Raw genomic sequence first — 112711 nt, 5'->3', positions numbered from 1 at the left:
CGTGCACCGGCGAGCTCGGCGAGGACTGGTTGGCGGCGTTGTCGAACAGCTCCGCCAGCACCCGGCCCAGGTCTTCGGCGGCGAAGCCGACGACACCGAGGTTGACCACCCGGCCGATGGTGATCCGCGCGTAGTGGTTGATCGACGACATCGCCTCGCGCATCAGGTCGAGCACCGAGGTCGCGCGGGCGGCGTCGCCGGCGGTGTCCTGCCCGGCGAGCACGCGCAGGTTCTCGGCGTTGCGCCGCAGCCGCGTGGCGAGGTGGTCGAGCTGGTAGAGCTCGGCGAGGCGGTGGTGGTCCTCCTCCCCCGCCTCCAGCTCCTCCAGCCGTGCGAGGAGCTGGTCGAGCAGGTTGAGGTCACGCAGGGCGACGCTGGCGCAGATCTCGGCCAGCACGCCTTCGCCGGACGGCTCGGCCACCGGCTCCGGCCGGGTCAGCTCCACGAACGCCGGGCCGGCCGGCGGCGCGGACCCGGGGTGCTTCGGGGGCGCGGTGAGGAACTGCGCGGCGGCGACCCGCGAGCGGTCCAGCAGGACGCGTGATCGATCCAGGAGTTCCCGGGCCCGGCTCGCCATGTGGTCCCACTTCTTCCTTGAACGTGTGTGTTTTCTGGGAAATGCGTGTGCTGCGCCGACCCCCGGGCGGCGATGCGGGACATGCAAGCAGAAAGGTTCGTGGGATGTCCACAGCCGGTCCCCGTGCGATCGCCCTGCGTGATCGTGATTTCGGAGCGTCGCCGCTGGTGAGCGCAGTGGATTAGGCCATTCGGTTCAATTTTGCAAATTGCGGGTCGCAACAGAGCGCACACGCCCGGCGTACTCGCAGTCCAGGCAGGCCCTGGCCCCGAAATCGCAGGTCGCGCCCGATTCGTCCCAAAACTTGCGGGCCACGCAAAAAATTGCGGGGCACGCAACTTTTTCGCTACACTCTGCACATGCCGCCGGAAGAACCACCGAAGCTGACCCTGCGCGAGCGGAAGAAGCGCGAAGCCCGCCGGGCGCTCGCGCAGGCCGCCCTGCGGCTGACGCTGGAGCGGGGGCTGGAGAACGTCCGGGTGGAGGACATCGCCACCGAGGTGGGTGTCTCGCCCCGCACATTCAACAACTACTTCTCCAGCAAGGAGCAGGCGGTCTGCTCGGTCGTCGTCGACCGGCACGAGGGGATGCGCGAAGCCCTGCTCGCCCGGCCCGAGGGCGAGCCGCTCTGGACGTCCGTCAAGCAGGCGGTGCTGGAGCAATATTCGCGTGATGGCGAGCCCGATCGCGCGTATGTTGCGCGTATCCGGGAGCTGATGGGCCAGCTCATGCTGCGGGGCGAATTCCTGAACGCCCACGCGGCGGTCGAGCGGGTCCTCGCCGAAACGATCGCGAACCGGGTGGGCGGTGTGGACCACCTGCTGTGCCGGCTGATGGCCTCCTCGGTGGAAAGTGCCGTCCGCGTCGCCTTCGTGAACTGGTTCACCGAAGGCGAACCGCTCCTGCCGACGCTGGAGCGGCTGCTGGACGAGCTCGCCGCCGGGATGCCGACCCTGACCGGCGGCACCGAACGGAAACCCGAACCGACCACCACCACTCCACTGGGGGAATCGTTGTGCTAGTCAAGCTCCTCCGCAGCCACCTGCGCCCGTACCGGGGCACGCTGTGGGTGATCGTCGCACTGCAGCTGGTGCAGACGATCGCCATGCTCTACCTGCCGACGCTGAACGCCGACATCGTCGACAACGGCCTGATCAAGGGCGACATGGGCTACATCCTGCGGGTCGGCGCCATGATGCTCGCCGTCACGCTGGCCCAGATCGCCGGCTCGATCGGCGCGGTCTACTTCGGCGCCCGCACGGCGATGGCGATCGGCCGCGACATCCGCGCCGGGGTCTTCCACCGGGTGCAGGACTTCTCGGCCCGCGAGGTCGGCCAGTTCGGCACGCCGTCGCTGATCACGCGCACCACCAACGACGTCCAGCAGGTCCAGATGCTGGTCCTGATGACGCTGACGCTGATGGTGTCCGCGCCGATCATGTGTGTCGGCGGCATCATCCTGGCGCTGAACCTCGACGTGCCGCTCTCGTCGCTGCTGCTGGTCATCGTGCCGGTGCTCGCGGTCTCGGTCGGGCTGATCATCGCGAAGATGCGGCCCGCGTTCCGGCTGATGCAGGTGCGCATCGACCGGATCAACCAGATCCTGCGCGAGCAGATCATGGGCATCCGGGTGATCCGGGCGTTCGTGCGCGACAAGCACGAACGGCAGCGCTTCGACGTCGCCAACGACGAGCTGCTCACCGTCTCGCTGCGGGTCGGGCGGCTGATGGCGCTGATGTTCCCGATCGTGATGCTGGTGATGAACGTGTCCAGCGTCGCGGTGCTGTGGTTCGGCGGCCAGCGGATCGACTCCGGCAGCATGCAGATCGGCGCCATGACGGCGTTCCTGTCCTACCTGCTGCAGATCCTGATGGCCGTCATGATGGCCACGTTCATGTTCATGATGGTCCCGCGCGCGGAGGTCAGCGCCGAGCGGATCAGCGAGGTGCTCGACACCGAGTCCAGCGTCCGGCCGCCGGTGTCGCCGATCCGCCCGGGCGCGGTGCACGGCCACCTGGAGCTGTCCGGGGTCGAATTCCGCTACCCCGGCGCGGAAAAGCCGGTGCTGTGCGACATTTCGCTGATCGGGCGGCCGGGTGAGACCACCGCCGTGATCGGCTCGACCGGCACCGGCAAGACGACGCTGCTCAACCTGATCCCCCGGCTGATGGACGCCACCGCCGGCACGGTGAAGGTCGACGGCGTCGACGTCCGAGACCTCGACCCGGCGGTGCTCGCCCGCGCGGTCGGGCTGGTGCCGCAGAAGCCGTACCTGTTCGCCGGCACGGTGGCGAGCAACCTGCGCTACGGCAACCCGGACGCCACCGACGAAGAGCTGTGGCACGCGCTGGAAGTGGCCCAGGGCAAGGAGTTCGTCGAAGCGATGGCCGAAGGTCTCGACGCGCCGATCGCCCAGGGCGGCACGAACGTCTCGGGCGGCCAACGGCAGCGCCTCGCGATCGCGCGGATGCTGGTGCACAAGCCGGAGATCTACCTGTTCGACGACTCGTTCTCGGCGCTCGACTACGCGACCGACGCGGCCCTGCGCCGCGCGCTGGTGTCGGAGACGAAGGACGCGACGGTGGTCATCGTCGCGCAGCGGGTCAGCACCATCCGGGGCGCCGACCGGATCATCGTCCTCGACGAAGGCCGCGTCGTCGGCACCGGCACCCACCGCGAACTCATGGACGGCAACGAAACCTACCGGGAGATCGTGCTGTCCCAGCTCACCGAACAGGAGGCGGCGTGAGCACCACCGAATCGCCCGAAGCCGCCGTCACCGACGCCGGCGAGCGGCCGACCGCCCAACGGCACCGCAACACCGGTGGCGCCGCCGGACCGGGTGCCCGCTGGATGGGCGGCGGGGCGCCGGCGGAGAAGGCGCTGGACTTCAAGGGCTCCCTGAAACGGCTGCTGCAGCTGCTGCGACCGCAGCGGGTGGCGCTGATCGGTGTCCTCGTGCTCGGCGCGGCGAGCGTCACGCTGACGGTGATCGGGCCGAAGATCCTCGGCCAGGCCACCGACGCCATCCTCGCCGGCGTGCTCGGCAAGCAGGTGCCGCCGGGGGTCACGAAGGAGCAGATCGTCGCCGGCCTGCGCGCCCGGGGCGACGGCACGCTCGCCGACATCTACAGCCGGGTCGACCTCGTGCCGGGTGTCGGCATCGACTTCGACAAGGTCGGCCGGATCCTGCTGGTCGTGCTGGCGCTGTTCGTCATCTCGTCGTTCTTCGGCCTGATCCAGGCCCGGCTGACGACGACGCTGGTGCAGCAGGCGGTGTACCGGCTGCGCCAGGAGGTCGAGGACAAGTTCGCGCGCCTGCCGCTGAAGTACTTCGACCGCCAGCCGCGCGGTGAGGTGCTGTCCCGCGTCACCAACGACATCGACAACCTGGCGCAGTCGCTGCAGCAGACGCTGTCGCAGATCGTGTCGTCGCTGCTGACGGTGATCGGCGTGCTGATCATGATGTTCCTGATCTCGCCGCTGCTGGCGCTGATCGCGCTGCTGACCGTGCCGCTGTCGGCGGTCGTGGCCGCGAAGGTCGGGAAGCGGGCGCAGCCGAACTTCATCAAGCAGTGGTCGACGACGGGCAAGCTCAACGCCCACGTCGAGGAGATGTACACCGGGCACTCGCTGGTCAAGGTGTTCGGCCGCCGCGAGGAGTCCGCGGCGATCTTCGACAAGCAGAACGAGACGCTGTACCAGGCGAGCTTCAAGGCGCAGTTCATCTCCGGGATGATCCAGCCGGCGATGATGTTCATCGGCAACCTGAGCTACGTGCTGGTGGCGGTGATCGGCGCGCTGCGTGTCGCGTCGGGCAGCCTCACGCTCGGCGAGGTGCAGGCGTTCATCCAGTACTCGCGCCAGTTCAGCCAGCCGGTGACGCAAATCGCCAGCATGGCGAACCTGCTGCAGTCCGGGGTCGCGTCGGCCGAGCGGGTGTTCGCGCTGCTCGACGCCGAGGAGCAGGCGCCGGAGCCCGCTGTGCCGGAACGGCCGGCGGTGATCCGGGGCCGCGTGGAGTTCCAGGACGTCTCGTTCCGCTACCTGCCGGAGAAGCCGCTGATCGAGGACCTCTCGCTGACCGTCGAACCCGGTCAGACGGTGGCGATCGTCGGCCCGACGGGTGCGGGGAAGACGACGCTGGTCAACCTGCTGATGCGGTTCTACGAGCTGGACGGCGGGCGGATCACCCTCGACGGCGTCGACATCGCGAAGATGAACCGCGAGGAGCTGCGCGACCAGACCGGCATGGTCCTGCAGGACGCGTGGCTGTTCGGCGGCACGATCGCGGAGAACATCGCCTACGGCGCGGACGACCCGACCCGTGAGGAGATCGTCGAGGCGGCACAGGCGACGTACGTCGACCGCTTCGTGCGGACGTTGCCGGACGGCTACGACACGGTGCTCGACGACGAGGGCGGCACGGTCAGCGCGGGCGAGAAGCAGCTGATCACGGTGGCGCGGGCGTTCCTGGCCAAGCCGGTGATCCTCATCCTCGACGAGGCGACCAGCTCCGTCGACACCCGCACCGAGGTGCTGATCCAGCGGGCGATGAACTCGCTGCGCAGCGGCCGCACCAGCTTCGTCATCGCCCACCGCCTCTCCACGATCCGCGACGCGGACGTGATCCTGGTGATGGAGCACGGGCAGATCGTCGAGCAGGGCGACCACGAAACACTGCTGCACAGCGGCGGCGCGTACGCGCGGCTGTACGCGGCCCAGTTCGCCGAAGCGATGGCGGAAACGGACTGAGCGCGGTGGATGGCTCATTCCCGGCGTTCCGGCGCCGGGGATGAGCCATTCGCGGTGTCCGGGCCGAACTGGTCACCGCTGCCGCCAGGCGGTGACGTCGGCGCCGGTGCGGTTCGATGCTTCCTGCGCCGACCGGAATCGTAGGCGCGGCTCGACGGGTGGTCGGTGTCTCTCCCGCGAGCCCGGCCCAGCCCAGCCGACGGGCGCGCAGCCGACCGGGCCGGCCCCACGGCGCACCCGGTCCGGCGAGCGGCCGAACTTACCGCGCAGCCTGCCGAGCCTCGGCGGCTGGAATGGCTTCCACCCCACCCACCGTGCCGCACCGCCGAAGCCGCCATCGGCCGGCCCGCGGCCGCGCAACAGACCGCGCCAACCCACGGCGCGCCCGGCCCGGCCGACCGGCGGCCGCGCAACAGACCATGCCAGGCCCCACGGCACGCCCGCCCCAGCCGACCCGCGGCCGCGCAACAGACCATGCCAGGCCCCACGGCACGCCCGCCCCAGCCGACCCGCGGCCGCGCAACAAACCGCGCCGGCCCACGGCACGCCCGCCCCGGCCGGCCGCCGCGCAGCACAAGCCGGGCCGGCCTCGCGCCGGCCGAGCCGGCTCAGGCCGCCGCGATGGCCGACCCCGCGCCGCATCCGACAACGTCCCGGCCCTGCCCGCAACCACCGCACCCCCGCGCGCCCCGGTACCCTGGAAGCTTCGAGCGGAAGGGGTACTGGGGCGGCCATGGCCGACAAACTCGAGGAATACCGCCGCAAGCGCGCCCGCGAGCGCACTCCCGAACCGTGGCCCGAAGGCCCGCCCGTCGCCGGTGGGAACGACTTGTTCGTCATTCAGGAGCACCACGCCTCGCGGCTGCACTGGGATTTCCGGCTGGAGCGCGACGGCGTGCTCGTGTCGTGGGCGGTGCCGAAGGGCCTTCCCCGCTCCCCCGGCGTCACGCGCCTGGCCGTGCACACCGAAGACCACCCCATGGAGTACCTCGACTTCGAAGGCGAGATCCCGGCCGGCGAGTACGGGGGCGGGTGGATGGCCATCTGGGACACCGGCCGCTACGAAACCCTGCACTGGAACGACCACAAGGTCGAAGTCGTCTTCCACGGTGGGAAGGCGAACGGCAAGTACCTGTTCCTCAACCGGCACAACCCCGAAGACGAAGGCGACTGGACCCTGCGCCGCCTCGATCCGGCCGAGGACGGGCACGAGGACTCCCCCGAATTCCTCGAACCCATGGCCGCGGTGCCGGGCGAACTGCCGGCCGAGGACGACGATTGGGCCTACGAGTTCGACTGGGGTGGCGCCCGGACGATGCTGTGCGTGTCCGGCGGCCGCATCGCCGCGCACGACGAGACCGGCGCCGACGTCATCGGGCGCTGGCCCGAGCTGCACAAGCTCGGCGAAACCCTCGGCTCGACCGAAGTGCTGCTCGACGGCGAGATGGTCGTGGTCTGCGACGGCCGGCCGGATCCCGCGGGACTCGCCCGCCGCAGCCGGGCCGACGGCAGTGACGCCAAGCGGATGGCCAAGCACTGCCCCGCCTTCTTCTTCGCCTACGACCTGCTGCACTACGAAGGCCGGGCGACGCTGGACCTGCCCTACCTCGAACGGCGGGACATGCTCGCCGATCTCGGGCTGTCCGGCGGTGCCTGGCAGGTGCCGCGGTACTTCCGCGGCGGCGGCGAAGCCGTGCTGGCGGCCGCGCGCGAACACGGCCTCGGCGGGATCTACGCGAAACGCGCCGACGGCGATTACCGGCCCGGCAAGGCCGACGGCGACTGGCTCCGGATCTCCACGTGAAAACGGCCTCCCCGGCGGAACCGGGGAGGCCGTCCGTGTCCGGAACTCAGTGCGTCCGCTGCTCCGGCACCACCTGGACCGGGCTGCCCTGCTTGCGCAGCAGCGCCACGGCCAGCACGAGGCCCACGGCCGCGAAGATCACGCACGCCACGAAGCCCTGCGTGAAGCCCTCCAGGATCGCCGCCGGGTTCGTGGCCGCCTGCGCCATGTGCGCGGCGATCACCGTGGAGACGATCGCGACGCCGATCGCGCCGCCGATCTGGAAGGCCGCGGTGTTGAAGCCGGACGCGATACCCGCGTCGCGCTTGGCGATGCCGTTCAGGGCCGCCGCCGCGAGGGCGACCGGGCCGCCGCCGAGGCCCAGGCCGAACAGGAGCAGGGCCGGGAAGACGTCGGCCCAGTAGCTGCCGGTCGGCGAGATCCCGGTCAGCAGGAAGGAACCGATGCCGAGCAGCACCACGGCGGCGACCGAGACGATGCGGATGCCGAGGCGGTTGAGCAGGGCCTGCGCGAGGTAGGCACCGGCCACCGCCGCGATCGGCATCGCCGACTGGCTGAGGCCGAACTCGAGCGCGGTGTAGTGCAGCACGCCCAGCGAGAACTGGGAAATCGCCATCGACATGCCGAACGCCAGCGCCGCGACGATCGCCGTCACGACGTTGCCGCCGACCAGCGCGGGCGACCGGAACAGCCGCAGCGGCACCAGCGGCGCCGCCGACCGCTTCTCGATCACCAGCGTCAGCGCGACCAGCACCAGGAAGACCACGCCCAGGCCGAGCGTGTGGAAGCTGACCCAGCCCTTCGCGGGCGCCTCGACCAGGATGTAGACCAGCAGGCCCAGCGCGGCCGTGCTGACGACCGCGCCGGCGAGGTCGAACGTCCGCTGCTTGCCCGCGTCCTTGCTCTCCCGCAGCAGCACCGGGCTCAGCACCAGCATGAGCAGCGCGACCGGGACGTTGACGAAGAAGATGGACTGCCAGCCCAGCCAGTCGATGAGCGTGCCGCCGAGCAGCAGACCGACGGTCGCGCCGATGGAGGCGATCCCGGACCACGCGGCGAACGCCTTGTTGCGTTCGCGGCCTTCGGGGAAGGTGTTGGTCAGGATGGACAACGCGGTCGGCGCCATCAGCGCGGCCGAAACGCCGTGCAGGGCCCGGGCCACCAGCAGGACCTCGGCGTTCCAGGCGAACCCGGACAGCAGCGACACCAGCAGGAACAACGCGGTGCCGGCGATGAACACCTTGCGCCGGCCGAGCAGGTCGGCCGCGCGGCCGCCCAGCAGCAGCAACCCGCCGAAGGTGAGCAGGTTGGCCGAGAGGGCCCACTGCGCCGCGACGGGCGAGAGCTTGAGGTCCGCCGAGATCGACGGCAGGCCCATGATGACGATCTGCGCGTCGAGGATCACCATGAAGTTGGCCGTGCAGAGCAGGATGAGGGCTTTCCAGCGGCGCGGGTCGAGACCCGACGCCATCGATGCGGGTGCTGCCTGGGCGACGTTCACTGCACTCTCCTTCGAGCGGAGAGGGCATTTCCTCCGCGGTCCGTAGGTGTGCGTCGACCGTACGGATCCGGCGGTCCGCGCCCTTCCTCTCGATTGCACAGCGGTTTCTCCCCGCGTGCGGATCCGCGCGGGCACGTCGCTTCGAAGGGGGTCAGTTCTTCCGGGCGAGCACCGCGATCCCGGCCACCACGACCACCAGACCGGCCACGACGTTGCCGGCCAGAGCGCCCGCCGACGGCGGGGTCTCCCCGCTGTGCCGGAGCAGCCACGGCGAAACGGCGGCCCACGCGCCGAGGACCGGGATCACCCAGCCGATCAGCGCGAGCCGGCGGGTGGCCGTGCGGGCGATCGCCAGCGCGATCAGGACCAGGCCGACCAGGGTGTCGCTCAGCGCCAGCACGCCCGCGCCGCCGAAGCCGGTCAGCCACGGGGCCAGGACCAGGTAGAGCCCGGCGAGCAGGACCACTCCGGCGGCCGCGCCGAGCACCGCCGTGCGGTGCCGGGGCGCCCGGGTTCGGGGGGATGTCATCTCCTCACCTCCTCCCGGAGAGGTACCCGCTCGTCGCACCCGGTAACCGGGGCCTGCCCGCGGCAGGCCCCGGTCCGGTCAGCAGCCGCAGGTGTAGTACGTGATGTCCCAGTGGTTGCCCTCGTCGCAGTAGAGGTTGCCGGAGGCCGCCTTCCACTGCGGGTAGCCGTCGCCGCGCAGGCCGGCGTAGCCGAAGCTGTTCTTGATGTAGGCGTCGATGCAGCTGTTGTGCGAGATGTCCACCTTGTAGCCGTTCCAGTGGCTGTAGGTGCCGGACGCGTGCCCGGTCTCGGTGCCCCCGGTGATGTTGATGGCGCAGCCGCTGGCCCGCTTCAGCGTGATGACCCCGCTGACCGTGCTCTGGTTGATCTGCTCGTACGACGTGCACGTCGAGTTGTTGCGGTTGGTGCAGCCGCCGCTCGACGAGTGCGTGACACCGGCGGCGGACAGCTGCGACGCGGCCTGCGCCTGGGTGAGCTTGGTGACCTGCTCGGTCGCCTGCGCGGTGCCGATGGTGGCGAACACCGCCGTCGCGGCGGACGCGGCCAGCCCCAGTGCCACCCGCGCCAGCATCCGTTGTCCCGGCATGACCTGTCTCCCTACCCTGCGATGATCCGGACGGGGGTGAGCCAAATCGGGCCGGCCATAACTTCGCCAAACTGCCGGTGCCGCGCGGCGGGCCGGGACGCCGTCAGGTCCTGATCTTCGCCAAGACTTCACGAGTCCGGTCGCGATCCGGGGAAGTGCTGGTGACGGCGGTGATTTCGTGCAGCGCCCGCAGCTCCCACAGCGGGAACCCGAGCTCGCGGAACAACCCGGCCGAGGAGCGCAGCAGCCGTTCCGCTTCGCCCCGGTCGCCGGCTTCGGCGTGCGTCCGCCCGAGGCTGAGCAGCGCGTACCCGGCGCCGCGGCGGTCGCGCAGTTCCCGGAAGACGTCCAGCGCGAGCAGCAGGTGCCGTCGCGCGCCCGCCGGATCGCCCGCGCGGCGGCGGGCCTCGGCGAGGCTGCGGTGGGTGTAGGCGGCGGCGTGCCGGTGCCCGATCTGCTCGAACAGCGCCAGCGAGCGTGTCAGGAACCGCTGTCCGTCGGCGACTTCCCCGGCGTCGGTGTGCAGGTCGCCGAGACTGCGCAGGACGTGGGCCTCCCAGTGCCGCTCACGGGTGCGGACGGCGCCGCCGAGCGCACCGGTGAGCAGGTCGGCTGCCTGGTCCCGGCCGCCGTGGCGGCGCAGGACGTCGGCGTAGCGCTTGGCGGCGTGGTCGTGCCCGCGGCCGTCGTCGCACTCCCGGGCGAGCAGCATGCTCACCTCGAAGCTCTCGACCGCGCGCCGCACGTCCCCGACGTCCTCGGCCAGCGAACCCAGCTGTGCCGCCGCGGCCGCCTGCCCGCGGCGGTCCCCGCACTCGCGCAGCAGCCCCAGCGCCTCCCGCAGCTCGGCCTCGGCGGCCCGCGGGTCACCGCCGTCGAGGTGGACGTCGGCGAGCGCGGCCAGCACCGCGCCGGTGCCCTGCGGGTCGTCCAGGGCGCGGTAGCGCTGCTCGGCCATGACGAAATAGGCCTGCGCCCGGTGCCAGTGGCCGTGCTGCCAGTGCACCGCACCGAGGTTGTGGAGCTTCTCGGCCTCCGCGCGCGGGTCGCGACGGCGGCGGGCCGCGGCCAGCCCGAGCACCGAGACGGCGCGGGCGGCGTGGCCCAGCCACGGGGTACCGGCCAGCGCGGTGCAGGCGTCGGCGAGCCGTTCGGTCAGCTCGGGCGGGCCGTGCGCGCCCGCCAGCCGGACGGCGGCGGCGAGCAGGCCGGTCTCCTCGGCCGCCCAGGCCGCCGGGTCGGCGGCGATCCGCCGGGCGATCACCGGGTCCGGCTTCGGCAGCCCGGGTGCTCGACGGCCGCGCGCGTGTTCGGCGTGCGCCAGCGCGGCTTCGCAGGCCCGGCGCAGCGCGGTTTCGTCGGCCGGGTTCTCGCCCAGCACCAGCCGTACGAACGGGGGCACCACCCACCGCGGCCCGGCCGGTTCCAGGAGGTGCGTGGCGGCCAGGTCGTCGAGGCGGTCGCGGGTTTCGCCGAGCGGCCGGTCGAGCAGCGCCGCGGCGCACCAGTCCGGGACGGCGACGCCGAAGGCGGCGAGCAGGCGCAGCAGCGACACCTCGGCGGCGGGCCGTTCGCGCAGCGCCGACGTCACCGCGGCGCGGACGCCGAGGTCACCGGCGGTCAGCTCGTCGAGCCGGCGGCGGTCGTCGGAGAGCCGTGCGGCGAGGTCGCCGACGCACTGGTTCGGCCGTGTCGCGAGTTTGACGCCGGCGATCCGGACGGCGAGGGCGAGCCCGGCGCAGTGGCCGAGAACCCGTTGGGCTGCTTCGGGTTCCGCGCGGAGACGGTCCTCCCCCGCGATCGCCGTCAACAGCGCCCAGCCGTCCTCTGTGGACAGTTCCGGGACCGGGATCGCCCGTGCCCCGCACAGTCCCGGCAGTTCGCGGCGGGTGGTGACCAGCGTGGCGCAACCGGGCCCGCTCGGCAGCAGGGCGCGCACCTGGGCCTCCGACACGGCGTCCTCGAACAGCACGAGCAGCCGGCGGTCGGCGGTGTAGCCGCGCCACAGCCCGGCCAGCCCGGTGCGGTCGGCGAGTTCGGCCGGGGTCGCGCCGAGCCGGCGCAGGAAGCCCGTCAACACGGCCGCCGGTTCGGCCGGGGTCCCGTCCGGGGCGCGCAGCGACGCGGTCAGCTGGCCGTCGGGGAACCGGCGGCGGGCCCGCCAGGCGGCCTGGACCGCCAGCGCGGACTTGCCCGCCCCGGCGGCACCGTGCAGCACGACCGGGGCCGGTCCGCGCAGTGCGCGGCCGACGTCGGCCAGCTCGGCCGCGCGGCCGGTGAAGTCGGGGACCGCGGGCGGGAGCTGGGCGGGCGGCCCCGGCGTCGTCCACTCGGTGCCGGCGATCCGGCGGTACACCTCGACGAGGTCGGCGCCCGGCCACACGCCCGCCTCGTCCCACAGCGCCCGGCGGGTCCGGCGGAGCACCTCCAGGGCCGATTCGCGGCGGCCGACGGCACCGAGGGCGGCGGCGAGCCGGGCGGCGAACCGCTCGTCGGCGGGCCGGGCCGCGACCACCGGGTCGAGCCGCTCGACGACCGCCCCGCCGTCACCGTCGGCGAGTTCCAGCTCGACCAGCTGCAGCAGCGCGGCCGAGCGCCGGTCGTCCAGCCACAGCTTGTGCGCCTCCAGCAGCGGGCCGCCCGCGACGTCGGCGAACGCGTCGCCCCGCCAGCACGTCAGCGCCCGTTCGAGCGCGCGACGGCGTTGCGCGCGGTCGTCGGCGCCGGAGGCGAGCAGCGCCAGGAACTCGTCCGCGTCCAGCTCCCCCGGCTCGACGGCGAGGGCGTACCCGCGCGGCCCCGACCGCAGGCGCTGCCCGGCCTCGGCGGCCCCGAGACCGGGCGAGAGCGTCTTGCGCAGCTTCGACACGGTGACCTGCACGATGGCGGCGGCGCTCGACGGCGCGCCGTCCGGCCACAGCTCGTCGACCAGCGTGTCACGGCCGACGAACTGGCCGGCGCGGGCCAGCAGGACGGCGAGCAGCCGCCGCGGCTGGGCCGCCGACGGCAGCGGGACGGAGGCCGTCAACGGGCCGAGGACCTGGAACCGCACGGCTACAACACCCCACCCGCGAGATCACCTGATCGAGCGAGCTGAATCTAACCTCCCGGCGCGTCGGGGGAACCCCGCTCACCCGGATGGCCGACGACGTTCGGCCTCAGGCGCGGGCGAGCAGCTTCTCCAGCAGCGCCGGGTGCTCCGCCAGGCCTTCGCGCAGCGTGTGCTCCCGCAGCGGCTTGAGGTCGCCGTAGGGCTGGTTCGCCCAGTCCAGGGCGCCCTGCGGCGGCTCGGGGTCGTACTCGATGGCGAACTGGATGTTCGTCGCGACCTGCCGTCCGGCCAGCCGTTCCGCCAGGTGCAGCGCCAGGTCGATGCCCGCCGAGACACCGGCCGCGGTGATCACCGGGCCGTCCTCGACCCACCGCCGGGCGACCGGGGTGGCGCCGAGAGCGGTCAGCAGGTCGCGGAACATCCAATGCGTCGTCGCCTGCCGGCCGTCCAGGAGCCCGGCCGCGCCGAGGACGAGCGAGCCGGTGCAGACCGACGTCACCAGCTCGGCTGTCCCGGCGGCGCTGCGGAGCCAGGCGAGGAGGCGCTCGTCGGCCATCGCGCGCAGCGTCGGGACGGTGCCGCCGGGCACCAGCACGGCGAAGGGCGACGGCACTTCGTCGAAGGTGTGGCTGGGGGCGATCCGGAGCGGGGTGTCGGTGCCGACGGCGTCCTTGGTGGCGCCGGCCACGACGGTCCGGAAGCGCGGATCGAGCTGGCCGAGCGCGCTGAGCACCTGGAGCGGGCCGACGAGGTCGAGCGGCGTCAGGCCGGGGTACACGACGAAGGCGATGGTCTTCCGGTCATCGGTCATGCCGTTCACCATGGCTTTCGGGCGATCGGCGGGCGGCGCGGATGTCCGAATTCCTGCGAACCACGTCCGAGCGCCGGTCCGGCTGCTAGCGTTCGGTCATGCCAGGCTCACCCAGACGGGTCGCGATCGTCGGTTACGCCGACGCCGAGCTGCTGGACATCGCCTGCCCCGCCGATGTGTTCGACGCGGCGAACCGGCTCGGCGCGCGGCCACCGTACGAGCTGCAGCTGGCTTCGGTCGACGGCCACGGCATCACCACCGGCTCCGGGCTGACGCTGCAGCCGCACCTGCGGCTCGACCAGGTCGCCGGCGACCTCGACACGCTGGTCGTCGCGGGCGGTTGGGGCAGCACGGCCGCGGCGGCCGACGAGCGCGTCCTGGCCCACGTCCGGCGGCTCGCCCGCTCCAGCCGCCGGGTGGCCTCGGTGTGCACGGGCGCGGAGGTGCTCGCGGCGGCGGGCCTGCTCAACGGCCGCCGCGCGACGACGCACTGGCGCTACGCGGCGCGCCTGGCCAGGGACTACCCGTCGGTGACGGTGGACCCGGTGCCGCTGTACGTCCGCCACGGCAACGTCTACACGGCGGCGGGTGTGACGAGCGGGCTGGACCTGACGCTGTCGCTGGTGGAGGCCGACCACGGCCCGTCGCTGGCCCGTGAGGCGGCCCGCGCGCTGGTGACGTACCTGCAGCGGCCGGGCAACCAGGCCCAGGTGAGCCTCTTCCTGGCCGGCCCGCCGCCGGAGCACCGGGAGGTCCGCGACCTCACGGCGTACATCGCGGAGCACCTGGACGCCGACCTGGGCACGCCCGCCCTGGCGGCCCGGGCGGGGATCAGCACGCGCCAGCTGACCAGGCTGTTCGACGCCCACCTGGGCACGACCCCGGGCCGGTACGTCCGCACGATCCGCACCGAGCACGCAGCCCGGCTCCTGTCCGGAACGGACCTCCCGCTCGCGACGATCGCCCGCCGCTGCGGCTTCGGCTCGACGGAGACGTTGCGCCAAGCCTTCCTGGACCACTTCGACACCCCGCCGTCGGCCTACCGCCGCGTCCACGTCCGCCAGGCCTACGGCTGAACTTCGTGTCGACCCGCCAATCACGCGTGATGACCCTCCAATCACGCGAGCTGACCCTCCAGTCACGCGGGATCGGCGCTTCGGGACGAACCGGGCCGTCGGCGGCCCCTCGCGCGGGGTGCGGAATCCCGCTGTCAGGATGTGCGGGTGGACCGCCCCGACCTGGACGACGACGCAACCGGCCCGATTCGCCGGATCACGGACGAGGTGTCCCCTTCCCCGGCCCGCGGCACGTCCGGAACGTCCCGGAAACCAGCCCGCCGCACGTCCGCCGAGGCTGCCCGCCGCGCGGCGGATCCGGCGCGCCGCCGCACGGACACGGGACCGCAGCGGGTTCCGGCCGCGGACAAGCGAGCCGACACCGGGCCGCAGCGGGCCACCGGATCGCTGCGAGTGCCGGCCGAAAACGGCCAGGCCGAACCCCGGCGCCGCCGCGGGGACACCGGACCGCAGCGCGCCACCGGAACCAGCGCCCGTCCCCGGCGCAAAGCCCCCGCCGAAACCGAAGCCGCGCACGCCGGACACGGCCACGGTCACGGCCATGGGCACGGCCCCGCCGCCCCCGCCTCCCGGCGCGTCAAGCTCCTCCTGATCTGGCTGCTCGCCCCGCTGGCCCTCGCCACCGTCGTCGGCATGGTCGTCCTCTACCCCTGGGGCAAGGCCTCCCCGACCAGCGTCGTCCCGCAGGGCACCCCCGTGCACGCCGACATCCGGACCACCGCCACCGGCCCCTGCCTCGCCCAGGGGCAGGTGCAGGTCGGCGACCAGACCGACCCGAACGCGAAACCCTGCCTGACCGTCGACCTCACCATGACCGACGGCCCCGCCGACGGGAAACCGCTGCGCCTCACCGTCCCGATCGAGCCCAGCACCCCGCGCTTCGCCGCCGGGGACGCCGTCGTGCTCGCCTACAACGGCGGGAACTCGAACGATCCCGCCAGTTTCCAGCTCGTCGACTTCCAGCGCGGCACGCCGCTGCTCGTCCTCGCCGCCCTCTTCGCCGTCGCCGTGCTCGTGCTCGGGCGGTGGCAAGGCGTCGCCGCGCTCGTGGCGCTCGGGCTGTCCTTCGTCGTCATCGCGCTCTTCATCCTCCCGGCCATCCTCGCCGGCGAGAATCCCCTGGTCGTGGCCATCGCCGGGGCCGGGGCCATCATGTTCATCGCGCTCTACCTGACGCACGGCCTCTCCGCTCGGACGTCCGCCGCCGTGCTCGGGACGCTCGTCAGCCTCGCCCTCATCGGCGTGCTGTCCGCCATCTTCTCCGCCGCCGCCTCGCTGACCGGGCTCGACGACAGCACCTCGACGCTCATCGGCTCGCTCGGCCACGGCATCGACGCGCGCGGGCTGCTGCTCGCCGGCGTCGTGATCGGCGCCCTGGGTGTGCTCGACGACGTCACCGTCACCCAGACCAGCGCCGTCTGGGAACTCCGCCGGGCCAACCCGGACCTGACCTGGCGCGAGCTCTACCACTCCGGCCTGCGGATCGGCCGCGACCACGTCGGCTCGGCGGTCAACACCCTCGTGATGGCCTACGCCGGGGCCGCGCTGCCGGTGCTGCTGTACTCGTCGATCTCCGGCGTGGGGCTCGGCGCGCTGCTCGGCAGCGAGGACATCGCGCAGGAGATCATCCGGACGCTCGCCGGCAGCGTGGGCATCGTCGCGGCCGTCCCGGTGACCACCGTCCTGGCCGCGCTGATCGCCTCTCGCGAGCCCGCCGGGCACCTCAGCAGCACCACGAAAGCCGTTCCGTCCCAGGCGTAACACCTTGGGACGACGCCGTCAGTCCAGCGTCGCCACGAAGCGGCTGACGGCTTCCATCGTGAACCGCTGCACGTACTTGCCCGACGGCGCCACCGACGCCAGCCGGTAGAGCGGGCGCTCCGCCACGCCGGACCCGCGCGCCTCGGCCTTCAGCTCCGCGACCAGCAGCTCGCCGAACACGAGACCGTTGGCCTCGGTGTTGTTCATCAGCGCGTTCGCCAGTTTCCGCAGCGGCACGATGCCCAGCTCGCGCCCGCCCGTCCCGGAGAACACGGCGAGGTCGACCTTCGCCACCTTGCCGCGCTGGCCGGCGTTGACCAGCAGGCTCACCGTGCGGCTGCCCCGGACGTCGCCGACGACGAGGTCGAGCCGGGTCGCGGTCGTCAAGTCGACACGGCGCAGGCCCCAGGTGCGCACGATCAGCGTCGAGCCCTCCAGCCAGACGCGGCGCCGGATGCTGACCGCCATCACGTACAGCAGCGGCAGGGCGATCACCAGCGCGACGACCAGGCCGGTCACCGTGCCGCCGATCAGGCCGGCGATCCCGCCGAACGCCGCGGCGACGATCACCACCCCGATCAGGCCCGAGATCCCGCGGCGACGCCGGCCGCGCGGGTCCTCCTCGAACAGCGCGATGCGTTCGGTCACCGTCCCGCCCCCGTCCCGGCGAGGAACGGGTTGCCCGCGCGTTCCCGGCCGATCGTCGTCGCCGGGCCGTGGCCCGGCAGCACCACTGTCTCGTCCGGGAACGCCGCCAGCAGGTCCCGCAGCGCCGTGGTCACGTCCCCGCGGCCGACCGAGCCGGCGAACAGCGTGTCCCCGGTCAGGGCGAGCCGGCCGCCCTCGGGCGTCGCCAGGCCCAGCACCACCGATCCCGGGGTGTGGCCCGGCACGTGCCGGACGTCGACGTCCAGGCCGGCGAACACGCCCGGCGAAAGAGGCACGCTTTCCCCTTCGTACAGCGCGGCGTCCTCCGCGTGCAGGTGCAGCGGGACGCCGTGCTCGGCCGACAGCGCGGCCGCCGAGGCGACGTGGTCCGGGTGCCCGTGGGTGGCCAGCAACGCGGCCGGGACCAGGCCGTGTTCGTCGAGCGCGGCGGCCAGCGGCGCGGCCACCTCCTGGCCCGGATCCACGACCACGCACGGCCCGCCGGCGGCCGCCGCCAGCAGGTAGCAGTTGGCCTGCAGCGGGCCGCTGCCGAACCCGACGACGAGCACCGAACGCCTCCCCGGACTTCCGCGCCGGATGGCGCCGATCACGATCGGGTTGAGACTAGCGGGCCCTGTACATGGTCCTCACAGGCTGTGCCCATACACTGCCGCTACCTCAAACGTGTGAGACGAGCGGAAACCTGGAGGGTACGGGGTGGCGACCAACCAGCAGCGCCGCGAAGCTGCGAAGCGCAAGCTCGAGCGGCAGCTCGAGCGCCGATTGGAGCAGCAGAAGCGACGCCGGATGATCGGGGCTGGTGTGGTCGGCGTGGCCGTCCTCGTCGTCGCCGGTGTCGTGGTGTGGATCGTGAGCGCGAACAGCGGCGACAGCACCGACACCGCCGCGTCGTCCTCGGCCGCCCCGCCGCCGACCGAAATCCAGATCCCGACGCAGCGCACCGCGCTGCCCAAGCGGGCGACGCCGCTGCCGAACCCGACGTCGTGCGACTTCAAGGCCGACGCGACGGGCAAGGCGCCGAAGAAGGTGAACCCGCCGGACGGCAAGAACGTCCCGTCGACCGGCACGGTGAACGTGACGCTCAAGAGCACCGCGGGCGACATCCCGCTGACGCTCGACCGCGCGCTCGCCCCCTGCGCGGTGCAGAGCTTCATCAGCCTGGCCAAGCAGAACTTCTACGACGGCACGATGTGCCACCGGCTCGGCACCGAAGGCCTGCAGATGCTGCAGTGCGGTGACCCGGCGGCCACCGGCGACCCGACGACCGACGGCCAGGGCGGCCCGGGCTACACGATGCCGGATGAGGCGTTCCCGGAGATCAAGTACGGCCGCGGCATCCTGGCGATGGCGAAGACGCAGGCCCCGAACTCCGGCGGCAGCCAGTTCTTCATGGTCTACGGCAGCGCCGACGGCCTCCCGGCGGACTACTCGGTGTTCGGCAGCATCAGCGACGAGGGCCTGAAGGTGCTCGACGCGGTGGCGAAGGCCGGCATCGCGAACCCGAACCCGCAGGACGGCACCGGTGCGCCGACCAAGCAGGTGAAGTTCACGGGCGTCACCGTTTCCTAGTGCCGCCCCGCTTCGAGCTGAACGGGGATCCGCTCGGCCCGGACGCCGCACTCGCGGGATCGGTCTCCTACGGCCACTTCACCGCGATGCAGGTCCGGGACGGGCGGGTCCGCGGGCTCGCGTTCCACCTCGAGCGGCTCGCCGCGAGCACGCGGCTGCTGTTCGGCACCGATCTCGACACCGACCTGGTGCGCTCCCACGTCCGGCAGGCGATCGCGGACGACCCCGCGCTCTCGGTCCGGGTCGTCGTGCTCACCCGGTCGTTCGACGAGCCGATGACGCCGGACATCCTGGTCCGGACCGGGCCGCCGCACGAGCCCGATCCGGCGCCGCTGCGCCTGCGGACCGTGCGGTACCAACGCGATCTGCCGCAGGTCAAGCACCTCGGCACGTTCGGCCTGATCCACGAAGCCCGGCAAGCCCGCCTGGCGGGCTTCGACGACGCCCTGTTCGTCGACCCCGCGGGGCGGATCAGCGAGGCGTCGATCTGGAACGCGGCGTTCCTCGCCGGCGGCACCGTCGTCTGGCCGGACGGCGCGGTGCTGCCGGGGATCACGATGCTGGTCCAGCGGGAAGCCTTGCGTCGGCTCGGGGTCCCGCAGGAGACGCGCGAAGTCCGGCCCGCCGACCTGCGCGGATTCGACGCGATGGTCCTGACGAACTCCGAGACGCCCGGACGTGCGGTCACGGCCGTCGACGACCTCGTGCTGCCGCCGGCAGACCGCGCCGTGGCCCTGTTCGCCGAGGCGTACGCGACCGTGCCGTGGGACAAGATCTGAACCGCGTCCGCACCCGCCCCGTGTAGAGGGCGACACCGGAGACCCCAGCGGGTCGCCGGGGAGAGGTGCCGACGATGGTCGTAAACCGGGTTCCCGCGGTTCGCCGCGTCCTCGGGCGGGCCGGGCAGGCCGGCTGCGCCGGTGTCCTCTTCGCCGTGCTCGCCGGCGGTCCCGCGCTCGCGCAAGCCGATCCGCCGCCTCCGGTCAAGTACTTCATCGTGCCGCACGCCGACAACCCCGAGGAGATCACGCTGTTCAAGATCGCCGAGCGCGCGCTCGGCGACGGGCGGCGCTTCCCGGAGATCTTCCGGCTGAACCAGGGGCGGCCGCGGCCGGACGGCACCCCGTTCACCGACCCCGCCGCGATCGAGCCCGGTCAGGTGCTCCAGCTGCCCGACGACGCCGCGCCGGAACCGGGCGTGCGGTTCGGCCCGTTGCCGGCGCCCGTGCCCGCCGCACCGGCCGGGCCGCCTGCGGTGGCCGAGGAGCCGTCCGGGCTCGGCGTCGGGCTGGCGTCGGTCGTCAGCGGCACCGGCGGCCTGCTGACCGGCCTGCTCGCCGGGCTCTGGTGGCGGCGCCGACCGCAGCTGCTCCCGCCGGCCCCGTTCGAGCCGCCGGAGCGCGACGAAGAGGACTTCGGCTCCGGCTCGGTCAGCGGCACCCTGCCGCTCCCGATCGTGGTCCCCGAACCGCGTCCGGACGTCGTGTTCCGCCCGGAGCCGAAGACCACCGAGCTCGCCATCATCGTGCTCGACACGGCCGAAACGCAGGTGATCGCCGCCGTCCGGCCCGGCTCGCGGTTCCACTTCCGGATCGGCCCGGAACCGGACTTCGCGGACGCCTCCACGGTGCTCGTCGTCGACGGTGAGGGCGACCGGACCTGACGCCGGGGCGTGCGTGCCGGGTCACCCTGCGCTGAACGGATCAACCGGCGCCGGAACACTGGCCATCGGGCCGCCGGTCCCGCAATAGTCGTCTCATGACCTGGGATCCGTTCGGCACCCTCGGGCAGGCGCTGTGGATCGGCGGCGCTCCGTGGACCGGGAAGTCCACCGTCGCGCGGCTGCTGGCCGAGCGGCACGGCCTGACGACCTACCACCACGACGACCGGGCCCGGCCCGGCGACCCGCTGCCGGACGACCTCCCGGTCGGTGACCAGCTGACCGCGATGATGGCCGAGTTCGGCCACCGCTTCCGCTGCGCCGTCGACGACCTGCGCGCGCTGACCTCGCCGCGGCCGATCGTCGCCGAGGGCCGGGGGCTGCGGCCGGAGCTCGTCGCCCCGCTCGTGGACTCCCCCGGCCGGATGGTGGTGCTGGTGCCGACCGAGCTGTTCCGCCAGCACCAGCTCCGGCACCGGCCCGACGGGCCCGCGATCCCGGAGCAGCGCACCCGGCTGACGCGCGACCGGATGCTCGCCGCGCACGCCGTGCGGGCGGCGCGGGACCTCGGCATCCGCGTCATCGAGATCGACGGCAAGCTCGACCCCGCCGGCGTCACCGACGTCGTCGCCGAGCACTTCCACGCCTACCTGGACTTCGAGGTCAGCGGAAGGTGAACCGCGGCGGGCGCCGCTCGAGGAACGCGGCGACGCCCTCCGCGTAGTCCTCGCCGTGCAGGGCTTCCGACCGGATCTCCTCGACCTCGGCGTCGGAGGTCTCCTGCCCGGCGACGATCTTTTCGATGATCCGGTTCATCCCGCGGACGGACGCCTGGGAGCGCGAGCACAGCGTTTCGGCGAACGCCAGCGTCGAGGCTTCGAGGTCACCGGCCGGGAAGACGTCGTTGAGCAGGCCGATTTCGCGGGCGCGGACGGCGGTGATCAGCTCGCCGGAGAGGAGGAAGTACTTGGCGTGCGCCGGGCCGACGAGCGAGACGAGCTGGCGGGTCGAGTCGAAGTGGTAGACGATGCCGAGCTTCGCCGGGGTGATGCCGAACCGCGCGCCCTCGGCGGCGAACCGGAAGTCGCAGGCGACCGAGACCTGGCAGCCGCCGCCGATGCAGTTGCCCCGGATCATCGCGATCGACGGCTTGCGCATCGCGGTGAGGGCGGCGACCGCGCCTTCGACGGCCTTGTCGTAGCTCGCCGCACCTTCCGCCGTGGTGCGCAGCTCCCCGAACTCGCTGATGTCGGCGCCGGCCGAGAAGTGCCGGCCAGCCCCGGCGATCACCAGCGCCTTGAGCGCCGGGTCGGCCTCCACCTCGGCGACGACGTCCGGGATGGCCGCCCACATGCCGTAGGTGATGGCGTTCATCTTCTCCGGCCGGGTCAGCGTCAGGCGGGCGACTTCACCGTCGCGCGTCAGGTCGAATCCGTCGGTCATGCACCGCACCCTAGCTTCTCGCCCTCAGCGAAACCGGCGGTGTGTGACGCGGTCGTGTGGCAGATTCGGGGCCATGGCGACGATCGAGGTGGGCGGGACGGCGTTCGGCTACGACGAAGCGGGAGAGGGGCCCGCCGTCGTGCTGCTGCACGCCGCGATCGGCGACCGCCGGATGTGGGACGCGCAGTTCACCGAGCTCGCCGCCACCCACCGGGTGATCCGCTACGACCGCCGCGGGTTCGGGGAAACCCGCGGCGAGGCCGGCGAGCACGCCCACTACGAGGACCTGCTGGCCCTGCTCGATGCCCGGGGGATCGAGCAGGCCGCGCTGGTCGGGGCCTCGATGGGCGGGGCGTGCGCGCTGGACGCCGCCCTCGCCGCGCCGGAGCGGATCACCCGGCTGGTGCTGCTCGGCTCGGGCCTGACCGGGCACACCTGGCCGGACCACATGCAGGCGGACCTCGCCCGGCTGACCGAGGAGCTCTTCCCGGGCGACCGCCTCGCCCGCTACCAGGCGCGGGACGCCGACGTCGACCCGGCAGACGTCCGGGCCATGGCGGAGGCCAACATCCGCTACATGGTCGCGGGGCCGGGCCGGGACATCTCGGTCCTGCCACCGGAAATGGTGGCGCTGGTGCGGGAAATGTGCGAGCAGGTGTACCGGCACGACTGGACTGCTCCACAGTGGACGGAGCGGATCCCGGACACCCGGCACCGGCTGGCGGAGATCACCACGCCGGCCCTGGTGGTGATCGGGACGTCGGACGCGCCGGGCCTGGTGGAGCTGTCGGCCCACCTGGCGGAGTCGTTGCCCCGGGCGGAGTTGGCCGAGCTGGCGGACACCGGGCACCTGCCGTCGATGGAACGGCCGGACGAGGTCAACGCCCTGCTGCGGAAGTTCCTCTAACGGTTCCCCCGCACCCGGCACGTCCGCGTTGCCCTCGCGAAAACCATTGGTGACCGGCTCGCTCCGCTGATGTACTGATGGCCACCGTGAGCCTGCCGCGTGAGGGAGGTAGTGGTTGTGAGTGGCTATGACGCGCTTGCCGAGGTGTACGAGTGGCTCATCTCAGAGGCAAAGCTGGCTCCGGCCGAGTTCGCCGCGTCGTTCGAGGACGTCCTCGGTCTCCTGCCGCCGAACGCTCACGTCCTCGATTGTTCGTGCGGGACCGGGCAGTTGGCCGTCGGCCTCGCCGGTCTCGGCATGCACGTTGTCGCCACTGACGCCAGCGAAGCGATGGTTCGCCGGACTGCGGAATTGTCCGAGGAGTTCAAAGCATCCGTCCGGACAATGCAGGCGGACTGGCAAGAGTTGCCCGACCATTTCGATGACGACACCTTCGACGTGGTCTTCTGCGTTGGCAACTCGCTGCACCACGCCAAGGGCGCGCGCGGCAGAGTTGCCGCTCTCGAGTCGATGGCACGGCTTCTGCGCCGTGGCGGGCGCTTGGTCCTCACCTCCCGCACTTGGGAACTCGTGCGGGCCAGGGGTTCCCGGCTGGACATCGGTGACCGGCTCGTCCGCCGGAACGGGCGCGATGCCGTCGTGGTCTACCGCTGGGACATTGCGCCGAACTGGGAAGACGAGCACCACATCGAGATCGCGATCGCGGAAGTGGATCCGGCTGGGTCGGTTCGCGCCCGCTCGGAACTGCTGTCGAGCTGGCCCTACCGGTACGAAGAACTCGAAGTCGAGTTGTACCGGGTCGGGCTCCGGACGGAACTCAGCACGTTCAGCCTCGATGCCGAGAACTACACTGTGGTGGCGAGCAAGGTATAGCCAGCGGGCTCCCGTCCGGCGAGGACGGTCTCCGCTAGCCGAAGATCTTCTGCACCTGGTCGGAGATCTTCGCGACCAGCTCCGAAAACTGCGCCACCCCGCCCAGCAGCCCCTTGACCTTCTCCCACCGGCTGCGCACCACCGCCGGCTCCGCGGCGTCGCCCGCGCGCAGGTCGGCGGCCAGGTCGGTGAGCGTGTCCTCCAGGATCTCCTGCTTGGCCAGCCCGCCGCCGCGCACCTCGGTCGCCAGTCGCTCCACCAGGGAGGCCAGCGACGAGACCGCCTCTTCCGCGCCGCCGGCTTCGATGCCGGTCTGGGTGATCTTGCCCGAGTTGTCGCCGCCGATGCTGACCTTGTTCGAAATGCGGTGGCCCATCAGGTCTCCGTCCTGGCCGGGCGGCCGGGGTTCGCGGGCGGGCGGGGGCGCGGGGTGCGCACCCCGGTCTGGGTGATCGGCCCGCGGTTGTCACCGCGGATGGTGATGTCGTTGTTGATCACGACCGAGGCCTGCTCTTCGAACTTCGCCGTCGAGAAGCCCGCGTCTTCGAGGAGCTTGCCGATCGCCGGGAGGAGGCGGCTTTCGATGATCTTCTCGTAGCGCGTGATGTCGACGAGCTGGAAGTAGTCGGCGAACAGGTTCACCGAAGCGAGTTCGCGCAACGAGCTCGCGGCACCGTAGCGGTCCGGGTCCACGACGCCGGGCTCGCGCTTGGGCTGCCGGATCCACGACGCGAGGTTCAGGATCCGGCCCGGCAGGCTCGCCGGCATCTCCAGCCAGGCCAGCAGGCCCTGGCCGAGCGGGCGCAGCGAGTCCGGCCGCATCTTGTCCACCACGCGGTACTCGGCCCGGATCGGCGGCAGCATGTACGGCGTCCACTCGACGTACAGCGTCGTGTCGTCCACCGCGACGTGCAGGAACGTGGTGAGCACCAGGTCCCGGTCCCAGGTCTCCACCTGGAACGACAGGTAGTAGCGCGCCCACTCCTTCGGCTCCGTGCGCAGCCGGGCGACGTCGGCCGCGCCGAGCCGGGTGTGCGGCGGGTGCTCGAGGTCCGGCAGGTAGGCGGCGGCTTCCGGCTCGCCGAGGTGGTCGACGAGCTCGGTGGCCGGGGTGAACACCGCCTCGGTCACCGTCAGCCCGCCGAGCCGGTGGTCCGGCGACAACGCACTGGCGTGGCGGAGGTCCGCGATCGCCGCGCGGATCCCGTCGTAGAGGGCTTCGGTGGTGAGCTCCGGCCGGCCTTCGGCGTCTTCGACCCGCTCCAGCGGGATCGCCATGGACCACGCGTCACGGCGGAATCCGGCGCCCACGAACGGGTTGTACCCGCGGTAGACCACCAGCGGCGCGCCCGGCGCCCCGTCGGTTCCGGTGCTGCCCTGGTAGCGGGCGAGCTGACCGCGGAAGTCCTCGGTGAGCAGCCCGGTGAGGCTGCCGCCGCCGGTGGCTCCGGCGAACCGCTTGAAGCGCGTCGTCAGCAGGTTCCACAGGGACCACCGCTCGATCGTCACCGCCACGCACACGACCACCGCGAGCACGATGCCGATGACGGTCCGGGCGGTGTCGCCGCCGGACGAGTCCCCGAACTCGACGTCCTGGTAGTAACGCGAGGAGTACCGGCTGCTGCCCGAGTCGAAGATTTCGTCCGAATAGGACAGCAGCAGCCACGCCACGACGATCGCGACGCCGAGCACGACCAGCGTCTTCGGGTTGAGCGTCTTCTCCAGCGCGTAGGCGCTCTTCCCCGCCCGCGCGGCGACGAGCAGCAGCGACAGCACGATCCAGCCGTAGAGCAGCGGGTTGTCCCACAGCAGCCCGATGACCACGATCATCAGCACCACCAGCAGGCCGTCGTAGTTCTTGCGGCGGGCCCGGGCGCGCACCGCCTCGGTGAGCACGCGGCCGGCGTCGAGGCCCGGCGACGGCGGGACCGGGCGGGTGGGCTCGACGAGGAACTCGGTGATGGCCCGCCTGCTGTAGGCGGGATCGAGGTAGGACGCCGCACAGAGGTAACGCGTGGTGTCGTCGGCCATGCCGCCCCCTTTGTCCCCACCGCCCGCAATTTGCGGAAGGTATCATGCAGGTGCGGGCGGCGGCACCGCATTTCGGGCACCAATGCCGAAATCGTCGTTCGACGGTTTCCGGCGGGAATGGTCAGGACAGCAGCTTCGCGGTCAGTTCCCCACGGCTGCGGACGCCCACCTTGCCGAACACCGACTTGAGGTGGTCCTGCACCGTGTGGGCCGAGATCGCCAGCCGGGCCGCGATGTCCGTTGTGGACAGTCCGGCCAGCACCTCGCGGCAGACGTCGCGCTCCCGGACGGTCAGGCCGTACGCGGCGAGCAGCACGCCCAGCAGCTCGGCACCCGAGGCGCGGTCGACGGTCACGACCGTCTCGCCGTCGTCCTCCCCCGCCACCAACCGGCTGGCGTGCACCACGATCCACCCGCCGTGGGCGTCGCGCACCCGGGCGCGGAACGTCCCGGTCGTCGCCGCGCGGGCCCCGGTCACCACCGCGCGCACCAGGACGGCGAACCGGCCTGGGGCGATCTCGTCGAGTTCGGCGCGCCAGGCCGCGGCCGCCGCGGTGGCCGCCCGCTGCCCGCCGTCCGGCCCGACGACCACGATCGCCGGTTCGGCCCGCGCCGGCGTCGCGCGGGCGCGCGTGGCCACCCGCGTCGCCGCCGCCAGCGCCGGCGCGACCGACGTCAGGAACTCGACCTCGCGGTCGCTGAACTCGCCGCGCCGCACCAGGCCGGCCGCGCCCCACGACGTGCCGTCGACCCGGAAGACGACGCGCAGTTCGTGACCGAGCCCCAGCGGCCGCCAGACCTCGGCGAGCCGGCCGCTGCGCTCGGCGGCGCGGCGCGGCAGGTCGGACAGGCGCGCCACGGGCACCGGCCGCTGTAACATCCGGGGCTCCGCCCCGGGCCGGGGGCTTCGCCACCCGAAACCCCCGCAAGCAGCCGTGCCAGCTCGGCAAAGGTGTGCGGCTGAGCGCCGTCGTACTCATACGTCGCCAGCAGAGGCTCGTACTCGCCGGGGATGCGGGCCCGGCCGCTGGTCATCGAGCTGATCACCGCGGTGTCCGGATCGAGCGACGCCCAGCACGTCAGCTCGGCGGGCACCACCCGGTCGACCAGCTCGATGGCGGCGGCGTGCAGCTCGGCGACGCCGAGGCCCGCGGAGGCGAGCGCGGCGACGTCCCGCCGCACCGCCTGCGCCCGGCCGTCCCACATGGACGCAGTATGCGCCGCCCGGGACGCGCCGGGTATCCCGCTTTTCCGGGATGGCCCGCCCCGCCGGTGTGTCCCAGCATCGTCGGCATGACCCACTTCAGCGCACCGGGCGAAGGCCCGGAACTCGACACGAAGGACGCGCGGATCACCGTCAAGGTCGGCGCGGAGCACACCGGCGGCGCCTACGAGGTGTTCGAGGTCGACGCGCCGCGCGGGCCGTCGGTCCCGCCGCACACCGAGCCCTGGGCGAAGAGCTTCTACGTCCTGCACGGGCGCATCACGGTGTACGTGGACGGCGAACTCCACGACCTCGGCCCCGGGGCGTCGATCAGCATTCCGGCGGGCGCGGCCAACACCTTCACGGTGCACACGCCGTCGGCGCAGTTCCTCGCGGTGTGCCCGACCGACGGCCTGGGCCGCTTCTTCCGCGCCGTCGACCGGGCGACGCCGGACCGCATCCCGGAGATCGCCGGGCAGCACGGGATCGAGCTCGTGCCGTGAACGCCGTCGCGCAGGTCTTCGCCGGGCTGGCGGTGCTGGTCCACCTGCTCGCGTTCACCTGGGAGGTGCTGCTGTTCGAGCGGCCGGGCGTGCACGAGGGCATCTTCAGGATCCCGGCGGCGAACCTGCCGGCCACCCGTGCACACCGGGCACGTCGACGCCGGGCGCGCGCTGGTGCTCTACTGCTGCGGGTTCATGCTGCTGGCCGGGGTCGCCCTCGGAGTGTCGGACGTGCTCGCGTTGAGCCGCCCGCGCGGGGCGGGCCGGGGTGGCGCCCTCGCGCAGGCGGTGCCCCCGCTGGGCGCACTGGTCGCGGCGCTCTTCTAGACCTGCCCGACGCGCTCGATCAGCTCCTCGCTCCAGGACTGGATGGCCGCGGCCTGGTCCGGGGTGAGCCGGTCGAGGACGTGCTGCCGGACGTTCGCGCCGTGGGCCCGGGTGGCGCGGGCGGCCAGGCGGTGGCCCTCGGCGGTCAGCTCGATCCCGGTGCGCCGGCCGCCCGCCCCGGCCTCGGTGCGGGTCACCAGGCCGCGCTTCTCCATGCGGGTCAGCAGGTGCGCCACCCGGCTCTTCTCCCAGGCGAGTTCGTCGGCGAGCTCGCCGACGCGCATCGGGTGCCGCAACGTCCTCAGCACGCTGAACTCCGCCTTCGAGATGCCGCAGTCGCGTTGCAGGCCGCGGTCGAGTTCGCCGGCCAGCAGGCGGTGCGCGCGCATCCAGGTTTCCCAGAAGGCCCAGTCCTCGGGGCTCATGTCCGCCATGGGTCGAGTCTAAGTTAGAGTTGACGTATCAACTCCTGGGAGGACACTCGTGAAGACACTCGTGCGCGGCGGCCTGGTGGTCAGCATGGATCCGGCGATCGGCGACCTGCCCCGCGGTGACGTGCTCATCGAAGACGGCCGGATCGCCGCGGTCGGCCCGGACCTCGACGCGGCCGGGGCCGAAGTCGTCGACGCCGCGGGCAAGATCGTGCTGCCCGGCTTCGTGGACACCCACCGGCACACCTGGCAGACCGCGTTCCGCGGCATCGGCGCCGGCTGGACGTTCGGCCAGTACCGCGTCGCCATGCACGGCACGCTCGGGCCGCACTACCGCCCCGAAGACGTCCACCTCGGCAACCTGCTCGGCCGGATCGAAGCGCTGAACTCGGGCGTCACGACCCTGCTCGACTGGTTCCACCGCGCCGACCGGCCCGAGAACGCCGACGCCGCGATCCAGGGCCTGCGGGACGCCCCCGGCCGCTCGATCTTCTGCTACGGCGCCGCGGGCCCGGACATCGAGCCGGAGATCCGGCGGGTGCGGGCGCTGCTGCCCGGCGACGAGATGGCGCTGGGGCTGCGCGGACCCGTGATGTCCACGATGGACGAGACCGCCGCGGATGTCGCGCTGGCGCGGGAACTCGGGCTACCGGTGAGCATGCACGTCCACGGCACCGCCGGCTGGCCGCGGGGCGACCGGCCGATCGCCGGGATGCACGCGCGCGGCCTGCTCGACGACCGCACGACCGTCGTGCACGGCAACGGTCTCTCCGACGACCAGCTGGCGATGCTCGCCGACGCGGGTGGCTCGGTGTCGGTCAGCCCGGACGTCGAGCTGAAGATGGGTTTCGCCCCGCCGGTCACCGGCCGGGCGCTGGCCGCCGGGCTCCGCACGTCGCTGTCGATCGACGACTGCCCGTCGGCCGGTGGGGACATGTTCGGCGCCATGCGCACGGCCCTCGCGGTGGACCGGGCGGTCACGCCACGGGATCTCCTCGGCTTCGCCACGGTGGACGGTGCGCGGGCGTGCGGGCTCGGTGCCCGGACCGGCAGCCTCACCGTCGGCAAGGACGCCGACCTGATCCTGCTCGACGCCGAGGACCCCGCGGTCTTCCCCGTCGGCGACGTCGCCGGCACGCTCGTCACCGCCGGCCATCCCGGCCTGGTCGACAGCGTCTTCGTGGCCGGAAAGGCGGTCAAGCGCCACGGCCGGCTGCTCGGCCTGGACCTGCCGGCCCTGCGCACGCGGCTGCTCGAGTCCCGCGACCGCATCGCCGCGGCCGCGGGCATCGCCGTCGACGGGTCGTGGCAGCCTCAGGAAGCCGACGTCACGCGGTAGACGTCGTAGACGCCCTCCACGCCGCGGACCACCTTGAGGACGTGACCGAGGTGCTTGGGGTCGCCCATCTCGAACGAGAAGCGGCTGACCGCGACCCGGTCCCGGGACGTGGTCACCGACGCGGAGAGGATGTTGACCTTCTCGTCGGCCAGCACCTTGGTGACGTCCGACAGCAGGCGGTGCCGGTCGAGCGCCTCGACCTGGATGGCCACCAGGAACACCGACGACGCCGAGGGCGCCCACTCGACCTCGACCAGCCGCTCGGGCTGGGACTGCAGGTCACCCGCGTTCGTGCAGTCGGTGCGGTGCACCGAAACACCGCCGCCGCGGGTCACGAAGCCGAGGATCTCGTCGCCCGGCACCGGGGTGCAGCAGCGGGCGAGCTTCGCCCAGACGTCGCTGGCGCCCTTGACCACCACGCCGACGTCGTTGGAGCCGCGGCGCCGGGTCACCGTGGACGGCGTCGCGCGCTCGGCGAGCTCCTCCTCCGCCGCGTCGACCCCGCCGATCAGCGCCACCAGCCGCTGGACGACGTGCTTCGCGCTCGTGTGGCCCTCGCCGACCGCCGCGTACAGCGACGAGATGTCGGCGTGGCGCAGCTCGGTGGCCACCGCGCCCATGGACTCGGCGGAGACCAGCCGCTGGATCGGCAGGCCGACCTTGCGGATCTCCTTGGTGATGGCTTCCTTGCCGCCCTCGATCGCCTCGTCGCGGCGTTCCTTGGCGAACCACTGCCGGATCTTGGCGCGGGCCTTCGGCGAGCCGGCGAACTGCAGCCAGTCGCGCGAAGGCCCGGCGTTCTCCGCCTTCGACGTGAAGATCTCGACGACTTCGCCGTTTTCCAGCTTGCGTTCCAGCGCCACCAGGCGGCCGTTGACGCGGGCGCCGATGCAGCGGTGGCCGACCTCGGTGTGCACGGCGTAGGCGAAGTCGACCGGCGTCGAGTCGACCGGGAGCGTGATGACGTCGCCCTTGGGCGTGAAGACGAAGATCTCGCGCGCGGCCAGCTCGTAGCGCAGGGATTCGAGGAAGTCGCCCGGGTCCGCGGCCTCGCGCTGCCAGTCGAGGAGCTGGCGCATCCACGCCATCTCGTCGACGTCCATCGCGTTGCCGGTGTGCGTGCCCTTGGTTTCCTTGTAGCGCCAGTGCGCGGCGATGCCGTACTCCGCCGTGCGGTGCATCTCGTAGGTGCGGATCTGCACCTCGAGGGGCTTGCCGTCCGGGCCGATCACCGTCGTGTGCAGCGACTGGTAGACACCGAACCGGGGCTGCGCGATGTAGTCCTTGAACCGGCCGGGCACCGGCTGCCACAGCGCGTGCACGACACCCATGGCGGCGTAGCAGTCGCGGACGTCCTCGACCAGGATCCGGACGCCGACCAGGTCGTGGATGTCGTCCAGGTCGCGGCCGCGGACGATCATCTTCTGGTGGATCGAGTAGTAGTGCTTCGGCCGGCCCTCGACCTTCGCGGTGATGCGTGACGAGACGAGGTTGCTGGTCAGGTCGGTGATGACCGAGCGCAGGTAGATGTCGCGCGAGGGGGCGCGGTCGGCGACCAGGCGGACGATCTCGTCGTACTTCTTCGGCTGCAGGATGGCGAACGCGAGGTCCTCCAGCTCCCACTTGACCGTGGCCATGCCGAGGCGGTGGGCCAGCGGTGCGAGGACTTCGAGGGTCTCGCGGGCCTTGCGGGCCTGCTTCTCGGGCGGCAGGAAGCGCATGGTGCGCATGTTGTGCAGCCGGTCGGCGAGCTTGATGACCAGCACCCGGGGGTCCTTGGCCATCGCGATGACCATCTTGCGGATGGTCTCGGCCTCGGCGGACGAGCCGAGCTGCACCTTGTCCAGTTTCGTGACGCCGTCGACGAGCTCGGCGACCTTCTCGCCGAAGTCGGCCTTCAGGCTCTCGACGGCGTAGCCGGTGTCCTCGACCGTGTCGTGCAGCAGGGCCGCGACGAGCGTGGTGGTGTCCATGCCCAGCTCGGCGAGGATGGTGGCGACGGCGAGGGGGTGGGTGATGTACGGGTCGCCGGACTTGCGCCGCTGGTTGCGGTGGAGCTCCTCGGCGACGTCGTAGGCGCGCTGGAGCAGGCCGAGGTCGGCGTTGGGGTGCAGCTCGCGGTGGATGACGGCCAGGGGTTCGAGGACCTGCTTGACCGGGGCGGCGCGCTGGGCGGTGATCCGCCGGGCGAGGCGCGCCCGGACCCGCCGGGTGGCGGACGGGTTCGGCGCCGCGCCGTTCGGCTTCGGCGGCGCGGGCTGTGCCGCCGCCTGCCCGTTCTGCTGGGCGCCCTGCTTCGCGGGCACCGCGGCGTCGAGCTCCTGGCTCACCCGCACCTCCTGCTGCTCGTGCGGCCTTCGGACCACCAGGGTAGCCGTTGCGCCTCGCAGCCCTGTCGGGTGCGCCCGTTCAGGGGGACCCCGACGCCGCGACCAGCCCCTTCACCCGCACTCCGACGGCCTGTCCCCGGCGCCGCGAATGACTCATTCGGGACGTCCGAGGTCCCGAATGAGTCATTCGCGGCGTTGGGAACCGGCTACCGCGCTCGGCGAGCGGCATTCAGCAGGTTTGGAGAGCGTGGACCTTGCGGTCGCCGAGGACCTGGCGGCCGCCCAGGGCGGCCAGTTCCAGGACCACCGAGACGCTGTCGACCACCGCGCCCGCGTCCTCCAGGAGCTTGCCGGTGGCCGCGACCGTGCCGCCGGTCGCCAGGACGTCGTCGAGGATCGCGATGCGCTGGCCCGGGCGGACCACGCCGGCCGGGAGCTCGACCGTCGCCGTGCCGTACTCCAGGGCGTAGTCGACGCGGCCCGCCACCGCCGGCAGCTTGCCCGGCTTGCGGATCAGCACCACGCCGAGGCCGCGGGCGTACCCGACGGCCGCGGCGAGGAGGAACCCGCGGGCTTCCACACCCGCGAGCGCCTCGACACCGGGCGCCAGCGTTTCCGCCAGCGCGTCGGTCACCGCCTTGAACGCACCCGCGTCCGCGAAGAGCGGGCTCAGGTCGCGGAACAGCACGCCGGGCTCGGGAAAGTCCGGCACCTCGGCGATCAGGCCGAGGGCGTCGTCGAGCTGCACGTCAGCGCTTCCGCTTCCCGGCCGGGCGCTGCTTCTGGATCCGGGCGGGGACGCTGGCCGCGGCCGCGTACGCCTTCTCCTTGCGCAGTTCCTTGGCCAGCGCGTCGTCGTCCGAGGCGTCGAAGTCCTCGCCCGCCGCCTTGCGCTCCTGGCTGGCCCGGCGCTGGCGGACCCGCTCGGCCTGCTGCGCGTACTTCGGGTCGCGCATCTTGAAGTCGACCAGCAGCGGCGTCGCCAGGGCGACCGACGACAGGACGCCGACGAGGGTACCGGTGAGCTGCACCAGCGCCAGGTCCTGCAGCGTGCCCGAGCCGAGCAGCACGTACCCGACGATGAGCAGGCCGAGGATCGGCAGCAGCGCGATGAACGCCGTGTTGAACGACCGCATCAGGGTCTGGTTCAGCGCGAGGTTCGCCGCTTCGCCGTACGTGCGGCGGGTCAGCCCGAGCAGGCCGCGCGTGTTCTCGCGGACCTTGTCGAACACCACCACCGTGTCGTACAGCGAGAACCCGAGGATGGTCAGCAGGCCGATCACGGTCGCCGGGGTGACCTCGAAGCCGACCAGCGAGTACACACCCGCGGTGACCAGGATGTCGTGCAGCAGCGAGATCAGCGCCGCCAGGGCCATCCGGCCGTCGAAGTAGACCGCCAGGAAGATGACCACCGCGACGAGGAACACGCCGAGCGCGATCAGCGCCTTCTGCGAGATCTCGCCACCCCAGGACGCGCTCACCGCGCTGTCGCTGATGGCCTGGACGCTGGGCTGGCCGTTGGTGCCCTTCGGGCCCAGGTCGGTGAACAGGCCCTGCTTGAGCTTGGCGACGTCGGCCGCGTTCAGCGTGTCGGTGCGGATCTGGATGGTCGCCGCGTTGCCGGTGCCGACCTTCTGCGCCTCCGCGGCCGGGCGGCCGAGAGCCTTCTGGAACGACTCCTTCGCCTGCTCCTCGGTGATCACGCCGTGGATGCCGTCGGCGGGCATCTGGATCTGCGTGCCGCCCTCGAACTCGATGCCGAGGTTGAAGCCGCGGAAGATCATCGAGGCGAGGCACACCAGCACCAGCGCCGAGAAGAAGATGTACCAGCGCTTGCGCTTGCCGACGACGTCGAACGCACCGGTGCCGACGTACAGCCGGTGGAAGACGCTTTCCTTCTTGCCGGGCTTCACCGTCGCCTTGGCGTTGCCCTCGGCGTCCGTTCCCAGTTCTTCGACCCCCACGTCAGGCCTCCTTCACGTTCGCGCGGCCGACCGAGGTCGACTTCTTACGCTGCGAACCCACTTGCTGCACGGCGCCGAGACCCAGGTGCCTCGGATTGGACAGGAAACTGTTCTTGGACGTGGACACCATGGCCACCAGCGGGTGCGTCACCAGGTACACGACGACCAGGTCGAGCACCGTGGACATGCCGAGGGTGAACGCGAAGCCCTGGACGTCGCCGACCGCGATGACGTACAGGATCGCCGCGGCCAGGAAGCTCACCGCGTCCGAGGCCAGGATGGTGCGCCGGGCGCGGACCCAGCCGCGCGGCACCGCGGACCGGAACGTCCGGCCCTCCCGGATTTCGTCCTTGAGCCGTTCGAAGTAGATGACGAACGAGTCCGCCGTGATACCGATGGCGATGATCAGGCCGGCGATGCCCGCGAGGTCGAGGGTGTAGCCGATCCAGCGGCCGAGCAGGATCAGCACCGCGAACACCAGCGCGCCGGACAGGGCCAGCGACAGGATGGTGAGCACGCCGAGCAGCCGGTAGTAGAACAGGCAGTAGATGAAGACCACCAGCAGGCCGATGCCGCCGGCGATCAGGCCGGCCTGCAGCGAGGCCAGGCCGAGGGTCGCCGACACCGTGGTCGCGTCGGAGGACGCGAACGACAGCGGCAGCGAGCCGTACTTGAGGATGTCCGAGAGGTTCTTCGCGTCGGTCTGGGTGAACTTGCCGGTGATCTGGGTGTTGCCGTCGAGGATGGCCACCTGGATGTTCGGCGCGGACACGACCTGCGTGTCGAGCACGAAGGCGGCCTGCTGGCCGGTGTTCTTCGAGGTGAAGTCCGCCCAGGTCTTGGTGCCCTCGCTCTTGAAGCTGAGGTTCACCACCCACTGGCCGCGCTGCTGGTCGTAGCCCGAGGTCGAGTCGGCGATCTCGGTGCCCGGCAGGAACTCCGGCTCCAGCAGGTACTTGTACGTGTCGTTGTCACCGCACGCGACCAGCGGCAGCTTGGGGTCGTCGTTGCCCTCGAGGGGGTCCTTGGCGTTCGGCGCGCAGGTCAGCGCGGCCATCGCCTTCGAGACGAGCTCCTGGTTCGGCTGGCCGTCGGCGCCGATCAGCTGCGGGTTCTGCCGGAGGGCCTTGGCGGCCTGGATCTCCTTGGCGGTCTCGGCGTCGACCGAGCCGTCCGCGGGAGCGGGAGCCGGCGCCGGGGTCGACGACGCGGGCGGCGGGGTGCTGCTGCTCGGCGCGGCCGGCGTGGTGCTCTGCTGCTGGGCGAGGGCACCCGCGGCACCGCCACCGCCGGTCGCGGTGGCGGGCGGCGCGCTCGCCGTGGTCGTCGGCGGCTTGGTGCCCGTCGCGCCCGCGGTCGGCGTCGGCGCGCCCGAGGTCGGGGTGCCCGTGGCCGGCGGCGGGGTGTTCGTCTGCGGCGGCACCACCGGCTGGGTGGCGCTCGAGACGACCTTGCGGAAGCCCAGCTTCGCGGTCTTGCCCAGGTTCTTCGCCTGGTCGCCCTGCTCGCCCGGGACCGTGATGACGACGTTGTTGCCGTCGAGGAGGACCTCGGTGCCGCTGACGCCGATCCCGTTGACGCGGCGCTCGATGATCTGGCGCGCCTGGTTCAGGGACTCCCGGGTCGGCTGGCCGCCGTCGGGGGTGCGGGCGGTGAGCGTGACCCGGGTGCCGCCCTGCAGGTCGATGCCCAGTTTCGGGGTCGGCTTGTGGTTGCCGGTGAGGAACACCAGCGCGTACAAGGCGATCACGATCAGGGCGAACAGGGCGAGATAGCGTCCCGGGCGGAGATGCCCGGCTGAAGCTGCCACGGTGCTTCGGTCTCCTCGGACGGGGTGGACCCCAAAGTTGCGGTGCCCGCCCGGAGGGTTACCGGGAGGGACTGTGTGCGATTCACTCCCGGGCACGGGTATGACGGCGGACACGCACGCAGCACCGAGACACTACTCGGTGCTGCGTGAGCCCGGCGTGCGAGGCCGTACCGACTTTCGTCGGGAGTCCCGGCCCGGCCCAGGAGTGCCGCGGGGGCTACTTCTTGCCGTGCTCCAGTGGCGGCGCCACCTGAGCGGTGGTCTGCGGCTCGTCGGCCTTGACGGCGGTCGGCTCGATGGTCTTCGGCTCCTCGGCGGGAGCCTCCTCGACCTCGTCGATCGCGTCCTCGTCGGTCTCGACGACCGGCTCGACCTTCTCGCGGACGGCCAGCCGCAGCCAGGTGGTGACGACACCGGGCGCGATCTCGATGTCGATCGTGGTGTCACCGGAGGCGTCGGCGACGGTGCCGTAGAGACCCGAGGTGGTCATCACGCGGTCACCGGGCGCCAGGCTGCTCTGCAGTTCCTGCTGCGCCGCCTGCTGCTTCTTCTGCTTGCGCGTGCTCATCACCAGCGGCACGGCGAGGACGAGCACGAGCAGCAGGGGCAGCAATAGCTGTTGCATGATTCTCCGTTCGACGAACACCCGGGCCCAGCCGAAATGTCCGGTTTTTGGGTATGTGCTCCGGTCAAGTGTGCCAGGTACCAGCGCGGACGCCAGCACCCACCCGCCGGTACGGGCCGCTCAGTCCTGCTCGAACAGCGACGGCCCGCCCTGGTCCGGGCGCCCCGGGAGGTCCGCGGGCGGCACCATGCCGAGGTGTTCCCACGCGGACGCGGTCGCGACGCGGCCACGCGGGGTGCGGGCGAGCATACCGGCGCGCACGAGGTAGGGCTCGCACACCTCTTCCACGGTGGTCGCCTCCTCCCCCACGGCCACCGCCAGCGTCGAGATACCCACCGGACCGCCACCGAAAGACCTGGTCAGCGCGGTGAGCACGGCCCGGTCGAGGCGGTCGAGACCCAGCTCGTCGACGTCGTAGACGGCCAGCGCGGCGCGGGCGACGTCGCGGGTCACCTTGCCGTCGGCGCGGACCTCGGCGTAGTCGCGGACGCGCCGCAGCAGCCGGTTCGCGATCCGGGGCGTGCCCCGCGAGCGGCCGGCGATCTCGGCGCAGCCGTCGCGGTCGATCGGGATGTCGAGGATCGTCGCGGCCCGGCGCACGACCAGCTCCAGCTCGGCGTCGGTGTAGAACTCCATCTGGCCGGTGAAGCCGAACCGGTCGCGCAGCGGGCCGGTCAGCGAGCCGGACCGGGTGGTCGCCCCGACCAGGGTGAACGGCGCGATCTCCAGGGGGATGCTGGTGGCGCCGGGGCCCTTGCCGACGACGACGTCGACCCGGAAGTCCTCCATCGCCAGGTAGAGCATCTCCTCGGCGGGGCGGGCGATGCGGTGGATCTCGTCGATGAACAGGACGTCGCCGGGCGCCAGGTTCGACAGCATCGCGGCGAGGTCGCCGGCGCGCTCCAGGGCCGGGCCGGAGGTGATCCGGATGGCCGCGCCGAGCTCGGCGGCGACGATCATCGCCATCGACGTCTTGCCCAGCCCGGGCGGGCCGGAGAGCAGGACGTGGTCGGGCGGCACGCCGCGGCGGCGGGCGCTCTCCAGCACCAGCTCCAGCTGCTCGCGCACGCGCGGCTGGCCGACGAACTCGTCGAGCTTCCGCGGCCGCAGGGTGCCCTCGACGTCGCGGTCGCCGGTCTGGGCCCACGCCGAGAGGGCCTCGTCCTCTTCCACCGCTTCATACTCCACGGCCGCGCCTACCGCTTCCGGCCGAGGGTGGTCAGGGCGGCGCGCAGGACACTGGCGGTCGTGTGGCCGTCACCGTCGGCGAGAACCTTGTCGACGGCCTGCTCGGCCTGTTTGGCCGGGAAGCCGAGCCCGGCCAGCGCCTCGACGACCTCGGCGCGCAGGGCGCCGGGGGCGGTGGCGGCGGGCGTGTCGCCGGTGCCGCCGAGGGCGGTGACCTTGTCGCGCAGTTCGAGGGTGAGGCGTTCGGCGCCCTTGCGGCCGATGCCGGGGACCGAGGTGAGCACGGTGATGTTGCCTTCGACCAGCGCGGCCCGCAGCTTGTCCGGGTCCAGCACGGCGAGGGTGGCCAGCGCGAGCCGGGGCCCGATGCCGGACACCGTCTGCAGCAGCCCGAACAGCTCGCGCGCGTCCGCGTCGGCGAACCCGAACAGCGTCAGCGAGTCCTCGCGCACGACCAGCGCGGTGTGCAGGCGGGCCTCCTCGCCGCGGCGCAGGGTCGCCAGCGTCGCCGGGGTGGCCTGCACGGCGAAGCCGACCCCGCCGACCTCGACCACGACGTGGTCGAGACCGACCCACAGGACTTCTCCGCGTACCGACGAGATCATCGTGCTGCTCCAGGGTTCTTGGCTTGGTTCGCCTGCTTCGCCGCCGCGGCGAGGCGGGCTTTGTGCGTGCGGGCCATTTCGGCCGCGCGGGCTTCGGCTTCGGCGAGCCGGGCCCGCATCGGCTCGCGCCAGAGGTGGCAGATGGCCAGGGCGAGGGCGTCCGCGGCGTCGGCCGGGTGCGGCGCGACCTCCAGGTTGAGCAGCCGCATCACCATGGCCGTGACCTGCGCTTTGTCGGCCCGGCCGGAGCCGCTGACCGCGGCCTTGACCTCGCTCGGCGTGTGGAAGACGACCGGCAGGCCGCGGCGCGCGGCGGCCAGGGCGACCACCCCGCCCGCTTGCGCGGTGCCCATCGCGGTCCGGACGTTGTGCTGGGCGAAGACGCGCTCGACGGCCACCGCGGCCGGCTTGTACTTGTCCATCCAGCGCTCGACCTCGTCGGAGATGCCGAGCAGGCGGTGGGCCAGGTCGGCATCGGCCGGTGTCCGCACGACGTCGACGGCGACGCAGCGGACGGCCCGGCCCTTGCCGCCGTCGACCACCCCCAGGCCGCACCTGGTCAGACCGGGGTCGACCCCGAGCACCCGCACCCGTTCTTCCTTCCCGCCGCGAACACCAGTTCGAGCTTGCAGGCTACTGGGCGCGTCTGCGGCAGGATGGGTGACATGCCGGAGCCAGCGGATTTCGTCACCCACCTGGGGCTCGAGCCCTTGCCGGTCGAAGGCGGGCGGTGGGCGCAGAGCTGGCGGGCCGGGTCCGGCTCGGCGATCTACTACCTGCTCGTCGCGCCCGAACGGTCCGCGCCGCACCGGCTGGACCGCGTGGAGGTGTGGGTGCACCACGCGGGGGCACCCGCGCGGATGCTGCTGCTGCACCCGGACGGCTCGGTCGAACGGCCGGTGCTGGGGACCGACGTCGCCGCCGGCGAACGCCCGCAGGTCGTCGTGCCCGCCGGGACGTGGCAGGCCACGGTCACGGGCGGCGAGTGGAGCCTGCTGGGCACGGTCGTGGTGCCGCCCTACACGGACGACTGCGTCGAGTTCGCGGCCGCCGGGGACCTGGCGCTGCGGTACCCGGAAGCGGCCGCCGACCTGGGGAAGTTCTAGGGGCCGTCGACCCCGGGGGTCCAGCTCTCGGGGTCACCGCTCTCGGTGAGCACCGGCTGCCACCGCGCGAAGCCCTCGGGCGCGTCCGGGTGCCAGGGGAACTTGCCTTCCGGCGTCGCGACGATCAGCTGCAGCGCCGGGAAGTCGCCGTCCGGGTAGATGAGGAACGCCGTGCCGAAGTACTCCGGGTAGTGGCCCTTGTTGACGCGTTCGAGGACGACCGGGACGCCTTCGAAGAAGTCGTCGTAGCGCTTGCCGACCTCGAAGATCTCGCCGTTGGCGGCGCGGTCGACGTAGGCGTCGAGCAGCACCTGCCCCATCTGGCCGGGCAGCCCGACCACGACCGCCTCCGGCACGTTGTGCAGCGCCCACGCGCAAGCCGTGAAGGAGTAGCCGGCGCCTGCGTCGTCCGAGGCGACGTTGATGACGGCGTTGCCGCGTTCCTTCGCCTGCTCCTCGATCCATTCGATGAGGCGCAGTTCTTCCGCGGACAATTCGGCGGTGATGTCGGCGGCAGCGGCGGGGGTCGTCGAGGTCACGGCGCACATTGTGCCTGACGAGGCCGCCGGAGCCCAGGGCCCGGGCCGGAAAGTTTCCGACCCGGGCCCGAAAGTGGTGCGCTACAAGGGAAAACTCAGCCGACTTCGGCGAGCACCTCGTCGGAGACGTCGAAGTTGGCGTAGACGTTCTGGACGTCGTCGCAGTCTTCGAGGGCGTCGATCAGCTTGAAGACCTTCTTCGCGCCGTCGGCGTCGAGCGGGACGCTCACCGAGGGCAGGAAGGTCAGGTCGGCCGACTCGTATTCGAAGCCGGCGTCCTGCAGCGCCTTGCGGACCGGCACCAGGTCGGTCGCCTCGGAGACGATTTCGAAGCTCTCGCCGAGGTCGTTGACCTCTTCGGCACCGGCGTCGAGGACCGCCATGAGGACGTCGTCCTCGGCCGCGTCACCCTTGGGCATCAGCACGACGCCCTTGCGGTTGAACAGGTAGGCCACCGAGCCCGGGTCGGCGAGCGAGCCGCCGTTGCGGGTGAGCGCGGTCCGGACCTCCGACGCCGCACGGTTGCGGTTGTCGGTGAGGCACTCGATCAGGACGGCGACCCCGTTCGGGCCGTAACCCTCGTAGGTGATGGTCTGCCAGTCGGCGCCGCCGGCCTCTTCACCGGCGCCGCGCTTGCGGGCGCGCTCGATGTTGTCCTGCGGGACCGAGTTCTTCTTCGCCTTCTGGATGGCGTCGTAGAGCGTGGGGTTGCCATCCGGGTCGCCACCACCGGTGCCCGTGCGGGCGGCCACCTCGATGTTCTTGATCAACCGCGCGAAGAGCTTGCCGCGCTTCGCGTCGAGGTTGGCCTTCTTGTGCTTCGTGGTGGCCCACTTGGAGTGGCCGCTCATCTCTCCTCCATCTGTTCCGTACCCCGGCCGGGCACCGCGTCTCAGGCAGCCTTTCGCACGAGGTCGACGAACAGCCGGTGCACCCGCACGTCGGGCGTGAGTTCCGGGTGGAACGCGGTCGCCAGCACCGCCCCCTGCCGGACCGCGACGATCCTAGCGGTGCCGGAGTCGACGCCGGGCACACCGCTGACGGTGGCCAGCACCTCGACGCCGTCACCGGCCTTCTCGACCCAGGGAGCCCGGATGAAGACGGCGTGGACGTCCCCGTCGACCCCGGCGAAGTCCAGGTCGGCCTCGAAGGAGTCGACCTGCCTGCCGAAGGCGTTCCGCCGCACGACGACGTCGAGCCCGCCGAGCTGCTGCTGGTCGGGCCGCCCGTCGAGGGTCTGCCGCGCCAGCAGGATCATCCCGGCGCAGGAACCGAAGGCGGGCAGCCCGTCGGCGATCCGCGCCTTGAGGGGTTCCAGCAGCTCGAAGCTCTCCAGCAGCCGCGACATCGTGGTGGACTCGCCGCCGGGCAGCACCAGACCGTCCACTTCGGACAGCTCGGCGGCCCGCCGCACGGGCACGGCCCGCGCGCCCGCTTCGGCCAGCATGGCGACGTGCTCCCGCACGGCACCTTGCATGGCGAGCACACCGATGAGCGGTTCCGACGACACCCGACCTCCCGAAAGACCTTCCCACCAGCCTAGACGCACTGGCTCGGCCCCTTCGCGGCAGGTCAGCCCCGCCCCGCGGCCGCCCCCGCGGCAAGGGGCAAAACTGTCGGTGGCCTCCGGTAGCGTGGAAAACGGGGGGCGCCCCCGCGGGCCCGGCGATCGCTCGGTTTCAGCGTGATGGCCCTCCGAGCACGCTCGATGCCCGCCTGATCACGCATGATGCCCGCCCGATCACGCGTGATGCCTTCTCTCGCACGCCATGCCCGGCACCTCGGGCCCGACACCTCGCAGGCCTGGTACCTCAGGCCCACCCGGCACCTCAGGCCCGGCCCGGTACGTCAGGCCCGGTACGGTCCGGCGCGGCGCCGTCAGGGGACGCCGGCCAGCCTCAGCAGGGCCGCCGTCGCCGCGGCGGCGACCACGACCACCACGAACGGCGCCTTCCGCCACGCCAGCACCCCCGCCACCAGCACCCCCGCGGGCCGCGCGAAGCCCGCGAAGCCGTGGCCCTCCGTCAGCGCGCTCACCGCGACCAGGGCCGCCAGCAGCACCACCGCCGCCAGCGCCATCAGCCTCTCCGCCCGCGGCGACAGCTTCACCCGGCTGCGCAGCACCGGGCCGGCGAACCGGAACGCGAACGTCCCCAGCGCCAGCACGGCCGTGCCGACCAGCAGCTCCACCCCGTCCATCAGCCCACCTCCTGCAGTTCCGGCTCCTTCGCCAGCGCCCCCACCACGACGCCCGCCAGCGCGAGGAGCACCGGCAGGCCGGCCGGCAGGAACGGCGTCGCGGCCAGCGCGACCACCACCCCGATCAGCACCGGCAGCCGCGCCGCGCGGTCCCGCAGCGACGGCAGGACCAGGGCCAGGAGCACCGCCGGGAAGGCCGCGTCGAGGCCGAACACGCTCGTGTCGCTGATCGCCGTCCCCGCGAACGCGCCGGCCAGCACGCCGGCGTTCCAGAACACGAAGATCCCCAGCCCGCACGCCCAGTACGCCGCGCGGCGGCGCCGGGCCTCGTCCTGGGCCATGGCGAACGCGACCGTCTCGTCGCTCATCAGGTGACTGCCCAACAGCCGGGCCCAGCGCTCCCCGACGACATCGCCGACGGCGAAGCCGAACGGCAGGTGCCGCGCGTTGGCCAGCAGGCCGGCCAGCACGGCCGCGAACGGGTTGCCGCCCGCGGCCACGATCCCGATGAACATGAACTGCGACGCCCCCGCGAAGACCAGCAGCGACATCAGCATCGGCAGCCACAGCGGGAAGCCGGAGCTCACCGCGATGGCGCCGTAGGAAACCCCCACGAGACAATCGGCGAGACAGACCAGGCCGATGTCACGGGCGAGGGCCCGATCGAGTGTTCGCCGTATCGAACGCATGTGTTCTATAGTGAACACAGGCTCTCGCGTTCGTCAAGGCGAACATAACGACCGATGGAGCGAACAGCAATGTCGCAGGAAACGACGGGCGCGCCCCTGGAGATCATCGCGGCGTCCCTGCGCCGCGAACGGACCCGCGCGGGCTTGTCCCTGACGGAGGTCGCGCGCCGCGCCGGCCTGGCCAAGTCGACGCTGTCCCAGCTCGAGTCCGGCACCGGCAACCCCAGCGTCGAGACGCTGTGGGCGCTCGGCGTCGCCCTCGACGTCCCGTTCTCCCGGCTGGTCGAGCCCGAACGGCCCAAGGTCCGCGTCATCCGGGCGGGCAAGGGGCCGACGGTGTTCGCCGAGCACGCCGACTACGCGTGCACGCTGCTGTCGGCCTGTCCCCCGTCCGCGCGGCGGGACATGTACCTCATCCGAGCGGAACCCGGCACGCCGCGGAGGTCCGACCCGCACATGACGGGCGTGATGGAGCACATCGTGCTGTGTGCGGGCCGCGCCCGGGTGGGCGTGCAGGAGGCCCCGGAGGAGCTGAACCCCGGCGACTACATTTCGTATCCGGGCGACGTCCCGCACATCTTCGAAGCCCTCGAGCCGGGGACGTACGGCGTCGAGATCTCCGAGTACATCTAGTCAGTCGTCCTCGTCGGGGGCGGCCGCGCCGCCACGCCGATCGGCGAGCCACTGGCGCGCCATGGCCGCAAGCGCCACCCCGGTCATGGCGACGGAGCCGATCATGTCGGGGGTGGAGGCCTGCGACTCGGCCGGCTCGAAGTGCGGGTGGTCCTGGGTGGTCACGGTGTGCTCGTGCGCGGGCTCCGCCTTGGCTTCGTTCTTGGCTTGCGCCGCTTCCCAGAGCTTCACGCCGGGCTCGGCGAGATCGGCGCCGTCTTCGGCGAGCTTCTCGGCGACCGTCTGCTCCCCCTTGAGCTTCTCGGCGAGGTCCTCCATCCGCTGTTCGCGCTCGGCAGGCGTATCGGGGCCGACCTCCCAGCCGTCCTTGTCGTCGTACCGGGCGACGACCTCGCTGTCGTCGAAGTCCGTGTTCCACGGACCCGCGGCGGCATCGCCGGCTTCGTGCTCGCGCGGGGCCTGCTCGGGCTTGTCCGGGGCGTCGCGGTCGAGGGCCAGCTCGCCGGTCTTGGGGTCGAAATCGCCGCTGAAGGGGTTGGGCGCCTCGGGTTCCCGCTGCTCGGCGGCCTCGGTCTCGGAGGGTTGATCGCCACGCTCGGCTTGGTGCTCGCCGACCTCGTTCTGACGCTCGGCCGCTTCGTTCTGGTGCTCGGCTGCCTCGTCGCGACGCTCGTTCTGGCGCTCGGCTGCCTCGTCGCCACGCTCGGCCGGGCGCTCGCTTTGCTGCTCGGCCTGGCGCTCAGTCTGCTGCCCGGCAGCCTCACCGCTCGCCTCGGTTTCAGTGGTGACCACAGTTTCCTGCGACGCGGCGGCCTGCTCGCTCTGAGGCTTCGCCTCAGGGGACGACCAGTTGCCTTCCCACCCCGGCCCCCGCGGCTTCAGCTCCAACTCAAGCTCATCATCCTCGGGCGGCGGCTGATTGTCGGCCGAGTCCGGGTTTTCGGCATCGTTTCGAGCTGCATCGTCCGCGCCGGTTTCCGTGTCGTCGGTCCGAGTGGCGTCGGTCTCGGTGGCGTCGGTATCCGCGGCCTCAGCCTCGGCCGCCTCGGTCTCCGCCGCCTCGGTCTCCGCCGCCTCGGCCTCCGCCGCCTCAGACTCCGCCGCTTCAGTCTCCACCGCCTCGGTCTCCGCGGCTTCAGTCTCCGCCGCCTCAGACTCCGCCGCTTCAGTCTCCACCGCCTCGGTCTCCGCCGCTTCGGTCTCCGCCGCCTCGGTCTCCGCCGCCTCGGTCTCCGCCGCCTCAGACTCTGCCGCTTCGGTCTCCGCCGCCTCGGTCTCCGCCGCTTCGGTCTCCGCCGCCTCGGTCTCCGCCGCCTCAGACTCTGCCGCTTCGGTCTCCGCGGCTTCAGTCTCGGCCGCCTCGGTCTCCGCGGCTTCAGTCTCGGCCGCCTCGGTCTCCGCGGCTTCAGTCTCGGCCGCCTCGGTCTCCGCGGCTTCAGTCTCGGCCGCCTCGGTCTCCGCGGCTTCAGTCTCCGCCGCCTCGGTCTCCCCACCCTCGGCCTCAGCCGCGTCAGGCTCTGTTGCCTCGGGCTCCTCGGCTTCCGCATCACCGGTTTCCTCGGCTTGCGCGGACGGGGCCTCGCTGTCGTCCGGGTCGTCGGCTTCGTCGTCGGCTTCCTGGGGTCCCGCGCTGGGCGGCTCGCCGTCCTGCTGGTGATCGGCCGCCGGCGGATTGTCGGCGTCGTCCGCCTGGTCCGGTGGGGGCGGACCGTCCGCCGAGTCGGCCGACTCCGTCTCGTCGTCGGCTTCCTGCGGGCCGCTGCGGTCGGCCGATTCCGGCTCCTCGGCGCCCTGGCCCGGGTCGTCGGCTTCAGAACCCTCGGAACCCTCGGGATCCTCGGAACTCTCCGGCGCTTCGCTCGTCTCGTTCATTCTTCACTCTTCTTGCCGAACTTGCGCTCGAGCTTCGCGAGCGCCGCGTCCGCCTGGATCTTCCAGTGCTCCCGGTTCTCGTAGAGATCCCGCGCCACCGGGGTGATCGCGGCCGCGATCTCGCCGCCCACCGTGTTCACGACCTCCACCGCGACGTCGGCCCGCACGTCCTCCCGGGCCTCGAGCTCTTCGTCGTCGGCCTCCTGCATGCCCTCGGCCCGCCTGACCTCCTCCGGTTCGTCGGACGCGCCGGAGACTTCGCCGGTTTCCCTCATCGGGCTCCCCCTCCCAGCTTGAGCACCGCCACCGCCCAGCTGTTGGGCAGGTTCAAGAACCCGGCCGCGTGCAGCAGCCGCTTCCCGGGGTCCGGCTCCCGGCTGAGCTTCCGGACCGCGGTGTCGATCGGCGTCGGCCGAACCGCGCCGAGCACCGTCGGGTCGTCGTCGCGCCAGCATTCGGGGCGGTCGAGCAGCTCGGCCAGCTGCTCGGCGCGGGTGCGGCCCTCCAGCACCAGGCCGCGCGCCGCCCACGATTCCGTTGCCGGGTGCGGTGTGTCGTCCGGGCCTTCCCGGGGTTTCAACGCTCTCTTGACGTCGAACCAGCGGTAGGTGCCCGCCTGCCAGCGGACTTCCGGGAACGCGCAGCCCGGCTCGCCGTTCAGCGTGCGCGTGGCACTGGCCGCCAGGTGCGCGATGAACTCGCCGGGCGCGTTGTACTCCGCGATGCCCGCGTAACGCGCGTCCACCGCGGCCTGGATGCGGTGGGCCACCGCGCATTCCAGCGTCTGATCGTCGAACGAACGCCGCAGCGAGGCGAGCCAGCCCCGGTCCGGTTCGGGGGCCCGGCGGCCGGTGATGTGCGCGACCGTCAGCAATTCCAGCCACAGCACCAGCTTCGGGTCGGCGTCCGCCCGGTGCGCGGCTTCGCTGATCCGGCCCAGCGTGCACGGCGAGGCCGCGCACAACCGTCCACATGCGGCACTCCGGCGCGCCACCACGGGCGGCGACTTCGACACCCGTGCGGTGTCCTCGGCGCCTTCGTTCAGCGGCATCCGCAACCGCAGGGGCCGGTCCATGCCGTCGGTGAACACCGCGGCCCGGCCCGGCGGCAACGTCACGACGTGGCGGGACTGCGCCTCGCTCAGGTTCATCGTCGCGCCGACCGCCAGCCGGTCGTCCTCGGCGGGCAGGCGGTGCAGGATCTTGCACGCGGTGTTCTTGATGACGTCCGGCACGATCTTGCCCGGGATCTGCTCGGCGACGACGATCCCTTCGCCGTACGCGCGGATCTCCGCCAGCAGCGACGTGAACAGCTCCACCGCGTGCTCGGCCGGGCTGCCCGGCTCGGCCCGCTTCAGCAGCCGGTGCGCCTCCTCCAGCACCAGGACGTGCTTGAGCCCGCGGGCGCCGTGCCGGTGGTGGACGCGCAGGTGCTCGAACAGCCGGATCAGCACCGCCCCGATGAAGAACGCCTTGTCGGCGTCGGAGCCGATGTCCTCGATCTCCAGCACGACGTTGCCCCGCAGCAGCGCCGCCACGTCCAAGGGGTGCCCGCCCTCGAAGAACCGGCCCGGCGTGCCCAGCCGCAGCGAGCCGATCCGGACGTCGACGAAGCCGCGGACGTTGTCGGCGACCTCCTTGCCGTAGCCGATGCCCTTGACCACCTCGATCGCGGTCGCCTGCAGGTCGCCGAGGCTCGGGTACTTCACCGGGCCGACGCGCCCGCGCACCTGCCCGGTCACGGTGTCCCAGCCCTGGTCGGCGTAGCACCGGGTCAAAGCCTGCGCCAGGACCTGCGGAAACGGCTCGTCGGCGTCGAAGGCGGCCAGGAACAGCGCGCGGACGAGGTCCAGGTGCGTCTGCAGCGGGAAGCCTTCGACGGGTTCTAGGGGGTTCAGCCCGCCGGGGTAGGCCGCCGGGTCGCCGGGCCGGATCACCGTGACCAGGCCGTCGGCGCCCAGCCGGCCCGCCATCGCCGCGTACTCGGCCTTCGCGGGCTCGATCACCAGCCACGGCACCCCGGCGCGGTGCAGGCCCTCCAGGAGGTGCCGCACGGTCTGGGACTTGCCCGAGCCGGTGGCGCCGGCGACGAACGTGTGCCGGTTGAGCGTGTCCAGCGCGACGCCGAACTCCCCGACCGGCCGGTCGGCGTCGTCGAGCACCGTGCCCAGCGGGACGTCGCCGGTGTACTCGGGCGTGACGTCGAACAGCGGCGGCTCGGTCATCCGGATGCCCGGCAGCTCCCGCCGCGGCGGCCGCGCGATCGCCGCGACGAGCTCGCCGGTCGCCCGGAACGGCGAGCTCAGGGCGCCGTTTTCCACGGGTTTGTCCCAGATTTCGGCGAACCCGGCGCAGTCGGTGCCCGGCGTCAGCACGTACGGCAGCGCGTCGAGGTCGCTGGCGCTGCACAGCAACGCGGCCGCCGCGCGGGTCGCCGCCTCGTCCGGGCCGCCGACGAGCACGTGCACGCTCCACAGGCCCGCCGGCTGGGCGCGCGAGAGCTCCCGGAAGCGGCCTTCCGCGCGCAGCAAGGCGATCCGGTCCGGCTCGGAGTTCTCCCGCTGCCGCAGCCGCGGCATCGTGGTCTCCAGCCCGAGCAGCTCGCGTTCGATCGCTTCGGCACCCACCGGTTCCGCCACGACCAGCCAGGCGAACGCGCCGGGCATGTGGGCGACGTAGTCGTCGAACCCGCCCCGGCCGGGCGCTTCGGCACCGGACTGGGGTGTCCACAGTGGATCGGAGCCGCCCGCGCAGCGGGTCCAGGACGGCAGCGCCGCCCACCGCTGCGCGATCTCCGCGGTGTCGGCCGCCCGGCCGAGCCCACCCGGCGGGTACAGCACCGGGACGACGCCGTCCTCCTTCGCGCGCGCCACCGGGGAGTGCGGCCGGCCCCCGACCAGGACCCGCAGCGCGCGGCTGCCCGCCGGACGCTCCCACGCCACCGCGAAGGCCGCGTCCGGGCCGCGGAACCGCAGGTCGGCGTGCGCCGCGGACAGCGCGGCGAACAGCTGGGCCGGCGAGCGTCCGCCGGTTTCGTCGGGCCGGTCCGCCCCCGCCGCGAAGTCGTCGCCGCGCGGGACGGCCAGCAGGTCGTGGAACGCGAACCCCTCCAGCACGGCGGCCCTCAGCCGATGCGGGGGCGATCGGCGACCCGGTCGAGCAGCACGGTGCCCGGGTTGCAGTCGCCGGTCAGCACCCGCCGGCCCGACGACCCGTTCTCGACCATCACGTACGCCGTCGGCGCGAGCCCCTGCAGAGCGGTCGGCTCGACTTCGAACTCGTACACGCGAGCCGCGGTGATCCCGCGGTTCTCGGAGTCGGCCTCGGACTGCGAGACCGTCTCCGACCAGTTCTGCTCCCGGCTGTGCGTCGTGGTGTTCGTGGTGCTCCACGAGCTGCTCGAGCTCGAACTCGAGCCGCCCGGCCCCGTCGAGCCCCCGGACGACCCGCCGTAGGTGTAGCCACGGGACCGCTGCATGCCCACCGAGCCGCCCTCGGTCGAGGCGGTGCCGTGGGTCAGCGTCCGCCCGACCTGGAGGGTCAGCTGCGACAGCTCGAACTTGTGCCCGCGGCCGATGAACTCCGCGGCGTTGTTCGCTTCGTCGCCGTTGCCGAGCTGCATCAGCAGGGTGACCGTGCCCGCGGCGCCGAGCAGCTTCTGCATGTCGTCGCGCAGGTGCTGGACGAGGAAGATCAGCCGGACGCCCGCCCGGCGCGCCTGGCGCGCCATGGCCTCGAGCGATTCGAGCCCGATCTGGTCGGCACCCGCGACGATCAGCGTCTCGCGGCCGGTCGACTCGCGGGTGTGCAGCTCCTGCAGCGTGCGGTGGAAGACGAGGTGCTCGACGAGCCGGCGGTGCCGGCCGGTCTTGGACCGGGTCGCGACGACGGAGTACCCCCGCACGGGCCACAGCGCGCGGAAGCCCGCCGTCGTCTGCTTCTCCGACGCGCGTTCCGCCCGGGCCAGCCCGCGCAGCTCGCCCTCGAGCGCCTGGAGCTCGTTGCGGGTCTGCTCGGTGCTGCCGACGGTGTCCACATAGGAGTTGAGCTTGCGCACTTCGTCCGGCGAAAGGGTGTCGTCCGAGCCCGCGTCGTAGACCCGGCGGAACACCTGCAGCCCGGCGACGACCTTGGCGAAGGTGGGCGGGCCGCTCAGCCGCTCGCCGACGGCGGTGAGCAGGTCGATGTGCAGCCCGCGCAGGTCGGCGCCGAACTGCGTGCGGTTCATCGTGTGCATGGTCTCGGCGATCACCTCGGCCAGCTCCGTGGCGTCGAGGTCGGCGATGATGCCGAGTTCGGCGAGGTCGCGGGGCAGCTCCTGGACGGCGACGGCGTAGCCCTTGCCCGCCGCCGCGACGGCGAGGTTGTCCCCCACCGCGAGGTCGGTGAAGTCGAGCAGGAAGACCGACGAACCGGCGGCGAGCTGCGTCGACCCGACGGTCATGAGCAGGCTCGCCCAGCCGTCCTCGGTGCCGCCGAAGACGTCGATCCGGGCCGGGCGGGAAGTCAGCTGGATCGGGTACCAGCGCATCGCCGCCGCCACCCGCTGCGCCTCCCGCCGGTCGTGGTCGGCGACGCGCTGCTGCCACGAGGTGTAGGCCTGGTTGTAGCGTTCGACGGCGGCGTTGTAGCGCGTGGTGTAGTCGCGTTTCATCACGCTGAACCGGCGCCGGGTGCGGAGGAGGTTCAAGACCGCCAGGAGGACGCCGATGCCGAGCACGACCCAGCCCGTCACCTCGACGGCGACGGGGACCTGCTTGGCCACCGCGTTCACCATGCCGGCGGCCATCAAGGAGATCACGAAGGCCAGCACGACGTAGCCGAGCAGCCCGAGCCACGCCCGCTTGCTGCGCTTTTCCCGCAGCTGGTAGTCCTGCGGCGCGTACACCTGTTCCGCCACCGGCGGGGTGTTCGCCTCCGGGCTGACCGACGCGGGCACGGGTTTGACGAACTCCCAGCCCCACCGTTCGGTCGGCTGGAACAGCCGCTCCCACATCTCCGTCGTCCGCCCGGCCACGACCACGTCCCGCCCCTGCACAGCGCCTCCGGTCCTCGCCCCGCCCGTGTCGGGGGTCATTGTGCCGGATGGCCTAACCCGGTGTGACACTTTCCCCCGGTTTTGTCCATACTGACCGTCGCTCGATGTCGATCACGCAGGGGGAACCATGTCCGACCAGTACCCGCCGAACCCGCCGCAGTGGATGCCCGGGGTGCAGGCCGCGCCGAAGCCGACGGGCCGGAACGGCTTCGCGACCGCGTCGCTGATCCTCGGGCTCCTCGGCCTCTGCGGCCTGTCCCTGATCCCCGCCCTGGTCCTGGGGATCGTGGCGCTGGTCCAGATCGGCCGGACCGGGCAGTCGGGGCGTGGCATGGCCATCGCCGGCATCGTGCTGAGCCTGCTGTGGGCGGGCGGGCTGACCGCGGGCGTCATCTACATCACCGACAAGGCCAAGACGACGGGGACGACGCCCACGATCGTGGGACTCAAGGTCGGCGAGTGCTACAACACCCCGGACGGCTACGGCCTGGACGCGACGAAGGCCGACTGCACCAAGCCCCACGACGGCGAAGTGTTCGACACCGTGCCGCTGACCGGCTTCCTCAAGGGCGAGTACCCGGGCGAGGACTACCTCGAGAAGCAGGCGAAGACCGCCTGCGAGGCCCGCCGCACAGCCAAGTTCGGGGCGGCGTACAGCCCGCCGGTCGAGGCCGACCTCGGCGTCTTCTACCCGGACTCGAAGGCCTGGCTGGCCGGGAAGTCCACCGCGGTCTGCACCCTTCAGGCCTCCTCGAGCAAGCAGTTCACGGCTCCGTTGGGTCGCTGAAGGTCGACCGGCTCACGGCGCCCACGCTCACACCGGTCGGCGTTCTTGCTGGTCGAGCGCCGACAGCGCACGCTCGGGATGCAGGATCAGCTGGAAGAGGCCACTCGTCCGGCGCGCCCACCGCATCGGTTCGTCGTCCTCGTCGAACACCGCGGCCCGCGCGAACTGGCACTGAAGGCCGACCGGCAGACTGCCGGCCAGAGCCGCCCCGAGCTCACGGCCCAGGACAACGCGCGGCGAGGGCGGCCGCCTGAATCGGCGCAGTCCGTCGATCGCCGGTGCGGCAGTGTCGGAGGCGTCGGCGAGAGCCGTGACGGCATCGCGGACCCAGCCAGCGTCCCAGTCCTCCGGGAGCGGAACGGCGACCTGCTGGACCTCGGCGATCGCGTCCCGCCCCAGCGCGAGGGAGAGTCCGCCGGGGTCCTCGTGATGGTTGAGGTAGCGGGCGACGTCGACACCGGGAGGGCAGACCTCGGCCAGCACCACATCGCCGGCGAAGTCGCTCGGATCGATGAGCCAGTCCACCCGCACGACGACGGACGGCTTCAGGTGGCCCCGGTAAAGATGGAACTGTTTACCGTGGTCGCCCTGATCGCCGATCCGCCGCAGCATGTTCTGGACCGCGGCTTCGTACGTGCCGACGTGCAGCGCCTTCGCGCGCTGGCGCGCGGCCCAGTCTGAGACACGCCGATCGCCGCCCATCGCCGTGCGGGTCTCGGGTGTGAGGACGGCTGCCGGATCGAAGTCTCTCGCCGGCCAGTCCGGCTGCGTGCTGGTGTGGTACCAGAAGAGCCGCGCGACCTGCTCGTCGTCGAGTGCGGGGTCGCCGGGGTCGACCGTCACCCGGGGCGAGTCCTCGTGCTCGCACGTCATGCCGCAGCCGCGGCATGCCTCCCGCCCGTGTTCCCACCGTTCGACCCAGTCGGGATCGACGATCCACCGATGGCCGCAGGTCCCGCACAGCATGTGCCGATCGCGCGAGAAGTCGATCCGCCGTTCCACGGCTCCATTCTCTGGGCGCAGAGTCACCTACACCACCGGATGGCCGGGTCCACGCCGCCACGTCGGCGGCGTGGACCAGAATCCTCTCGTTACCAGCCGCGCTCGGCGAGGCGGTGCGGCTCCGGGAGCTCCTCGACGTTGATGCCGACCATCGCCTCGCCCAGGCCGCGCGAAACCTTCGCCAGGACGTCCGGGTCGTCGTAGAACGTCGTCGCCTTGACGATCGCCTCGGCGCGCTGGGCCGGGTTGCCGGACTTGAAGATGCCCGAGCCGACGAACACGCCCTCGGCGCCGAGCTGCATCATCATCGCCGCGTCGGCCGGGGTGGCGATGCCGCCCGCGGTGAACAGCACCACCGGCAGCTTGCCGGCCTGCGCGACCTCGCGCACCAGCTCGTACGGCGCCTGCAACTCCTTCGCCGCCACGAACAGCTCGTCCTCCGGCAGGGAGGTCAGCCGCCGGATCTCCTGCCGGATCTGGCGCATGTGGGTGGTCGCGTTGGAGACGTCGCCGGTGCCGGCCTCGCCCTTGGAGCGGATCATCGCCGCGCCCTCGGTGATGCGGCGCAGGGCTTCGCCGAGGTTGGTCGCGCCGCAGACGAAGGGCACCGTGAACGCCCACTTGTCGATGTGGTTGGCGTAGTCGGCCGGGGTGAGGACCTCGGACTCGTCGACGTAGTCGACGCCGAGGGACTGCAGGACCTGCGCCTCGACGAAGTGGCCGATGCGCGCCTTGGCCATCACCGGGATCGAGACGGCTTCGATGATGCCGTCGATCAGGTCGGGGTCGCTCATCCGGGCGACGCCGCCCTGGGCGCGGATGTCGGCGGGCACGCGCTCGAGGGCCATCACCGCGACCGCGCCGGCGTCTTCGGCGATCTTGGCCTGCTCGGCGGTGACCACGTCCATGATCACGCCGCCCTTGAGCATCTCGGCCATGCCGCGCTTCACCTTGGCGGTGCCGGTGACGGACTGGACGGTGCCACTGGGGACGGTCTGCTGCTCGGACACGACGGGGCCTTTCCACAACGAGAACAGGGGGTGACGAGTCCGAGGGTAGGTCGGCGGTGGACCCTTCAAGAAGGCCAGTACGCGGGTATCTCAGCAGTCCACTTCGCCGGTGCCCGCGACCAGGGCTTCCGCGAGCGAAGTGCGCACGTAGAGCACGTGACGTCCCGCACGATGCCGGTTGACCAGGCCCGCAGCGTTGAGTATGCCGAGGTGCTGCGACACCGCCCCGGCGCTCAGCCCGCTCCGGCGGGCCAGCTCCGCGGTGGACGCCGGCGCGGCCAGCTCGGCCAGCAGCATCGCCCGGCCGCGGCCCACCACGGCGGCCAGCGCGCCGGGCGCGGTGGCCGTGCCGGTCTCCCAGAGCGTGGCGATCCCGCGCGGCGGGTAGCGCAGCACCGGCTGCCAGCGCGCGTCGGTCTTGGAGAACACCCGCGGCCAGACGAACGCCGAGGGCACCAGCACCAGGCCGCGCCCGTCGAGCGGGACGGCCGCGTGCAGGTGCCGGTGCGCCACCGTGAGCGTGCCGTCCTGCCAGCGGACCAGCGGCGTGAGGTCGTTGAACAGCTCGGCGGCGCCGCCCTGGGCCAGCAGCCGGGACCGGTAGAGCACGTCGGCCTCGAGCAGCGCGCGGATCCGCGGCCAGTCGGGGGCCAGCACGAGATGCCAGTACCGCTCCATCAGCGTCGCGAGCCGGTCCAGGCCCGCCTCCGGCTCGCGGTGGAGGCGGGTCAGCGCGGGCGAGCGCGGCCCCGCCATCGCGTCGAGCTCGCGCCGGACCAGGCGGGCGGGCACGTCCCGCAGGTCGGCGAGCTCGTCGGCCAGCTCCGGCAGCGGCGTCGACGGCGTGCCGGCCAGGAACCCGGGCAGGTGCCGCAGCGGGACGAGGTCGCGCAGCAGCCCGATGTCGAGGCCGGCTCCGGCCAGCGCCGCCGTGGCGCGCTTGATCCACGGCAGGTGCAGCGCGTGCTGCCCCGGGGCGTTCAGGACGCGGACGCTCGCGACGATCTCCCAGGCCGGGGAGAACGCGAACCGGGTGTGCGCCAGGTCCTCTGTGGAGAATGCCAGATCGAGCACGCGCTGCCTCTCTGCACGAAGTCCGCGCAGTCTAAGTAGCTCCGATGTGGACGGTCGAGCGGGGCCCGGAAAGCCCTTGCGGAAAGGCGAAAACCCCGTCCGGGTCGTACTTCCGGGCGATGGCACGCAGCCGCGGCAGGTTCACCCCGTAGTACGCCTGCGCCCAGTCCGGCATGTCCGGGTCGAGGTAGTTGACGTACCCGGTGGTGCCGAACTCGGGCCCCAGCCCGTCGCGCACGGCGGCCAGCGCGCGCCGGGCCTCGGCCTCGCCGCCGTCTTCGGGCGCGGCACCGTGCAGGAACTGGAAGCTCGCCAGGGCGGACCGGTGCGGGAACGCCGTCTCGCGGGCGCCGACGCGGGCGATCGCCCCGCCGGCGGAGTCGATGAGCGTGCCGACGCGCGGAGACCGGGTCAGCACGTCGACGACCGCGGCCGGGTCGTCGACGGGCCGCCGCAGCATGCGCGAGGTGCCGACGTACGCCGCCCGCGCCGCGACCGCCCCGGGCCGGGCCTCGTGGTCGTCGAACGACCGCAGCGCGCTCAGGTGGTCCTGCATTCGCGCCTCCCGCTGGGCGGGAGCGGTGCCCACGCGGCGGACGAGGTCGTCGAGCAGCGGCTTCAGCCGGGCCTCGGTGCCCAGGAACGTCCCGCTGGTCTCGGCGGTCGCCGCGCCGATGTTCACCCCGGACCACAGCTCGTCCGGCATCCCGGGCAGCCATTCCTGCCAGCCGGCCAGCAACGCGGCCTGGGTGCCCACCGCGAACGTGAGCTTGTAGGTGACGACGTCGGCGATCGGCACGGTCGAGAAGGTGAACCCGGTGACGATCCCGAAGTTGCCGCCGCCCCCGCCGCGCAGCGCCCAGAACAGGTCCGGCTCGGCCGCCCTCGACACCGTGCGGACCCGGCCGTCGGCGGTGACGATCCGCGCCGCCTCCAGGTGGTCGCACGTCAGCCCGTGCTTGCGGTCGACCAGGCCGACGCCGCCGCCGAGGGCGAGCCCGGCGATGCCGACGGTTTCGCACGAGCCGGCCGGCAGGACCCGGCCGTGGGCGGCCAGCGTCGTCGCGATCGGCCCCAGCCGGGCGCCCGCCCCGATCGCCGCGCGGCCGTCCGGGCGCACGTCGATGCCGGAAAACCGGCTGAGGTCCACCACGATCCCGCCGTCCACAGTGGAATAGCCGGGGTAGCTGTGCCCGCCGCTGCGGGCGGCGACCGGCAGCCCGTGCCGGGCGGCGAACCCGACCGCGGCCTGGACGTCTTCGACGCGCGCCGCGCCGACGACCGCGGCCGGCATCCGGTCGTCGTACATCGTGAAGAAACCCTGCTTGGCCTCCGGGTAGCCCGGGTCGCCGGGCCGGAACAGCGGCCCCGAAAGCCGCTTCCGGAGCCACTCCCAGTCGTCCGGCGGGGGCCACCCCGCCAGGCCCGCCACCGGCACCGCCCCGGAAATGCGCAAAAAAGCCCGCCTGTCCATGCCACTCCCCCTCGCACCGCACTTCCCCCGGGGCATTCGGCTGGTCCCGGAGGCCTTGCCTTGCCGTGACCAGGGTAGCGGGTGTGTGATCGAGGACACATCCCGTACACCAGCCGTTCGCCGAGGAGTCGTCATGGCAGACAAACAAGCCAAGAACGCCGACACCGGGGCCGCCGTCGCTGTGGACGACCCCGCCAAGGTCCGCAACGTCGTGCTCGTCGGCCCGGCCGGTTCCGGGAAGACCACCCTCGCCGAAGCCCTGCTCGCCGCTTCCGGCACGGTGCCGCGGGCGGGCTCGGTGGTCGACGGCACGACGGTGTGCGACCACGACCCGGCGGCGGTCCGCCAGCAGCGCTCGGTCGGCCTTTCGGTCGCGCCGGTGCTGCACCAGGGCCACAAGATCAACCTGATCGACACGCCCGGGTACGCGGACTTCGTCGGGGAGCTGCGGGCGGGGTTGCGGGCGGCCGACGCGGCGCTGTTCGTCGTCTCCGCCTCCGAGGGCGTCGACGCGGCGACGGTCGCGGTGTGGGAGGAGTGCGCCGCGGTCGGGATGCCGCGCGCGGTCGTCGTCTCCCGGCTCGACCACCACCGGGCCGACGCGATGGCCGAGATCGCCGCCTGCCAGGCCGCGTTCGGCGCCGGGGTGCTGCCGTTGTACCTGCCCGCGGGCGACGGCCTGGTCGGGCTGATCACCCAGCGCTACTTCGACTACTCCGGCGGGCACCCGCCGACGGTCGGCGAGCCGGCCGCGGCCGACCTGGAACGGATGGCCGAGGCGCGCAACGAGCTGATCGAAGGGATCATCGCCGAGAGCGAGGACGAGTCCCTGATGGACCGCTACCTCGCCGGCGAGGAGATCGCGGAGGCCACCCTCATCGCCGACCTGGAGACCGCGGTCGCGCGCGGGTCCTTCCACCCCGTCATCCCGGTGTGCTCGACCAGCGGGATCGGCCTGGCCGAGGTGCTCGACGGCATCGTCCGCGCGTTCCCCTCCCCGCTGGAGCACCGGCCACCCGACGTCACCACGCCGGACGGCGGCGAGCACGCCGCGATCACCGCCGACCCCGCGGGCCCCCTCGCCGCGGAGGTCGTCCGGACGGCGGTGGACTCCTACGTCGGCCGGGTGTCCCTCGTCCGGGTGTTCTCCGGGACGCTGCGGCCCGAGCGGCCGGTGCACGTGTCCGGGCACGGCCTCGCCGAGCGCGGTCACGAGGACCACGACGCCGACGAGCGCGTCGCCCACCTGTATTCGCCGCTCGGTTCGTCCCTGCGGGAGGTGCCCTACTGCGTCGCGGGCGACCTCTGCGCGCTGACGAAGGTCGGCTCGGCGGAGACCGGCGACACCGTCTCCTCCCCCGACGACCCGCTGCTGATGGAGCCGTGGGCGATGCCGGAGCCGCTGCTGCCGGTGGCGGTGGTCGCGAAGACCCGCAGCGACGAGGACACGCTGGCCCGCAACCTGTCCCGCCTGGTCGCCGGCGACCCGACGCTGCGGCTGGACCGCAACGCCGAGACCGGCCAGCTGGTGCTGTGGTGCATGGGCGAGGCCCACGCCGACGTCGTGCTCTCGCGGCTGCGCGCGGGCGGCGCGGACGTCGACACCGAGCCGGTGAAGATCAGCCTGCGCTCGACGTTCAGCAAGCCGGCCAAGGGCCACGGGCGGCACGTCAAGCAGTCCGGCGGGCACGGCCAGTTCGCCGTCTGCGACATCGAGGTCGAGCCGCTGCCGCGCGGCGGCGGGTTCCAGTTCGTGGACAAGGTCGTCGGCGGCGCGGTGCCGCACCAGTTCATCCCGAGCGTGGAGAAGGGCGTGCGGGCCCAGCTGGCGCGCGGCCTCGCCGACGGCCACCCGGTCGTCGACGTCAAGGTGACCCTGGTGGACGGCAAGGCCCACAGCGTGGATTCGTCGGACGCGGCGTTCCAGACGGCGGGCGCCCTGGCCTTGCGGGAGGCCGCGGCGAACGGGCACATCACGATGCTGGAACCCTTGGAGGAGGTGGCGATCCGGCTGCCGGACGAGCACCTCGGCACGGTCCTCGGCGACCTGTCCTCCCGCCGCGGCCGCGTGCTGGGCACCGAGGCGGGCGAAGGCGGCCGGACGGTGATCCGCGCGGAGGTCCCGGCCACGGAACTGGTGCGGTACCTGATCGACCTGCGTTCGATGACCTCGGGCACGGCGACGTTCACCCGCCGCCACGCGCGGTTCGAGCCGATGCCGGAGGGAATGGCGGTCCACTAGCCGTACCTGGCCGGACGACACGGCGAAGCCCGGGCCACCCGCCGTGTCGTCCGGCTGGGTACGCGTGTCGTCCGGCTGGGTACGGCTAGGAGGCGAAGTCGAAGCCGCCGGGGCGGTTGTTGCGGTCGGCGATGAGGCCCGCCAAGGTCGCCAGGGCGATCTCGGGCGGGGTGCGGGAGCCGATGTTGAGCCCGACCGGGCGGTGGACGCGGGCGATGTCGGACTCCGGCACGCCCAGCCCCTGCAGGGCGGCGAGGTGCGGGCCGGGGTGACGCGGGTTGCCGAGCACGCCCACCCAGCGCGGCTCGCCTTCGAGCGCGGCCTTGAGCACCTGCCCCAGCTCCGGCCGGTGGTGGTCGGTCACGACCACGTCGGCGGACGCGTCGAGCGGCGGCAGCACGGTGTCCGCGTCGATGCCCTCGGGCACGTCGGTGACGCGCGCGGGATCGGGCTCGAACAGCGCCACGTGGTAGCCGAGCTCCTTCGCGAACTTCAGCAGGGACCGCGACACCGGCGACGCGAACACCGCCACCAGGGTCCGCAACCCCGGGTCGGCCGGAGCCGTGCCGTGGGCGACGTCGCAGGTTTCGCTCATGCCGCCCAGTGTGTCAGCCGCCGGCCTGCTCGCCCACCGTCACGCGGAACTGCCAGACGTCGGTCTTGCCCTTGACCAGCACCAGGTACCCGTCGCTCACCCGCAGCACGACCCGCTTCTGCGGCGACGACGGCCGAGGCGGCCGGTGCTGCTTCGCCAGCAGGTGCGCCTCGCCGAACGCGGTGTCGCGGTCGGCGTACCCCGCCGCGTCGGCGACGCCCCAGCCGCGGCCGTCGCCCGCGCCGCCCTGCTCTTCGATGACCACCCACCACGTACTCATGCCCCTCCGACGCGGCCGCGCCGCCGGAGGTTTCAGAGTTCTTCGAGCACGCTCAGCCGGAAGTGGAACGTCGACGTCCGGCCTTCGACGATCACCACGTACCCGCCCGGGCCCCGCAGCACCGTCCGCGACTTGGGCGACCACGGGTAGGCGGGCTGGTACTCGCGCGCCAGCCGCAGCGCCTCCGCCTCGGCGGTTTCCTGGTCGGGATGGGAAAACCGCTCCGACAGCGCCCAGTGCCGCTCCGAGGTGCGCTGCTCCTCGACGACCACCCACCAGGTCACGGCGCCACCACACTCTGGCCAAGTGTCACACGGAAGTGGAACTTAGCCGTAGGGCCGGACGCGATCACCAGATACCCGTCGGCGACCTGCAGCACCTTCCGCTCCGTCACCTTCGACGGGTGCACCGGCTCGTGCGAGAACGCCAGGCTCCGCGCCACCGCGTCGGCCTGCTCGCGATCGCCGCCCGCCGGCTTCGTCTTCGTGACGTTCCAGGCGCGCGCGTCCCCGCCGCCGCGCTGCTCCTCGACGACCACCCACCACACGTCAGACCTCCGGCTCCGCGAATTCGAAGTACTCCGGCAGCGGCGCGGTCCCCGCGAGGCGGAAGTACCGCACCTTCCGCCGCCGCCGCAGCCGCAGCGTGTCGCGGACGGCGTCGTTGTGGACGCGGCGGGCGATCACCACCCGGTGCTCGGCGTCGGTCAGCTCCTCGGCCAGCTCGGCCGGCAGGCCCGCCCGGTCGATGCGGCCCAGCTCCAGCGTCAGCTCGTTCTCCGCGGCTTCGCGCTCGGCCCGCGGCGCCGCCTCGGCGCGTTCCGCCGACGTCCGCAGGCCCGGGGAGCCCAGCACCGAAGCGACCGCGCGCGCCACCACGGCCCGCCGTGCCAACGCCGCGTCCAGCGCGGCCCAGCCGGCGTCCGTGCGGACGTGCAGCCGGTCGAGCCGGTTCGCCGTCGCCACCAGGAAGAGCCCGCCCAGGAGCACGATCAACGCGAGCAGCGGGAGGAGCCAGCCGAGCACGCTCACCGGGCGAGCTCCCGCTCCGCCGTGGCCGCGACCCGCCGCGGGTCGGCGGCGACGGCCGTCTCGTAGACGCGCAGCACCTGCGTGGCCACCACCGACCAGTCGTACATCGTGACGCGTTCCCCGGCCGCCGCGGCCAGCGACGCCCGGCGCGCCGGATCGCCGAGCAGTTCGCGCAGCCCGTCCGCGAGTGCCGCCGGGTCACCGGTCTCGACCAGTAGCCCGGCGCGGCCGTCGTCGAGCACCCGCCGGAACGAGTCGAGCCCACTGGCCAGCACCGGGGTCCCGGCCGCCATCGCCTCGGTGAGGATCATCCCGAAGCTCTCGCCGCCGGTGTTGGGCGCGCAGTAGACGTCGACGCTGCGCAGCGCCTGGGCCTTCGTGGCGTCGTCGACCTGGCCGAGCAGCTCCAGGTGCGGAGCCAGCTCCGGGCCGGCGTCACGGCGCAGCTGGTCGTCGTCACCGCGGCCGACCACGACCAGCCGCAGGTCCTCGAACTCCGGCAGCATCCGCCGCAGCGCTTCCAGCAGCACGCCCATGCCCTTGCGCGGCTCGCCGAACCGGCCGACGAAGCCGACCGTGCCGCCGGCCCGCGGGTAGCCCGGCAGCGGAACGGCCGAGGAGAAGAACTCGACGTCGACACCGTTCGGGATCTCGACGGCGTCACCGCCCGCGTGCTCGACCTGGACGCGGCGGGCCAGCGCGGACACCGCGATCCGCGCGGTGATCTTCTCCAGCAGCGGCCGCAGCACCGGCTGGAACGCCGACAGCGTGCGCGAGCGCGTGGTCGCGGTGTGGAAGGTCGCCACGATCGGGCCGTCGGCGATCAGCAGCGCCAGCAGCGACAGGCTCGGCGCGGCCGGCTCGTGCAGGTGCAGAACGTCGAAGTCGCCTTCGCGGATCCAGCGCCGCACCCGCGCGTAGGACACCGGGCCGAACTGCAGCCGGGCGACCGAGCCGTTGTACGGGATCCCGAGCGCCTTGCCCGCCGGGTGCACGAACTCGGGCAGCTCCGCGTCCTCGTCCGCGGGCGCCAGCACGGACACCTGGTGCCCGCGCGCGAGCAGCGCCTTCGTCAGGTCGATGACGTGCCCCTGGACCCCGCCCGGCACGTCGAAGGAGTAGGGGCACACGATCCCGACCCGCATCGGCCGCGTGGCCACCGCTCAGCTCGCTTCTTCGAGGCTTGCCTGCTCGGCGGCCTCGAGGTCGGCGGGCCAGAACTTCTGCACCATGTGCCAGTCGGCCGGGTGCGCGGCGATGTCGCCGGCGAAGATGTCCGCCAGGGCCTGGGTCGCGGCCGGGACCTCGGCGCGCGCGGTGACGCGGATGCGCGGGTGCAGCCGGATCTGCCAGCCGTCCTCGGTGAACCAGCAGCCGGCCGGGATCAGCGCGGCCCCGGTCGTCGCGGCCAGCCGCGCCGGGCCGCCGGGGAAGCGGGCCTTCTCGCCGAAGAACTTCACCGGGATACCGCTGGTGGTCAGGTCGCGGTCGCCGACCAGGCAGACGGCCTTGTTCTCGCGCAGGCGCTTCAGCAGCACGCGCATCGCCGAGCTGTCACCCGTGAGGGGGACGATCTCGAAGCCGAGCGACTCCCGGTATTCGACGAACCGGCGGTAGAGCGATTCGGGCTTCAGCCGTTCGGCCACGGTGGTGAACCCGCCGAGGTAGTCGGCCAGCCAGACGCCGGCGACGTCCCAGTTGCCGCTGTGCGGCAGCGCCATCACCGCGCCGTTGCCCTCGGCCAGCGCCGCGTCGAGGTTCTCCACGCCGGTGATCGACGCCGCGACCTTGGTGCTGACCTCCTTGTGGTCCATCGACGGCAGCCGGAACGTCTCGTGCCAGTACCGCGCGTAGGAGCGCATCGCACGCCGGGTGAGCTCGTCGAGCTCGACCTGGTCGGCCTGCGGGACCACGCGGGCGAGGTTCGCGCGCAGCTGCCGCACTCCCCCGCCGTCGCGGCGGACGGCGAGGTCCGCGCCGAGCGAGAACACCGTGCCGCCGAACCCGGCGGGCAGCCAGCCGGCGAGCTTCCACCCGGCCGCGTAGCCGAAGGCGCTCAACCGCTCTGACAGCTTGCTCATGCCGGCTGCTCCCCGGCGGCGGCCTCGCGGGCCGCCTTCGCCACCGCAGCCGTCCGCTGCAGCAGCGTGATCACCGAGAGCACCGCGAGCAGCCAGAGCGTCACGTCTACGGTGTACGGGATGCCGAAGCCGTGCAGGCCGGTGCCGACCAGGGCGATGATCAGCCGCTCCGCGCGCTCGACGAGCCCGCCGTCGACCGGCAGGCCGGAGGCGTCCGCGCGGGCCTTGACGTAGGAGATGACCTGGGCGAGCACCAGGCACAGCAGGGCCGCGGCGGCGGCCGGCCGGTTGTCGTCGACGACGAAGCACCACCAGGCGATGGCGGCGAACAGCGCGCCGTCGACCAGCCTGTCGCAGGTCGCGTCGAGCACGGCGCCGAACGGGGTGCCGTAGCCGCGGGCGCGGGCCATCGCGCCGTCGAGCAGGTCGAGCATGGCGAAGCCCCACACCGTGAAGGTGCCCCACAGCAGGTGGTCGGTCGGGAAGAAGGCCAGCGCGCAGACGACCGCGCCGGCGGTGCCGAGCACGGTCATCACGTTGGGGGTCAACCCGGCGCGGACCAGCGCCTGGCCGATCGGATCGGTGACGCGGGAGACGGAGGCACGCGCGAAGATATTGAGCATCGGTTCGTCGAGGCACCTGGCTACGAGGGTCGGGTGGGCGAATGCAGCCTATCCACCCGCCTCGGCGAACCCGACGCGCCGCCCCGGGTCAGCCCGATTTCGTGAGCTCGCCCTCGTGCTCCCGCGCCGCTTCGGCGGCCGCGGCGGCGGCGCACTTCGGCGAGAGCTGACGGCGGATCGCGGCGCTGATCTCGCCGAGCGCCGTCACCTGCTCCGGCGTCAGCGGGTCGAACAGGCTTTCCCGGACGGCCTCGACGTGGCCCGGCGCGGCCGCCTCGAGCGCGGCGAAGCCGGTGTCGGTGAGCACCGCCCAGGCGCCGCGCTTGTCGGTCGGGCAGGCCTCGCGCCGCACCCACCCATTGGCCTCCAGCCGCGCGACGGCGTGCGAAAGGCGGCTGCGGGACGCCTGCCGGGCATCGGCGAGCTCGCTCATCCGCAGCCGGCGGCCGGGCGCTTCGGACAGGGCGACGAGGACTTCGTAATAGGTGTGCGGCATGCCCGAGTCGTGCTGCAGCTGAGCTTCGAGGTGCGCGCTGAGCATGCGGGTGGCCGCGTTGAACTCACGCCAGACGCGCTGTTCGTCGTCGCTGAGCCATCGGGTTCCGGACATGACCCCATCATACTCTCGGTTGAACACTCAATCAGGAGTTTTCCCCGGTCGGACCATGGTCCGGACAACGCTCCTACCAGGCGTCGGCCAGCAAGTCCCGCGTCTCTCCCAGCAGCTGCGGGAGCACCTTCGTCTGCCCGATGATCGGCATGAAGTTCGCGTCCCCGCCCCACCGCGGCACCAGGTGCTGGTGCAGGTGCGCGGCGATCCCCGCACCCGCGATGTGCCCCTGGTTCAGCCCGATGTTGAACCCGTGCGCGCCGGACACCTCGCGGATCACCTTCATCGCGTGCTGGGTGAACTCGGCGACCTCGCGCGTCTCTTCCGCCGTCAGCTCGGTGTAGTCCGCGACGTGCCGGTACGGCACCACCATCAGGTGCCCCGGGTTGTACGGGTACAGGTTCAGCACCGCGAACACGAGCTCACCGCGCGCGACGATCAGGCCGGTTTTGTCGTCCAGCGATGGGATCCGGCAGAACGGGCAGCCGGTGTCGCCGTCGTCGTCCGGCTTGTCCTGGCCCTTGATGTAGGCCATCCGGTGCGGGGTCCAGAGACGCTGGAACGCGTCCTGGACCCCGATGCCCTGCTGCTCGACGAACTCGGGACCGTCGCTCACCGAACGACCGTCTCCAGCGCGTCGGCCGAGGGCGACGCGTTTTCGCGGCGCGCGACCCACTCCGCGATGGCCTCGACCGCCTTTTCCACCGGCACGCCGTTGATCTGGCCACCGTCGCGGAAGCGGAACGACACCGCGCCCGCCTCGACGTCCTTGGCGCCGGCCAGCAGCATGAACGGCACCTTCTGCGTGGTGTGCGTGCGGATCTTCTTCTGCATCCGGTCGTCGCTCGCGTCGACCTCGGCGCGGATCCCCTTGGCGCGCAACGCCTTCTCGACGTCCTGCAGGTACTCCACCTGGTCGGCGGTGATCGGGATGCCGACCACCTGCACCGGCGACAGCCACGCCGGGAACGCGCCCGCGTAGTGCTCGGTCAGCACGCCGAAGAAGCGCTCGATCGAGCCGAACAGCGCGCGGTGGATCATCACCGGGCGCTGGCGCGAGCCATCCGGGGCGGTGTACTCGAGCTCGAACCGCTTGTTCTGGTTGAAGTCCAGCTGGATGGTCGACATCTGCCAGGTGCGGCCGATGGCGTCCTTGGCCTGCACCGAGATCTTCGGGCCGTAGAAGGCCGCGCCACCCGGGTCCGGGACCAGCTCGAGGCCGGAGTCGATCGCCGCCTGCCGCAGCGTTTCGGTGGCCTCCTCCCACTCCCAGTCCTCGCCGATGAACTTGTCGGAGTCACCGCGGGTGGACAGCTCGAGGTAGAAGTCGGAGAGGCCGTAGTCGGCGAGCAGGTCGAGGACGAACTTGAGCAGCGACTTGAGCTCGCCCGGCATCTGCTCCTTGGTGCAGTAGATGTGCGAGTCGTCCATCGTCAGCCCGCGGACGCGGGTGAGGCCGTGCACCACACCGGACTTCTCGTAGCGGTAGACGGTGCCGAACTCGAACAGCCGCAGCGGCAGCTCGCGGTAGGACCGCCCGCGCGAGCGGAAGATCAGGTTGTGCATCGGGCAGTTCATCGCCTTGAGGTAGTAGTTCTCCTCGTCGAACTGCACCGGCGGGAACATCGTGTCCGCGTAGTAGGGCAGGTGGCCGGAGGTGTGGAACAGCTCGCCCTTGCTGATGTGCGGGGTGTTCACGAACTCGTAGCCGGCCTCCTCGTGGCGGCGGCGCGAGTAGTTCTCCAGCTCCCGGCGAATGATGCCGCCCTTGGGGTGGAACACCGGAAGACCCGAGCCGATCTCCTCGGGGAAGGAGAACAGGTCCAGCTCGGCGCCGAGCTTGCGGTGGTCGCGGCGCTCGGCCTCGGCGATGCGCTCGAGGTAGGCGTCCTGCGCCTCGGCCGACTCCCACGCCGTGCCGTAGATCCGCTGCAGCTGCGGGTTCTTTTCACTACCCCGCCAGTACGCGGCGGCGACGCGGGTGAGCGTGAACGCCGGGATGAACTTCGTCGTCGGCACGTGCGGGCCGCGGCAGAGGTCACTCCAGACACGTTCCTTGGTGCGCGGGTCGAGATTGTCGTAAATGGTGAGTTCGCCCTCGCCGACCTCCATCACCTCGGCGGTGTCCACTTCGGACTTGAGGTCGACGAGCTCGAGCTTGAACGGCTCGTCGGCGAGCTCTTTCTTGGCCTCGTCGACGGAGTCGAACACGCGCCGCGAGAACTGCTGGGCACCCTTCACGATCTGCTTCATGCGCTTTTCGAGCGCCTGCAGGTCCTCCGGGGTGAACGGCTTGTCGACGGCGAAGTCGTAGTAGAAGCCGTCCTTGACCGGCGGGCCGATGCCCAGCTTGGCGTCCGGGAACTGCTGCTGCACGGCCTGGGCGAGCACGTGCGCGGCCGAATGGCGGATGACGCTGCGGCCGTCCTCGGTGTTCGCGGCGACCGGCTCGACCTCGGCGTCGGCTTCCGGCGCCCAGGCGAGGTCGCGCAGCTTCCCGTCGGCGTCGCGGACGACGACGATCGTCTCCGCGCCCTTGGTCGGCAGACCGGCTTCGCGGACCGCCGCGCCCGCCGTAGTGCCCGCCGGTACCACCACGCGGGAGGCGGCCACGGGGGAAACGGGGGGCGACTGGGACACGATCGGCTCCTCAAGCTGGAGTGACAGAGATGACGCCGTCGATGCTAGTCGGCGGCGTCCACGCGCCTCACGCGCGTGGCGCGAACGCGGGACCGGCCGCCTCCCCGTGGGGAAGCGGCCGGTCCGGGCGGGCTCAGAGGGTCTCGACGACCTGGTCGAAGTCGAGCCGCGGCAGGCGGTCGAACCAGGGGTTCTCACCCGGCTTGCCGACGTTGACGACGACCAGCGAGCGCCACTTCTTGCCGGCGAAGAACTCGTCGTCGACGCCCTGGGCGTCGAAGCCGGTCATCGGGCCGGCGGCCAGTCCGGCGGCGCGGACGCCGATGATGAAGTAGCCGACCTGCAGGAGCGAGTTCAGCTTGGAGAACTCGACGCGGCCCTGCTCGTCGGCGAAGTTGTCCTTCACCTGCGGGGCGTGCGGGAAGACCTGCGGGATGTTCTCGTGGAAGTCGACGTCCGCGGCGAGCACCACGGTCAGCGGCGCGGCTTCGGTCTTGTCCCGGTTGCCCGGGGCCATGTGCGGCAGCAGGCGGGCCTTCGCCTCGGCGGTCCGGAGCACCAGCGCACGCAGCGGCTGGGTGTTCATCGACGTCGGGGCCCACTTGACGAGGTCGTAGATCGCGCGGACCTGCTCCTCGGTCACCGGCTCGGAGCTGAAACTGTTGGCCGTCCGGGCCTCGCGGAAGAGGAGGTTCTGGACGTCCGCGGGGAGGGCGAGGGCCTCGGTCTGCTCGGCAAAGGTGGTCATGGGGCGGTGCTTCCTTCCGTTGGGTCGGTACCCCGTCCAACCCGGTTGAGCGTTGAACTATTTCGCGTTCAACCAGTTGTGTGGATCACAGCGGGGACCGCCGACGGTGAGCGCCGGTCAGCCGTTCGGGTCAAGGTGGCCTCGTCGGGCGCCGGTAATCCGGGCGAACGGGGCAATCCGACATGGCCCGGCCGGGGAGGCTCCGCCGTGGCGGACGGGGGCACGGGGTTGGCCAGATGGCTCGGCGGGCCTCGGGAGTCGTCCGGCGGGGGCACGGCCGGTGAGGAATGCCCCTGGTCGCGGGGGGCACGGCCGGTTGAGGAACCCTCTGGTGGCGCAGCCAGGGCCCGGCGAGGAATGCCCCAGCTCGTGGGGCGCGGCCGGGGAGGCCCGCCTGGCGCGGGGGAGGTCAGCGAGAAGTCCCCCTGGTCGCGGGGCACGGCCGGGAAGCCCCTGGCGCGAGGCACGGCCGGTGCGGCCCGCCTGGCGCGAGGCCCGGCCAGCGAGAAGTCCCCCTGGTCGCAGGTCGCGACCGGCGAGAGTCCCCCGGTGGCGGGGCACGGCCGGTGAGGCTCCCCCTGGTCGGAGGGCAGGGCCGACGAGAAGTCCCCGATGATGGCGTGGCGCGCGCGGCGGGAAGTCCCCTCCTGGCGAGGCGCGGCCGGTGGCGCGATGCGGCTCCGAGGAGCCACCAATACCCACCACTCGCCGGCTCGCCCACACGTTCGCCGAGCCGAAACCGCCGCTCCCCAGCCATGCCAGGCGGCTGCGGCGGCGCGAAGAGGCAGCCCTCCGGCCCCCGGTGTCCAGTTTACCGGCGCGCACCGACAGTTCCGGGGCGTCCACCGCGTCGCCGTGTCCCTCATCCACAACACCCCGGCAACGGGCACGGCCGCCGACTCCCCCCAGCGGGAGTCGGCGGCCGTGATGCGCGGCGCGGCGAGGAACGGGTCAGTAGGCGCCCTGCCCGCCCATCACCGCGCGGAACGTCTTCCACAGGATCACCAGGTCCAGCGCGAGGGACCAATCCTCGACGTAACGCAGGTCCAGCCGGATGCTCTCCGCCCACGTGAGGTCGCTGCGCCCGCTGACCTGCCAGAGCCCGGTCAGGCCCGGCTTCACGAGCAGACGGCGGCGCGCGTCGGGCGCGTACTGCTCGGTTTCCTCCGGCAGCGGCGGCCGGGGGCCGACGAGCGACATCTTTCCGGACACGACGTTGAACAACTGCGGTACCTCATCGAGCGAATACCGGCGCAGAAAACCACCCACGCGGGTGATACGTGGGTCGCGTTTCATCTTGAAAAGGGGGCCCGCGCCTTCGTTTTCCGCCGCCAATGTCTGCTTGATCGCGTCGGCATTGGTGACCATCGTCCGGAACTTGAGCATGGTGAACGTCGCGCCGTCGCGGCCGACGCGGCGCTGGCGGTAGATCACCGGGCCGCGGTCGTTCAGCTTGATCGCGATCGCGATCGCCAGCAGCAGCGGGGACAGCAGGGTGAGCAGCAGCGCCGACCCGCAGCGGTCCACAATCTCCTTCACCACGCGCCGGCCGCCGGTGAACATCGGCGCGGTGACCCGCAGCAGGGGCATGCCGAGCACGCCGGTGACGTTGAGCCGGGGCCCGGCGACCTCCATCAGCACGGGCGCCACGACCATCTCCGCGCCGGTGCCCTCCATGTCCCAGGCCAGCCGCTGCAGCCGCTTCGGCGTCCAGTACTGGTCGGCGGTGATCGCCACGACCCGGTAGCCGCCGCGCCGCACGTGCCGGGACAGCTCCTCCAGCCGCCCGACCACCGGGACGCCGTCGATTTCGCCGCTGTCGCGGTCTTCGCCGTGGCCGCTGAACGTGCAAGCGGCCTCGACGCGCCAGCCGACGTGCACCTCCGAGCGGGTGCGGGCGATCAGGTCGGCGACGGTCTCCGGGCTGCCGGCCGCCATCACCGGCAGCAGGCAGAGTCCCTTGGCGCGCTTGCGGTGCAGCACCTGGCGCAGCAGGTAGCGCTGCGGAAAGGCGACCAGCGCGATGGCCGGGACGACGACGAACACCCAGACCTGGACCTCGAGCGCACCGAACAGCAGGCCGCCGAGCGCGACCAGGACGGCGGCGGTGATGAAGCCGCGGCCGAGGGTGCGGTACTCCTCCGCGCCTTCGCCGAGCACGCGCGGGCTCCAGGCCCGGCTGGCGGGCAGCGAGACGAACACCGCGAGGATCGTGCCGAAGGCGTGCATGTCGTGCGGGGCAACGCGATCGATGACGAACGCGCTGATCGCGATCACCAGCAGCGTGATGAACACGTCGCTGCCGATGACCCAGGCTCTGTACCGCGCTTCCCAGGCCGCGGGCCACGCCTTGGCGGACGGGCCGCCGTCGCCGGGGTGGTCGTCGTCCCGCTTCGCGGGACGCGGGATGGCCTGGAGGTCGATGTGCGGCGGTGGCTGGCTCACCGTGTACGAAGGCCGCACCGACTCTTCCATCTGACCTCCCGGGAACTGGATCGAGTTGAGCCGCAGGCACGCAGCGTCACCAGAGATGATTTCGGAGAGTTACCCCATCTCAGTGGTCGCGCAGAGCCCGCGGAGGCTTCACACGGCAAGTTATCGGCGACTCTCTCGGCAGTGTTACAAGGATTTCCAGCCACATGCTGCGTGACATCCCCGCCAAGAAATGGCCGGAAGATAACAAGATGAGGACGATGCGCAATAGCGCGTATCCCCGTGAAAACTACATTCCGTAACGGAAAGGGTGATGCCCGCACTCGGGTGGACCAAGCTCGGCCGAACGGCCCAGCGCGGCCGTCGGGACTCTACTGTGGACACTGCGGATCGCGAGGGTCCACAGTGGATCAGCGCGGGGCGGCGGGCGCCGCCGCGGGGACCGGGCGGCCACCGTCGGTGACATTCGTCGTCGCGCCGTCACGCGCGCCGGTTCTGTCACACGTCGTCGCCGGGCGGCCACGCGATCGCGGCCGGCCGGACGTGCCGAGGATCACATCCGACCTCCCGCAGCGTGGCGTTCGACAGAAAGCCGCCGCGGCGGCAGGGTTCGAAGGCAGGTCCGGCAGGCCCCTGCGGCGGAGGCGCGAACCGCCCTCGCAAGCTGATACGGATGATCCGAACGGATCGTTCACTCCGTTTCGGCGGCCGGCCGGTCCTTGACGGAAAACGCGACCCGACCTCGGGGCCCGACCCGCCCGAGGCAGCAAAAGAGCCCCACCCGCCTCTTGGGCGGACAGGGCTCTCTCGACTCTCGCGTGGGCGATACTGGGATCGAACCAGTGACCTCTTCGGTGTGAACGAAGCGCTCTCCCGCTGAGCTAATCGCCCGCTCGCGGTGTTGGGCTCAACATTAGCGTACGACTTTCAGGCGCCTGCAAACGGGTGGTCCTGACCGACCACACTCCGCTTACCGGCGAGTACGGAACGCACAACCCCGAGCTAGCCAGGGTTGTCCGGCCGGGGGGCCGCCTGACGCCACGTTCGACATCCGTGCGACGGTGCTATCGCCCGGCGACTAAACCGCGCAGTATGGAGGCGTGGGCCCCGCGGGGCGCGCCGGTCAGTTGCGCGCCGCGGGTGGTCACGGGTGAAGAAGGGGGCCGGAGAGCCCGTACGGGTGATCTGCGGCGCACCCGCGACGGAATCGGCCTCCTGATGCGTCCAAGCAGTGACGCCCTCGGCCGGGCCGGGCCGGGAAGGGAGACGAAGGGTAGGACGATGCGCAACGATCACGTGACGCTCCGCTCGACGGCGGTCTTCGACCTGCTGGCGCCGCGGACTCCCGCGGTTCCGGTGAAGGTGGAGCTGCGCTACGACACACGCGACCCGTACGCGGTCGTCGCCGCCTTCCGCACCGGCCGCGCCGGCTGGGTCGAGTGGGTGTACGCACGCGACCTCCTCGCGGACGGCCTCCTGGCCGACGCGGGTGACGGGGACGTCCGCATCCGCCCGTCGGTCGAGGACCCCGAGGCGGTCCTGATCGAGCTGAACTCGCCGTCCGGGCACGCCATGTTCGAGGCGTCCGCCCAGGAGCTGGCCGACTTCCTCGACCGGACGTACGACGTGGTGCTGCCGGGCAACGAGCACCTGTGGGTCGACGTCGACGACGCCCTCACCCACCTCATCCCCCACGATCTGGCCTGATGACAGCCCCGCAACGGCGGAGTGACACCCCGGTGTCGAACCCGTTTTCGGGGTCCGATATGGTTTTCCCACACCACGGCGACGGGGGAACGGCCTCCCGGAGCTGCGGAATGCGGATGTAGCGCAGCTGGTAGCGCATCACCTTGCCAAGGTGAGGGTCGCGGGTTCGAATCCCGTCATCCGCTCGGTAGGCTCTCGGGCCTAGTCACGGTGGAGTGGCCGAGAGGCGAGGCAACGGCCTGCAAAGCCGTGTACACGGGTTCGAATCCCGTCTCCACCTCGCGCGATTAGCTCAGCGGGAGAGCGCTTCCCTGACACGGAAGAGGTCACTGGTTCAATCCCAGTATCGCGCACCACAAGTTTTCGCAGGTCAGAAGCCCTGTCCCTCCCCGGAGGGGCAGGGCTTCTAGCTGTCAGTCGGCGACGATCCGGCGACGGCCCCCGGACCCGGCCCGATCGCCCGCTGGGACCGCAGGTGCGGGAACCAGGACACCAGCTTCGCCCGTTCGCCCGGGTACAGGGCCGCCAGTGACCGCAGCCAGCGCTCCTCCAGGGCGTTCAGGATCTGGTTGACCATCGCTGGGGTCACGTGGTCGTAGACGCGGGCGATGCCTTTCATCTTCTGGCCCAGCCGTGCCCGGCGGGCGACCTCCGGGATCCCGTCCTCGGTCAGCCAGGTGCTGTGGGTGTGGCGGCCTTCGTGGAAGGTGAACGTCGGCAGGATCGGCGGTCGCCGCTCCCCTGCTCCGGGGTCGTCGAGTTCGACGCCGTCCCAGGCCGGCCGCCAGAAGCGGATGCGGAAGTTGGACCGCCGCCACGGATGTCCTTCCGGCGTGCACAGTACGAAGGGTTCCCGGTGGCTGTCCATCAGCTCCTCGTACAGCACCGCGATCCCCGGCGGGAGGGCCACGAACCGCGTGCCCGCAGGGGTCTTGGTCCGGCCCTTCTTCGGTCGCGAGTTCCCGCGCCGTGTCGGTGGCCGCTGGCGACCATCTGAGTGATGATCATCACCCTTCCGGCCTCCTTTGTAGACCTTCCCGGCCACCTCCTTCAGCGGCGTCCGGATCTCGATGCCGCGCCTCTCGGAGTCGTACTCGTGCCGCTGCTGCCCGACAAGTTCACCCCATCGGGCGCCGGTATAAAAATCCATCAGACACAGCACAAACCCTGACTTACCCAGCCCCAGCTCGTAGAGCCGCATCGCGGCCCGCAGCGCCTGGGCCGGCGTGGCGACCAATCGCTCGGTGTCGAACTCGCCGCTGGACACCCGGACGCCGCTGCCCGGGTTGGCCGGGATCATCCTGGCGCGTACGGCGGCATTGAGGATGGTGGAGAACAGCGCGAAGTACGAGGCCACCGATGACTCGGCGTAGTCCTCGTGCAGCTCCGAGAGCCATCGCTCGATCTCGACGTAGCCGTTGAAGATCGCGATCAATGGCCACGCCTTCCACTGCGGTAGCAGCTGGGTGTCGAGGAACGACCGGTACTTCGCGACGGTGTTCAGCTCCAGCCGCGGCGCGACAGCCGCCAGCCATTCCTCGGCGAAGTCGTCGAACCGGGTCTCTCCGTCGCGTGGGTCCAGCCAGAGGTTCCGCCGGATCAGGGCCTCCTGCTCAAGCCCCCACTCCTCGGCCGCCTTCTTGGTGGGGAACCCTGACCTGCTCCCCCACGTCCCGTCGGGACGCTTGTACCGGGCACGCCACTCACCGGTGCCGGGTTCTTCCTGGCCGTGGGCCATCCTTGACTCCTCTTCTCTGTTACTCCGCCCGCATCACGCGGCACGGAAGTCCTCGGCAACATCCGCAACAGACACCCGCCGCCGCGGCGGCTGCACCGGCGCGGCATTGAGCCGCACGATCTCCGCAACATCGCCGCGGGTGAACCGGTAGTGCTTCCCGAACCGGTGATGCGGCACGGCCCCAGCAGCGGCCTGGTCCTTCAAGGTCCTCGGCGACAGCTGCAGCAGCTCCCCCACCTGCTCCGCGGTCAGCAACGCGTCCGGATCCGCCGGCGGCTCCGGCACGGTCGTCCGCACCGCTGCAGCGAGCTCGCGGATCGCTGCCGCAACGTCACCTGACGTTGCCACGTCATGCTCGGTTTCCATCGCTTTCTCCTCTGCCTCTTCTACGGTCGTCCAAGGGAAGTGTTCGTCGTCGAATACGACCATCTACACCCAACGGGCACCTGCCCGTCAACGGTCTCTCGCAAAAAATACAAAGACCCTCGTCGGCCGACACGCCCGTCGGTTCAACGCGAATTCACGAAGCTACTATTCAACGGATCCGACGCACACCAGCGACTCAGAGAAGGATTGAGCTTATGGCGAAGCGAATCTCTATTGAGATTTCCGACGACACAGACGGCAGCCGCGCCGACCAGACTGTCCCGTTCGGACTCGACGGCGTGTCTTACGAGATCGATCTGTCCACTGTGAACGCCCGAGCGTTGCGCTCTGCGATGGAGCCATATGTGGCAGCGGCTCGCCGCACGGGAGGTCGCCGCATCAGGGTCGCTGTCGGCCAGTCCACCGACGACACGAAGCAGGAACCGAGGGCGGCCACGGATTACGCGGCGACTCACGAAATCCGTGCCTGGGCTCGCGAGAATGGGTACGAGGTAGCCGACCAAGGACGAATCTCGAAGACGGTTGTTGAGGCGTTCAGCTCGTCTCGCCGAGACGGCACCTCCAGCACCGTCCGGAACCCTCGCACCGGACGGACGCCGAAACGGCGAGCCAAGCGCACCAAATGAGACGTCCGAACCGGACGGCCACCCAAAGAACCTCATAGCAGTCTCCAAAATCGGGTGAGCGCCGCGTACGGCGCCCTGACACTCCTAACTCCGACAATCGGCCCCGTTGGAGACGTGCGTGATCAGGGGTCAACGTCGGGGCGCCTTCGGCGCCGAGGACCGGAGTAACGGAGGGGCACAGCACCGCGACTCCCGGGTGCGCGCGAGATCCTCGGAGGAGACATCAGTGACCGCTTCCCGGAAGACCGGTGAGTCCGGCCGGCACCGGAGACTGGGTCTCGTCGTCGTGCTGTCGGCGGTCCTCGGCGCCCTTCTGGGCCGCTTGGTGACGACACGTCCACAGGGCGGCGATCTCCACCCGGGTGCCGCACCGTCGGGGACGATTGCCGACGTACCGGTGGCGTCCAGCCGTTCCGGGCATCAACAGCGACCCCGGCGCGGAACGTCAGCCGGGTACGGCCTTCTTGCGTCGCTCCTGCTGGCCGTCAGCGGGTGGCAAATCAAGCTCGACCATGGGCTGCCAGCGCAAATTGCCGCGATGGCGGCGGTTCTGGTGCTGGTCGTCGCGCTCCGGGGATCAGCCAAGCGCCGGGGCCGCTGGGCCTCTCGTGTGCTCGCCGGACTGGCAATTCTCGCAATCGCGCTGGCCCTCGTACTGATCATGAGCGAGTTGCCAGGCAGCACGGCCGACGTCAACGGACTACTCGCTCCGCTGATGCTGTTCATCGTCCTCGTCGGCACGGTCGCGTGGCTGGTCGCTTCCCGGGGCCGAGTGGTTCTCGCCGAGGTCGCCGCGCTGCTGCTCATCGCCTCAATGCTGGGCTTCGTCTCGTTCGCCAGCATCCCCCGGTTCACGGCGCCGGTCGCCGCACCGGAGCTCGCCGGCAACGCCGTGGTGTTCACGTCCGACCCCATTGCTGAACTGAGCGTCGAGTTCAGCTACGAATCCTGGGGTCCAGCGGGAATGTGGATGTCCCTGCGGGTCCGTCCGGAAGGTGACATCGAGCGGCTGGTGTCCCGTGCCTGGGTCATTCTCTTGCTCGACGGGCTCAGGTTTAAGGAGGAGCAGCAGCAGGCGGGGAACGGGATTTTGCTCACGGACGCGGCCGACGGCTCGCAAATTCTTTCCGGAACACTCGGCGAGAGGGATTCGACGTACGCCGGATTCGTCACTGGATCGTTCGAGCAGAGCTCTGCTTCGCGAACCGTCGTGTCGTTACCGGCGGTCCACGCCGCTTCCCCACGGCGGCTCCACCAGCCTTCCAACGTCGCGCAAATCGTCGGCCACCTGTTGGTGAGCCCCAGGTCATTGGCCATCTCGGTGGACGGCGGGAACCTCGACCCGCTGGAGACGGTGACCCAGGCGTCGCCACCGCTCGAGGTTCAGAACAAGTTGTTCTGGCGTGCCCAGAACAACCTCGCCGGAATCACGTACTCGACCTTCGACCAGGAAGCCGAAGACCGGTCGCGCAACGTGCTCTTCGTCACCGCGATCCTCCTGGGGGCGGCCATCGCCTGCCTTGTCGCGGCGATGCAGGTCCTACTGCGCATGAATCCACCCCGGCGAGGACCGGACTGACGCGGCTCCAGAACTAGGCTCCCGTCTGGCTCTGGTCGTCGCGGCGTGTGCTGCCGGCCTGGCGGGCCGCCCATTCCTGCTCCCACTCGGCCAGGCGGCGACGGTTCAACGTATAGACCGTTCCGCGGTAAAGGAACACGAACAACGACACCACCGCCGCCCACAAGGTTGCCGCACCCAGTGGTGCGCCGATGAGCGCTGCAGCCCGGGTCAACGGTCGCTCCGTCGGTGCGCCCGTCTCATCGATCCAGATCTCGACCTCGTGACCCGCGACCATGCCCGCCGCCGCTTCGACCTCGCCCACGCGCTGCTGCCCGTCTCGCGTTCGCCACGTCGCCTGCGTCGGGGCGGAGTCGAAGGGCGTTCCGCCGCGGCCGGCCGCGGCCGGTTCGGGGCCGTTCGCCAGCAGGACCGCCGTCACCGTGTAGCGCGCGTAAGTCTGCTCTCGGGACTTGGCCGCCGTGGCCGAGTACTCGCCGATGCCGAACAACACCGCTCCCGCCGCTGCCGCCAGCGACAGCAGGATCACCAAGGCCAAGAGCCTCGCCTGCAGCCGGTCCGACCGGCGGACCAGCGGGCCTCGGCCCGGCAGGAGTGTGTGCCGCAGCCGGCTCAACCGCATCCTGGTGTACATCGGTCTTGCCCTCCGGGTCGCTCGGAAAACGTTCACCCAGCATCGCCGGAAGAGGCGATCGCGCCGCAGGGGCGACGGTCCCCGTCCGGCGGGCCTTGCGACCGTTTCCCCTGGCCCGGTTCCGGTGACTTTGGGCCCTGGCCATGACAGCCGGACTTATCCGACGCTGGACACTTGGCCGTCGAACGAGGGATCCGGGATGCAGACAGTCGACGTCGGTGCGCTCTCCGTCTCCGCCTACCGCGCGGTCGCGCCGGACTGGATCGTCGAGCCGCTTCTCGAAGTGGCGGAACGGCTTCGCGGCGTGCGGGTGATCCATCTGAGCGCGACTCCGTACGGCGGTGGGGTTTCCGAGCTGCTTCGGTCCGTGGTGCCGCTCTACAACGACCTGGGCGTCCGAGCGAGCTGGAAGATCATCAGTGGTGAGCCCGCCTTCTTCGCGGTGACGAAGAAGCTGCACAACGCGCTGCAGGGCGGCACCGAACCGGTCACCGACGCCGACATCCGTCGCTACGAAGAAACATCCCGCCGCAACGCCGAACAGCTGTCGGCCGATCCGGACTTCGCAGCCTGCGACTTCGTCTTCGTCCACGACCCACAACCCGCCGCCGTACTGTCCTTTGCGGACACCACGAACGCCCGGTTGGTGTGGCGCTGCCACGTCGACACGTCCGAGCCGGCACCCGGCGTCTGGGACTACCTCGGCAAGTACGTCGAACGCTACGACGCCACCGTCTTCACCCTGCCGGATTTCGTGCTACCGACACTGGCGCGCGACCGGGCCGACATCATCTGCCCGGCGATCGACCCGCTCAGCCCGAAGAACATGTCCCTGGACGACCGGACCGCGCACGCGGTGCTCAACTGGATCGGCATCGAACCCGACCGCCCGCTCGTCACCCAGGTGTCGCGGTTCGACCCGTGGAAAGATCCGCTCGGCGTGATCGACGCGTTCCGCCTGGTCCGCTCCGAAGTCCCCGGGCTCCAGCTGGCGCTGGTCGGCTCGATGGCCCTCGACGACCCGCAGGGCTGGGACGTCTACCGGCAGATCAGCGAGGCCGGCCGCGACGACCCGGACATCCACGTCTTCACCAACCTCACCGGCGTCGGCAACGTCGAGGTCAACGCGTTCCAGCGGTTCTCGTCCGTGATGATCCAGAAGTCGATCCGCGAGGGGTTCGGGCTCGTGGTCTCCGAGGCGCTGTGGAAGGGCACGCCGATCGTCGCGGGCCGGGCGGGCGGGATCCCGCTGCAGGTCGCCGACGACGCCGGTGGGCTGCTCGTCGACTCGACCGCCGAGTGCGCGGAGACGCTGTTGAAGCTGCTCAAGGACCCGGGCCGCTCGGCCGCGCTGGGCGCCGCCGGCCGCGAGCGTGTGCGGCGGCACTTCCTGCTCCCCCGGCTCCTGCTCGACGAGCTGACGCTGCTCGACGGCCTCGCCCACGGCGACCGGCCCGGCGCGCTGATGACCCGGTCCGACCACCGCGACCCGGTCTGCGGGCTCACTGTCCCGCCCGGCAGCGGCACGCCGTCGATCCTCGCAGAGGGGCATACCCGCTACTTCTGCTCGCAGCGGTGCCGCACCGCCTTCCTCGAAGGAGCTGCCTCGTGACGACCCGGCCATGGCACGGCGGCGAGCTGCGCTGGAACGCCGAAACGGAAGACTGGACGATCCTCGCGCCCGGCCGCGGCGACCGCCCGCACCGGGTCGCACGGGCGGTGTGCCCGTTCTGCCCGGAAACCCAGGACACCCCGCCGGAGAAGTGGCGGCTGCCAGGCGATGGGCCGGCCTGGCGCGTTCGCGCGGTGCCGAACCGGTACGCCTTGTCCGACAAGCACGAGATCGTCATCGAGTCGCCGCGTCACGACTGGGACCTGGCTACCGGCACCGAAGCGGAGGTCGCCGACGTCCTCGGGGCCTGGCAGCACCGCCACCGCGCGCTCCGGCCGTCGGCCGCACAGGTCGTCGTGTTCCGCAACCACGGGCCAGCGGCCGGGATCTCGCTGGACCACCCACACTCGCAGGTGGCCGGGTTGCCGGTGCTGTCCGCGGGCACCCGCCGCGAGCTGGACACGGCCCGAACGCACCACCGCGACCACGGCCGGCGGCTCGCCGACGAACAGCTCGAAGCGACGCTCAACGACGGGAAGCGGATCGTCTTCACCGACGACCACGTGATCGCCTACACGCCCTTCGCGCAGGTCGCCGCGTACGAGGTCCGGATCGTCCCGCACCGCGCGCACGCGGATTTCGCCGCCGCCACGGCCGAAGAGATCCGCGCGACGGCCGGCTGCCTGCGGGCCGTCCTGGCCGCGCTCCGCTCCGAACTCGGCGATCCCGCCTACAACGTCGTCGTGCGGACCGCGCCCCGCGGCTACGAAACCGCACCCTTCCTGGCCTGGTCACTGCAGGTGGTGCCGCGGCTGGAGATCCCGGCCGGGCTGGAGCTGGCGACCGGGGTCCCGGTGACGACCGTGACCCCGGAGCACGCCGCCACGCGCCTGCGCACCGCCGTGGCGGCGTGACCGGCGTCAGCGTGGCCGCCGCAGCCCGGCGCGGATCAGGGCAGCCACCTGGGCCACCAGCCCGAGCACCGAGCCGGCCAGGCCGACGGCCAGCACGATCCGCGCCGTCAACGCCCAGTCGAAGCTGCTGCCGGTGAAGTCGAAGGGGAAGACCTGCCACAACCGCACCAGCGCGGCCAGCCCCGCACATGTCGTCACGACGCCGTTCAGGGCGACGAGCCACTCGGGGTCCTGCCACAACTGGACTAGGCTGGTGACGAGGCCCGCGAGCAGGGTCAGGTCGACCAGGCCGAGCACCATCGGGAACGCCGGGGTGAGGAACGGCAGCACGTCCCAGCCGGGCCAGGCGTTGACCAGGACCAGCAGGACGCCGTTGAGCACGACCCCGACGAGGTAGCCGGCGCGCCGGGTCCGGACGGGCGGTCTGGCCTTCTGCACGCTGGTGGTCATCGTGGACTCCGTTCTCCCACCACGATCGTCGGCCGGTGAACAGGCCGGAGGCAGAGTCCTTGGTCCACGCCTCCGGGCCTAAGGTCCGCGGCGCAGCACCTCGTCCACCGCCCGGCGCGGGCTGGGCGGGTCCGCTTCCGCGGCGTAGCCGATGCGGAGGAGGGCTTGGGGGAAGCCGGTGAGCCGGAGGTCTTCGCACAGCGCCGAGCGCACTTCCGGCAGGTGCAGCGGCTGCGTCAGGACCGCGGCGGCCAACCCGAGGTCGACGGCCGCAAGCCAGGCGCGTTCCATCGCGTACCCGGCCCGCACGTGGTCGAGCCGGGAGTCGTCGGCGGTCATGATGAGCAGGAGCGTCTCGCCCGCCAGGCGACGCTCGAGTTCGGGCAGCTCGGGAATGTCGGTCGCGCGGCGGACCAAGCCCGCCCAGGGCACCGAACCGGCCGGGATCCGGCTCGCGGGGATGCCGACGCCGTGCCGGTGCGCCTGCTCGTCGCGGATCGTCCACAGCGACAGCTCACGCTGGTAGGCGCCGTCCTGCCGGAAGGTGTCCGCGGCGAAATGCAGCAACCGAGCCACGGCGGCGATCTCGTGGACTCGACGGGCTTCGACGCCCGGCGCCCCGGCCGCCGCGACGATCCGCCGCACCACGGCGGCGGGCACGGCCACGCCTTCGAACGGCGCGCGGTGGCTGGCCCGGCGCGCGATGGCCCCGTAGCAGCGGAGCTCCTCGATCGCCGGTGCGGCCGGTTCGCCGACGGCGATCCGCGCCACCAGGTCCGGCTGCTCGTGCTCCGGCAGGAACGAGACCACACAGGACCGGCCGAGCGTGCGGACCGCCAGCTCCAGGTTCGCCACCGCCGCGCCGCAGGAGGCGGCTCGGTCACGGCCCTGCGGATCGTGGTGCGGCAGAGCCGGTTCGGAACGTTCGCGCACCGACAGCTCTCCCGGGGTGACTTCCAGCAACCAGGGCTGCGTGTTGTGCACCGACGGCGCCCGCATCATCGACCGGACCAGCACCTCGGTCTCCGCGGGCGTCCAGCCCGGCGCTTCCACAGTGGACATATGATCACCCGATCCGGGACAGGTAAGGAAGAATCGGCCGGTGGCGGCGCAGGCGGTCCAGCAGTTCGCCGCGGTCGCCGCGCAGATCCGGCGGTACCGGCGGAGCGGACGCGCCACCGGCGGACCGGAGCGCCGCGACGAACCGGCGCACGCGCGCCGGGCTGGGCACGAGCTCGCCGCCGAGGTAGGCCAGCACCAGCAGGTCCTCGCCGGAATGGGTTTCCATGGCGAACGCCCAGCCGTGCCGTTCGTCCCACAGCAGCGCCATGTCGCGGCCGGGGTGGCGGTGCAGGCGCACGTCGAGGGCGATGTACGCCGAGGCGGGGGTGTCGAGGTCCACGGTGCAGGACTCCTCCCCCACGCCGACCGCGGCGCTCACCGCGGCCAGGTAGCCGGTCAGCCCGCTGCGCAGGCCGTGATCACGGTCGATTCCGGTGAGCAGGGGAATCACTCTCCAACGCCGGGGTTCGTGCACCGGCCACAGCGGACCGCGCCGGTTCGGGACCCGACGGTACGTTCGTGCGTGCGCCGGCGGATGGCGTCGTTGGACCTTGCCGCCAGGGACTTTCGTCACTTGTGGCCTCACGGTGTGCGCCGGCGCAGCGTGGCCGCGCCGAGGAGGAGGGCGAGGACGGCGCAGCCGGCGATGATCCCGATGTTGCGGACGAGGGTGCCGTCGACGTCGGCCGAGCGGGTCACCTGCGTGAGGGCGTCGACGGCGTAGCACAACGGCAGGACGTCCGATATCGCGCTCAGCACCCAGCCCATGTCCCCGCGCGGGACGAAGAGCCCGCACAGCAGGAACTGCGGCAGCACGAACACCGGCAGGAACTGGATCGCCTGGAACTCCGTGCGGGCGAACGCGCTGACGAACAGGCCCAGCGCCGTGCCCAGCAGCGCGTCCAGCACCACGACGAGCAGCAGCACCCAGACCGAGCCCGCGATGTCCAGCCCGAGCCAGGTCAGGGAGATCCCCGCCGCCACGACCACCTGCAGCACCGCCAGCAGGCCGAACGCCAGCGCGTAGCCGAGGATCAGGTCCAGCTTGCCGATCGGCAGCGTCATCAGGCGTTCCAGTGTTCCGGTCGTGCGCTCGCGCAACGTCGTCACCGAGGTCAGCAGGAACATGATGGTGAAGGGGAAGATGCCCAGCAGGGCCGGTGCGATCGCGCTGAACCGCTGTTCCGAGTTCAGGACGTACCGCAGCAGGGCCTCCGGGGTGCCGCGAGCCAGCAGCCGGCCCTGGTGCAGCAGGAGGAGGTCGTCGCAGCGGGCGGCTTCGTCCATGACGTGACTGGAGATCAGCAGCGTGACGCCGGTGTCGGCCAGGTCGTGGAACAGCCGCCACAGCTCGTCGCGCAGCTCGGGGTCGGAGCCAACCGTCGGCTCGTCCAGCACCAGCAACTCCGGCGTGCCCAGCAGCGCCACCGCCACGTTGGCCCGGCCCCGCTGGCCGCCGGAAAGCCGCCCGACCAGGGTGCGGGCCGACCCGGTGAGCCCGGTCTGCGCAACGACGCGATCCACATCGGACGCGGGCGCGCCGAGCACCGCGGCGAAGTACCGCAGGGCTTCGGTCACGGTCAGGTCCGCGTAGATCGCCGGGTCCTGGGTCGCGTAGCCGATCCGCCGCCGCAGCTCGGGGTGGCCGGCGGGCTTGCCCAGCACGTCCACGCGGCCGGACTCGACGATCTGCACGCCGACGATCGAGCGCATGAGCGTGCTCTTGCCGCAGCCGTTCGGGCCGAGCAGGCCGGTCACGGTCCCGCGCCGCACGGTGAACCCGATGTCGCGCAGCACCTCCTGTCCGCCGCGGCGGACCCGCAGATCCGTCACCTCGATCGCCGGTTCGTCCACGACGTCTCCTTCCGCCGGGCACCATGGTGAGCGCCGGAACGCGCTCGCGGAAGGTTCCCCGGGTCCTCGGTCCCGATGACTTTCGTCCCCGGCGCGAACCGCCCCGGCGAGCCGATCCTGACGGTATGGACGGACCCTGGGCCGACGTTCGCGAGACCCACATCGGTGCGGTCTTGCTCGTCGGAGACCACGCCTACAAGCTGAAGAAGCCGGTCGACCTCGGCTTCCTGGACTTCTCGACGCGCGAAGCCCGCGAACGGGCCTGCCACCGCGAGGTGGAGCTGAACCGGCGGCTCGCACCGGACGTCTACCTCGGGGTCGCCGACGTCACCGGCCCCGACGGCGAGGTCCGCGACCACCTGGTCGTGATGCGCCGGATGCCCGAGGACCGGCGGCTCTCGACCCTGATCCGGCGCGGCGCGGCGGCACCCGCGACGATCCGGGCGCTGGCGCGGCAGCTGGCCGCCTTCCACGCCCAGGCGGCACGCGGGCCGGAGATCGACGCCGACGAGACCCGCGACGCGGTCCGGGACCGCTGGCGCGACAGCTTCGCGCAGGTCCGGCCGTTCCACGGCGAGGTGCTCGACCCGGCCACCGCGGACGAGATCGAAGTACTGGCCGAGGAGTTCCTCGCCGGCCGCAAATCCCTGTTCGACCGCCGGATCGCCGAAGGGCACGTCGTCGACGGCCACGGAGACCTGCTGGCCGACGACATCTTCTGCCTCGCCGACGGCCCGCGCGTGCTGGACTGCCTGGAGTTCGACGACCACCTCCGGCACGTCGACGTGCTCGACGACGTCGCCTTCCTCGCGATGGACATCGAGCGGCTCGGCGCGCTCGAACTGGGCGAACAGCTCCTGCGCGACTACCGCGAGTTCACCGGCGACCCCGCTCCCCCGGCGCTGGTGCGCCACTACCTCGCTTACCGCGCGTTCGTCCGGGCCAAGGTGGCCTGCCTCCGCCACGGGCAGGGCGATCCGCGGGCGGCCGAGCTGGCCAGGGCGTACGCCGACCTCGCCCTCGGGCACCTGCGGCTGGGCCAGGTTCGGCTGGTCCTCGTCGGCGGGGAACCGGGCACCGGCAAGTCCACCATCGCCGCCGGGCTGGCCGACCGGCTCGGTGCCACCCTGCTGCAGTCCGATCGCCTGCGCAAGGAACTGGCCGGGCTCACCCCGGCCCGGCGGCCCGCCGAGGGCTACCGCGAAGGCCTCTACGACTCGCGGCACTCGGACGCGACGTACGCCGAGCTCGTGCGCCGGGCCGGCGACCTGCTGGCGCTCGGCGAAACCGTGGTGCTGGACGCATCCTGGAACGCGGCCCCGCACCGGGCGCTCGCCGTCGCGGCTGCCGCGCGGACGAGCAGCCCGGTGGTCGCCCTCCGCTGCCGGGCCCCGGAGGTGATCGCCGCGCAGCGCATCACGACCCGGACCGGCGCCCTGTCGGACGCGACCCCCGAGATCGCCCGTCGGATGGCCGTGGACGCCGACCCGTGGCCCGAAGCGCATTCGCTGCCGACCAGCGGCACGCCCGCGGAGTCGCTCGCGCGAGCCTTGGCCTGTCTCGTGCCCGAGCACCGAAAGTCCCCGCAGCGAAGGCACTCCGGCCCTCCCGGCGGCCGCGACCGCGGTGCGAAGGTCGAGGCGGCAGAGACTCCCGACGACGAGGCAGGCCGATGATGGACCGAGCATTCCCGGACGACTTCACCGTCAAGACCGCGGTCGCCATGGCGGTCTGCGCGCCGTCGGTGCACAACTCCCAGCCGTGGTACTGGCGGCTCGGCCACAGCTCCCTGCACCTCTACGCCGACCCGGACCGGCGGTTGCCCGAGACCGACCCGGACGGTCGTGACCTGATCCTCAGCTGCGGTGCCGCGTTGCACCACGCCCGGGTCGGCTTCGCCGCGCTCGGCTGGGCCGCGGAAGTGCACCGGCTGCCCAATCCCGCCGAGCCCGACCACCTGGCGGCGATCACGCTGCACCCGCACGACCCGTCCCAGGACGAGATCGCGATGGCCGCCGCCATCCCCCGGCGGCGGACCGACCGCCGCCGCCACAGCTCGTGGGTCGTCCCGCGCGGCCACGTCGAAGCGATGTCCCGGGCGGCCGCGCTGGAAGGCACCGTGCTGCAACTCACCGACAACTCGGCGAGGTACTACCTCGCGACGGCGATCGAGGAGGCCGCGGACCGGCACGCGGCCGACCCCGCCTATCGCACCGAACTTTCGGCCTGGAGCGGACGTCACCTCTCCCCGGACGGCGTCCCGGCCCGCAACACCCCGGCCCCGGACGACACCCCGGGCGCGCTCCGGACCCGGCCTTTCGCCGACCCGCTCCTGGCTCAGCCGGTGGGGGCCAGGGCCGAGGACGACGAGACCGTTTTGCTCGTGCTCAGCACCGCGTCCGACGACCGGATGTCCCGGCTGCGAGCTGGTGAAGCCACGAGTGCCGTGCTGCTGACGGCGAACGCGTTCGGCCTGTCGTCGTGCCCGCTGACCGAGCCGCTGGAGCTGCCGGACGTCCGCGACACCGTGACCGAGCACGTCACCGGCGGGTCGTTCCCCCAGATGGTGCTGCGCATCGGCTGGGCCCCCGCCAACACCGAGCCGCTGCCCGCCACCCCGCGCCGCGACCTGGATGACGTGCTGCAGCCGCTCGAAGCTCCCCCGAAGCACTTCCAGGCCCACTAGGAAAGGAGCCGGTCATGCCGTATTGGCACTCCCCCGCAACCATGGGCTGGGCCGGCGGCATCGGCATGCTCGTGCTGATGGCGCTCATCCTGGCCGGGCTCGTCGCGCTCGTGGTCGTCCTCGCGCGGCGGGCACCGCAGCCGCCGTCCACGGACGGCGCGGCCCGGCGGATCCTCGACGAACGGTTCGCCCGCGGCGAGATCGACCAGGAGGAGTACGAACGGCGCCGGGACACCCTGGCGAGGACGAGATGACCTCACGCGGCCGGGCGGTGCTCGTCGCGGTGGCGTGCGGCCTGGCGGTCGCCGGGTGCGGGAGCGACCGGGCCCCGGCGCCTCCGGCGAGCCCGCCGGCGTCGGTGCTCCCGGCACCCGTGCCGGCCCCGGCCACCACACCCGCGTCACTGACCACACCGGCGCCTTCCCCTGCGAAACCGGCCCGCGGGCTGGCGCACGGACCCGCGTGCTGCGGACCCGATGAGCCGGGACGCGCTCTACCTCGTGCGCGCCGGGCGGCATGCCTGCTTCGACCGGGTGGTCTTCGACGTCAGCGGCCCTGCGGCGGCCGGGTTCGCCGTCCGGTACTTGCCGGTGGTGACCACCGACCCGAAGGGCGACCCGCTGCCGGTGCCCGGCGGCGCGGCCCTGCAGATCGTCGTCCGGGCGCCCGCGCTCGGCGCCGACGACTCCGGCCACCAGCCCGGACGGTTCCTGGCCGCGGTCGGCGACACCCTCGTCAGCACCCCGGACTGGCCGTCCCTGCGGGCCGTGCGCTTCGCCGGCTCCTTCGAAGGGCTCAGCACGTTCGCCGCTGGTGTCCGCGCGCAGCTGCCGTTCCGCGTGTTCACCCAGCTCGGCCCCCAGGACCAGGTCCGGCGAGTTGTCGTCGACATAGCGCACTGAGAGGACGTCATGGACCGGCTCAGCCCGCTCGACGCCGCCTTCCTCGAGATCGAAGACGAGGACCCGGGATCGTCGCTGGCCATCGCGTCGGTCGCGATCGCCGAGGGACCGGTGCCGGACCAAGACGAGTTCGCCGCGGCCGTGCTCGCGCGGCTGGCCGGGATCCCTCGCTACCGGCAGAAGGTGCGCACGGTGCCGTTCGACCTCGGGCCGCCGGTCTGGGTCGACGACCCGGCGTTCGACCCGCCCGCGCATTTCGGGCGAGTCGCCCTTCCGGCACCGCATGACGAAACCGCGCTCTGCGAGCTGGTCGCCCTGCTGATGGGCGAACGGCTCGAACGCGACCGGCCGCTGTGGGAGTTCTGGGTGATCGAGGGCCTGCCGGACGAGCACTGGGCGATCCTGACGAAGCTGCACCACACCCTGGCCGACGGCATGGCGGCGACGCGGCTGCAGACCGTCCTGTTCGGCGATGCCCCGGCCGACCCGCGGCCCGCCGCCGAAGCTGCCGACCCTGGTGCCGCCAAGCTGCTGCTGGACGCGGCCGGTTCGCTGCTGCGCACGCCCTGGACCCAGTCGCGGCTGCTCGCCCGCGCGCTGCTGCACCCGAACCGGCTGGCCCGCCGCGTCAGCGACGCCGCCCGCGGGCTCGCGGCGATGACGTCCGCGCTGCTGCCGGTGTCGCCCACGCCGTTGACCGGCCCGCTCGGGCGCGACCGGCGCTACTCGACCGCGTCGGTGCCGCTCGCCGACGTCCAGGCTGTCGCGCGAGCCTTCGACGTCACGGTGAACGACGTCCTGCTGGCCGCGGTCACCGGCGGGTTCCGGGAACTGCTGCTGCAGCGCGGCGAGACGCCCGCAGCCGACAGCGTGCGGTCGCTGGTGCCGGTGTCCGTGCGGTCCGGCACCGCGCTCGACAACGAAGTCTCGCTCCTGCTGCCGCTGCTGCCGGTCGACCTGGCCGACCCGGCCCAGCGGCTGGTCCGGGTACACCGGCGGCTGGGCACGCTGAAAGCCGCCAAGGAGGCCGCCGCCGGCGCGCTGCTCACCGCGACCGCGGCGCACGAGCCGTTCGCCCCGGTCGCGTGGGCGATCCGGGCCGCCGCACACCTGCCGCAGCGCAACATCGCCACGGTGACGACCAACGTTCGCGGCCCTGCCGAACCGCTGTCCGCACTCGGCCGCCGGATCGTCCGGATCCACCCGTACGTGCCCATTGCGCTGCGGGTGCGGATCGGCGTCGCGATGCTCAGCTACGCCGGCGAGGTGACCTTCGGGATCACGGCGGACGCGGATGCGGTCCCGGACACCGGCGTGCTCGCCAAGGCGATCGAGCGGGAGTTCCCGGCGCTGCTGGCGGCGGCCCGCTGAGACCGTGGGTTGATGGATTGATAGAGTCATCAATCCAGGAGGTGCCCATTGCCCGCCCGCTCCCGCACGACCGAGCCGCTCTACCGGATCAAAGCCGACCTGTTCAAGTGCCTGGCCCACCCGATCCGGATCCAGGTGCTGGAGGTGCTGGCCGCGGCCGGCGAAGCGGGCACGCCGGTCACCCGGTTGCTCGAGGTGACCGACTGCGAAGCGTCCCACCTGTCCCAGCACCTCGCGGTGCTCCGCCGCAGCGGAGTCGTCACCTCCACCCGCACCGGCAACGCCGTCGAGTACTGGCTCGCGCAGCCGCTCGTCGCGGAACTGCTGGTCGTCGCCCGCGCCTTCCTGCTGTCCAGCCTGACCCCGGACTCCGACCGGCTGCGCACCGCGCAGGAACTGCCCCCCCTGCCCGGAGCCAGCCCCCAGGCCATCCTCGACGCGATCGCGGCCGAGGCGTGAGCCGCCTCGCGGCCGCCCGGGAGCTGCTGCCCGGCCGGGCCGACTACGACCTGCGCCCGCCGGTGCTGCGGGCGGACCTCCTCGCCGGGATCACCGTCGGCGTCGTGGCCCTCCCCCTCGCGCTGGCCTTCGGCATCAGCTCGGGCGCGGGAGCCGCAGCCGGGCTCGTCACTGCCGTGGTCGCCGGGATCGTGGCCGCGGTCTTCGGCGGATCGCCGGTCCAGGTCTCCGGCCCGACCGGGGCCATGGCCGTCGTCCTGGCGCCGATCGTGGCCGTCCACGGGACGGCGTCCGTGGCGCTCGTGTCGATCCTCGGCGGCGTGGTGGTGCTCGCCGCGGGCGCGGCGCGGCTGGGCAGGCTGGTGGGTTACCTGCCGTGGCCGGTCGTCGAAGGCTTCACGCTCGGCATCGCCTGCATCATCTTCCTGCAGCAGATTCCCGCGGTTGTCGGGACGACTGCGCCGGCAGGCCGTAACCCGTTGCTGGGCGCAGGATCCGCCCTCGTGCATGCCGGTAGTGCCGCGGGCTGGACGGTGGCGATGGTCGCCGTCGTGGCGGTGATCATGCTGACGCTGCCGAAGCTGCATCGCGGGATTCCGGCGTCATTGGTGGCGGTGGCCGTGGCGACCGTCGCCGCCGAAGTCGCGCACGCCCCGGTGCCGCGCATCGGGAGCCTGCCGAGCAGCCTCGTCCCCGCGCTGCCGCAGTTCGACCTCGGCGTGGTCCACGACCTCGCCGGGGCGGTCATCGCGGTCGCTGCGCTGGCCGCCATCGAATCCCTGTTGTCGGCCCGGGTGGCCGCGACGATGACCCGCGGCGGCCCGCCGGTGGGGCCCACCCGGCCGGACCGCGAGCTCGTCGGCCAAGGCCTGGCCTCGATCGCCAGTGGCCTGTTCGGTGGGATGCCCGCGACCGGTGCGATCGCCCGCACCGCGGTCAACGTCCGGTCCGGGGCGCGCACGCGGCTCGCGTCCGTCGTCCACGCGCTGGTGATCCTCGCGGTGATCTACGCCGCCACCGGGCTCGTCTCCCGGATCCCCCTGGCCGCCCTCGCCGGTGTCCTGCTGATCACGAGCCTCCGCATGGTGCCGCTCGCCACGATCCGCGAAGTCGTCCGGGCCAGCCGGTCCAGCGCGGTCACCTTCGCCGTGACCGCACTCGTCACCGTTGCGGCCGACCTCATCCTCGCGGTCGAGATCGGCTTGCTGGCTGCCGCGTTCTTCGCGTTGCGCCACCTCGCCCGCGCCGCCCGGGCCGGCCGCGACACCCTGCCCGGCCCGGCCGCCGAGGGCGACGAGCACATCGCCGTCTTCCGCTTCGAGGGCGCCGTGTTCTGGGGCGCTTCGGAACGGGTCATGGCCGAGATCGCGGCGGCGGCCGACGACGTCCTCGTCGTCATCCTGCGGTTCTCCCGCCTGCACCTGCTCGACGCGACCGGCGCGAAGGCGCTGGGCGAGACCATCGGGGAGCTGGAGGCACGGGGAATCACGGTGCTGCTGAAGGGGGTCCAGGACCACCACCGGCACCTGCTGACCACCACCGGCGCCCTGCGCACCGGCCGCCACCTCTTCACCAGCCTCGACGACGCGCTCGCCCACGCCCGCGCCCAGGTGAGCGCGGCGTCGGCTCAGGCGCGCTGAGCGACCTCGGCGAATTCTTCGGCCAGCGCGGCCACCAGCAGCTCCGGGTCCGGGATCAGCGTGCGGTCGGTGCCGAAGCCGAACCGCACCTGGCCGGCGTAGCTGAAGATGCAGATGGTGATCGCCTGGCGGCCGCTGCACGGCGCCCAGCCGACGATCCCGTCGACCTCCGCGCCCGCCAGGGTCATCGCCGTCCGCGGGCCGGGCACGTTCGTGAGCACGCCGACGGCCTTGCCGGCGAAGAACCGGCTCAGCGGCAAGCCGACCGGCGCCGGGCTCTGCGCGATCGCGTACTGCACCCCGAAAGTCAGCACCGGCTCGAAGGAGTCGCGGATCCGGGCGACCCGCCGGTGCACCTCGGCGAGGCGCTCGGCGAACGTCCGGCGGCCGAGCGGCAGCTGGGCCAGCACCAGGGAGAAGTGGTTGCCGAGGGTGGCCGGGAGCTCGTCGTCGAAGGACGACAGGCTCACCGGGATCAGCCAGCCGAGGTCCGACGCCTCGGGCCGCGCGGTTCCGTGGGCCGTGAAGTACCGGTCGAGTGCTCCGGCGACGAGCGCGGTGCAGACGTCGTTGATCGTCGTCCCGGTGTCGTGGCCGATCCGGCCGAGCGTGACCAGCGGGACCGGGTCGCTCCACGCCGCGGTCTTCTCGACGCCCGGTTCACCGTCCCACAGGCCGGTGGCCGTGGACGGGCCCAGCAGGTCAGCGGTCCCGGTCGCGCTGTGCCAGAGGGTCGTCGCCGCGCTCGCGACCGTGTCGACCGCGCGCCGGGGACCGCCGTCGAGGGCCGACGACAGGAAGCCGGCGACCGCGCCCGTGGCCCCCACGGCCGCGGTCGCGCCGAGGAAGGGCAGGGCGACCGCGGATTCCAGCACCGGATGCACACGGGCGGCTCGCAGCTGGACTTTGGCACCGGTGTCACCGAGGACGCGCAGCGCGGTGGCGCCGAGCCGGGCCACGGGCTGGGCCACCGGTTCGCGGTGGGGTGCGGCCCCGCCGACCTTCGCGTGCGGGGCCGGTTCGCTCTCGACCGGGTCCAGGAGGCTGAACAGGACCTGCGTCAGCCGGATGCCGTCCGCCATCGCGTGGTGGGTGCGGCACACCAGCGCGCTGCCGCCGCGGTAGCCCTGCAGCAGATCGATGGTCCACAGTGGACGTCGTGGGTCGAGTGGCTCGCCGCGTCGCGCCGCGACGAACGTCTGCAGGGCCGCCTGGTCGGCGGGCGCCGGGAGGTCTTGCACGACGAAGTGCTTGCCGAGGTCGAAGCCGGGATCCGTTTCCCAGAAGAGCGTGCGGCCGCGCCGGACGGCGCGCTGGAAGTACACCGGGTACCGGGCGAGCAGGCGGTCGGACACCAGCGACCGCAGCCGCGCGGGGTCCACCGGTGTCCGCGTCCAGAGGACCGAGGTGACGACCATCAGGTTCTCGGGCCGGTCCAGGTGCAGCCACAGGCTGTCCTGCGCCGGCATCCGGCGGTGCGGTCCGACGGTTTTCCGCGTGTTCGGCACCCCTCCACTGTGCTGCGGCACCGAATCCGGTGAAAAGGGCCGGAAGTCCCTCGCCCGCGCGGCCGAGGACTCTCCCTCCGCTCGCCCGTCCGGGCGCATCGTGAAATGTCGGCCGACCCACCGGAGCATCGGAGAAGACTCATGTCCCCCACCCACGTAGTCGTTCTGGGCAGCGGGTTCGCCGGGCTGGAGACGGCGTTCGCGCTACGCGCGCTCGCGAACCCGGACCGCGTCCGGCTGACCCTCGTCTCCGACCGGGACGACTTCCTGTTCCGCCCCAACAGCATCTACCTGCCCTTCGGCGCGGCCGAGGGACCGCTGCACGTGCCGCTCGCAAAACCGTTGCGGCGCCGGGAAATCGAAGCCCGGATCGCCACGGCCGAAGGTGTCGACACCGAGCGCCGCGTCGTGCACACCTCCCACGAACCGGTGCCGTACGACCACCTGGTCGTCGCCACCGGCGCCGCGATACGCCCCGAGGAGGTGCCCGGCCTGGCGGAGTATGCACGCACTGTGTGGACGCCGGGGCAGCTGCACGCACTGGGCGAGCAGCTGCAGTGGGTGGCACAGCACGCCCGGCACGGCCGGCTGCAGCAGGTCCTGTTCCTCGTGCCGCCCGGCAACAAGTGCGCCGGACCGCTGTACGAGATCACGCTGATGCTCGACACCTGGCTGCGCCGCCGCGAGGTCCGCGACAACGTCCAGATCGCCTTCGCCACCTCCGAGAAGAGTTACGTGCAGGCGTTCGGGCCCAAGCTGCACGACGTGGTGGCCGCGGAGTTCGCCACCCGCGGGATCGCGGGCCGCACCGGCGTCGAACCCGACAAGGTGAGCGAGCTCGAGGTGGCCTTCACCGACGGCACCTCGCACGAGTTCGACCTGCTGGTGGCGTTCCCGCCGTACGTCGCCGCCCAGCGCTTCGACGGCCTCCCGGCCGACGACCGCGGCTTCCTCGTCTGCGAGGAGAGCAAGCGCGAGGTGCTGGGGCACCCCGGTGTCTACGCCCCCGGCGACGCCGGCGACTTCCCGGTCAAGCAGGCGTTCCTGGCCCTGCTGCAGGCCCAGGCGGTGGCCGGCCAGATCGCCGCCGACGCCGGCGTGCACCTGCCGGGGCCCGGGTTCGAGCCGGTGAGCATGTGCGTGCTGGAAATGTTCGACAAGGCGACGTTCGCGCAGGTCCCGCTGTCGGTCACCGGCGATCCGGTCCGCCCGGTCGTCGTCGACCCGGACGCGCTCGAGGACTACCGCGTCGGCACGTCGGCGGCCTGGCGGCTGGGCAAGAAGGCCCTCGGCACCTACGTCCCGGGCCGGTTCCGCGCCGGGCTGTCGGTGCACGCGGGCGCCGGCTGGGACTCGATGGCGTTCGGTCTGCGGGGCGCCACCCGCTGGCTGGCCCGGTGATCCCTTATCGAAGTTCGGCAGGCCCGTCACGCACGTCGACCATTGCCACAATGCGATAGTTCCCTGGTGAACGAGCCAACCAGACCTGCCCATCCGGACTCCGTCACCGACCAGGCACCGCTGACCAAGCCGCGGCTGCGCCCGATCCCCCGGTGGGTGGTCGCGGTCGGGATTCCGGCGATGTGCCTGGTAGCCGTTGCATCCGGTTGGCTACTGATCAGTACGAGCGCGACATCGACCCAGCTGGACGCCCTTCGGACCGCAGGGACACTCGGCGTCGGGACAGGAGGTGCAGTCGCCCTCTGGTTGGCAGTGCGACGCCAGCGCTCGACAGAGCTCGACCTGCTGCAGAAATACGAGACCCACCAGCTGGCGGAACGCGTCGCGGCCCAGAACGCAGCCGCAGCCGACCGCGCGGCCACGCACGCCGAACACGACGCGCGCGAACGTCGCCTAACCGATCTCTACCTCAAAGCCGTCGAACAGCTCGGTTCAGACAAGGCAGCGGTCAGACACGGTGCTCTCTACGCCCTCGAGCGGGTCGCACAGGACAACGTCGGCCAGCGGCAGACCGTCGTGGACGTGATCTGCGCGTACCTACGGGCGCCCTACCCTGCATCCCCTGTCGAACAGCCCACCCATCGCCGTGTCGTGCACCGTTCGCTGCTGACGGCTTCGAAAGCCCGCCGCACTACCGCGATCACCAGACCGGTCGCCTTCACCACACCAGTATCCGACCTTTCGGGTGAAGCGCGACAGGAGAAGGAGGTCCGCCTGACCGCCCAGAAGATCATCTCTGGTCACTTGTGGCCGGGCGACCTCAAAGACCCCGATCCCAGCTTCTGGGCAGACATTGACCTTGACCTCGCCGGCGCGACCCTGTTCGACACCGAACTGGACGGCGTCGTCGTAGGAAAGGCAAACTTCGCCGCCGCAACCTTCGTTGGGGCTTCCCGGTTCGATGGCGCAACCTTCTCCGGAAGAACCAACTTCGACGACGCGGTATTCACCGCGGATGCAAGATTCGTCGGAGCCAAGTTCGAGAACTATTCGTCATTCTCCGAAGCAAAGTTCAATAACGACGCTGACTTTGCCGCAGTAAGATTCTTCGAACCAGCCACCCTTAGTGGCATCACATTTTCAGGCATGGCCAGATTTAAAGGAGCGCGCTTCTCAGGGGAGACGCTGTTCGATGCAACGAAATTCTCCTCCTACACGGAGTTTTCCGACGCTAGATTCTCAGACGATGCCTGGTTCGCGGAGTCGACTTTCAGTGGAACAGCAACTTTCGAACGAGCGAGTTTTACCAGCTTCACCAGCTTTACTGACGCGGTTTTCAACACGGCAACATTCCAAGAGGCGAATTTTGCCGGCTCCACAGAATTCATTAGGGCACACTTCATCGATTCCGCAAAATTCGACCAGGCTCATTTCGGAGACGACCAGCTAGTAGACTTCGGAGAAGCAAAGTTCGACAAGGCCGAACCGGAGGCACTTCGGCAGTACTTGACGAGATAGCACACCCGGGCAAAGCAGCTCAGCGAGGCGCCCGAACTGCCATCTCGCCGCCGCTAGGTACTACCGCCGGCGGTGCAGCAGCGGCCGCTTCGCGGGCCAGGAACGTGCCCAGCTCGCCGATCGTGCTCATCAGCGGTGCCGGGAACACGACCGTGCTGTTGTGGTCGACGCCGATCTCCATCAGCGTCTGCAGGTTCCGCAGCTGCAGCGCCAGCGGGTGCGCCATCATCGTGTCCGACGCCGTGCCGAGTGCCGCCGCAGCTTGAGCCTCGCCTTCGGCGTTGATGATCTTGGCTCGCTTCTCGCGCTCGGCCTCGGCCTGCTTGGCCATGGCCCGCTTCATCGTCTCGGGCAGCTGGATGTCCTTCAGCTCCACCAGGGTCACGTCGACGCCCCACTCGGTGGTGGTCACGTCGAGGATCTGCCGGATGTCCGAGTTGATCTTGTCGGTCTCCGCCAGCGTCTCGTCAAGGGTGTGCTGGCCGACGACCTTCCGCAGCGTCGTCTGCGCGATCTGGTCGATCGCCGCGTAGACGTTCTCGATCGCGACCACCGACTTCGTCGCGTCCACCACGCGGAAGTACGCCACGGCCGAGACGTCGACGCTGACGTTGTCGCGGGTGATGATGCCCTGCGACTGGATCGGCATCGTGACGATCCGCAGGGACACCCGGCGCAGCACGTCGATCACCGGGATGATGAACCGCAGCCCGGGCTCGCGGACCCCGACCACCCGGCCCAGCCGGAACAGCACCCCCTTCTCGTACTGCTTGACGATCCGGATCGACAGCGCCAGCAAGACGATGACGACCGCGGCGGCGATCCACCAGCCGGTCATGACGCGACTCCCTTCGTTCGGGCCGGGACGCTCCAGCGGTCGGAGCGGCCCGCGGTCATCAGGTCGACGACCGTTTCCTTTGTCAGTTCACCGGTGGCGTACACGCCCGCCATCCGGCCCAGGTACAAAACCGCGATCCGGTCGGCCACGTCGAAAACGTCGTTCATGTTGTGCGACACGACGACCACGCCCAGACCTCGCTCGGCCAGGCGGCCGACCAGCTCCAGCACGACCTCGGTGTGCTGCACGCCGAGCGCCGCCGTCGGCTCGTCCATGATGACCAGTTTCGAGTGCCACAACACCGCTTTGGCGATCGCCACCGCCTGGCGCTGGCCACCCGACAGCGACCCGACCGGCTGGCGGACCGACGTCACCGTCGTCACGCCCAAACTGTGCAAGGTCTCCTTCGCGGCCAGTTCCATGCGGTCTTCGTCGAGCGACACGTGCCGGACCTTTTCCCGGCCCAGGAACATGTTCTGCACGATGTCGAGGTTGTCGCACAGGGCCAGGTCCTGGTACACGGTCTCGATGCCGAGCGCGGCGGCGTCCCGCGGCGTGCGGATCCGCACCCGCTGCCCCTGCCAGGTGAGCTCGCCGGCGTCCGGGACGTGGATGCCGGCGATGCACTTGATCAGCACGGACTTGCCCGCGCCGTTGTCACCGACCAGCGCGGTGACCTGCCCGGCCGGGACGTCGAGGTCGACGCCGGCCAGCGCCTGCACCGGTCCGAACTTCTTCGTGAGGCCCCGGACGCGCAGCAGCGGCGGATCGGTCGGTTCGTCGGCATCCGGGACATCCGCGGGCCGCTCGGCGATGGTGGTCACGTCAGGCCGTTTCCCCGGCGACCTCGGCCAGCCGGCGGCCGAGCGGGCTGTCCGGCGTGCGCGCCGGCGGCGGGATCACGGCGACCGGGCAGGTCGCGTGCCGCAGGCAGGCGCTGCTCACCGAACCGGCGAGCGCCGCCCGGACCTTTCCCTTGCCTTGGCTGCCGACCACCAGCATGGTCGCGTCCTTCGCCCGCTCGGTCAGCACCCGGCGGGATCGCCGTCGGGCGCCGAGCAGCGGACCGTCATGCCCGTGAGGTCCTTCGTCACCGCCGTGACGAGCTTCTCCAGCTCGTGGAGGTGCACCCGCCGGGCTTCCTCGAGGGTCCGGTTCACCGACGCGTCATCGAGCATCGCATCGTGCAGCACACCGTCACGACGTCCAGTTCGGCGCCACTGACGGCGGCTTGCCCGGCCGCCCACACGAGCGCGGCCGTTCCGGCGTCGGACCCGTCGACCCCGACCACGATCCGGCCGTTCGCCGTTGCTTCGGTCATCACCGCTCCTTCCGCAGTCCCCTCCACCTTCAGCGAACTCCTCACCCGCGCCGGGCGAAGCAGTCGTTCTGCCCGACCTGCGAGGACCTTGGGCCCTACGAGCCGGGTGCGCCGCCGGAGAACCATCGACGGAAAAGACGACGACAGGGAGAGACCCATGACGGTACGGCTCGGCATCAACGGTTTCGGCCGGATCGGCCGCGACATCCTCCGGTGCGTGCTGGAGACCCCGGACAGCCCGATCGAAGTGGTCGCGGTCAACGACGTCACGTCCCCGGAGATGCTGGCGCACCTGCTCGCGCACGACTCCACCTACGGGCGGCTGCGCATCCCGATCGAGGTCGTCGACGGCGAGGCGCTGCGCGTCGGCGACCACCTCATCCAGGTTTCGTCCACCGCAGACCCGGCTCAGCTTCCGTGGGGCGAGTACGGCGTGGACGTCGTCGTCGAGTCGACCGGCAAGTTCCGCACCCGCCAAGCCGCCGGTGTACACCTCACCGCCGGAGCGAAGAAGGTCGTGATCTCCGCGCCCGGCAAGGACGTCGACGCGACCATTGTGCTCGGGGTCAACGAAGGCGACTACGACCCCGCGAACCACCACATCATCTCCAACGCCTCTTGCACGACCAACTGCGTCGCGCCGATGGTGAAGGTGCTGCACTCCGCGTTCGGCATCCGCCGCGGCCTGCTCACCACGATCCACAGCTACACCGGCGACCAGGCCCTGCTGGACCGCCCGCACAAGGACCCGCGCCGCGCCCGCTCGGCGGCGGTCAACGTGGTGCCCACCAGCACCGGCGCGGCGAAGGCGATCGGCCTGGTGCTCCCGGAGCTGGCCGGCAAGCTCGACGGCGTCGCGGTCCGCGTCCCGGTCGAAGACGGCTCGCTGACCGACCTGACGGTGGAGCTGGAGCGCCCGGTGACGGCCGAGCAGGTCAACCATGCGTTCGCCGAAGCCGCCGACGGCGACCTCAAGGGCATCCTGCGCTACACCGAGGCGCCCATCGTGTCCCGCGACATCATCGGCGATCCGGCGTCGTGCGTGTTCGACGCCCAGCTGACCAAGGCCGACTCGCACCTGGCGAAGGTGTTCGGCTGGTACGACAACGAGTGGGGCTACGCGACCCGGACGGTCGAGCTGGTGGAACTGATCGGGCGATCGCTGGGCTGAGTGCGCCGGGGGCCCGCCGGTGACACGGCCCGGCGGGCACCCGTCCCCAGCACTTCAGGCACCCGCCCGCCGGTCGGTCCGACGGGCGGGTGCCGTCGTTGCGCCCCCGTCAGGTTCGACGGCGGCTGCCGAACACCAAGGACGCCCCGGCGACGAAGGTCAGCAGCCCGCCCAGGGCGAGCCAGCCGACGTCCACGCCGGTCGAGGCGAGGCGGCCGGTCTCCGAGCCCGCGACGACCTGCCGGGCAGGTGCCGGCCGAGCGGGCCGCGCGGGCACACCGGCCTTGCCGGACGGCGGGACCGCGTCCGGATCGGGTTGGTTCGGCCCGGGTATGACCACTACCCAGTTCCGGTAGTAGCTGCCGTCGTCACCGCCGCGAGCGAGCCACATCGGCGTCCGGCCCCACTGTCCCCGCCACGGACCGACGATGCCGACGTCGTAGCGATCGGCGGGCAGGTCGAAGAACACCACGGTCCCTTCGGCGTCGCTCACCGCACGCGCCACGATCGCTCCGGTCACCTGGTTGCGCAGGTACACCTTCACCCCGGGCACCCGGTCGTACTGCGGATAGCACCCGCAGCCGTAGACGGGGGTGACGACATAGCCGACGGACTTGAGCGCCCGGGCGCCGGGAACCCGAGCCGTCGCCGACACCTCGACCCCGGCGTAGGACCCGGGAGGTTGGACTCGGCAGTGGACCTCCAGGTAGCCGGCGATGACGGCCTCCTGCCGGACCGGGATGGTGATCTCGAAGGTCCGTGAGGACGCGGGCTGCACGGTGGCACCCGGGCCGGCCGGGTCCAGTTCACCCAGGCCGATCGGTTGGGCGTAGTCGTTCGTCCAGCAGTACGCGGTCAGGCCGGGCACCGGACCACGGCCGCTGTTGGCCACTGTGACGATCATCCGGGCGGTGTCCCCGCCTGCATAGGTCGCCGCTGACAACCGGGCTGTTCCCGTGAGCCAGCCGGTGATGTCGTACTCGCCGCGGAGCACGACTTCGGGCTCGCTGTCTCCGGTCACCTCAACGGCCGGAGAAGTGAAAGTCCAGTCGGGAGAACTGGGGTAGACGTGCCAGGTCCCGGCGAGCAGGTCGTGGAAGGCGAACCGGCCCCGGCTGTCGGTCACCGTCTCGGCGGACCAGCCGGCGCCCTGACCCCACGCCTGGATGCGCAGGCCGGGGAGTACTTCACCCGGATCGAGCACGTGGTTGCGGTTGTAGTCGCCGTAGACGATCCCGCTGAAGCCGCCGCGCACCACCGTGAGCGGCGCCGTGATCGTGACCGAGTTGTCGGCGGGATCCGCGTCGGACTCGGCCGACGTGACCTCGACCTGCAGGCGCACCACATTTTCCGTGAAGTCGGCGATGTTCGCCCAGGTACTGCCCTCGGCAGCCTGCCCCGGCGCCAAGACGACGTACACGCCGGTGAAACCGTTCCAGGTGTGGGCCACCAAGGTGCCTGAATCGGTCAGCCGGACACTGGTGGCCGTACCGGTGCCGACGTTCACCACGGACACGCGCACCCAGACCGGGTCGTTCTGCCGGTAGGACGGCTTGTCGAACACCGCGGTCAGCCGCAGGTCGGGCTGCTCCTCCGCGGCAGCGGGCGGCGTGGAGGCCGACGTGGTCGACACCGGTGTCGCGCTGGAGGCGGACGGCGGCGCCGGTTTCGACGACGGCGGGTCCTTCACCGCGGTCTTCGACGGCTTCACCGACGTGGGCGACGGCTTGGTCGTCGGAGCCGGTTCGGTGGTCGGCGCCGGTCTCGATGTCGGCGACGGTCTCGTCGTCGGGGTTTCCGGGGTGGACGGCGACGCGGAACTCGTCGCAGGTGCGGTGGAAGCCGGCGCCTCGGTCTCCGCCGCGAACACCGGCCCGGCCGAGACGCCGAGGGACATCGCAACTGTCAACACGGCCGCCGCGGCGACCTGGGACATTCGTTTCATCCTCACTCCTCCCGTTGCGCGGCCGGCACCCGGCCGCGAGCTCATGGGCCGGCAAGGGAGCGGGTGGTGGCGATCTTCCTCAGCGCAGGCCGGCGGACGCGCCGTCGTCCTGGGTGTACTTCAGGCGGTTGCGGACCGCGACCACGCCAGGCACGGACTCGGTCAGCCACTCCGCGCGCTCCACCTCGCTGCGCCGGTCGATCACCCCGCTCAGCGTCACGACACCGTCGTCGACCTGGACCGTCACCGTCGCCGGGTCCGCCCAGATCGACCGCTGCAGCACCTCGCGCTCGACGGTCTCCTTGAGCTCCTCGTCCGGGCGCAGGAACGCGCGCAGGACGTCCCGGCGGGCGAGGACGCCGATCAGCCGGCCCGAGCCGTCGACGACGTACAGGCGGCGCAGCTTCGCCTCCACCAGCCGCCGGGCCGCACCGGCCACCGGCTCGTCCTTGGCGACGGTCGGCACGCGCCGGGTCATCAGCTCGCGCGCGGTCAGCCCCTGCGCCTTCGTCCACACCCGGCGCTTCCAGAAGACCGGCTCCGGTTTGTGGTCGCTGCGATGGCGGGCCAGCAGATCCACTTCGTCGACCACGCCGATCGGGCGCCGGTGCTCATCGAGCACCGGAATCGCGGCGATGCCGTGTTCCGCCAGCAGGGAGACGAGTTCCTTGAACGTCGTCCCGGGACCGGCGGTCACCACCGGCCAGGTCATCAGATCCGACACCTGCGGACCGCGCATCACACACCTCCGTCGGACGGTTCTCTTCACGTTAAGAACCCGGCCGCAACCGGGCTGCGGGCGAGGGTCCCCGGCCGAGAGGGCTTTCGCCCCTTTGCCCGTGCCTGCCGATGTCCTTGCCTGGAAGCCCCTACCGGAAGGAGAAGCCATGACCGACCACAAGCGGTGGCGCGACCTGAGCCCCCGGCAGCGCGGCCGGATCCGCCTCGCCGCGAGCGTCCAGCTGCTGCTCGCCTCGGCCGCCTGGTGGGACCTCGCCCACCGGCCCGCCACGGAGGTCCGTGGCCCGAAGTGGCTGTGGGCCGTGGTGATCGCGGTGAACTTCGTCGGCCCAGTGCTCTACTTCGCCCGCGGGCGCGCCACCACCACCGGGCAGAGCGCGTAGGACATCAGGGCCTGGCTCGTCGAGCCCAGAGCCAGGCCGCTGAGCCCGCCCCGCCCCCGGCTGCCGACGACCAGCAGCTGCGCCCGGTCGGCGAAGTCCAGCAGCCGCTCGGCCGCGCGGCCGGCCACGACCTCGCGGTCGACCACCACGTCCGGGTACTTCTCGCCCCAGCCGGCCAGCCGCTGGGCGAGCAGTTCCCGGGCGTACTCCTCGCCCGCGCCCCACCGGCCGCCGCGGTGGCAGTGCACCGCGATCAGCCGGGCACCCCGCCAGGACGCCTCCTCGAACGCGACGGCGATGGCTTCCTCGCCCGCGGGGCTGCCGTCGACGCCGACCACGACCGGCCCTTCGGCGGGCGGCTCGTCTTCACCGGCGTGCGGGCGGATCAGCGCGACCGGGCACCGCGCGTGCGCCGCGAGCGCCACCGTGACCGATCCGAACAGGACCCGGCCCAGCGGGCGCAGCCCCGGCGTGCCGAGCACGAGCATCGCCGCGCCGGCGGATGCGGCGACCAGGGCGTCGGCGGCCCGTTCGAGCCGCAGCACCGTCTCCGCCTCGACTTCGCCGGCCGCGTCCCGGGCCTCGGCCAGCATGACCCGGCCCTGTGCGCCTGCCGCCTCCAGCAACTGCTCGTACGTCGGATCGGCCCTCGGGTAGGGCGCGGGCAGTTCCGGCAGCGCGTGGACCAGGCGCAGGCCGAGCCGCCGGGCTCGGGCGACGCGCGCGGCCCACCGGACCGCCGCGAGCGCTCCGGCCGAGCCGTCGACGCCGACCACCAGCTGGGTGCCACTCATCCGATTCCCCTTTCGCCGCCCCGGAGCCAACCGGTTCCCCGCACTCGCGCGCGCGAGGCTTCCGCCCTGTTCCGGGAGGACTTCGGTCCTTCGTCCGCGGTCCCCGGCAACCGGCACCCAAGGACCTCCCGGCCGGGGACCTTCGGCCCCAGAAACCGGGGGGCAACCCGAAGAAACTGGCCCCAGCAACGAAAGAACGGAGGTTTGCCATGTCCATCCAGCCGGACGAAAAGAAGACGGCTCTCACCCCACCCCCGGCCCACCGGGTCACCGAACCGGCGCCGATCCCCGACTTCGTCGCCGGACCCACCGTCGCCGGGAAGTCCCTGGCCGTCCTGCGCATCGCCACCGGGTTCGTCTTCCTGTGGGCGTTCCTCGACAAGCTGTTCGGCTGGGGTTACGCAACCCCGGCGAAGGGTGCCTGGATCAACGGCGGCTCGCCGACCAAGGGCTTCCTGAGCGGCGTCCACGCCGGGCCGTTCGAGTCGATGTTCCACTCCTGGGCCGGCACGTGGTGGGCCGACTGGCTGTTCATGCTCGGCCTGGCCGGCATCGGCCTCGCCGTCATGGCCGGTATCGGGCTGCGCCTGAGCGCCGCCGCCGGCGCGCTGATGATGCTCATGATGTGGGCCGCCGAATGGCCCCTCGCCCAGACCATGAGCACCGGCGAAGCGACGCACTCGACCAACCCGATCGTCGACTACCACGTCGTCTACGCGCTCGTCCTCATCGCGCTGGCCGCCGCGGCGGCCGGCAACACGTGGGGACTCGGCCGCCGCTGGGCGGACCTCGTCGGCGACCGTACGTGGCTGCGCTGAACACCTCACCCCAGGGCGCCCGCCGGCCGGCGGCGCCCTTTCCCCTGCCCGAAAGGAAAACCGATGAAGGCACTCGTGTACGACGGTCCGGGCCGACGCAGCTGGACCGACCACGCCGATCCCGAGCTCACCGCGCCCACCGACGCGATCGTCCGGGTCGACGCGGTCACCATCTGCGGCACCGACCTGCACATCCTCAAGGGTGACGTGCCCGAGGTCGAGCGCGGCCGGATCCTGGGCCACGAAGCGGTCGGCACGATCGTCGAGACCGGATCCGCCGTCACCGGCGTCAAGGCCGGCGACAAGGTGCTGGTGTCCTGCATCTCGGCCTGCGGCCGGTGCGAGTACTGCCGGAAGGCCGCCTACGGCCAGTGCCTCGGCGGCGGAGGCTGGATCCTCGGGCACACGACCGACGGCGTCCAGGCCGAATACGCGCGCGTCCCGTTCGCCGACACCTCGACGTACGTGCTGCCGTCCGGGGTGAGCGACGAGTCGGCGCTGATGCTGGCCGATATCGTCCCGACGTCCTACGAAGTCGGTGTCCGCAACGGCGGCGTCAAACCGGGCGACACGGTGGTCATCGTCGGGGCCGGGCCGATCGGGCTGGCCGCGATCACCAACGCCCAGCTGTTCGCCCCGAGCACGATCATCGTGGTGGACAAGGAACCGGCCCGGCTCGACGCGGCGAAGTCCTTCGGCGCGGACGTGCTGGTGCAGCCGGGCGACGCGGCGGCCGCGGTGGCCGAGGCGAGCGGCGGGCTCGGCGCGGACGTCGCGATCGAGGCAGTGGGCGTCCCGGAGACGTTCGAGCTGTGCACCCGCCTGGTCCGCCCGGGCGGCCATGTGGCGAACGTCGGCGTGCACGGCGCGCCGGCGACGCTGCACCTCGAGGAGCTGTGGATCAAGAACGTGACGATCACGACCGGCCTGGTCGACACGGCCAGCACACCGATGCTGCTGCGGATGCTCGCGGCGGGCCGGCTGGACACGAGCCGGTTCGTCACGCACCGGTTCGGGCTCGACGAGATGGACGAGGCCTACGACGTCTTCGCCCACCCGCAGGACAGCAACGCGCTGAAGGTCGCGCTGTTCCGCAGCTGAGTCCACGAAGAAGCGGCCACCGTACAATCCGGACGGTGGCCGCTTCTTCGTGGATCAGTAGGTCGGCCGTTTCCGGCTCAGCACGCCGGCCGGCCCGGACGGTGTCGGGGACACGTCCCGGTCGTCGAACCGGCCTTGCAGCGTCTGCCGCACCTCCACGACGCCGTCCACCCGGCGGACCAGCGCCACGATGACCGGCACCATGCTCTGCCGCTCCACCGTGCCGTTGAGGGTCACGATGCCGTTGTGCACGGAGACATACAGCGAAGCCGGGTCCATCGCCATCTCCCGCAGCAGCACCTCCTCCCGGACTTCGTCGCGGATCTCGCGGTCGGTGCGCAGGAACACCCGCAGCAGGTCCGAGCGGGAGACCACGCCGACGAGCTTGCCCTCGTCGTCCACCACCGGCAGGCGGTGGAAGTGGTGCTCCTCGAGCAGCTTCGCGGCCACCGTGACGTCGTCGTCCGCGCGGACGACGACCGCCGGAACCGTCATCAGGTCCGCGACGAACGCCGCACCGGCCTTGCGCTTCGCCTGACGGGAACCGGGCTTGAGCAGGCCGTGCGGAGCTTCGCGCTCGAGCAGGTCACCTTGGGAGACGACGCCCAGCACCAGCCCGTCGTCGTCGACCACGGGTGCGCCGCTGATGTTCCAGGTGGCCAGCAGCAGCGCCACGGCCTTGAACGGCGTGTCCGGGCCCACGGTGGTCACTTCGGTCGTCATGACCGAACCCACCTTGCGGCGACTGGGCATCTTGACCTCCTTCACAGCAGCGGCCCGGGGTAGTACCCGATCGCGGGTTCAGGCTCCGGCGTCGCGTCCTTCTCCGGCTCCGGAACCGTCCGGGCCGGGATCACCACGACCGGGCAGCTCGCTTCGCGCAGGCAGTGCTCGGCGACCGAGCCGACCAGCAGCTTCAGCAACCGGTTGTGGCCGTGGCTGCCGAGCACGAGCATCGACGCGGTCTTCGACGCCTCTTCCAGAGCCACCGTGGCCGAGTGTTCGACCAGCTCGGCCCGGACGGCGACGCCCGGGTGCTCGGCGCGCACCTCGCCGACGACCTCGTCCAGCTGCCGCCGTTCGCGGTCGGCGACCGTCTGCGGTGTCCCGGCGACCGCCGCGCCGAGATCGTAGACCGGCTCGAACGTCCACGCGCGCAGCGCGACGACCTGTCGGCCGCTCACCGCCGCTTCGGACACCGCCCAGCGCAGTGCGGCCGCGCTGATCGCCGAGTGGTCCACGCCGACGACGATGTCGCCCTGGTTTGCCGTGGTCATGTCAGTTTCACCTTCTTCTCGTCTCAAGAACGGGTCTTGCGGTCCTGGCCGGCGAACCACTCCTGCTGCCAGCGGGCGTAGCGGAGCCGGTTGAGGGAGAACACCGAAAGCCGGTAGCCGACGGCGAGCACAATCAGCGCCGCGAGCCACAGGCCCAGCCCGACGCCGGCGGCGTCGATCACCACGGCGGCGCTGCTGAGCGGCGGGTCCACCGGGGTGCCGTCGCGGTCGACCCAGATGCCGAAGGTGTGCCCTTTCAGGGTGCCTTCGTCGGCGACGACCTGGCCGACGCGGCGGGTTCCGTCCGGCAGCACCCAGGTGGCATCGGTGGGGGCGCCGTTGCCGGCGATGCCGCTTCGTGGGCTCACCGTCAGTTCGGGACCGTCGGCGAGCAGGGTCGCGGTCACCTGGGTGCGCTCCCCCAGCTCTTGAGCCGACTGTGCTTGCTGACTCACGAAGGTCTCGGAGCCGAAGCTCGCGGCGACCGGCAAGGTGATGAGGGCGAGCAGCAGCACCAAGGCGAGCAGGCCGCCCTGGACACGGTCCGAGGGGCGCGCCACCGAGTTCCGGCGCGGCACCAGAGTGCGCCACATCCGCGCGATCCGGTTCATGGTGGGTGTCCTTTCCTCTCGTCCTTCAGGATCACCGGCCACCCGGATCCGCCGAAGAGGCCTTGGACCCCGGACCGGAGTCCGTCGGCGGACGGGCCGGGGACTTAGGACCCTGTGCCGTCCGCGGAGCCCGGCGGGATGATCGGAGCACCCGGAGGAACGAAGCACGAACCATGCGCGCACGCGACATCATGACCACTCCGACGTTCGCCCTCGCCCCGTCGGCGACGCTCGAGGAAGCCGCGGAGATGATGACCGCGCACGGGTTCACGACGATGCCGGTCGTCGACGCCGACGGGCAGCTGCTCGGCCTGGTGTCCGAAGAGGACATCCTGCGGGTGCCGGCCGCGCCCGGCGACCCGGACACCGGCGTGATGCTCGACGGCGGCCCGCGCACGGCGGGCTCGGTCATGCGCACGAGCGGCCTGGCGGTGCCGCCGGACACCGACGTGCGCGAGCTGGCGCGGCGGATGACCGACGCCGGGGTGCGCTCGGCGCCGGTCGTCGACGGCGGACACGTCGTCGGGATGATCACCTTCCAGGACGTCCTGCGCGCCTCGGCCCACCACTGAGCTTCAGCCGGCCGTGGTCCGATGGGTCAGCACCTCGTGCACCGGGCGACGGCCGGTCAGCCGCGTCGGGTAGCCGTAGCCGATGCGCAGCAACGTGTGCGGCTGCCCGGAGCCGGCGAAGAGGCGGTCGAGCGACTCCCGGGTGCGCGGGGTTTCGAACGGCTGCGACAGGAACGACGTCGCCAGCCCTTCGGCCGTCGCGGTGAGCAGCACCCGCTGCATGGCCATCCCGGCCCGCACTTCCGCGTGCGGGCCCCGGTCGCGGGTGAGCACCGCGCCGAGCAACGGTTCCCGCTCGTACTCCCGCGCGGGCAGGTCCTGGTTTTCGTGCGACGCGCGCAGCGACACGACCCCGGACCCGTGCGGCGGCGGCCCGGAGGCGATCTTCGGCACGCCGTCGGGGCTCTCGGGCGTCCGGTGGGTCCAGAACGCGGCTTCGGCGCGGAACTCGTCATCCTCCGCCTGTAGCGCTTCGGCCTGCCTGACCAAGGAGGCGACCGGGGTGTACCGGCCCGACGCGTCGAGGTACTCGATCTGCCCGCCCTCCTGCAGAGCCGCCGACTTCAGCGCGGCCCGCACGACCGGCGGCACCGCCCTGTCCAGCAACGGCCGCCGGTTGGTGTGCCGGCGGAACACGGCCTCGGCGAGCTTGCGCTCGACCGCCGTGGCCTTCTCGTTGCCGTCGAGCCGGATCACCGCGACGAGGTCGGGCTCGGCCGGGTCGGGCAGCAGCCGCACGACCGCGGCGAGCCCGTTGGCCCGTAGGCTGATCTGCAGGTTGAGGGCGGCCGCTCCACAGGCGAGCCGCGCCTCCCGCCCGTGCGGATCCGCGACGCCGAGGACGCGTTCGCGATCCAGCCAGACCTCGACGACCTCGTGCTCGACGACGAACCGCCAAGGCTGGGTGTTGTGCGGCGACGGCGCGCGCACGGCCGAGGCGAGGGCCTGGTCGAACACGCTGGGCAGGGGTCGGCTCATCGTCGGGCTCCGGTGTCTGGGGGACGAACACCTCCAGCATCGCCGGAGGCCGCCGGGCGCCGCGATGGCCGCGCGTCACGACCGGTGAGGACCAAAGACCTCATGGGCCCCGGCCGTCGTACGACCTCGGCAGAACTCCGCGAGAACCGAGCGACCGAGAACGGTCACTCCTCTGGGCCGTAACGCTCGCGCGCCTCGAACTCCTCGGCATCATCGCGAGTCGTCACGCCAAGTTCGATCCGCATTTCCCAGAGCAGATGGTTGGCAGCCGATACAACCTCTCTAAAAGAGGCCAAGTCGTGCACGTAGAGAAACTCTTCCAGCCCTCGGGTCACTGCTTCCAAAAGTCCGCGGACAGCCTTGCCGCTGACAACATCCGCTTTCAGCCGCATATTTTGCAACTTCGCCAGAAAAGCTTGGAGCTCCTCAAGCTGTGTCCGACTGACCTTCAGAGTGTCGAAGTCAGGTGTCACCCATCCGGAGGGCAAGACCTTCATCATCCCTTCAACAGTTGGGACAAGGTCCAGATGAAAGTCAACGCGACGATTGTAAAGTTCCTTCTCGCGCTCCAATAACTTTGCATGAGCCAGTTCTTCACGTTGACGACGAAGAGCGAGCATTCCAGTCAACAAGGAACCAGCCAGCGTGAATACACCTGTGACGATCACACTGACGAGCACGAACCACCAGGGCGCCGAGGACATCTGTGAATCCTACAGAAAAGTGGAAGTGACACACGACTTTCCCTTTTGGGCAGCCCGGCCACGCTCGCCCGATGAGCGAAGCCCGTTACTCCGCGGTGTCAGCCGGCGATGTCACGCCGCCGGAACCCGGTCACGCCCGCCACGACCAACCCGGCCCCCAGCGCAGTGAGCCACAGGAGCGGCGCCGTCTGGACCACGGTGCCCGGCAGCTTTGGCGAGTGCGTGAACGGCGACAGGTCGAGCACCCACTGGTCGAGCTTCAGCAAGACACCGAACTCGCCGAGCAGGAGGAACGTCACCAGCGCCACCCACGCGGCGGTCAGCGCCCGGCCGAACAGCCCGAACACGACGGTCGCGATGCCGGTCAGCACCCACACCGCGGGCAGCTGCGCGAGGGCGGCGCCGATCAGCCGGGCCACCTCGGGCCCGATCCGGCCGAGGTGGGCGCCGTTCGTCAGTCCCGCCGCCAGCCCGAGCGCCGTCAGCAGCACCGCAGGCGCCCCGGCCGCGAAGACGAGGTAGCCGCCCAGGAACCGGCGCCGGTCCACCGCGGTGGCCAGCAGCGGCTCGACGCGCAGCGCCCGCTCCTCGGCGCGGAGCCGGGCCAGCACGGCGATCACGTAGGCCGACGTGATCACGCCGGCCGCCGCCAGCTCGGCCGCGAGGAACGCATCGGAGATGCCCTTCTCGCCACCGAGCGCGGTGATCATGGCCTGCGCCTGGGCGTTCGTCAGCATCGAGCCGACGTTGCCGGTCAGGCTTCCGCACACGAGCCCGAGCAGCACGTACGCGCTCGTCCACACCGCGAGCGTGCCGCGGTTGAGCCGCCACGCCAGGCCCCACGTGCTCCGCAGCGACCGGCCCGCCCCCGCCCGGCCGGGCCGGTCGGGCAGCAGGCCGGCGTCGACGTCACGGACCCGGGCCAGCGCGACCGCGACCCCGCCGAGCGCCGCGGCGGCGACGGCCGGGAGAAGGAGCACCCACCAGACGTCCCCCGCGAACGGACGGATCTCTTCGCTCCACCCGATCGGCGACGCCCAGGAAAGCCAGCCCGGACCGGCGGAGTCGCCCACCGCACGCAGGAAGTAAGCGGCGACCAAGGCGAGCACGGCCAGCCCCGAGGCGGACCGGGCGCTCTTGGTCAGCTGGGCCGTCACCGCCGCCGCGCCGCCGAACACCAGGCCCGCGGCCGCCCAGCACAGCCCGAACGCCAGCGAGCCGCCGGCCGGCAGCCCGGCCGCGGCGAGGGCCGCCGCGGTGGCCAGGCCGAGCACGACACTCGCGCCGGCCGTCACGGACAGCCCGGCGACGAGCCCCGCGTACCGGCCGACCACGGCCGAGCCGAGCAGCTCACGCCGTCCGGCCTCCTCCTCGGCCCGGGTGTGCCGGACCGCGGTGAAGATCATCAGCAATCCGACCAGGGCGGCGCCGAACGCGGTCAGCTTGAACACCGACGTCGCGCCGAGGGTCGGCTCGTGCACCGGCCCGTACAGGGCCCGCAGAGACGGCACCGCGTTGATGCTCGCCGCGGCCACGTGCAGGTCGGCGTCCGTCGGGTAGACGGCCATGGTGGCGGCGGCCGCGGACGCCGCCGTCGCCGCGAACACGAAGATCCAGACGGGTAGCCGGATCCGATCGCGCCGCAGCGCCAGCCGGATCAACGCGCCGGTCCCGGTGAAGGTGCCGCTCATACCGGCACCGCCTCCGGTTCGCTGCGGTAGTGCCGCAGGAACAGTTCCTCGAGGGTCGGCGGGCGGCTGACCAGGCTGTGCACCCCGCACTGACCGAGTGCGGCGAGCACCGGGGACAGCGCCGCGGTGTCCACGGTCAGCCGGACGTCGGAACCGTCCACGACGAAGTCGTGCACCCCGGGCAGCGTCGCGAGGCCGTCCGGCGCCCCCGCCAGCCGGGCGGTGATCGTCGTGCGGGTGAGGTGGCGCAGGTCGTCGAGGCTGCCCGCGTCCACCACCCGGCCGGCGCGGATGATGCTGACGCGGTCGCACAGCGCCTCGGCCTCGGACAGGATGTGGCTGGAGAGCAGGATCGTGCGGCCCCGCTCCCGTTCCTCGCGGATGCACTCCCGGAAGGTCTCCTCCATCAGCGGGTCCAGGCCCGCGGTCGGCTCGTCGAGCAGCAGCAGTTCGACGTCCGAAGCGAGCGCGGCGACCACGGCGACCTTCTGCCGGTTGCCCTTGGAGTAGGCGCGGCCCTTGACCCGCGGGTCGAGCTCGAACCGGTCCAGGTACCGCGCTCGGCGCACCGGGTCGAGGCCGCCGCGCAGCCGGCCGAGCAGGTCGATGACTTCACCGCCGGTCAGGTTGGGCCACAGCGACACCTCCCCCGGCACATACGCCAGGCGCCGGTGCAGCGCCACGGCGTCGCGCCAAGGGTCCCCGCCGAGCAGCCGCATCTCGCCGCTATCGGCGCGCAGCAGACCCAGCAGCAGCCGGAGCGTCGTGGTCTTCCCGGCGCCGTTCGGGCCCAGAAAGCCATGGACCTCACCGGTTTCGACGGTCAGGTCGAGGCCGTCGAGGGCGCGCGTGTGCCCGAACGACTTCCGCAGGCCGTGGATCTCGATCGCCGCGTTCATCGGGTGGCCTCCAGCAGGATCCGGCGCTCGGCCGACGCGATCGCCGCGCGGGCGCTGCCGATGACGTCCGGGTTGACCGAGATCGACGTGATCCCGAAGCGCACCAGGTGCTCGGCGAAGCCGGGCTTGGTGGACGGTGCCTGGCCGCACAGCGACGAGGTGATGTTGTGGTGCCGAGCTATGCGGACGATCCGCTCGACCGCGTCGAGCACCGCCGGGTCGGCCTCGTCGAACAGCTCCGCGCACACACCCGAGTCGCGGTCGACGCCCAGCATCAGCTGGGTGAGGTCGTTGCTGCCGATGGAGACGCCGTCGATGCCCATCCCGGCGTATTCGCCCAGCCAGTGCACGACCGAGGGCACCTCCGCCATCACCCAGCGGTGCAGGCCGCGCTGCCGGCCGAGCGGGCTGGCGTCGACCAGCTCCAGGCACTCCTCCAGCTCCCACTTCGTCCGCACGAACGGGATCATCAGGTGCAGGTTCGGCGATTGCTCGCGCACCCGGGCGAGGGTCTCCAGTTCGAGGGCGAACAGGTCGCGTTCGCGGACGTACCGGTAGCAGCCGCGGTAGCCGATCATCGGGTTGCTCTCGACCGGCTCGAACTCCTCGCCGCCGGCCAGCCCGCGGAACTCGTTGGTGCGCAGGTCGGTGGCGCGGTAGACGACCGGCCGGGTGCCGAAGGGCTTGGTGATCTTCAGCAGCGACTCCGCCATCTTGTCCACGAAGGACCGCTCCTCGCCCTTGGCCAGCAGGTCACGCGGGTGGCGACCGCCGAGTGCCTCGGTCAGGAGGAACTCCGCGCGGAGCAGGCCGACGCCGTCGACCGCCTGAGCGGCGACCTCTTCGGCGTGCTCGGGCATGGCGAGGTTGACGTACAGCTTGGTGCCGATGGCTTCCGGCGCGACCGGCGCCACGACCGGCGCGGCGTGCGCGGGCGCCTTCTTGGTCGCGCCCGGCCGGACCTCGCCCTGGGTGCCGTCGACGGTGACCAGGCTGCGGTCGACCAGCACGCGGGTGGCGTCGCCGGTGCCGACCACAGCCGGAACGCCCAGCTCGCGGGCGACCACGGCCGCGTGGCAGGTCATCCCGCCGCCGTCGGTGACCACCGCGGCGGCGCGGCGGATGGCGGGCACCCAGTCCGGGTTCGTCATCGGAGCGACCAGGATCTCGCCGTCGCGCAGGTGCTTGGCTTCGACGGGGTCGTGCAGCACGCGGACCGCGCCGCTGCCCTCGCCCGGCGACGCGCCGAGCCCGGTGACGAGCGCGACGGTGCTCGCCGGGGTCAGCGGCGGCAGCGTGGTGATCGGCCGAGACTGGACCAGGTAGATCTCGTGGTCGGCGATCGCGAACTCGATGTCCTGCGGCACGCCGTAGTGCTCCTCGACGCGGGTGGCCATCCGGGCCAGCTCCAGGACGACGGTCTCGCTGAGCACGCGCCGGCCGCCCGCGGGCTCCGGCAGCTGGATGGTGACGTCGCCGCCGCCTTCGTCCGCGACGATCTTGTGGGTCTGCTTGCCGATCCGCACCGAGAGGATCAGCAGCTCCTGCTTGCCGACGACGTAGGTGTCGGGCTCGACGGCACCGCTGACGATCGCCTCGCCCTGACCGAACACGGCTTCGATGACCACGCGGTCACGGTCGCCGGTGCGCGGGTCGGCGGTGAAGATGACGCCGGAGCGCTCGGACCGGATCATGCGCTGAACGACGACGGCGATCGCCGGTTCGCCGGTGAACCCGCAGCTGGCCCGGTAGCTGACGACGCGCGGGCTGAACAACGATGTCCAGCAGTCCACCACGTGCTCGGCGACGGCGTGGTCGCCCCAGATGTTGGTGTAGGTGGCGTTCATCCCGGCGAACGACGCTTCGGCACCGTCCTCGCCGGTGGCCGAGGACCGGATGGCGACCGGGGTCGCCGCTCCGAGCCCGCGGTAGGCCTGCGCGATCTCGTCCCGCAGGTCGCCGGTCAGCCCGGCCACCCGGACCAGCTCGCGGATGCGTTCGCACTGTTCGGCCAGTGCCTGCTGGTCGTCCACATTGGCCAGCGCCTTGGCGTGCAGGTCGGCCACCTCGGTCCGGACGCCCGCCTTCTCCAGCGCGGCCCAGTAGCCGTCGCGGGAGATGACGAAGCCTCCCGGCACCGGGAACCCGGCGGAGATCAGCTCGCCGAGGTTGGCACCCTTGCCCCCGACGGTCTCGTCGTCGGCGAGCCGGATCTCGGCCAGGTCGCGTACGTAGGTCATCGGGTTCCTCCTGGAGGTGGGAACAGCTCGCCGAGCGGGAGCCGTGGTGAGGGGGCAGCGGGGACAGCGGGGTAGCCGTAGCGGAAGATCGCCTGCGGGACGCCGGGCAGCGCGAGCTCGGAGACGAGCCGCGCCCGGACGCCGGTGAGGTGCAGGGGCTGCGTGATGACCGAGCCCACCAGGGCCTTGGCCGCCGCCGTGAGCCAGACGCGCTGCAGCGCCGCGCCGGCGGCGAGGTGGTCGGCCCGGGTGTCGCCGTCGGTGCAGATGATCAGCAGGTTCTCCGCCGCGAGCCGATCGGCGAGCACGGCGTCGTCCGGGACCGGCGTGCCGGCGCGGACGAGCCCGGCGACCGGCAGTGCTTCCGGGCTGAGCGCCTCCTCGGCGACTCCGTCGCCGAGTGCGTCCCACCCATGGGTGTGGGTGGTCCACACCGCCAGCTCGCGTTGGTAGCCGCGGTCGTCCCGGAGGACGCGCGTGGCGAAGCCGAGGAGCTCGGCCAGCTTGTTCAGCGGTCCGGGAACTATGACGTGGACACCCGTCGTCTCGCCGGCCGCGACCAGTGCGCGGTGCACGTCCGTCGGCACGCGGTTGTGGAAGAACCGGTGCCGGTGACTGCGGCGGCGGCCGATTGCCTGGTACATCGCATAGTCCCGGGCAGAGGTGGCATGTGGGCGGCCGATCGTCACCGTGGCCACCACTTCGCCGTCGGGTCGCAGGTCGACGTGGCAGTCGCGGCCGAGGGCGCGGACGGCGAGTTCGAGGTTCGTCAACGCGGCACCGCAGGAAAGCACGCGGTCCCGGCCGAGCGGGTCGTGTCGGCGCAGGTGGACGTCCCGGCGCTCGAGCAGGTCGACCTCGGTGCCGCGGACCAGCAGCCGCCACGGCTGGCTGTTGTGCACCGAAGGCGCACGGCTCACGGCGCGCGCGAGGACGCCGAGCTGCTCACTGGTCAGGACGGTCATCGCGGTCACTCCTCGGCGCGGAGCCGGATGCCCCGTCGAAGTCATGTTCGCGAGGCCGACGGGGCGACACCGGAGCACAAAGTCCTCCGGTCCGGCGGAATTCGTCCCCTACCGGCCTGTGGTCCGCCGGACGCACGATGGCGCGGTCACGGAGGAAAGAAGGAGATCATGAGCACTCATCGCGTCATCATCGTCGGCATGGACGGCTCACCCCGCGGCGACGCGGCACTGCGGTGGGCTCTGGAGATCGGCGCTCATGCGGGCGACACGGTCCGCGCGATCCTCGTCCGGCCGCGGGACGAGCTGCTGCCCGGCACGTCGTTCGCCTTCCAGCCGCACGGCCGGGTCCCGGAAGCGGGCTACTCATTGGTGGAGCACGTCACCGGCCTCGGCCTCGAGACCTCGGCCGCAGTCGAGACCCGGACGGTCCACGGCGACCCGGCGACGGAGCTGGTGACGGCGTCGGCGGACGCGGACCTGCTGGTGCTCGGCGCCCACCGCGGTGGAGCCGTGACGGATTTGGTGCTGGGCAGCGTGGGGCGCGAGTGCGTGCGGTACTCGAGGTGCCCGGTCGTGGTCATCACCCCGGAGGCGGCCCACCGCCTTGCTCCGGCGTAGAAAACTGAAAGTTTCACCGGAAAAGCCTCCTCCGCGGTAGTTGTGTTAGCGTTCACACTTCCACCGTCACTGCCGATGGGGGTTCCGTTGCCGCACGCGCAAGCACGCAAAATCAAGGGCCCACTCAGTCCTCTGTGGACAGTATGTGTGCTGGTCGCCGCCTGCTTTTCCCTCGCGGCAACGCCGAGCGCCGCTGCCGCGCCGGCTCCGATCACCAAGCCGCCGATGGGGTGGAACTCCTGGAACTCCTTCGCCGGGGCGATCGACCACACCGTCATCGAGCAGCAGGCGGACGCGCTCGTGTCCTCCGGCATGAAGGACGCGGGCTACGAATACGTCAACATCGACGACGGCTGGTG

Annotated in this window: 111 protein-coding genes, 4 tRNA genes and 3 pseudogenes (1 of these 118 running past the window's edge); 44 read left to right on the top strand and 74 right to left on the bottom strand. The window is 71.8% G+C overall.

The features are described 5' to 3' along the window. Positions 1-577, bottom strand: partial view of an ATP-binding protein gene (locus H5965_RS15485; protein WP_310970476.1) — the 5' portion only. It extends 665 nt beyond the left edge of the window; 577 of the gene's 1242 nt are visible here — the first part of the coding sequence; it begins with the start codon at positions 575-577; its stop codon lies off the left edge, out of view. Between the two features lie 359 nt (positions 578-936). Here H5965_RS15485 and H5965_RS15480 point away from each other — a divergent pair, with 359 nt between their 5' ends. The 4 genes from H5965_RS15480 to H5965_RS15465 all read left to right on the top strand — a co-directional run bounded on the left by H5965_RS15480 (position 937) and on the right by H5965_RS15465 (position 7136). Then, positions 937-1599 (top strand): TetR/AcrR family transcriptional regulator, encoded by a 663-nt coding sequence (locus H5965_RS15480; RefSeq protein WP_310970475.1) that lies wholly within the window; start codon positions 937-939, stop codon positions 1597-1599. Further along, positions 1593-3326 (top strand): ABC transporter ATP-binding protein, encoded by a 1734-nt coding sequence (locus H5965_RS15475; RefSeq protein ID WP_310970473.1) that lies wholly within the window; start codon positions 1593-1595, stop codon positions 3324-3326. Before H5965_RS15480 ends, H5965_RS15475 begins: the two co-directional genes overlap by 7 nt. After that, positions 3323-5332, top strand: coding sequence for an ABC transporter ATP-binding protein (locus tag H5965_RS15470; protein WP_310970472.1), 2010 nt, complete (start codon positions 3323-3325; stop codon positions 5330-5332). Before H5965_RS15475 ends, H5965_RS15470 begins: the two co-directional genes overlap by 4 nt. A gap of 733 nt (positions 5333-6065) precedes the next feature. Continuing rightward, on the top strand, positions 6066-7136 hold the full coding sequence (locus tag H5965_RS15465; protein WP_310970470.1) for a DNA polymerase ligase N-terminal domain-containing protein: 1071 nt from the start codon (positions 6066-6068) through the stop codon (positions 7134-7136). 46 nt (positions 7137-7182) lie between these two features. Here the strand turns inward: H5965_RS15465 and H5965_RS15460 are convergent, their stop codons facing one another. The 5 genes from H5965_RS15460 to H5965_RS15440 form a co-directional block, all read right to left on the bottom strand. After that, positions 7183-8637: an MFS transporter gene (locus H5965_RS15460; RefSeq protein ID WP_310970469.1), complete on the bottom strand. Its 1455-nt coding sequence runs from the start codon at positions 8635-8637 to the stop codon at positions 7183-7185. Positions 8638-8788: 151 nt separating this feature from the next. Further along, entirely contained in the window at positions 8789-9166 is a 378-nt protein-coding gene (locus H5965_RS15455; protein WP_310970468.1) for an SPW repeat protein, read from the bottom strand. A gap of 78 nt (positions 9167-9244) precedes the next feature. After that, positions 9245-9754 (bottom strand): hypothetical protein, encoded by a 510-nt coding sequence (locus H5965_RS15450; RefSeq protein WP_310970466.1) that lies wholly within the window; start codon positions 9752-9754, stop codon positions 9245-9247. 103 nt (positions 9755-9857) lie between these two features. Continuing rightward, positions 9858-12806, bottom strand: a complete 2949-nt coding sequence (locus tag H5965_RS15445) for a BTAD domain-containing putative transcriptional regulator (protein WP_310970465.1) — start codon at positions 12804-12806, stop codon at positions 9858-9860. A 106-nt stretch (positions 12807-12912) separates the two neighbouring features. Next, positions 12913-13617, bottom strand: coding sequence for a DJ-1/PfpI family protein (locus H5965_RS15440; RefSeq protein WP_310970463.1), 705 nt, complete (start codon positions 13615-13617; stop codon positions 12913-12915). Positions 13618-13715: 98 nt separating this feature from the next. Here H5965_RS15440 and H5965_RS15435 point away from each other — a divergent pair, with 98 nt between their 5' ends. Next, positions 13716-14693: a GlxA family transcriptional regulator gene (locus H5965_RS15435; protein ID WP_310970461.1), complete on the top strand. Its 978-nt coding sequence runs from the start codon at positions 13716-13718 to the stop codon at positions 14691-14693. A 147-nt stretch (positions 14694-14840) separates the two neighbouring features. Continuing rightward, positions 14841-16454 carry a YibE/F family protein gene (locus tag H5965_RS15430; protein WP_310970460.1) on the top strand — a complete coding sequence of 538 codons (1614 nt, stop codon included), beginning with the start codon at positions 14841-14843 and terminating at the stop codon, positions 16452-16454. Between the two features lie 18 nt (positions 16455-16472). Here the strand turns inward: H5965_RS15430 and H5965_RS15425 are convergent, their stop codons facing one another. After that, on the bottom strand, positions 16473-17102 hold the full coding sequence (locus H5965_RS15425) for a hypothetical protein (protein WP_310970459.1): 630 nt from the start codon (positions 17100-17102) through the stop codon (positions 16473-16475). Further along, positions 17099-17671, bottom strand: a complete 573-nt coding sequence (locus H5965_RS15420; protein ID WP_310970457.1) for an MBL fold metallo-hydrolase — start codon at positions 17669-17671, stop codon at positions 17099-17101. Before H5965_RS15420 ends, H5965_RS15425 begins: the two co-directional genes overlap by 4 nt. 148 nt (positions 17672-17819) lie before the next feature. Between H5965_RS15420 and H5965_RS15415 the strand changes: the two genes are divergently transcribed. The 4 genes from H5965_RS15415 (at position 17820) to H5965_RS15400 (ending at position 21029) form a co-directional block, all read left to right on the top strand. Beyond that, a complete protein-coding gene (locus H5965_RS15415) occupies positions 17820-18692 on the top strand; it encodes a peptidylprolyl isomerase (protein WP_310970455.1) in 873 nt (290 codons plus the stop codon). Beyond that, the gene (locus H5965_RS15410; protein ID WP_310970453.1) at positions 18692-19471 is read left to right on the top strand and encodes an aminotransferase class IV family protein; all 780 of its coding nucleotides are present in this window, start codon (positions 18692-18694) and stop codon (positions 19469-19471) included. Before H5965_RS15415 ends, H5965_RS15410 begins: the two co-directional genes overlap by 1 nt. Before the next feature lie 74 nt (positions 19472-19545). Continuing rightward, the gene (locus H5965_RS15405) at positions 19546-20355 is read left to right on the top strand and encodes a hypothetical protein (RefSeq protein WP_310970452.1); all 810 of its coding nucleotides are present in this window, start codon (positions 19546-19548) and stop codon (positions 20353-20355) included. A gap of 95 nt (positions 20356-20450) precedes the next feature. Continuing rightward, positions 20451-21029: a hypothetical protein gene (locus tag H5965_RS15400; RefSeq protein ID WP_310970451.1), complete on the top strand. Its 579-nt coding sequence runs from the start codon at positions 20451-20453 to the stop codon at positions 21027-21029. Here the strand turns inward: H5965_RS15400 and H5965_RS15395 are convergent. Beyond that, on the bottom strand, positions 21016-21795 hold the full coding sequence (locus H5965_RS15395; RefSeq protein ID WP_310970450.1) for an enoyl-CoA hydratase-related protein: 780 nt from the start codon (positions 21793-21795) through the stop codon (positions 21016-21018). The genes H5965_RS15400 and H5965_RS15395 overlap by 14 nt on opposite strands. Positions 21796-21868: 73 nt before the next feature. On the opposite strand from H5965_RS15395, the gene H5965_RS15390 reads away from it, so the two are divergent. Further along, a complete protein-coding gene (locus H5965_RS15390; RefSeq protein ID WP_310970449.1) occupies positions 21869-22702 on the top strand; it encodes an alpha/beta hydrolase in 834 nt (277 codons plus the stop codon). A gap of 117 nt (positions 22703-22819) precedes the next feature. Then, the gene (locus H5965_RS15385; RefSeq protein WP_310970447.1) at positions 22820-23575 is read left to right on the top strand and encodes a class I SAM-dependent methyltransferase; all 756 of its coding nucleotides are present in this window, start codon (positions 22820-22822) and stop codon (positions 23573-23575) included. A gap of 34 nt (positions 23576-23609) precedes the next feature. Here the strand turns inward: H5965_RS15385 and H5965_RS15380 are convergent, their stop codons facing one another. From H5965_RS15380 to H5965_RS15370, 3 genes are all read right to left on the bottom strand, one after another. Continuing rightward, entirely contained in the window at positions 23610-23951 is a 342-nt protein-coding gene (locus H5965_RS15380) for a hypothetical protein (RefSeq protein ID WP_310970446.1), read from the bottom strand. Further along, on the bottom strand, positions 23951-25606 hold the full coding sequence (locus tag H5965_RS15375; protein ID WP_310970444.1) for a hypothetical protein: 1656 nt from the start codon (positions 25604-25606) through the stop codon (positions 23951-23953). Before H5965_RS15375 ends, H5965_RS15380 begins: the two co-directional genes overlap by 1 nt. Before the next feature lie 121 nt (positions 25607-25727). Beyond that, entirely contained in the window at positions 25728-26486 is a 759-nt protein-coding gene (locus H5965_RS15370; RefSeq protein ID WP_310970443.1) for a helix-turn-helix transcriptional regulator, read from the bottom strand. 132 nt (positions 26487-26618) lie between these two features. Between H5965_RS15370 and H5965_RS15365 the strand changes: the two genes are divergently transcribed. The 3 genes from H5965_RS15365 (at position 26619) to H5965_RS15355 (ending at position 27640) form a co-directional block, all read left to right on the top strand. Next, positions 26619-26903 (top strand): hypothetical protein, encoded by a 285-nt coding sequence (locus tag H5965_RS15365; protein ID WP_310970442.1) that lies wholly within the window; start codon positions 26619-26621, stop codon positions 26901-26903. Continuing rightward, entirely contained in the window at positions 26900-27313 is a 414-nt protein-coding gene (locus H5965_RS15360; protein WP_310970440.1) for a cupin domain-containing protein, read from the top strand. Before H5965_RS15365 ends, H5965_RS15360 begins: the two co-directional genes overlap by 4 nt. Positions 27314-27451: 138 nt before the next feature. After that, the gene (locus H5965_RS15355) at positions 27452-27640 is read left to right on the top strand and encodes a DUF1304 family protein (protein ID WP_310970439.1); all 189 of its coding nucleotides are present in this window, start codon (positions 27452-27454) and stop codon (positions 27638-27640) included. On the opposite strand, the gene H5965_RS15350 is transcribed toward H5965_RS15355, so the two are convergent. Then, positions 27637-28074 carry a MarR family winged helix-turn-helix transcriptional regulator gene (locus tag H5965_RS15350; protein ID WP_310970438.1) on the bottom strand — a complete coding sequence of 146 codons (438 nt, stop codon included), beginning with the start codon at positions 28072-28074 and terminating at the stop codon, positions 27637-27639. The two genes, H5965_RS15355 and H5965_RS15350, sit on opposite strands and share 4 nt — an antisense overlap. Positions 28075-28123: 49 nt before the next feature. Here H5965_RS15350 and H5965_RS15345 point away from each other — a divergent pair, with 49 nt between their 5' ends. Continuing rightward, the gene (locus H5965_RS15345; protein ID WP_310970437.1) at positions 28124-29410 is read left to right on the top strand and encodes an amidohydrolase family protein; all 1287 of its coding nucleotides are present in this window, start codon (positions 28124-28126) and stop codon (positions 29408-29410) included. On the opposite strand, the gene H5965_RS15340 is transcribed toward H5965_RS15345, so the two are convergent. The 8 genes from H5965_RS15340 to ruvC all read right to left on the bottom strand — a co-directional run bounded on the left by H5965_RS15340 (position 29386) and on the right by ruvC (position 38522). Next, on the bottom strand, positions 29386-31740 hold the full coding sequence (locus H5965_RS15340) for a bifunctional (p)ppGpp synthetase/guanosine-3',5'-bis(diphosphate) 3'-pyrophosphohydrolase (RefSeq protein WP_176177440.1): 2355 nt from the start codon (positions 31738-31740) through the stop codon (positions 29386-29388). The genes H5965_RS15345 and H5965_RS15340 overlap by 25 nt on opposite strands. Positions 31741-31969: 229 nt before the next feature. Then, entirely contained in the window at positions 31970-32488 is a 519-nt protein-coding gene (locus H5965_RS15335; RefSeq protein ID WP_310970435.1) for an adenine phosphoribosyltransferase, read from the bottom strand. A 1-nt stretch (position 32489) separates the two neighbouring features. Then, positions 32490-33704, bottom strand: a complete 1215-nt coding sequence (gene secF, locus H5965_RS15330; protein WP_310970433.1) for a protein translocase subunit SecF — start codon at positions 33702-33704, stop codon at positions 32490-32492. Position 33705: 1 nt separating this feature from the next. Further along, on the bottom strand, positions 33706-35514 hold the full coding sequence (gene secD / locus H5965_RS15325) for a protein translocase subunit SecD (RefSeq protein ID WP_310970431.1): 1809 nt from the start codon (positions 35512-35514) through the stop codon (positions 33706-33708). Positions 35515-35731: 217 nt separating this feature from the next. After that, positions 35732-36139 carry a preprotein translocase subunit YajC gene (gene yajC, locus H5965_RS15320; protein WP_310970430.1) on the bottom strand — a complete coding sequence of 136 codons (408 nt, stop codon included), beginning with the start codon at positions 36137-36139 and terminating at the stop codon, positions 35732-35734. A gap of 120 nt (positions 36140-36259) precedes the next feature. After that, positions 36260-37327 (bottom strand): Holliday junction branch migration DNA helicase RuvB, encoded by a 1068-nt coding sequence (ruvB, locus tag H5965_RS15315; RefSeq protein WP_310970428.1) that lies wholly within the window; start codon positions 37325-37327, stop codon positions 36260-36262. 8 nt (positions 37328-37335) lie between these two features. Beyond that, positions 37336-37932 (bottom strand): Holliday junction branch migration protein RuvA, encoded by a 597-nt coding sequence (gene ruvA / locus H5965_RS15310; RefSeq protein ID WP_310970426.1) that lies wholly within the window; start codon positions 37930-37932, stop codon positions 37336-37338. Beyond that, positions 37929-38522 carry a crossover junction endodeoxyribonuclease RuvC gene (gene ruvC, locus H5965_RS15305; protein ID WP_310970424.1) on the bottom strand — a complete coding sequence of 198 codons (594 nt, stop codon included), beginning with the start codon at positions 38520-38522 and terminating at the stop codon, positions 37929-37931. The genes ruvA and ruvC overlap by 4 nt, the downstream gene beginning before the upstream one ends. A gap of 75 nt (positions 38523-38597) precedes the next feature. On the opposite strand from ruvC, the gene H5965_RS15300 reads away from it, so the two are divergent. Further along, the gene (locus H5965_RS15300; protein ID WP_310970422.1) at positions 38598-39038 is read left to right on the top strand and encodes a cupin domain-containing protein; all 441 of its coding nucleotides are present in this window, start codon (positions 38598-38600) and stop codon (positions 39036-39038) included. Here H5965_RS15300 and H5965_RS15295 read toward each other — a convergent pair. From H5965_RS15295 to H5965_RS15275, 5 genes are all read right to left on the bottom strand, one after another. Beyond that, positions 39035-39586 carry a DUF4262 domain-containing protein gene (locus tag H5965_RS15295; RefSeq protein WP_310970419.1) on the bottom strand — a complete coding sequence of 184 codons (552 nt, stop codon included), beginning with the start codon at positions 39584-39586 and terminating at the stop codon, positions 39035-39037. The genes H5965_RS15300 and H5965_RS15295 overlap by 4 nt on opposite strands. Positions 39587-39672: 86 nt before the next feature. Then, a complete protein-coding gene (locus H5965_RS15290) occupies positions 39673-40428 on the bottom strand; it encodes a YebC/PmpR family DNA-binding transcriptional regulator (RefSeq protein ID WP_091310751.1) in 756 nt (251 codons plus the stop codon). A gap of 41 nt (positions 40429-40469) precedes the next feature. Beyond that, entirely contained in the window at positions 40470-41087 is a 618-nt protein-coding gene (gene pdxT / locus H5965_RS15285) for a pyridoxal 5'-phosphate synthase glutaminase subunit PdxT (protein ID WP_310970417.1), read from the bottom strand. A gap of 368 nt (positions 41088-41455) precedes the next feature. Next, positions 41456-41776: an AzlD domain-containing protein gene (locus H5965_RS15280; RefSeq protein ID WP_310970415.1), complete on the bottom strand. Its 321-nt coding sequence runs from the start codon at positions 41774-41776 to the stop codon at positions 41456-41458. After that, positions 41776-42465, bottom strand: a complete 690-nt coding sequence (locus H5965_RS15275; RefSeq protein WP_310970413.1) for an AzlC family ABC transporter permease — start codon at positions 42463-42465, stop codon at positions 41776-41778. The genes H5965_RS15280 and H5965_RS15275 overlap by 1 nt, the downstream gene beginning before the upstream one ends. A 69-nt stretch (positions 42466-42534) precedes the next feature. Here H5965_RS15275 and H5965_RS15270 point away from each other — a divergent pair, with 69 nt between their 5' ends. Continuing rightward, positions 42535-43098 carry an XRE family transcriptional regulator gene (locus H5965_RS15270; RefSeq protein ID WP_310970608.1) on the top strand — a complete coding sequence of 188 codons (564 nt, stop codon included), beginning with the start codon at positions 42535-42537 and terminating at the stop codon, positions 43096-43098. Here the strand turns inward: H5965_RS15270 and H5965_RS15265 are convergent, their stop codons facing one another. Genes H5965_RS15265 through H5965_RS15250 form a run of 4 tightly spaced genes read right to left on the bottom strand, consistent with a single transcriptional unit; the run spans position 43099 to position 50007 of the window. Further along, positions 43099-44970: a hypothetical protein gene (locus H5965_RS15265; RefSeq protein WP_310970411.1), complete on the bottom strand. Its 1872-nt coding sequence runs from the start codon at positions 44968-44970 to the stop codon at positions 43099-43101. Beyond that, positions 44967-45245: a hypothetical protein gene (locus H5965_RS15260; RefSeq protein WP_310970410.1), complete on the bottom strand. Its 279-nt coding sequence runs from the start codon at positions 45243-45245 to the stop codon at positions 44967-44969. The genes H5965_RS15265 and H5965_RS15260 overlap by 4 nt, the downstream gene beginning before the upstream one ends. Continuing rightward, positions 45242-48085, bottom strand: coding sequence for a helicase HerA-like domain-containing protein (locus H5965_RS15255; RefSeq protein WP_310970409.1), 2844 nt, complete (start codon positions 48083-48085; stop codon positions 45242-45244). The genes H5965_RS15260 and H5965_RS15255 overlap by 4 nt, the downstream gene beginning before the upstream one ends. Before the next feature lie 8 nt (positions 48086-48093). Continuing rightward, positions 48094-50007 carry a hypothetical protein gene (locus tag H5965_RS15250; RefSeq protein ID WP_310970408.1) on the bottom strand — a complete coding sequence of 638 codons (1914 nt, stop codon included), beginning with the start codon at positions 50005-50007 and terminating at the stop codon, positions 48094-48096. Between the two features lie 127 nt (positions 50008-50134). Between H5965_RS15250 and H5965_RS15245 the strand changes: the two genes are divergently transcribed. Next, a complete protein-coding gene (locus tag H5965_RS15245; RefSeq protein ID WP_310970407.1) occupies positions 50135-50794 on the top strand; it encodes a DUF4190 domain-containing protein in 660 nt (219 codons plus the stop codon). A 27-nt stretch (positions 50795-50821) separates the two neighbouring features. Here the strand turns inward: H5965_RS15245 and H5965_RS15240 are convergent, their stop codons facing one another. From H5965_RS15240 to H5965_RS15225, 4 genes are all read right to left on the bottom strand, one after another. Then, positions 50822-51796, bottom strand: coding sequence for a hypothetical protein (locus tag H5965_RS15240; RefSeq protein WP_310970406.1), 975 nt, complete (start codon positions 51794-51796; stop codon positions 50822-50824). A gap of 89 nt (positions 51797-51885) precedes the next feature. After that, positions 51886-52806 carry a pyridoxal 5'-phosphate synthase lyase subunit PdxS gene (pdxS, locus tag H5965_RS15235; protein WP_310970405.1) on the bottom strand — a complete coding sequence of 307 codons (921 nt, stop codon included), beginning with the start codon at positions 52804-52806 and terminating at the stop codon, positions 51886-51888. A gap of 90 nt (positions 52807-52896) precedes the next feature. Continuing rightward, positions 52897-53880, bottom strand: a complete 984-nt coding sequence (locus H5965_RS15230) for a DUF5937 family protein (protein ID WP_310970404.1) — start codon at positions 53878-53880, stop codon at positions 52897-52899. Between the two features lie 31 nt (positions 53881-53911). Then, on the bottom strand, positions 53912-55354 hold the full coding sequence (locus H5965_RS15225; RefSeq protein WP_310970403.1) for an FAD-binding oxidoreductase: 1443 nt from the start codon (positions 55352-55354) through the stop codon (positions 53912-53914). A 133-nt stretch (positions 55355-55487) separates the two neighbouring features. Here H5965_RS15225 and H5965_RS15220 point away from each other — a divergent pair, with 133 nt between their 5' ends. Beyond that, positions 55488-57596, top strand: coding sequence for an elongation factor G-like protein EF-G2 (locus H5965_RS15220; RefSeq protein WP_310970402.1), 2109 nt, complete (start codon positions 55488-55490; stop codon positions 57594-57596). Positions 57597-57681: 85 nt separating this feature from the next. On the opposite strand, the gene H5965_RS15215 is transcribed toward H5965_RS15220, so the two are convergent. The 14 genes from H5965_RS15215 to H5965_RS15150 form a co-directional block, all read right to left on the bottom strand. Then, a complete protein-coding gene (locus H5965_RS15215) occupies positions 57682-58191 on the bottom strand; it encodes an XdhC family protein (RefSeq protein ID WP_310970401.1) in 510 nt (169 codons plus the stop codon). Positions 58192-58204: 13 nt separating this feature from the next. After that, positions 58205-58471 carry a hypothetical protein gene (locus H5965_RS15210; protein WP_310970400.1) on the bottom strand — a complete coding sequence of 89 codons (267 nt, stop codon included), beginning with the start codon at positions 58469-58471 and terminating at the stop codon, positions 58205-58207. A gap of 32 nt (positions 58472-58503) precedes the next feature. Continuing rightward, positions 58504-58755 carry a hypothetical protein gene (locus H5965_RS15205; protein ID WP_310970399.1) on the bottom strand — a complete coding sequence of 84 codons (252 nt, stop codon included), beginning with the start codon at positions 58753-58755 and terminating at the stop codon, positions 58504-58506. Continuing rightward, positions 58752-59009 carry a hypothetical protein gene (locus H5965_RS15200; protein ID WP_310970398.1) on the bottom strand — a complete coding sequence of 86 codons (258 nt, stop codon included), beginning with the start codon at positions 59007-59009 and terminating at the stop codon, positions 58752-58754. Before H5965_RS15200 ends, H5965_RS15205 begins: the two co-directional genes overlap by 4 nt. A 10-nt stretch (positions 59010-59019) precedes the next feature. Continuing rightward, complete coding sequence (locus H5965_RS15195; RefSeq protein WP_310970397.1) at positions 59020-59502, bottom strand: NUDIX hydrolase; 483 nt, start codon at positions 59500-59502, stop codon at positions 59020-59022. Continuing rightward, entirely contained in the window at positions 59499-60647 is a 1149-nt protein-coding gene (locus H5965_RS15190; RefSeq protein ID WP_310970607.1) for a glycosyltransferase family 4 protein, read from the bottom strand. The genes H5965_RS15195 and H5965_RS15190 overlap by 4 nt, the downstream gene beginning before the upstream one ends. A gap of 18 nt (positions 60648-60665) precedes the next feature. Further along, positions 60666-61583, bottom strand: coding sequence for a phosphatidylinositol mannoside acyltransferase (locus H5965_RS15185; protein ID WP_310970396.1), 918 nt, complete (start codon positions 61581-61583; stop codon positions 60666-60668). After that, complete coding sequence (pgsA, locus tag H5965_RS15180) at positions 61580-62206, bottom strand: phosphatidylinositol phosphate synthase (protein ID WP_310970395.1); 627 nt, start codon at positions 62204-62206, stop codon at positions 61580-61582. The genes H5965_RS15185 and pgsA overlap by 4 nt, the downstream gene beginning before the upstream one ends. An 88-nt stretch (positions 62207-62294) precedes the next feature. Beyond that, positions 62295-62816: a MarR family transcriptional regulator gene (locus H5965_RS15175; protein WP_310970394.1), complete on the bottom strand. Its 522-nt coding sequence runs from the start codon at positions 62814-62816 to the stop codon at positions 62295-62297. A 73-nt stretch (positions 62817-62889) separates the two neighbouring features. Then, the gene (locus H5965_RS15170) at positions 62890-63432 is read right to left on the bottom strand and encodes an HIT domain-containing protein (RefSeq protein ID WP_310970393.1); all 543 of its coding nucleotides are present in this window, start codon (positions 63430-63432) and stop codon (positions 62890-62892) included. Further along, a complete protein-coding gene (gene thrS / locus H5965_RS15165; protein WP_310970392.1) occupies positions 63429-65456 on the bottom strand; it encodes a threonine--tRNA ligase in 2028 nt (675 codons plus the stop codon). Before thrS ends, H5965_RS15170 begins: the two co-directional genes overlap by 4 nt. A 133-nt stretch (positions 65457-65589) precedes the next feature. Continuing rightward, positions 65590-66204: a malonic semialdehyde reductase gene (locus tag H5965_RS15160; protein ID WP_310970391.1), complete on the bottom strand. Its 615-nt coding sequence runs from the start codon at positions 66202-66204 to the stop codon at positions 65590-65592. 951 nt (positions 66205-67155) lie between these two features. Next, the gene (locus H5965_RS15155) at positions 67156-68679 is read right to left on the bottom strand and encodes a sugar transferase (RefSeq protein WP_310970390.1); all 1524 of its coding nucleotides are present in this window, start codon (positions 68677-68679) and stop codon (positions 67156-67158) included. Between the two features lie 777 nt (positions 68680-69456). Next, positions 69457-69528: transfer RNA gene (locus H5965_RS15150), tRNA-Val, on the bottom strand. A 390-nt stretch (positions 69529-69918) separates the two neighbouring features. Between H5965_RS15150 and H5965_RS15145 the strand changes: the two genes are divergently transcribed. The 4 genes from H5965_RS15145 to H5965_RS15130 all read left to right on the top strand — a co-directional run bounded on the left by H5965_RS15145 (position 69919) and on the right by H5965_RS15130 (position 70700). Beyond that, the gene (locus H5965_RS15145) at positions 69919-70344 is read left to right on the top strand and encodes an SsgA family sporulation/cell division regulator (RefSeq protein WP_013227152.1); all 426 of its coding nucleotides are present in this window, start codon (positions 69919-69921) and stop codon (positions 70342-70344) included. A gap of 112 nt (positions 70345-70456) precedes the next feature. Beyond that, positions 70457-70529 (top strand) — tRNA-Gly (locus H5965_RS15140). 24 nt (positions 70530-70553) lie between these two features. Further along, positions 70554-70624, top strand: a tRNA-Cys gene (locus H5965_RS15135). Between the two features lies 1 nt (position 70625). Further along, positions 70626-70700, top strand: a tRNA-Val gene (locus H5965_RS15130). Positions 70701-70750: 50 nt separating this feature from the next. On the opposite strand, the gene H5965_RS15125 is transcribed toward H5965_RS15130, so the two are convergent. Then, positions 70751-71926 carry an integrase gene (locus tag H5965_RS15125; protein ID WP_310970605.1) on the bottom strand — a complete coding sequence of 392 codons (1176 nt, stop codon included), beginning with the start codon at positions 71924-71926 and terminating at the stop codon, positions 70751-70753. A gap of 189 nt (positions 71927-72115) precedes the next feature. Beyond that, entirely contained in the window at positions 72116-72511 is a 396-nt protein-coding gene (locus H5965_RS15120) for a helix-turn-helix domain-containing protein (protein WP_310970389.1), read from the bottom strand. Between the two features lie 152 nt (positions 72512-72663). On the opposite strand from H5965_RS15120, the gene H5965_RS15115 reads away from it, so the two are divergent. After that, on the top strand, positions 72664-73095 hold the full coding sequence (locus tag H5965_RS15115) for an Lsr2 family protein (protein WP_310970388.1): 432 nt from the start codon (positions 72664-72666) through the stop codon (positions 73093-73095). Between the two features lie 226 nt (positions 73096-73321). Further along, positions 73322-74674 (top strand): hypothetical protein, encoded by a 1353-nt coding sequence (locus tag H5965_RS15110; RefSeq protein WP_310970387.1) that lies wholly within the window; start codon positions 73322-73324, stop codon positions 74672-74674. Positions 74675-74687: 13 nt separating this feature from the next. On the opposite strand, the gene H5965_RS15105 is transcribed toward H5965_RS15110, so the two are convergent. After that, complete coding sequence (locus H5965_RS15105) at positions 74688-75206, bottom strand: hypothetical protein (RefSeq protein ID WP_310970386.1); 519 nt, start codon at positions 75204-75206, stop codon at positions 74688-74690. A gap of 301 nt (positions 75207-75507) precedes the next feature. Between H5965_RS15105 and H5965_RS15100 the strand changes: the two genes are divergently transcribed. Together H5965_RS15100 and H5965_RS15095 are read left to right on the top strand one after the other, a co-directional pair. Continuing rightward, a complete protein-coding gene (locus H5965_RS15100) occupies positions 75508-76920 on the top strand; it encodes a glycosyltransferase (protein ID WP_310970385.1) in 1413 nt (470 codons plus the stop codon). Beyond that, entirely contained in the window at positions 76917-77834 is a 918-nt protein-coding gene (locus H5965_RS15095; RefSeq protein ID WP_310970384.1) for a DUF4931 domain-containing protein, read from the top strand. Before H5965_RS15100 ends, H5965_RS15095 begins: the two co-directional genes overlap by 4 nt. Positions 77835-77840: 6 nt before the next feature. Here H5965_RS15095 and H5965_RS15090 read toward each other — a convergent pair whose 3' ends face one another. From H5965_RS15090 to H5965_RS15070, 5 genes and pseudogenes are all read right to left on the bottom strand, one after another. Further along, positions 77841-78284 carry a hypothetical protein gene (locus H5965_RS15090; RefSeq protein ID WP_310970383.1) on the bottom strand — a complete coding sequence of 148 codons (444 nt, stop codon included), beginning with the start codon at positions 78282-78284 and terminating at the stop codon, positions 77841-77843. 78 nt (positions 78285-78362) lie between these two features. Beyond that, positions 78363-79346 carry an Acg family FMN-binding oxidoreductase gene (locus tag H5965_RS15085; RefSeq protein WP_310970382.1) on the bottom strand — a complete coding sequence of 328 codons (984 nt, stop codon included), beginning with the start codon at positions 79344-79346 and terminating at the stop codon, positions 78363-78365. A gap of 4 nt (positions 79347-79350) precedes the next feature. Further along, on the bottom strand, positions 79351-79797 hold the full coding sequence (locus H5965_RS15080; RefSeq protein WP_310970381.1) for a DUF6292 family protein: 447 nt from the start codon (positions 79795-79797) through the stop codon (positions 79351-79353). A gap of 131 nt (positions 79798-79928) precedes the next feature. Beyond that, positions 79929-80555: pseudogene (locus tag H5965_RS15075) on the bottom strand (ABC transporter permease); the annotation flags it as partial. Further along, positions 80553-81200 (bottom strand): annotated as a pseudogene (locus H5965_RS15070) (ABC transporter ATP-binding protein); the annotation flags it as partial. The pseudogenes H5965_RS15070 and H5965_RS15075, both read right to left, overlap by 3 nt. A gap of 125 nt (positions 81201-81325) precedes the next feature. On the opposite strand from H5965_RS15070, the gene H5965_RS15065 reads away from it, so the two are divergent. The 7 genes from H5965_RS15065 to H5965_RS15035 all read left to right on the top strand — a co-directional run bounded on the left by H5965_RS15065 (position 81326) and on the right by H5965_RS15035 (position 88258). Continuing rightward, positions 81326-82876 carry an AAA family ATPase gene (locus H5965_RS15065; RefSeq protein ID WP_310970380.1) on the top strand — a complete coding sequence of 517 codons (1551 nt, stop codon included), beginning with the start codon at positions 81326-81328 and terminating at the stop codon, positions 82874-82876. Beyond that, a complete protein-coding gene (locus H5965_RS15060) occupies positions 82876-83886 on the top strand; it encodes an Acg family FMN-binding oxidoreductase (protein WP_310970379.1) in 1011 nt (336 codons plus the stop codon). The genes H5965_RS15065 and H5965_RS15060 overlap by 1 nt, the downstream gene beginning before the upstream one ends. 14 nt (positions 83887-83900) lie before the next feature. Beyond that, positions 83901-84140: an SHOCT domain-containing protein gene (locus H5965_RS15055; protein WP_310970378.1), complete on the top strand. Its 240-nt coding sequence runs from the start codon at positions 83901-83903 to the stop codon at positions 84138-84140. 222 nt (positions 84141-84362) lie between these two features. Further along, positions 84363-84788 carry a hypothetical protein gene (locus H5965_RS15050; protein WP_310970377.1) on the top strand — a complete coding sequence of 142 codons (426 nt, stop codon included), beginning with the start codon at positions 84363-84365 and terminating at the stop codon, positions 84786-84788. Positions 84789-84797: 9 nt separating this feature from the next. Beyond that, positions 84798-86159, top strand: a complete 1362-nt coding sequence (locus tag H5965_RS15045) for a wax ester/triacylglycerol synthase family O-acyltransferase (RefSeq protein WP_310970376.1) — start codon at positions 84798-84800, stop codon at positions 86157-86159. 48 nt (positions 86160-86207) lie between these two features. After that, positions 86208-86618, top strand: a complete 411-nt coding sequence (locus H5965_RS15040) for a metalloregulator ArsR/SmtB family transcription factor (RefSeq protein WP_310970375.1) — start codon at positions 86208-86210, stop codon at positions 86616-86618. After that, complete coding sequence (locus H5965_RS15035) at positions 86615-88258, top strand: SulP family inorganic anion transporter (protein ID WP_310970374.1); 1644 nt, start codon at positions 86615-86617, stop codon at positions 88256-88258. Before H5965_RS15040 ends, H5965_RS15035 begins: the two co-directional genes overlap by 4 nt. On the opposite strand, the gene H5965_RS15030 is transcribed toward H5965_RS15035, so the two are convergent. Next, entirely contained in the window at positions 88246-89766 is a 1521-nt protein-coding gene (locus H5965_RS15030) for a WS/DGAT domain-containing protein (RefSeq protein ID WP_310970373.1), read from the bottom strand. The two genes, H5965_RS15035 and H5965_RS15030, sit on opposite strands and share 13 nt — an antisense overlap. 141 nt (positions 89767-89907) lie before the next feature. Here H5965_RS15030 and H5965_RS15025 point away from each other — a divergent pair, with 141 nt between their 5' ends. Continuing rightward, a complete protein-coding gene (locus H5965_RS15025) occupies positions 89908-91167 on the top strand; it encodes an FAD-dependent oxidoreductase (protein ID WP_310970372.1) in 1260 nt (419 codons plus the stop codon). Positions 91168-91233: 66 nt separating this feature from the next. Beyond that, positions 91234-92685, top strand: coding sequence for a pentapeptide repeat-containing protein (locus tag H5965_RS15020; protein WP_310970371.1), 1452 nt, complete (start codon positions 91234-91236; stop codon positions 92683-92685). A gap of 19 nt (positions 92686-92704) precedes the next feature. On the opposite strand, the gene H5965_RS15015 is transcribed toward H5965_RS15020, so the two are convergent. The 5 genes from H5965_RS15015 to H5965_RS14995 are packed head-to-tail and all read right to left on the bottom strand — an operon-like array spanning position 92705 to position 94844. Then, positions 92705-93523 (bottom strand): slipin family protein, encoded by an 819-nt coding sequence (locus H5965_RS15015; protein ID WP_310970370.1) that lies wholly within the window; start codon positions 93521-93523, stop codon positions 92705-92707. Then, the gene (locus H5965_RS15010; RefSeq protein ID WP_396136903.1) at positions 93520-94347 is read right to left on the bottom strand and encodes an ATP-binding cassette domain-containing protein; all 828 of its coding nucleotides are present in this window, start codon (positions 94345-94347) and stop codon (positions 93520-93522) included. The genes H5965_RS15015 and H5965_RS15010 overlap by 4 nt, the downstream gene beginning before the upstream one ends. 1 nt (position 94348) lies before the next feature. Continuing rightward, entirely contained in the window at positions 94349-94555 is a 207-nt protein-coding gene (locus tag H5965_RS15005; RefSeq protein WP_310970369.1) for a universal stress protein, read from the bottom strand. Continuing rightward, entirely contained in the window at positions 94549-94683 is a 135-nt protein-coding gene (locus H5965_RS15000) for a hypothetical protein (RefSeq protein ID WP_310970368.1), read from the bottom strand. The genes H5965_RS15005 and H5965_RS15000 overlap by 7 nt, the downstream gene beginning before the upstream one ends. Next, positions 94680-94844 (bottom strand): universal stress protein, encoded by a 165-nt coding sequence (locus H5965_RS14995; RefSeq protein ID WP_310970366.1) that lies wholly within the window; start codon positions 94842-94844, stop codon positions 94680-94682. The genes H5965_RS15000 and H5965_RS14995 overlap by 4 nt, the downstream gene beginning before the upstream one ends. Positions 94845-95001: 157 nt before the next feature. Here H5965_RS14995 and gap point away from each other — a divergent pair, with 157 nt between their 5' ends. Then, positions 95002-96015 (top strand): type I glyceraldehyde-3-phosphate dehydrogenase, encoded by a 1014-nt coding sequence (gene gap, locus H5965_RS14990; protein WP_310970365.1) that lies wholly within the window; start codon positions 95002-95004, stop codon positions 96013-96015. A gap of 109 nt (positions 96016-96124) precedes the next feature. On the opposite strand, the gene H5965_RS14985 is transcribed toward gap, so the two are convergent. Further along, on the bottom strand, positions 96125-97960 hold the full coding sequence (locus H5965_RS14985) for a hypothetical protein (protein WP_310970364.1): 1836 nt from the start codon (positions 97958-97960) through the stop codon (positions 96125-96127). A gap of 79 nt (positions 97961-98039) precedes the next feature. Next, complete coding sequence (locus tag H5965_RS14980; RefSeq protein ID WP_310970362.1) at positions 98040-98699, bottom strand: CBS domain-containing protein; 660 nt, start codon at positions 98697-98699, stop codon at positions 98040-98042. Positions 98700-98847: 148 nt separating this feature from the next. Between H5965_RS14980 and H5965_RS14975 the strand changes: the two genes are divergently transcribed. Continuing rightward, on the top strand, positions 98848-99084 hold the full coding sequence (locus tag H5965_RS14975; RefSeq protein WP_310970360.1) for a PLD nuclease N-terminal domain-containing protein: 237 nt from the start codon (positions 98848-98850) through the stop codon (positions 99082-99084). Here the strand turns inward: H5965_RS14975 and H5965_RS14970 are convergent. After that, positions 99039-99878, bottom strand: a complete 840-nt coding sequence (locus H5965_RS14970; RefSeq protein ID WP_310970359.1) for a universal stress protein — start codon at positions 99876-99878, stop codon at positions 99039-99041. The two genes, H5965_RS14975 and H5965_RS14970, sit on opposite strands and share 46 nt — an antisense overlap. Positions 99879-100087: 209 nt before the next feature. On the opposite strand from H5965_RS14970, the gene H5965_RS14965 reads away from it, so the two are divergent. Next, complete coding sequence (locus H5965_RS14965) at positions 100088-100696, top strand: DoxX family membrane protein (RefSeq protein ID WP_310970357.1); 609 nt, start codon at positions 100088-100090, stop codon at positions 100694-100696. Positions 100697-100759: 63 nt separating this feature from the next. Next, positions 100760-101797 (top strand): zinc-dependent alcohol dehydrogenase family protein, encoded by a 1038-nt coding sequence (locus tag H5965_RS14960; protein WP_310970356.1) that lies wholly within the window; start codon positions 100760-100762, stop codon positions 101795-101797. Between the two features lie 54 nt (positions 101798-101851). Here the strand turns inward: H5965_RS14960 and H5965_RS14955 are convergent, their stop codons facing one another. Genes H5965_RS14955 through H5965_RS14945 form a run of 3 tightly spaced genes read right to left on the bottom strand, consistent with a single transcriptional unit; the run spans position 101852 to position 103685 of the window. Beyond that, on the bottom strand, positions 101852-102520 hold the full coding sequence (locus tag H5965_RS14955) for a CBS domain-containing protein (RefSeq protein ID WP_310970354.1): 669 nt from the start codon (positions 102518-102520) through the stop codon (positions 101852-101854). 41 nt (positions 102521-102561) lie between these two features. Next, positions 102562-103074: a universal stress protein gene (locus H5965_RS14950; protein WP_310970353.1), complete on the bottom strand. Its 513-nt coding sequence runs from the start codon at positions 103072-103074 to the stop codon at positions 102562-102564. A gap of 23 nt (positions 103075-103097) precedes the next feature. Beyond that, positions 103098-103685, bottom strand: a complete 588-nt coding sequence (locus H5965_RS14945) for a hypothetical protein (protein WP_310970351.1) — start codon at positions 103683-103685, stop codon at positions 103098-103100. A 173-nt stretch (positions 103686-103858) separates the two neighbouring features. Here H5965_RS14945 and H5965_RS14940 point away from each other — a divergent pair, with 173 nt between their 5' ends. After that, positions 103859-104257, top strand: a complete 399-nt coding sequence (locus H5965_RS14940) for a CBS domain-containing protein (protein ID WP_310970350.1) — start codon at positions 103859-103861, stop codon at positions 104255-104257. Between the two features lie 3 nt (positions 104258-104260). Here the strand turns inward: H5965_RS14940 and H5965_RS14935 are convergent, their stop codons facing one another. The 6 genes from H5965_RS14935 to H5965_RS14910 form a co-directional block, all read right to left on the bottom strand. Continuing rightward, complete coding sequence (locus H5965_RS14935; RefSeq protein WP_310970349.1) at positions 104261-105235, bottom strand: Acg family FMN-binding oxidoreductase; 975 nt, start codon at positions 105233-105235, stop codon at positions 104261-104263. A gap of 164 nt (positions 105236-105399) precedes the next feature. Further along, positions 105400-105939 carry a hypothetical protein gene (locus tag H5965_RS14930; RefSeq protein WP_310970347.1) on the bottom strand — a complete coding sequence of 180 codons (540 nt, stop codon included), beginning with the start codon at positions 105937-105939 and terminating at the stop codon, positions 105400-105402. A gap of 98 nt (positions 105940-106037) precedes the next feature. Then, positions 106038-107630, bottom strand: coding sequence for an ABC transporter permease (locus H5965_RS14925; protein ID WP_310970345.1), 1593 nt, complete (start codon positions 107628-107630; stop codon positions 106038-106040). Next, entirely contained in the window at positions 107627-108529 is a 903-nt protein-coding gene (locus tag H5965_RS14920) for an ABC transporter ATP-binding protein (RefSeq protein ID WP_310970343.1), read from the bottom strand. Before H5965_RS14920 ends, H5965_RS14925 begins: the two co-directional genes overlap by 4 nt. After that, positions 108526-110769: a phosphoenolpyruvate synthase gene (ppsA, locus tag H5965_RS14915; RefSeq protein ID WP_310970341.1), complete on the bottom strand. Its 2244-nt coding sequence runs from the start codon at positions 110767-110769 to the stop codon at positions 108526-108528. Before ppsA ends, H5965_RS14920 begins: the two co-directional genes overlap by 4 nt. After that, positions 110766-111734, bottom strand: coding sequence for an Acg family FMN-binding oxidoreductase (locus tag H5965_RS14910; protein WP_310970339.1), 969 nt, complete (start codon positions 111732-111734; stop codon positions 110766-110768). Before H5965_RS14910 ends, ppsA begins: the two co-directional genes overlap by 4 nt. A 168-nt stretch (positions 111735-111902) precedes the next feature. Here H5965_RS14910 and H5965_RS14905 point away from each other — a divergent pair, with 168 nt between their 5' ends. Both H5965_RS14905 and H5965_RS14900 read left to right on the top strand, forming a co-directional pair. Continuing rightward, on the top strand, positions 111903-112352 hold the full coding sequence (locus tag H5965_RS14905; RefSeq protein ID WP_310970337.1) for a universal stress protein: 450 nt from the start codon (positions 111903-111905) through the stop codon (positions 112350-112352). 75 nt (positions 112353-112427) lie between these two features. Then, positions 112428-112711 (top strand): annotated as a pseudogene (locus H5965_RS14900) (hypothetical protein); the annotation flags it as partial.

The sequence above is a fragment of the Amycolatopsis sp. 505 genome (assembly GCF_031625235.1).
In the GTDB taxonomy this organism is placed as follows: Bacteria; Actinomycetota; Actinomycetes; order Mycobacteriales; family Pseudonocardiaceae; genus Amycolatopsis.
Note: the sequence above shows the minus strand (reverse complement) of the source record. Positions and strands in the feature narration are given on the sequence as shown.

Excerpts from the sequence above, each read along its gene's own strand:
- H5965_RS15480 (WP_310970475.1), top strand. The coding sequence starts at position 937 with ATGCCGCCGGAAGAACCACCGAAGCTGACCCTGCGCGAGCGGAAGAAG.
- H5965_RS15465 (WP_310970470.1), top strand. The coding sequence starts at position 6,066 with ATGGCCGACAAACTCGAGGAATACCGCCGCAAGCGCGCCCGCGAGCGC.
- H5965_RS15455 (WP_310970468.1), bottom strand. The coding sequence starts at position 9,166 with ATGACATCCCCCCGAACCCGGGCGCCCCGGCACCGCACGGCGGTGCTC.
- H5965_RS15450 (WP_310970466.1), bottom strand. The coding sequence starts at position 9,754 with ATGCCGGGACAACGGATGCTGGCGCGGGTGGCACTGGGGCTGGCCGCG.
- H5965_RS15440 (WP_310970463.1), bottom strand. The coding sequence starts at position 13,617 with ATGACCGATGACCGGAAGACCATCGCCTTCGTCGTGTACCCCGGCCTG.
- H5965_RS15435 (WP_310970461.1), top strand. The coding sequence starts at position 13,716 with ATGCCAGGCTCACCCAGACGGGTCGCGATCGTCGGTTACGCCGACGCC.
- H5965_RS15405 (WP_310970452.1), top strand. The coding sequence starts at position 19,546 with ATGGTCGTAAACCGGGTTCCCGCGGTTCGCCGCGTCCTCGGGCGGGCC.
- H5965_RS15400 (WP_310970451.1), top strand. The coding sequence starts at position 20,451 with ATGACCTGGGATCCGTTCGGCACCCTCGGGCAGGCGCTGTGGATCGGC.
- H5965_RS15395 (WP_310970450.1), bottom strand. The coding sequence starts at position 21,795 with ATGACCGACGGATTCGACCTGACGCGCGACGGTGAAGTCGCCCGCCTG.
- H5965_RS15390 (WP_310970449.1), top strand. The coding sequence starts at position 21,869 with ATGGCGACGATCGAGGTGGGCGGGACGGCGTTCGGCTACGACGAAGCG.
- H5965_RS15380 (WP_310970446.1), bottom strand. The coding sequence starts at position 23,951 with ATGGGCCACCGCATTTCGAACAAGGTCAGCATCGGCGGCGACAACTCG.
- H5965_RS15375 (WP_310970444.1), bottom strand. The coding sequence starts at position 25,606 with ATGGCCGACGACACCACGCGTTACCTCTGTGCGGCGTCCTACCTCGAT.
- H5965_RS15370 (WP_310970443.1), bottom strand. The coding sequence starts at position 26,486 with ATGTTACAGCGGCCGGTGCCCGTGGCGCGCCTGTCCGACCTGCCGCGC.
- H5965_RS15365 (WP_310970442.1), top strand. The coding sequence starts at position 26,619 with ATGCGGGCCCGGCCGCTGGTCATCGAGCTGATCACCGCGGTGTCCGGA.
- H5965_RS15360 (WP_310970440.1), top strand. The coding sequence starts at position 26,900 with ATGACCCACTTCAGCGCACCGGGCGAAGGCCCGGAACTCGACACGAAG.
- H5965_RS15350 (WP_310970438.1), bottom strand. The coding sequence starts at position 28,074 with ATGGCGGACATGAGCCCCGAGGACTGGGCCTTCTGGGAAACCTGGATG.
- yajC (WP_310970430.1), bottom strand. The coding sequence starts at position 36,139 with ATGCAACAGCTATTGCTGCCCCTGCTGCTCGTGCTCGTCCTCGCCGTG.
- ruvA (WP_310970426.1), bottom strand. The coding sequence starts at position 37,932 with ATGATCTCGTCGGTACGCGGAGAAGTCCTGTGGGTCGGTCTCGACCAC.
- H5965_RS15300 (WP_310970422.1), top strand. The coding sequence starts at position 38,598 with ATGCCGGAGCCAGCGGATTTCGTCACCCACCTGGGGCTCGAGCCCTTG.
- H5965_RS15295 (WP_310970419.1), bottom strand. The coding sequence starts at position 39,586 with ATGTGCGCCGTGACCTCGACGACCCCCGCCGCTGCCGCCGACATCACC.
- H5965_RS15290 (WP_091310751.1), bottom strand. The coding sequence starts at position 40,428 with ATGAGCGGCCACTCCAAGTGGGCCACCACGAAGCACAAGAAGGCCAAC.
- H5965_RS15280 (WP_310970415.1), bottom strand. The coding sequence starts at position 41,776 with ATGGACGGGGTGGAGCTGCTGGTCGGCACGGCCGTGCTGGCGCTGGGG.
- H5965_RS15275 (WP_310970413.1), bottom strand. The coding sequence starts at position 42,465 with ATGCGTTCGATACGGCGAACACTCGATCGGGCCCTCGCCCGTGACATC.
- H5965_RS15270 (WP_310970608.1), top strand. The coding sequence starts at position 42,535 with ATGTCGCAGGAAACGACGGGCGCGCCCCTGGAGATCATCGCGGCGTCC.
- H5965_RS15265 (WP_310970411.1), bottom strand. The coding sequence starts at position 44,970 with ATGAACGAGACGAGCGAAGCGCCGGAGAGTTCCGAGGATCCCGAGGGT.
- H5965_RS15260 (WP_310970410.1), bottom strand. The coding sequence starts at position 45,245 with ATGAGGGAAACCGGCGAAGTCTCCGGCGCGTCCGACGAACCGGAGGAG.
- H5965_RS15245 (WP_310970407.1), top strand. The coding sequence starts at position 50,135 with ATGTCCGACCAGTACCCGCCGAACCCGCCGCAGTGGATGCCCGGGGTG.
- H5965_RS15225 (WP_310970403.1), bottom strand. The coding sequence starts at position 55,354 with ATGGACAGGCGGGCTTTTTTGCGCATTTCCGGGGCGGTGCCGGTGGCG.
- H5965_RS15220 (WP_310970402.1), top strand. The coding sequence starts at position 55,488 with ATGGCAGACAAACAAGCCAAGAACGCCGACACCGGGGCCGCCGTCGCT.
- H5965_RS15215 (WP_310970401.1), bottom strand. The coding sequence starts at position 58,191 with ATGAGCGAAACCTGCGACGTCGCCCACGGCACGGCTCCGGCCGACCCG.
- H5965_RS15210 (WP_310970400.1), bottom strand. The coding sequence starts at position 58,471 with ATGAGTACGTGGTGGGTGGTCATCGAAGAGCAGGGCGGCGCGGGCGAC.
- H5965_RS15190 (WP_310970607.1), bottom strand. The coding sequence starts at position 60,647 with ATGCGGGTCGGGATCGTGTGCCCCTACTCCTTCGACGTGCCGGGCGGG.
- H5965_RS15185 (WP_310970396.1), bottom strand. The coding sequence starts at position 61,583 with ATGAGCAAGCTGTCAGAGCGGTTGAGCGCCTTCGGCTACGCGGCCGGG.
- pgsA (WP_310970395.1), bottom strand. The coding sequence starts at position 62,206 with ATGCTCAATATCTTCGCGCGTGCCTCCGTCTCCCGCGTCACCGATCCG.
- H5965_RS15175 (WP_310970394.1), bottom strand. The coding sequence starts at position 62,816 with ATGTCCGGAACCCGATGGCTCAGCGACGACGAACAGCGCGTCTGGCGT.
- H5965_RS15160 (WP_310970391.1), bottom strand. The coding sequence starts at position 66,204 with ATGACCACCTTTGCCGAGCAGACCGAGGCCCTCGCCCTCCCCGCGGAC.
- H5965_RS15155 (WP_310970390.1), bottom strand. The coding sequence starts at position 68,679 with ATGGAAGAGTCGGTGCGGCCTTCGTACACGGTGAGCCAGCCACCGCCG.
- H5965_RS15145 (WP_013227152.1), top strand. The coding sequence starts at position 69,919 with ATGCGCAACGATCACGTGACGCTCCGCTCGACGGCGGTCTTCGACCTG.
- H5965_RS15120 (WP_310970389.1), bottom strand. The coding sequence starts at position 72,511 with ATGGTCGTATTCGACGACGAACACTTCCCTTGGACGACCGTAGAAGAG.
- H5965_RS15115 (WP_310970388.1), top strand. The coding sequence starts at position 72,664 with ATGGCGAAGCGAATCTCTATTGAGATTTCCGACGACACAGACGGCAGC.
- H5965_RS15100 (WP_310970385.1), top strand. The coding sequence starts at position 75,508 with ATGCAGACAGTCGACGTCGGTGCGCTCTCCGTCTCCGCCTACCGCGCG.
- H5965_RS15090 (WP_310970383.1), bottom strand. The coding sequence starts at position 78,284 with ATGACCACCAGCGTGCAGAAGGCCAGACCGCCCGTCCGGACCCGGCGC.
- H5965_RS15085 (WP_310970382.1), bottom strand. The coding sequence starts at position 79,346 with ATGTCCACTGTGGAAGCGCCGGGCTGGACGCCCGCGGAGACCGAGGTG.
- H5965_RS15065 (WP_310970380.1), top strand. The coding sequence starts at position 81,326 with ATGGACGGACCCTGGGCCGACGTTCGCGAGACCCACATCGGTGCGGTC.
- H5965_RS15060 (WP_310970379.1), top strand. The coding sequence starts at position 82,876 with ATGGACCGAGCATTCCCGGACGACTTCACCGTCAAGACCGCGGTCGCC.
- H5965_RS15055 (WP_310970378.1), top strand. The coding sequence starts at position 83,901 with ATGCCGTATTGGCACTCCCCCGCAACCATGGGCTGGGCCGGCGGCATC.
- H5965_RS15050 (WP_310970377.1), top strand. The coding sequence starts at position 84,363 with ATGAGCCGGGACGCGCTCTACCTCGTGCGCGCCGGGCGGCATGCCTGC.
- H5965_RS15045 (WP_310970376.1), top strand. The coding sequence starts at position 84,798 with ATGGACCGGCTCAGCCCGCTCGACGCCGCCTTCCTCGAGATCGAAGAC.
- H5965_RS15025 (WP_310970372.1), top strand. The coding sequence starts at position 89,908 with ATGTCCCCCACCCACGTAGTCGTTCTGGGCAGCGGGTTCGCCGGGCTG.
- H5965_RS15015 (WP_310970370.1), bottom strand. The coding sequence starts at position 93,523 with ATGACCGGCTGGTGGATCGCCGCCGCGGTCGTCATCGTCTTGCTGGCG.
- H5965_RS14995 (WP_310970366.1), bottom strand. The coding sequence starts at position 94,844 with ATGACCGAAGCAACGGCGAACGGCCGGATCGTGGTCGGGGTCGACGGG.
- gap (WP_310970365.1), top strand. The coding sequence starts at position 95,002 with ATGACGGTACGGCTCGGCATCAACGGTTTCGGCCGGATCGGCCGCGAC.
- H5965_RS14985 (WP_310970364.1), bottom strand. The coding sequence starts at position 97,960 with ATGAAACGAATGTCCCAGGTCGCCGCGGCGGCCGTGTTGACAGTTGCG.
- H5965_RS14980 (WP_310970362.1), bottom strand. The coding sequence starts at position 98,699 with ATGCGCGGTCCGCAGGTGTCGGATCTGATGACCTGGCCGGTGGTGACC.
- H5965_RS14975 (WP_310970360.1), top strand. The coding sequence starts at position 98,848 with ATGACCGACCACAAGCGGTGGCGCGACCTGAGCCCCCGGCAGCGCGGC.
- H5965_RS14970 (WP_310970359.1), bottom strand. The coding sequence starts at position 99,878 with ATGAGTGGCACCCAGCTGGTGGTCGGCGTCGACGGCTCGGCCGGAGCG.
- H5965_RS14965 (WP_310970357.1), top strand. The coding sequence starts at position 100,088 with ATGTCCATCCAGCCGGACGAAAAGAAGACGGCTCTCACCCCACCCCCG.
- H5965_RS14960 (WP_310970356.1), top strand. The coding sequence starts at position 100,760 with ATGAAGGCACTCGTGTACGACGGTCCGGGCCGACGCAGCTGGACCGAC.
- H5965_RS14955 (WP_310970354.1), bottom strand. The coding sequence starts at position 102,520 with ATGACGACCGAAGTGACCACCGTGGGCCCGGACACGCCGTTCAAGGCC.
- H5965_RS14950 (WP_310970353.1), bottom strand. The coding sequence starts at position 103,074 with ATGACCACGGCAAACCAGGGCGACATCGTCGTCGGCGTGGACCACTCG.
- H5965_RS14945 (WP_310970351.1), bottom strand. The coding sequence starts at position 103,685 with ATGAACCGGATCGCGCGGATGTGGCGCACTCTGGTGCCGCGCCGGAAC.
- H5965_RS14940 (WP_310970350.1), top strand. The coding sequence starts at position 103,859 with ATGCGCGCACGCGACATCATGACCACTCCGACGTTCGCCCTCGCCCCG.
- H5965_RS14935 (WP_310970349.1), bottom strand. The coding sequence starts at position 105,235 with ATGAGCCGACCCCTGCCCAGCGTGTTCGACCAGGCCCTCGCCTCGGCC.
- H5965_RS14930 (WP_310970347.1), bottom strand. The coding sequence starts at position 105,939 with ATGTCCTCGGCGCCCTGGTGGTTCGTGCTCGTCAGTGTGATCGTCACA.
- H5965_RS14925 (WP_310970345.1), bottom strand. The coding sequence starts at position 107,630 with ATGAGCGGCACCTTCACCGGGACCGGCGCGTTGATCCGGCTGGCGCTG.
- H5965_RS14920 (WP_310970343.1), bottom strand. The coding sequence starts at position 108,529 with ATGAACGCGGCGATCGAGATCCACGGCCTGCGGAAGTCGTTCGGGCAC.
- ppsA (WP_310970341.1), bottom strand. The coding sequence starts at position 110,769 with ATGACCTACGTACGCGACCTGGCCGAGATCCGGCTCGCCGACGACGAG.
- H5965_RS14910 (WP_310970339.1), bottom strand. The coding sequence starts at position 111,734 with ATGACCGTCCTGACCAGTGAGCAGCTCGGCGTCCTCGCGCGCGCCGTG.
- H5965_RS14905 (WP_310970337.1), top strand. The coding sequence starts at position 111,903 with ATGAGCACTCATCGCGTCATCATCGTCGGCATGGACGGCTCACCCCGC.